This window comes from Pseudomonas sp. 21, assembly GCF_000955805.1.
In the GTDB taxonomy this organism is placed as follows: Bacteria; Pseudomonadota; Gammaproteobacteria; order Pseudomonadales; family Pseudomonadaceae; genus Pseudomonas.
Genome location: NZ_JYOA01000010.1, coordinates 656,737 through 771,087, shown reverse-complemented (window position 1 = coordinate 771,087; position 114,351 = coordinate 656,737). Strand labels below are relative to the sequence as shown.

At 64.2% G+C, this 114,351-nt stretch carries 103 protein-coding genes, 2 tRNA genes, 1 other RNA gene and 1 riboswitch (1 of these 107 only partly in view); of the genes, 40 read left to right on the top strand and 66 right to left on the bottom strand.

Annotation, left to right across the window (positions count from 1 at the left end; translation table 11 throughout):
- The 10 genes from gluQRS to pgi form a co-directional block, all read left to right on the top strand.
- Window positions 1–821 carry the 3' portion of a tRNA glutamyl-Q(34) synthetase GluQRS gene (gene gluQRS, locus UB43_RS25420; RefSeq protein WP_045216821.1) on the top strand. It extends 67 nt beyond the left edge of the window, so 821 of the gene's 888 nt are visible here — the last part of the coding sequence; its start codon lies off the left edge, out of view; its stop codon occupies window positions 819–821.
- 203 nt (window positions 822–1,024) lie between these two features.
- Window positions 1,025–1,201: a hypothetical protein gene (locus UB43_RS29655; protein ID WP_015478907.1), complete on the top strand. Its 177-nt coding sequence runs from the start codon at window positions 1,025–1,027 to the stop codon at window positions 1,199–1,201.
- A complete protein-coding gene (locus tag UB43_RS25410; protein ID WP_045216818.1) occupies window positions 1,185–4,136 on the top strand; it encodes a sensor histidine kinase in 2,952 nt (983 codons plus the stop codon). The genes UB43_RS29655 and UB43_RS25410 overlap by 17 nt, the downstream gene beginning before the upstream one ends.
- A 26-nt stretch (window positions 4,137–4,162) precedes the next feature.
- Window positions 4,163–5,599, top strand: coding sequence for a sigma-54 dependent transcriptional regulator (locus UB43_RS25405; protein ID WP_045216815.1), 1,437 nt, complete (start codon window positions 4,163–4,165; stop codon window positions 5,597–5,599).
- 763 nt (window positions 5,600–6,362) lie between these two features.
- A complete protein-coding gene (locus tag UB43_RS25400) occupies window positions 6,363–7,772 on the top strand; it encodes a polynucleotide adenylyltransferase PcnB (RefSeq protein WP_045216812.1) in 1,410 nt (469 codons plus the stop codon).
- Entirely contained in the window at window positions 7,769–8,254 is a 486-nt protein-coding gene (folK, locus tag UB43_RS25395) for a 2-amino-4-hydroxy-6-hydroxymethyldihydropteridine diphosphokinase (protein ID WP_045216809.1), read from the top strand. Before UB43_RS25400 ends, folK begins: the two co-directional genes overlap by 4 nt.
- Window positions 8,255–8,395: 141 nt before the next feature.
- Window positions 8,396–9,193, top strand: a complete 798-nt coding sequence (panB, locus tag UB43_RS25390; RefSeq protein ID WP_045216806.1) for a 3-methyl-2-oxobutanoate hydroxymethyltransferase — start codon at window positions 8,396–8,398, stop codon at window positions 9,191–9,193.
- Entirely contained in the window at window positions 9,193–10,044 is an 852-nt protein-coding gene (gene panC / locus UB43_RS25385; protein ID WP_045216803.1) for a pantoate--beta-alanine ligase, read from the top strand. Before panB ends, panC begins: the two co-directional genes overlap by 1 nt.
- Window positions 10,045–10,166: 122 nt before the next feature.
- The gene (panD, locus tag UB43_RS25380; RefSeq protein ID WP_045216800.1) at window positions 10,167–10,547 is read left to right on the top strand and encodes an aspartate 1-decarboxylase; all 381 of its coding nucleotides are present in this window, start codon (window positions 10,167–10,169) and stop codon (window positions 10,545–10,547) included.
- An 83-nt stretch (window positions 10,548–10,630) separates the two neighbouring features.
- Window positions 10,631–12,295 carry a glucose-6-phosphate isomerase gene (gene pgi, locus UB43_RS25375; RefSeq protein ID WP_045216798.1) on the top strand — a complete coding sequence of 555 codons (1,665 nt, stop codon included), beginning with the start codon at window positions 10,631–10,633 and terminating at the stop codon, window positions 12,293–12,295.
- Between the two features lie 47 nt (window positions 12,296–12,342).
- Here pgi and UB43_RS25370 read toward each other — a convergent pair whose 3' ends face one another.
- Window positions 12,343–13,317, bottom strand: a complete 975-nt coding sequence (locus UB43_RS25370) for a GlxA family transcriptional regulator (protein ID WP_045216795.1) — start codon at window positions 13,315–13,317, stop codon at window positions 12,343–12,345.
- A 102-nt stretch (window positions 13,318–13,419) separates the two neighbouring features.
- Here UB43_RS25370 and UB43_RS25365 point away from each other — a divergent pair, with 102 nt between their 5' ends.
- From UB43_RS25365 to UB43_RS25325, 9 genes are all read left to right on the top strand, one after another.
- Complete coding sequence (locus UB43_RS25365) at window positions 13,420–14,511, top strand: DJ-1/PfpI family protein (RefSeq protein ID WP_045216792.1); 1,092 nt, start codon at window positions 13,420–13,422, stop codon at window positions 14,509–14,511.
- A gap of 61 nt (window positions 14,512–14,572) precedes the next feature.
- Window positions 14,573–16,510: an acetate--CoA ligase gene (acs, locus tag UB43_RS25360; RefSeq protein WP_045216790.1), complete on the top strand. Its 1,938-nt coding sequence runs from the start codon at window positions 14,573–14,575 to the stop codon at window positions 16,508–16,510.
- An 82-nt stretch (window positions 16,511–16,592) separates the two neighbouring features.
- Window positions 16,593–17,471: an oxygenase MpaB family protein gene (locus tag UB43_RS25355; protein ID WP_045216788.1), complete on the top strand. Its 879-nt coding sequence runs from the start codon at window positions 16,593–16,595 to the stop codon at window positions 17,469–17,471.
- Window positions 17,472–17,569: 98 nt separating this feature from the next.
- The gene (locus UB43_RS25350; RefSeq protein ID WP_045216785.1) at window positions 17,570–18,748 is read left to right on the top strand and encodes an acetyl-CoA C-acetyltransferase; all 1,179 of its coding nucleotides are present in this window, start codon (window positions 17,570–17,572) and stop codon (window positions 18,746–18,748) included.
- A gap of 191 nt (window positions 18,749–18,939) precedes the next feature.
- Window positions 18,940–19,554 carry a response regulator transcription factor gene (locus UB43_RS25345; protein WP_045216783.1) on the top strand — a complete coding sequence of 205 codons (615 nt, stop codon included), beginning with the start codon at window positions 18,940–18,942 and terminating at the stop codon, window positions 19,552–19,554.
- Window positions 19,555–19,654: 100 nt separating this feature from the next.
- A complete protein-coding gene (locus tag UB43_RS25340) occupies window positions 19,655–22,783 on the top strand; it encodes a DUF748 domain-containing protein (RefSeq protein ID WP_045216779.1) in 3,129 nt (1,042 codons plus the stop codon).
- An 11-nt stretch (window positions 22,784–22,794) separates the two neighbouring features.
- Complete coding sequence (locus UB43_RS25335) at window positions 22,795–23,085, top strand: DUF2845 domain-containing protein (RefSeq protein WP_156160488.1); 291 nt, start codon at window positions 22,795–22,797, stop codon at window positions 23,083–23,085.
- Entirely contained in the window at window positions 23,082–23,405 is a 324-nt protein-coding gene (locus tag UB43_RS25330) for a DUF2845 domain-containing protein (RefSeq protein ID WP_256205344.1), read from the top strand. The genes UB43_RS25335 and UB43_RS25330 overlap by 4 nt, the downstream gene beginning before the upstream one ends.
- A gap of 72 nt (window positions 23,406–23,477) precedes the next feature.
- Window positions 23,478–24,932, top strand: a complete 1,455-nt coding sequence (locus tag UB43_RS25325) for a rhomboid family intramembrane serine protease (protein ID WP_045216776.1) — start codon at window positions 23,478–23,480, stop codon at window positions 24,930–24,932.
- A 63-nt stretch (window positions 24,933–24,995) separates the two neighbouring features.
- Here the strand turns inward: UB43_RS25325 and UB43_RS25320 are convergent, their stop codons facing one another.
- From UB43_RS25320 to rlmE, 18 genes are all read right to left on the bottom strand, one after another.
- On the bottom strand, window positions 24,996–25,193 hold the full coding sequence (locus UB43_RS25320) for a CsbD family protein (protein WP_045216773.1): 198 nt from the start codon (window positions 25,191–25,193) through the stop codon (window positions 24,996–24,998).
- Between the two features lie 61 nt (window positions 25,194–25,254).
- Entirely contained in the window at window positions 25,255–25,602 is a 348-nt protein-coding gene (locus UB43_RS25315; RefSeq protein WP_045216771.1) for a BON domain-containing protein, read from the bottom strand.
- A 193-nt stretch (window positions 25,603–25,795) separates the two neighbouring features.
- Complete coding sequence (locus UB43_RS25310; protein WP_045216768.1) at window positions 25,796–27,217, bottom strand: DUF4013 domain-containing protein; 1,422 nt, start codon at window positions 27,215–27,217, stop codon at window positions 25,796–25,798.
- A gap of 94 nt (window positions 27,218–27,311) precedes the next feature.
- Window positions 27,312–29,417: a polyribonucleotide nucleotidyltransferase gene (pnp, locus tag UB43_RS25305; RefSeq protein WP_045216766.1), complete on the bottom strand. Its 2,106-nt coding sequence runs from the start codon at window positions 29,415–29,417 to the stop codon at window positions 27,312–27,314.
- Window positions 29,418–29,586: 169 nt separating this feature from the next.
- Entirely contained in the window at window positions 29,587–29,856 is a 270-nt protein-coding gene (gene rpsO / locus UB43_RS25300) for a 30S ribosomal protein S15 (RefSeq protein WP_045216763.1), read from the bottom strand.
- A 98-nt stretch (window positions 29,857–29,954) separates the two neighbouring features.
- Window positions 29,955–30,869, bottom strand: a complete 915-nt coding sequence (gene truB, locus UB43_RS25295) for a tRNA pseudouridine(55) synthase TruB (protein WP_045216761.1) — start codon at window positions 30,867–30,869, stop codon at window positions 29,955–29,957.
- Window positions 30,870–30,872: 3 nt separating this feature from the next.
- Window positions 30,873–31,259, bottom strand: coding sequence for a 30S ribosome-binding factor RbfA (gene rbfA / locus UB43_RS25290; RefSeq protein WP_045216758.1), 387 nt, complete (start codon window positions 31,257–31,259; stop codon window positions 30,873–30,875).
- 211 nt (window positions 31,260–31,470) lie between these two features.
- Window positions 31,471–34,005: a translation initiation factor IF-2 gene (gene infB, locus UB43_RS25285; protein ID WP_045216756.1), complete on the bottom strand. Its 2,535-nt coding sequence runs from the start codon at window positions 34,003–34,005 to the stop codon at window positions 31,471–31,473.
- Window positions 34,006–34,032: 27 nt separating this feature from the next.
- Complete coding sequence (gene nusA, locus UB43_RS25280; protein WP_017518943.1) at window positions 34,033–35,514, bottom strand: transcription termination factor NusA; 1,482 nt, start codon at window positions 35,512–35,514, stop codon at window positions 34,033–34,035.
- Between the two features lie 45 nt (window positions 35,515–35,559).
- Entirely contained in the window at window positions 35,560–36,018 is a 459-nt protein-coding gene (gene rimP / locus UB43_RS25275) for a ribosome maturation factor RimP (protein ID WP_045216751.1), read from the bottom strand.
- Between the two features lie 127 nt (window positions 36,019–36,145).
- A tRNA-Met gene (locus UB43_RS25270) sits at window positions 36,146–36,222 on the bottom strand.
- Between the two features lie 91 nt (window positions 36,223–36,313).
- Window positions 36,314–36,399: transfer RNA gene (locus tag UB43_RS25265), tRNA-Leu, on the bottom strand.
- Between the two features lie 15 nt (window positions 36,400–36,414).
- Window positions 36,415–36,807, bottom strand: a complete 393-nt coding sequence (gene secG / locus UB43_RS25260; RefSeq protein ID WP_017518945.1) for a preprotein translocase subunit SecG — start codon at window positions 36,805–36,807, stop codon at window positions 36,415–36,417.
- Window positions 36,808–36,809: 2 nt separating this feature from the next.
- Window positions 36,810–37,565 carry a triose-phosphate isomerase gene (tpiA, locus tag UB43_RS25255; RefSeq protein WP_045216749.1) on the bottom strand — a complete coding sequence of 252 codons (756 nt, stop codon included), beginning with the start codon at window positions 37,563–37,565 and terminating at the stop codon, window positions 36,810–36,812.
- 65 nt (window positions 37,566–37,630) lie between these two features.
- Complete coding sequence (glmM, locus tag UB43_RS25250; RefSeq protein WP_045216746.1) at window positions 37,631–38,971, bottom strand: phosphoglucosamine mutase; 1,341 nt, start codon at window positions 38,969–38,971, stop codon at window positions 37,631–37,633.
- Window positions 38,968–39,837, bottom strand: coding sequence for a dihydropteroate synthase (gene folP, locus UB43_RS25245; protein WP_045216743.1), 870 nt, complete (start codon window positions 39,835–39,837; stop codon window positions 38,968–38,970). The genes glmM and folP overlap by 4 nt, the downstream gene beginning before the upstream one ends.
- Window positions 39,838–39,846: 9 nt before the next feature.
- Window positions 39,847–41,763: an ATP-dependent zinc metalloprotease FtsH gene (ftsH, locus tag UB43_RS25240; protein WP_045216741.1), complete on the bottom strand. Its 1,917-nt coding sequence runs from the start codon at window positions 41,761–41,763 to the stop codon at window positions 39,847–39,849.
- Window positions 41,764–41,964: 201 nt separating this feature from the next.
- Complete coding sequence (rlmE, locus tag UB43_RS25235) at window positions 41,965–42,588, bottom strand: 23S rRNA (uridine(2552)-2'-O)-methyltransferase RlmE (RefSeq protein ID WP_045216738.1); 624 nt, start codon at window positions 42,586–42,588, stop codon at window positions 41,965–41,967.
- A gap of 78 nt (window positions 42,589–42,666) precedes the next feature.
- Here rlmE and UB43_RS25230 point away from each other — a divergent pair, with 78 nt between their 5' ends.
- Window positions 42,667–42,981, top strand: a complete 315-nt coding sequence (locus UB43_RS25230; RefSeq protein WP_045216736.1) for a YhbY family RNA-binding protein — start codon at window positions 42,667–42,669, stop codon at window positions 42,979–42,981.
- Between the two features lie 42 nt (window positions 42,982–43,023).
- On the opposite strand, the gene UB43_RS25225 is transcribed toward UB43_RS25230, so the two are convergent.
- From UB43_RS25225 to grpE, 9 genes are all read right to left on the bottom strand, one after another.
- Entirely contained in the window at window positions 43,024–43,458 is a 435-nt protein-coding gene (locus UB43_RS25225) for a hypothetical protein (RefSeq protein WP_045216734.1), read from the bottom strand.
- Window positions 43,439–43,915, bottom strand: coding sequence for a transcription elongation factor GreA (gene greA / locus UB43_RS25220; protein ID WP_017518953.1), 477 nt, complete (start codon window positions 43,913–43,915; stop codon window positions 43,439–43,441). The genes UB43_RS25225 and greA overlap by 20 nt, the downstream gene beginning before the upstream one ends.
- Window positions 43,912–47,133, bottom strand: a complete 3,222-nt coding sequence (carB, locus tag UB43_RS25215; protein WP_045216731.1) for a carbamoyl-phosphate synthase large subunit — start codon at window positions 47,131–47,133, stop codon at window positions 43,912–43,914. The genes greA and carB overlap by 4 nt, the downstream gene beginning before the upstream one ends.
- Before the next feature lie 19 nt (window positions 47,134–47,152).
- Window positions 47,153–47,806: a leucine efflux protein LeuE gene (gene leuE, locus UB43_RS25210; RefSeq protein ID WP_156160495.1), complete on the bottom strand. Its 654-nt coding sequence runs from the start codon at window positions 47,804–47,806 to the stop codon at window positions 47,153–47,155.
- 43 nt (window positions 47,807–47,849) lie between these two features.
- A complete protein-coding gene (gene carA, locus UB43_RS25205; RefSeq protein WP_024765312.1) occupies window positions 47,850–48,986 on the bottom strand; it encodes a glutamine-hydrolyzing carbamoyl-phosphate synthase small subunit in 1,137 nt (378 codons plus the stop codon).
- 187 nt (window positions 48,987–49,173) lie between these two features.
- Window positions 49,174–49,980 carry a 4-hydroxy-tetrahydrodipicolinate reductase gene (dapB, locus tag UB43_RS25200; RefSeq protein ID WP_045216726.1) on the bottom strand — a complete coding sequence of 269 codons (807 nt, stop codon included), beginning with the start codon at window positions 49,978–49,980 and terminating at the stop codon, window positions 49,174–49,176.
- A gap of 57 nt (window positions 49,981–50,037) precedes the next feature.
- Complete coding sequence (dnaJ, locus tag UB43_RS25195) at window positions 50,038–51,168, bottom strand: molecular chaperone DnaJ (protein ID WP_045216723.1); 1,131 nt, start codon at window positions 51,166–51,168, stop codon at window positions 50,038–50,040.
- A 122-nt stretch (window positions 51,169–51,290) separates the two neighbouring features.
- Window positions 51,291–53,207, bottom strand: coding sequence for a molecular chaperone DnaK (gene dnaK / locus UB43_RS25190; protein ID WP_045216722.1), 1,917 nt, complete (start codon window positions 53,205–53,207; stop codon window positions 51,291–51,293).
- Window positions 53,208–53,297: 90 nt separating this feature from the next.
- Window positions 53,298–53,861, bottom strand: a complete 564-nt coding sequence (grpE, locus tag UB43_RS25185; protein WP_045216721.1) for a nucleotide exchange factor GrpE — start codon at window positions 53,859–53,861, stop codon at window positions 53,298–53,300.
- A 199-nt stretch (window positions 53,862–54,060) separates the two neighbouring features.
- Between grpE and recN the strand changes: the two genes are divergently transcribed.
- Window positions 54,061–55,737 carry a DNA repair protein RecN gene (recN, locus tag UB43_RS25180; RefSeq protein WP_045216720.1) on the top strand — a complete coding sequence of 559 codons (1,677 nt, stop codon included), beginning with the start codon at window positions 54,061–54,063 and terminating at the stop codon, window positions 55,735–55,737.
- Between the two features lie 165 nt (window positions 55,738–55,902).
- On the opposite strand, the gene fur is transcribed toward recN, so the two are convergent.
- A complete protein-coding gene (fur, locus tag UB43_RS25175; protein ID WP_009613072.1) occupies window positions 55,903–56,307 on the bottom strand; it encodes a ferric iron uptake transcriptional regulator in 405 nt (134 codons plus the stop codon).
- A gap of 96 nt (window positions 56,308–56,403) precedes the next feature.
- Between fur and UB43_RS25170 the strand changes: the two genes are divergently transcribed.
- A complete protein-coding gene (locus UB43_RS25170) occupies window positions 56,404–56,940 on the top strand; it encodes an outer membrane protein assembly factor BamE (RefSeq protein WP_045216715.1) in 537 nt (178 codons plus the stop codon).
- 88 nt (window positions 56,941–57,028) lie between these two features.
- Here the strand turns inward: UB43_RS25170 and UB43_RS25165 are convergent, their stop codons facing one another.
- The gene (locus UB43_RS25165) at window positions 57,029–57,337 is read right to left on the bottom strand and encodes an RnfH family protein (RefSeq protein ID WP_045216713.1); all 309 of its coding nucleotides are present in this window, start codon (window positions 57,335–57,337) and stop codon (window positions 57,029–57,031) included.
- Window positions 57,330–57,764, bottom strand: a complete 435-nt coding sequence (locus UB43_RS25160; RefSeq protein WP_045216710.1) for a type II toxin-antitoxin system RatA family toxin — start codon at window positions 57,762–57,764, stop codon at window positions 57,330–57,332. The genes UB43_RS25165 and UB43_RS25160 overlap by 8 nt, the downstream gene beginning before the upstream one ends.
- A 154-nt stretch (window positions 57,765–57,918) precedes the next feature.
- On the opposite strand from UB43_RS25160, the gene smpB reads away from it, so the two are divergent.
- Complete coding sequence (smpB, locus tag UB43_RS25155; RefSeq protein WP_017518965.1) at window positions 57,919–58,398, top strand: SsrA-binding protein SmpB; 480 nt, start codon at window positions 57,919–57,921, stop codon at window positions 58,396–58,398.
- Between the two features lie 36 nt (window positions 58,399–58,434).
- Here smpB and UB43_RS25150 read toward each other — a convergent pair whose 3' ends face one another.
- On the bottom strand, window positions 58,435–59,211 hold the full coding sequence (locus UB43_RS25150) for an FCD domain-containing protein (RefSeq protein WP_045216708.1): 777 nt from the start codon (window positions 59,209–59,211) through the stop codon (window positions 58,435–58,437).
- Between the two features lie 355 nt (window positions 59,212–59,566).
- On the opposite strand from UB43_RS25150, the gene UB43_RS25145 reads away from it, so the two are divergent.
- From UB43_RS25145 to ssrA, 10 genes are all read left to right on the top strand, one after another.
- Window positions 59,567–61,243: a lactate permease LctP family transporter gene (locus UB43_RS25145; protein ID WP_045216706.1), complete on the top strand. Its 1,677-nt coding sequence runs from the start codon at window positions 59,567–59,569 to the stop codon at window positions 61,241–61,243.
- A gap of 155 nt (window positions 61,244–61,398) precedes the next feature.
- Window positions 61,399–62,544, top strand: a complete 1,146-nt coding sequence (lldD, locus tag UB43_RS25140; protein ID WP_045216703.1) for an FMN-dependent L-lactate dehydrogenase LldD — start codon at window positions 61,399–61,401, stop codon at window positions 62,542–62,544.
- Window positions 62,545–62,716: 172 nt separating this feature from the next.
- Window positions 62,717–65,548 carry an FAD-binding and (Fe-S)-binding domain-containing protein gene (locus UB43_RS25135; protein ID WP_045216700.1) on the top strand — a complete coding sequence of 944 codons (2,832 nt, stop codon included), beginning with the start codon at window positions 62,717–62,719 and terminating at the stop codon, window positions 65,546–65,548.
- A gap of 192 nt (window positions 65,549–65,740) precedes the next feature.
- Window positions 65,741–66,418 (top strand): response regulator, encoded by a 678-nt coding sequence (locus tag UB43_RS25130; protein WP_045216698.1) that lies wholly within the window; start codon window positions 65,741–65,743, stop codon window positions 66,416–66,418.
- Window positions 66,415–67,818, top strand: a complete 1,404-nt coding sequence (locus tag UB43_RS25125) for a HAMP domain-containing sensor histidine kinase (RefSeq protein ID WP_045216696.1) — start codon at window positions 66,415–66,417, stop codon at window positions 67,816–67,818. Before UB43_RS25130 ends, UB43_RS25125 begins: the two co-directional genes overlap by 4 nt.
- Before the next feature lie 83 nt (window positions 67,819–67,901).
- Window positions 67,902–68,168: a hypothetical protein gene (locus UB43_RS25120; RefSeq protein WP_045216694.1), complete on the top strand. Its 267-nt coding sequence runs from the start codon at window positions 67,902–67,904 to the stop codon at window positions 68,166–68,168.
- A gap of 150 nt (window positions 68,169–68,318) precedes the next feature.
- Window positions 68,319–71,603, top strand: a complete 3,285-nt coding sequence (locus tag UB43_RS25115; RefSeq protein WP_045216691.1) for a carboxyl transferase domain-containing protein — start codon at window positions 68,319–68,321, stop codon at window positions 71,601–71,603.
- Between the two features lie 37 nt (window positions 71,604–71,640).
- A riboswitch (yybP-ykoY riboswitch) is annotated at window positions 71,641–71,813 on the top strand.
- 52 nt (window positions 71,814–71,865) lie between these two features.
- Window positions 71,866–72,876: a sodium:calcium antiporter gene (locus UB43_RS25110; protein ID WP_045216689.1), complete on the top strand. Its 1,011-nt coding sequence runs from the start codon at window positions 71,866–71,868 to the stop codon at window positions 72,874–72,876.
- 86 nt (window positions 72,877–72,962) lie between these two features.
- Window positions 72,963–73,640, top strand: coding sequence for a type 1 glutamine amidotransferase domain-containing protein (locus UB43_RS25105; RefSeq protein WP_045216686.1), 678 nt, complete (start codon window positions 72,963–72,965; stop codon window positions 73,638–73,640).
- Window positions 73,641–73,714: 74 nt separating this feature from the next.
- Window positions 73,715–74,072, top strand: a transfer-messenger RNA (tmRNA) gene (ssrA, locus tag UB43_RS29280).
- Window positions 74,073–74,133: 61 nt separating this feature from the next.
- Here ssrA and UB43_RS25100 read toward each other — a convergent pair.
- The 4 genes from UB43_RS25100 to UB43_RS25085 all read right to left on the bottom strand — a co-directional run bounded on the left by UB43_RS25100 (window position 74,134) and on the right by UB43_RS25085 (window position 76,902).
- On the bottom strand, window positions 74,134–74,436 hold the full coding sequence (locus tag UB43_RS25100) for a hypothetical protein (RefSeq protein ID WP_045216683.1): 303 nt from the start codon (window positions 74,434–74,436) through the stop codon (window positions 74,134–74,136).
- A 113-nt stretch (window positions 74,437–74,549) separates the two neighbouring features.
- Window positions 74,550–75,221 carry a YceH family protein gene (locus UB43_RS25095; RefSeq protein WP_045216680.1) on the bottom strand — a complete coding sequence of 224 codons (672 nt, stop codon included), beginning with the start codon at window positions 75,219–75,221 and terminating at the stop codon, window positions 74,550–74,552.
- A gap of 59 nt (window positions 75,222–75,280) precedes the next feature.
- Window positions 75,281–76,036 carry a cache domain-containing protein gene (locus UB43_RS25090; RefSeq protein ID WP_045216678.1) on the bottom strand — a complete coding sequence of 252 codons (756 nt, stop codon included), beginning with the start codon at window positions 76,034–76,036 and terminating at the stop codon, window positions 75,281–75,283.
- Between the two features lie 119 nt (window positions 76,037–76,155).
- Window positions 76,156–76,902, bottom strand: coding sequence for a FadR/GntR family transcriptional regulator (locus tag UB43_RS25085; protein WP_045216675.1), 747 nt, complete (start codon window positions 76,900–76,902; stop codon window positions 76,156–76,158).
- Window positions 76,903–77,197: 295 nt separating this feature from the next.
- On the opposite strand from UB43_RS25085, the gene UB43_RS25080 reads away from it, so the two are divergent.
- On the top strand, window positions 77,198–78,691 hold the full coding sequence (locus UB43_RS25080; protein WP_045216673.1) for an aldehyde dehydrogenase: 1,494 nt from the start codon (window positions 77,198–77,200) through the stop codon (window positions 78,689–78,691).
- A 131-nt stretch (window positions 78,692–78,822) separates the two neighbouring features.
- Window positions 78,823–80,307 (top strand): APC family permease, encoded by a 1,485-nt coding sequence (locus UB43_RS25075; RefSeq protein ID WP_045216671.1) that lies wholly within the window; start codon window positions 78,823–78,825, stop codon window positions 80,305–80,307.
- A gap of 62 nt (window positions 80,308–80,369) precedes the next feature.
- On the opposite strand, the gene UB43_RS25070 is transcribed toward UB43_RS25075, so the two are convergent.
- The 20 genes from UB43_RS25070 to UB43_RS24975 all read right to left on the bottom strand — a co-directional run bounded on the left by UB43_RS25070 (window position 80,370) and on the right by UB43_RS24975 (window position 99,558).
- Window positions 80,370–81,476 (bottom strand): glycosyltransferase, encoded by a 1,107-nt coding sequence (locus tag UB43_RS25070; RefSeq protein ID WP_045216669.1) that lies wholly within the window; start codon window positions 81,474–81,476, stop codon window positions 80,370–80,372.
- A gap of 85 nt (window positions 81,477–81,561) precedes the next feature.
- Window positions 81,562–82,566 (bottom strand): WavE lipopolysaccharide synthesis family protein, encoded by a 1,005-nt coding sequence (locus UB43_RS25065; RefSeq protein WP_045216666.1) that lies wholly within the window; start codon window positions 82,564–82,566, stop codon window positions 81,562–81,564.
- A complete protein-coding gene (locus UB43_RS25060) occupies window positions 82,563–84,050 on the bottom strand; it encodes a GMC oxidoreductase (RefSeq protein WP_045216664.1) in 1,488 nt (495 codons plus the stop codon). The genes UB43_RS25065 and UB43_RS25060 overlap by 4 nt, the downstream gene beginning before the upstream one ends.
- Before the next feature lie 2 nt (window positions 84,051–84,052).
- Complete coding sequence (locus tag UB43_RS25055) at window positions 84,053–84,373, bottom strand: hypothetical protein (RefSeq protein WP_045216662.1); 321 nt, start codon at window positions 84,371–84,373, stop codon at window positions 84,053–84,055.
- Window positions 84,374–84,385: 12 nt separating this feature from the next.
- Complete coding sequence (locus tag UB43_RS28890) at window positions 84,386–85,006, bottom strand: hypothetical protein (RefSeq protein WP_156160487.1); 621 nt, start codon at window positions 85,004–85,006, stop codon at window positions 84,386–84,388.
- Window positions 85,003–86,778: a hypothetical protein gene (locus UB43_RS25045; RefSeq protein WP_045216660.1), complete on the bottom strand. Its 1,776-nt coding sequence runs from the start codon at window positions 86,776–86,778 to the stop codon at window positions 85,003–85,005. The genes UB43_RS28890 and UB43_RS25045 overlap by 4 nt, the downstream gene beginning before the upstream one ends.
- Window positions 86,775–87,101: a hypothetical protein gene (locus UB43_RS25040; RefSeq protein ID WP_045216658.1), complete on the bottom strand. Its 327-nt coding sequence runs from the start codon at window positions 87,099–87,101 to the stop codon at window positions 86,775–86,777. Before UB43_RS25040 ends, UB43_RS25045 begins: the two co-directional genes overlap by 4 nt.
- Complete coding sequence (locus UB43_RS25035) at window positions 87,098–87,829, bottom strand: glycosyltransferase family 2 protein (RefSeq protein ID WP_045216655.1); 732 nt, start codon at window positions 87,827–87,829, stop codon at window positions 87,098–87,100. The genes UB43_RS25040 and UB43_RS25035 overlap by 4 nt, the downstream gene beginning before the upstream one ends.
- A 2-nt stretch (window positions 87,830–87,831) precedes the next feature.
- Window positions 87,832–88,476 (bottom strand): HAD family phosphatase, encoded by a 645-nt coding sequence (locus UB43_RS25030; RefSeq protein WP_038803369.1) that lies wholly within the window; start codon window positions 88,474–88,476, stop codon window positions 87,832–87,834.
- 4 nt (window positions 88,477–88,480) lie between these two features.
- Window positions 88,481–89,098: a phosphodiesterase gene (locus UB43_RS25025; protein WP_045216652.1), complete on the bottom strand. Its 618-nt coding sequence runs from the start codon at window positions 89,096–89,098 to the stop codon at window positions 88,481–88,483.
- A 2-nt stretch (window positions 89,099–89,100) separates the two neighbouring features.
- Complete coding sequence (locus tag UB43_RS25020) at window positions 89,101–89,856, bottom strand: glycosyltransferase family 2 protein (RefSeq protein WP_045216650.1); 756 nt, start codon at window positions 89,854–89,856, stop codon at window positions 89,101–89,103.
- Window positions 89,857–89,867: 11 nt separating this feature from the next.
- Window positions 89,868–90,569, bottom strand: coding sequence for an ABC transporter ATP-binding protein (locus tag UB43_RS25015; protein WP_045216648.1), 702 nt, complete (start codon window positions 90,567–90,569; stop codon window positions 89,868–89,870).
- A complete protein-coding gene (locus tag UB43_RS25010; RefSeq protein ID WP_082085905.1) occupies window positions 90,566–91,357 on the bottom strand; it encodes an ABC transporter permease in 792 nt (263 codons plus the stop codon). Before UB43_RS25010 ends, UB43_RS25015 begins: the two co-directional genes overlap by 4 nt.
- A 754-nt stretch (window positions 91,358–92,111) precedes the next feature.
- Window positions 92,112–92,783, bottom strand: coding sequence for a flavin reductase family protein (locus tag UB43_RS25005; RefSeq protein ID WP_045216643.1), 672 nt, complete (start codon window positions 92,781–92,783; stop codon window positions 92,112–92,114).
- Window positions 92,784–92,794: 11 nt separating this feature from the next.
- Complete coding sequence (locus tag UB43_RS25000) at window positions 92,795–94,294, bottom strand: amidohydrolase family protein (RefSeq protein WP_045216641.1); 1,500 nt, start codon at window positions 94,292–94,294, stop codon at window positions 92,795–92,797.
- A complete protein-coding gene (locus UB43_RS24995) occupies window positions 94,291–95,490 on the bottom strand; it encodes an amidohydrolase family protein (protein WP_045216639.1) in 1,200 nt (399 codons plus the stop codon). Before UB43_RS24995 ends, UB43_RS25000 begins: the two co-directional genes overlap by 4 nt.
- A 203-nt stretch (window positions 95,491–95,693) precedes the next feature.
- Complete coding sequence (locus UB43_RS24990; RefSeq protein WP_045216636.1) at window positions 95,694–96,746, bottom strand: extracellular solute-binding protein; 1,053 nt, start codon at window positions 96,744–96,746, stop codon at window positions 95,694–95,696.
- Window positions 96,747–96,788: 42 nt separating this feature from the next.
- Window positions 96,789–97,580: an ABC transporter permease gene (locus UB43_RS24985; protein WP_045216633.1), complete on the bottom strand. Its 792-nt coding sequence runs from the start codon at window positions 97,578–97,580 to the stop codon at window positions 96,789–96,791.
- Complete coding sequence (locus UB43_RS24980) at window positions 97,577–98,485, bottom strand: ABC transporter permease (RefSeq protein WP_054906520.1); 909 nt, start codon at window positions 98,483–98,485, stop codon at window positions 97,577–97,579. Before UB43_RS24980 ends, UB43_RS24985 begins: the two co-directional genes overlap by 4 nt.
- Before the next feature lie 2 nt (window positions 98,486–98,487).
- Window positions 98,488–99,558 (bottom strand): ABC transporter ATP-binding protein, encoded by a 1,071-nt coding sequence (locus tag UB43_RS24975; RefSeq protein ID WP_045216629.1) that lies wholly within the window; start codon window positions 99,556–99,558, stop codon window positions 98,488–98,490.
- Window positions 99,559–99,698: 140 nt separating this feature from the next.
- Here UB43_RS24975 and UB43_RS24970 point away from each other — a divergent pair, with 140 nt between their 5' ends.
- Window positions 99,699–100,385, top strand: coding sequence for a GntR family transcriptional regulator (locus tag UB43_RS24970; protein WP_045216627.1), 687 nt, complete (start codon window positions 99,699–99,701; stop codon window positions 100,383–100,385).
- A 225-nt stretch (window positions 100,386–100,610) separates the two neighbouring features.
- On the opposite strand, the gene yjiA is transcribed toward UB43_RS24970, so the two are convergent.
- The 4 genes from yjiA to UB43_RS24950 all read right to left on the bottom strand — a co-directional run bounded on the left by yjiA (window position 100,611) and on the right by UB43_RS24950 (window position 104,778).
- Window positions 100,611–101,609 (bottom strand): GTPase, encoded by a 999-nt coding sequence (gene yjiA / locus UB43_RS24965; protein WP_045216624.1) that lies wholly within the window; start codon window positions 101,607–101,609, stop codon window positions 100,611–100,613.
- Window positions 101,610–101,800: 191 nt separating this feature from the next.
- On the bottom strand, window positions 101,801–102,004 hold the full coding sequence (locus UB43_RS24960) for a YbdD/YjiX family protein (protein WP_015478970.1): 204 nt from the start codon (window positions 102,002–102,004) through the stop codon (window positions 101,801–101,803).
- Between the two features lie 12 nt (window positions 102,005–102,016).
- Window positions 102,017–104,083, bottom strand: coding sequence for a carbon starvation CstA family protein (locus UB43_RS24955; RefSeq protein ID WP_045216622.1), 2,067 nt, complete (start codon window positions 104,081–104,083; stop codon window positions 102,017–102,019).
- A gap of 185 nt (window positions 104,084–104,268) precedes the next feature.
- Window positions 104,269–104,778 (bottom strand): DUF3015 domain-containing protein, encoded by a 510-nt coding sequence (locus UB43_RS24950; protein ID WP_045216619.1) that lies wholly within the window; start codon window positions 104,776–104,778, stop codon window positions 104,269–104,271.
- 179 nt (window positions 104,779–104,957) lie between these two features.
- Between UB43_RS24950 and UB43_RS24945 the strand changes: the two genes are divergently transcribed.
- Window positions 104,958–105,326: a PilZ domain-containing protein gene (locus tag UB43_RS24945; protein ID WP_045216617.1), complete on the top strand. Its 369-nt coding sequence runs from the start codon at window positions 104,958–104,960 to the stop codon at window positions 105,324–105,326.
- Between the two features lie 115 nt (window positions 105,327–105,441).
- Here UB43_RS24945 and radA read toward each other — a convergent pair whose 3' ends face one another.
- The 3 genes from radA to UB43_RS24930 all read right to left on the bottom strand — a co-directional run bounded on the left by radA (window position 105,442) and on the right by UB43_RS24930 (window position 107,440).
- Window positions 105,442–106,824: a DNA repair protein RadA gene (gene radA, locus UB43_RS24940; protein ID WP_045216615.1), complete on the bottom strand. Its 1,383-nt coding sequence runs from the start codon at window positions 106,822–106,824 to the stop codon at window positions 105,442–105,444.
- A 54-nt stretch (window positions 106,825–106,878) separates the two neighbouring features.
- Entirely contained in the window at window positions 106,879–107,121 is a 243-nt protein-coding gene (locus UB43_RS24935) for a hypothetical protein (RefSeq protein ID WP_045216613.1), read from the bottom strand.
- A 76-nt stretch (window positions 107,122–107,197) separates the two neighbouring features.
- A complete protein-coding gene (locus UB43_RS24930; RefSeq protein ID WP_045216611.1) occupies window positions 107,198–107,440 on the bottom strand; it encodes a YdcH family protein in 243 nt (80 codons plus the stop codon).
- Between the two features lie 185 nt (window positions 107,441–107,625).
- Between UB43_RS24930 and mscL the strand changes: the two genes are divergently transcribed.
- Window positions 107,626–108,042 carry a large-conductance mechanosensitive channel protein MscL gene (mscL, locus tag UB43_RS24925; protein WP_045216609.1) on the top strand — a complete coding sequence of 139 codons (417 nt, stop codon included), beginning with the start codon at window positions 107,626–107,628 and terminating at the stop codon, window positions 108,040–108,042.
- 24 nt (window positions 108,043–108,066) lie between these two features.
- Here mscL and UB43_RS24920 read toward each other — a convergent pair whose 3' ends face one another.
- From UB43_RS24920 to UB43_RS24910, 3 genes are all read right to left on the bottom strand, one after another.
- Window positions 108,067–109,617: a TerC family protein gene (locus UB43_RS24920; RefSeq protein ID WP_045216607.1), complete on the bottom strand. Its 1,551-nt coding sequence runs from the start codon at window positions 109,615–109,617 to the stop codon at window positions 108,067–108,069.
- Between the two features lie 230 nt (window positions 109,618–109,847).
- Window positions 109,848–110,624 carry a ferredoxin--NADP reductase gene (locus UB43_RS24915; protein WP_024764776.1) on the bottom strand — a complete coding sequence of 259 codons (777 nt, stop codon included), beginning with the start codon at window positions 110,622–110,624 and terminating at the stop codon, window positions 109,848–109,850.
- 120 nt (window positions 110,625–110,744) lie between these two features.
- Window positions 110,745–111,737, bottom strand: a complete 993-nt coding sequence (locus UB43_RS24910; protein ID WP_045216602.1) for a TRAP transporter substrate-binding protein — start codon at window positions 111,735–111,737, stop codon at window positions 110,745–110,747.
- A gap of 343 nt (window positions 111,738–112,080) precedes the next feature.
- Between UB43_RS24910 and UB43_RS24905 the strand changes: the two genes are divergently transcribed.
- Window positions 112,081–113,205 carry a class I SAM-dependent methyltransferase gene (locus tag UB43_RS24905; protein WP_045216599.1) on the top strand — a complete coding sequence of 375 codons (1,125 nt, stop codon included), beginning with the start codon at window positions 112,081–112,083 and terminating at the stop codon, window positions 113,203–113,205.
- Between the two features lie 65 nt (window positions 113,206–113,270).
- Entirely contained in the window at window positions 113,271–114,134 is an 864-nt protein-coding gene (locus tag UB43_RS24900) for an alpha/beta fold hydrolase (RefSeq protein WP_256205342.1), read from the top strand.
- Window positions 114,135–114,351 lie beyond the last annotated feature (217 nt).

Below are 114,351 nucleotides of genomic sequence, written 5' to 3'. Positions count from 1 at the left end.
TGGTGGCGGCGGTGGCTTCCTACCTGGACGCGCGCGCCGTGGGGGGAAAGTGGCTGGTACGCATGGAAGACCTCGACCCACCGCGCGAAATGCCCGGCGCCCAGGCGGCTATTCTGGAGACCCTCGAACGCTACGGTTTCGAGTGGGACGGCCCGGTGGAGCGCCAGAGCGAGCGGGGCAACGCCTACGCCGCCCAGGTCGAACAATGGCTGCGCAGCGGCCTCGCCTATGCCTGCACTTGCTCGCGCAAGCAGCTCGAAGGCAGCAACGGCATCTACCCCGGCACCTGCCGCGACGCCCAGCATGACTGGCACGGTGACGTCGCCATCCGCATCCGCGTGCCGGAGCTGGACTACCGCTTCATCGATCGCCTGCAGGGCGAGTTCCACCAGCACCTGGGCCGCGACGTGGGCGACTTCGTCATTCGCCGGCGCGACGGGCTGTTCGCCTACCAACTGGCGGTGGTGCTGGACGATGCCTGGCAGGGTGTTACCGACATCGTTCGCGGCGCCGACCTGCTGGACAACACCCCGCGCCAGCTCTACCTGCAGGAACTGCTGGGCATCGCCGCCCCGCGCTACCTGCACGTGCCGCTGATCATCCAGCCCGATGGTCACAAGCTCGGCAAGTCCTACCGCTCGCCGCCACTGGAAGCCGACCAGGCCGCCCCGCTACTGGTGCGCGCGCTGAAAGCGCTGGGGCAGAAGCCGCCCGCCGAGCTGCTGCATGCTTCGCCGGGCGAGGTGCTCGCCTGGGGCATCGGCCATTGGGACGCCGGCGCCATCCCCCACAGCCTGACGCTGGAAGACGCACAGCTCTAGACTGGTCGTACAGGGCACCTGCACGAACTGTTTTTTGTAGGAGCGAGCTTGCTCGCGAACCTGGTTCTGCGGCGGGGGCCCATTCGCGAGCAAGCTCGCTCCTACATGGCTTGCGACCGCTCGGTGCCAGACAAGGCCGGCAGGCGGCTTGCCGGCAACTGTGCGCACAGGTAGCCTGCCCGCCGAACCAAGAGAGAGACGACATGTACATCTACCGACTGGTGTTGCTCCTGGTCGTGGGCATCTACCTGTTCTCACCGGCCATCATGGACTGGTGGATCGATCCCCACGGCGCCTGGTACCGCCCGTATCTGCTGTGGCTGATCCTGATCGTCGTCACCTTCATCCTGCAGAGCCAGCGCGATGCTGACGAGCTTTAGCCTCACCCAGCTGATCCTGATCAGCGCCTCCTACCTGATGGTCCTCTTCGGTGTCGCCTGGATCACCGAGCGCGGCTTCATTCCGCGCCGGCTGGTGCGCCATCCGCTGATCTACACCCTGTCGCTGGGCGTGTACGCCAGCGCCTGGGCCTTCTATGGCACGGTCGGCCTGGCCTACCAGTACGGCTACGGCTTCCTGGCGATCTACCTGGGCGTCTCCGGCGCCTTCCTGCTCGCGCCGGTGCTGCTCTATCCGATCCTGCGGATCACGCGGGCGTACCAACTGTCGTCGCTGGCCGACCTGTTCGCCTTCCGCTTCCGCAGCACCTGGGCCGGCGCGCTGACCACGCTGTTCATGCTGATCGGCGTGCTGCCGATGCTGGCATTGCAGATCCAGGCGGTGACCGACTCGATCAGCATCCTCACCCGCGAATCCGAGCCCAACCGTGCGGCGCTGGCGTTCTGCGCGCTGATCACGCTGTTCGCCATCCTCTTCGGCGCACGCCACATCGCCACCCGCGAGCGTCATGAAGGGTTGGTAATGGCGATCGCCTTCGAATCGCTGGTGAAGCTGGTGGCGCTCTGCTCCATCGGCCTGTTCGCCCTCTATGGCGTGTTCGGCGGACCGGACGGCCTGGAAGTCTGGCTGCTGCAGAACCAGGAAGCCCTGAGCACCCTGCACACCCCGCTGGCCGAAGGGCCGTGGCGCACGCTGCTGCTGGTGTTCTTCGCCTCGGCCATCGTCATGCCGCACATGTTCCACATGACCTTCACCGAGAACCTCAACCCACGCGCGCTGCTCAGCGCCAGCTGGGGCCTGCCGCTGTTCCTGCTGCCGATGAGCCTCGCGGTGCCGCCGATCCTCTGGGCCGGCCTGCACCTGGGCGCCTCGACCAACCCGGAGTACTTCACCCTCGGCCTGGGCATCTCGGTGGACAGCCCGGCCCTGGCGCTGACCGCCTTCGTCGGCGGCATCTCCGCCGCCAGCGGCCTGATCATCGTGATGACCCTGGCGCTCTCGGGCATGGTGCTCAACCACCTGGTGCTGCCGCTCTACCAGCCGCCGGCCGAAGGCAACATCTACCGCTGGCTGAAATGGACCCGCCGCGCGCTGATCGCCGCGATCATCATGGCCGGCTATGCCTTCTACCTGCTGCTGGGCGCCGAGCAGGACCTGTCCAACCTGGGGATAGTCTCCTTCGTCGCCACCCTGCAGTTCCTTCCCGGCGCGCTGGCCGTGCTCTACTGGCCGACCGCCAACCGCCGCGGTTTCATCGCAGGTCTCGTGGCGGGCATGCTGGTGTGGGGCGCGACCATGCTCACCCCGCTGGTCGCGAACCTGCAGAGCATCTACGTACCGATGTTCAACTCGCTCTACGTGCTCGACGACACCACCTGGCACCTCGCAGCGCTCGCCTCACTGGCGGCCAACGTGCTGGTGTTCACCCTGGTCTCGCTGTTCACCGAAGCCAGCGATGAAGAGAAAGGCGCCGCCGAAGCCTGCGCCGTCGACAACGTGCGCCGCCCACAGCGCCGCGAGCTGATCGCCGTCTCCCCGCAGGAATTCGCCAGCCAGCTGGCCAAGCCGCTGGGGGCAAAGACCGCCCAGCGCGAGGTGGAACAGGCCCTGCGCGACCTCCACCTGCCCTTCGACGAACGCCGCCCCTATGCCCTGCGCCGCCTGCGCGATCGCATCGAAGCGAACCTCTCCGGCCTGATGGGCCCGAGCGTGGCGCAGGACATGGTGGAAACCTTCCTGCCCTACAAGGCCAGCAGCGAAGCCTATGTCACCGAGGACATCCACTTCATCGAGAGCCGCCTGGAGGACTACCACTCCCGCCTCACCGGCCTGGCCGCCGAACTCGATACCCTGCGTCGCTACCACCGCCAGACCCTGCAGGATCTGCCCATGGGCGTCTGCTCGCTGGCCAAGGACCAGGAAATCCTCATGTGGAACCGCGCCATCGAGGAACTCACCGGGGTCAGCGCACAGCGCGTGGTCGGCTCGCGCCTGGCCGCCCTGCCCGATCCGTGGCGCGGCCTGCTGGAAGGCTTCATCGACGCCCCCGACGAGCACCTGCACAAGCAGCGCCTGACCATCGAGGGCCAGACTCGCTGGCTGAACCTGCACAAGGCGGCGATCGAGGAGCCCCTCGCGCCCGGTAACAGCGGCCTGGTACTGCTGGTCGAAGACCTCACCGAAACCCAGTCCCTGGAAGACAAGCTGATCCACTCCGAGCGCCTGGCCTCCATCGGCCGCCTGGCCGCCGGCGTCGCCCACGAGATCGGCAACCCCATCACCGGCATCGCCTGCCTGGCGCAGAACCTGCGGGAAGAACGCGAAGGCGATGGCGAGCTGACCGAGATCAGCGGGCAGATCCTGGAGCAGACCAAGCGCGTCTCGCGCATCGTGCAGTCGCTGATGAGCTTCGCCCACGCCGGCGGCAAGCAGGTCGCGGCCGAGCCGGTGTGCCTGGCGGACGTCGCCCAGGAAGCCATCGGCCTGCTGTCGTTGAACAAGCGCAGCGTCGACGTGCAGTTCTTCAACCTGTGCGATCCGGAACACTGGGTGGAAGGCGACTCCCAGCGCCTGGCCCAGGTGCTGATCAACCTGCTCTCCAACGCCCGCGACGCCTCCCCGCCCAACGGCGCGATCCGCGTGCGCACCGAAGCTTCCGAGCAGACCATCGACCTGATCGTCGAGGACGAAGGCAGCGGAATACCCAAGTCGATCATCGACCGCCTGTTCGAGCCCTTCTTCACCACCAAGGACCCGGGCAAGGGAACCGGCCTGGGGCTCGCTCTGGTCTATTCGATCGTGGAAGAGCATTATGGGCAAATCACCATAGACAGCCCGGCAGACCCGGAACGCGAATGCGGAACCCGCATCAGCGTCACCTTGCCGCGGCATCCTGGCCCGACGGCCGAGCAGTAAACGAGCACGTCGAGAGAGCTGAATACATGGCACATATCCTCATCGTCGAAGACGAAACCATCATCCGTTCCGCCCTGCGACGATTGCTCGAGCGCAACCAGTACCAGGTCAGCGAGGCTGGCTCGGTGCAGGAGGCGCAGGAGCGCTACAGCATCCCGTCGTTTGACATGATCGTCAGCGACCTGCGCCTGCCCGGCGCACCCGGCACCGAACTGATCAAGCTGGCCCAGGGCACCCCGGTGCTGATCATGACCAGCTATGCCAGCCTGCGCTCGGCGGTGGACTCGATGAAGATGGGCGCGGTGGACTACATCGCCAAGCCGTTCGACCACGACGAGATGCTCCAGGCCGTGGCGCGCATCCTCAAGGATCGCCAGGAGAACCGTAACGCTCCCGCCGAATCCCGCGGTAACGCCAAGGCCGCCGAACGTAGCAGCGGTAACACCGCCGCCGCGGATGGCGATATCGGCATCATCGGCTCCTGCCCGCCCATGCAGGAGCTCTACACCAAGATCCGCAAGGTCGCGCCGACGGACTCCAATGTGCTGATCCAGGGCGAGTCCGGTACCGGCAAGGAACTGGTTGCCCGCGCGCTGCACAACCTGTCCAAGCGCACCAAGGCGCCGCTGATCTCGGTGAACTGTGCCGCGATCCCGGAAACCCTGATCGAATCCGAACTGTTCGGCCACGAGAAAGGCGCGTTCACTGGCGCCAGCGCGGGTCGCGCGGGCCTGGTGGAAGCCGCTGACGGCGGCACCCTGTTCCTCGACGAGATAGGCGAACTGCCGCTCGAGGCCCAGGCTCGCCTGCTGCGCGTGCTGCAGGAAGGCGAGATTCGCCGCGTCGGCTCGGTACAGTCGCAGAAGGTCGACGTCCGTCTGATCGCCGCCACCCACCGCGACCTGAAGATGCTGGCCAAGACCGGCCAGTTCCGCGAAGACCTCTATTACCGCCTGCACGTCATCTCGCTGAAGCTGCCGCCCCTGCGTGAACGCGGCGCCGACGTGATGGAAATCGCCCGCTCCTTCCTGGCGCGCCAGTGCTCCCAGATGGGGCGCCCGGCGCTGACCTTCTCCCACGAAGCCGAACAGGCCATCCGTCACTACCCCTGGCCGGGTAACGTGCGTGAGCTGGAGAACGCCATCGAGCGCGCAGTGATCCTCAGCGAAAGCCAGGAAATCCCTGCCGACCTGCTGGGCATCGACATCGAGCTGGACGATCTGGAAGACGACTTCGGCGATGACGGCGACCTGCGCCCGGCCAACAGCAGCGCCAGCAACCACGAGCCCACCGAGGACCTGTCGCTGGAGGACTACTTCCAGCACTTCGTCCTCGAGCACCAGGACCACATGACCGAGACCGAGCTGGCCCGCAAGCTGGGTATCAGCCGCAAATGCCTGTGGGAACGCCGCCAGCGCCTGGGCATCCCGCGCCGCAAATCCGGCGCATCGGCTGACTCGTAAGACGTTTCATACTGTTACCGGAGACAAGCTCCGTAACAAAAGCCGGGTTCATCGGTAACGGAAACCCGGCTTTTTTGTGCCTGCCGCTTGGGGGGCAATCCTCGCAAACCCTTGAAAAATAAGGATTCGCAAAAGTTGGCACGGCATCTGCTTTGTTATTGGTACAACAACAATAACAAGCACGACCATTCACAATAAGAACAAGACGAAACGACTCCAGCACAACAAAAACAAGATCGCGGAGGCGCAGCTAACTGATTCTTTTGGAGAAGGGTAGCCGTCGGGACCAGTCCCGCAACCAGTCAAGAAGAATAAAACTGTCTTGAGGCAGCACGCAAAACTGGTTGGATCGAAAGATCATTGCTCACTCAGCGACCAAAGCAATCCGTTTGCTATTGAACACCTTCCAAGTGTGGAAGGTTCCCCGAAGCAGGTAGCTTTGAGGGTCGGGTCTACAAACAAAAACAACAAGCCCGGTAATCATAATAAAAACAAAGCACGCACCTATTTGGGGGGGAGCCTCGGCTCCCCCAGTAGCTTTCGCTACACTCTCCCGCTCTCTCCCCGCAAGTCCCTTTCTTCAGTTTTCTTCATCATCCCACCCCACGATGCTAGAATCGCCGCGGCGCAGACGGCATTCGATTTGCTGCCATTTGTTTCAAGGCAGCGGCAGACACCCGCTATCCTCCAGGAAACGCCGTAATCAGGCGGCTTGCCGAGACCTGCGTATGCCATCCATACACCTATTCCCGATAGTGCACACATGCTGAAAAAGCTGATCCAGTCCATCCGATCCCCACTGCGCCGTCCGCGCGCTGTCCGCACTACTCCGGAAGTCGTTGGCAATCATCAGCACTCGCTGCGGCGGGAACAGTTCAGCAGGAACGCGGTGAACGTCGTGGAGCGCCTGACCAAGGCCGGCTACCAGGCGTACATCGTCGGCGGTGGTGTTCGCGACCCGCTGCTGGGCATTCCGCCCAAGGACTTCGACGTGGCCACCAGCGCCACCCCCGAGCAGGTGCGTGCCGAATTCCGCAACGCGCGGGTGATCGGTCGCCGCTTCAAGCTGGTCCACGTCCATTTCGGCCGAGAGATCATCGAGGTCGCCACCTTCCGCGCGAACCATCCGGTCACCGAAGACGACGACACCAACAACGCCCATGCGTCCCGCAACGAGGCCGGCCGCATCCTGCGTGACAACGTCTACGGCACCCTCGAAGACGACGCCCAGCGCCGTGACTTCACCATCAATGCTCTGTACTTCGACGTCACCGGCGAGCGCATCCTCGACTACGCCCACGGCGTACGCGACATCCGCAATCGTCTGATCCGCCTGATCGGCGATCCGGAGCAGCGTTACCTCGAAGACCCGGTACGGATGCTGCGGGCCGTGCGCTTCGCCGCCAAGCTGGACTTCGAGATCGAGAAGCACAGCGCCGCGCCGATCCGCCGCCTGGCGCCGCTGCTCAATGAAATTCCTTCGGCGCGCCTGTTCGACGAAATCCTCAAGCTGTTCCTCAGCGGCAAGGCCGAACGCACCTTCGAACTGCTCAACGAGTACGAACTGTTCGCCCCGCTGTTCCCGGCGAGCGCCAAGGCGCTGAAGGAAGACCCCGAGTACGCCGGCAAGCTGATGCGCCAAGCCCTGGCCAACACCGACGAGCGCATTCGCCTGGGCAAGCCGGTCACCCCGGCCTTCCTGTTCGCCGCACTGCTCTGGCCGGCCCTGCCCGCCCGCGTACTGAAGCTGCAGGACCGCGGCATGCCGCCGATCCCGGCGATGCAGGAAGCCGCCCACGAGCTGATCCTCGAGCAGTGCCGCCGCACCGCGGTGCCCAAGCGCTTCACCATCCCGATTCGCGAGATCTGGGACATGCAGGAGCGTCTGCCGCGCCGCCAGGGCAAGAAGGCCGACCTGCTGCTGGAAAACCCACGCTTCCGTGCCGGCTACGACTTCCTCCTGCTGCGCGAGAGTGCCGGCGAGGAAACCGGTGGCCTCGGCGACTGGTGGACCGACTACCAGGAAGCCAGCGACGGTGAACGCCGCGGCATGATCCGCAACCTGGCCAGCCAGCAGGAAGAAGGCGGCGCCGCCGCACCGCGCAAACGCCGCCGTGGCGGCAGCAACCGTCGTCGTCGCGGCCCGCGCACCGAAGGCGCCAGCAGCGAATGAGCGAGCGGGCGTACATCGGGCTCGGCAGCAACCTCGCTGAGCCACGCCAGCAGCTGGAAGCCGCGCTGAAGGCGCTGTCGCAGGTCCCCGCCACCAAGGTGGCGGTGGTCTCCCCGCTCTACGCCAGCGACCCGCTGGGCCCACCGGACCAGCCGCGCTACGTCAATGCCGTGGCCGCCCTGGATACCGATCTGGAACCACTCGCGCTGCTGGACGCCCTGCAGACCATCGAGCTGGAACAGGGCCGCGTCCGCAAGGACGAGCGCTGGGGGCCGCGCACCCTCGATCTCGATATCCTGCTGTTCGGCGAGCGCCTGATCGACGAGCCGCGCCTGAGCGTGCCGCACTATCACATGCACGCCCGCGCCTTCGTGCTCTACCCACTGGCGGACCTCGCCCCGCAACTGCGTTTCCCCGACGGGCGCACCCTACCCGAGCTGCTCGCCGCCTGTCCGTTCAGCGGCCTCGAGCGCCTGTCCTGATGCATGCTGCGCCCCAGGCGTGGGGCGCACTGGCAGTAACGCCGTAACAGTCCGGTAACACCTGCAATTGACTTCGCCTTTTTCGATCCGGACTATAGGGCCCCGTTTGCCCCTGCCCGGCGCAGAACCGAGGACACTTTCATGCCTGATGTCACCCTGACCACCCTGCAAGGTCTCAAGCAAAGCGGCGAAAAGATCGCGATGCTGACCGCTTACGATGCCACTTTCGCCCACACCGCCAGTCTGGCCGGTGCCGAAATGCTGCTGATCGGTGACTCCCTGGGTATGGTGCTGCAAGGTCACGACAGCACGCTGCCGGTGACCGTCGAAGACATGGCCTACCACACCGCCGCCGTGAAACGCGGTAACAAGGGCGCGCTGATCGTCACCGACCTGCCGTTCGAATCCGGCACCTCGCTGGACCAGTTGCTGCGCGACTCAGTGAAGGTCATGCAGGCCGGCGCCCACATGGTCAAGCTCGAAGGCGGCGCCTGGCTTGCCGAGCCGATCATTCGCCTGGCCCAGATGGGCATCCCGGTGTGCGCACACCTGGGCCTCACTCCGCAGGCCGTCAACCTGTTCGGCGGTTTCAAGGTCCAGGGCCGCCAGGAAAACCAGGCGCGCCAGCTGCGCGCCGACGCCATCGCCCTGGAGCAGGCCGGCGCCGCCGTGCTGCTGCTGGAGTGCGTACCGTCCTCCCTGGCGAAGGAAATTACCGAAGCCGTGAAGATCCCGGTCATCGGCATCGGTGCTGGCGCCGACACCGACGGCCAGGTCCTGGTGATGCACGACATGCTCGGCCTGTCGCTGTCCGGCCGTTCGCCGAAGTTCGTGAAGAACTTCCTCGAAGGTCAGCCCGACATCCAGTCTGCCTTCGCTGCCTACGTGAAGGCAGTCAAGGACGGCACCTTCCCCGGCCCGGAGCACGGTTTCGCCTGATGAATACAGTCAAGACAGTCCGCGAGCTGCGCGCCGCCGTGGCGCGCGCCCGCAGCGAAGGCAAGCGCATCGCGCTGGTGCCGACCATGGGCAACCTGCACGCCGGCCACGCCGCGCTGGTGACCAAGGCCAGCCAGCGCGCCGACTTCGTGGTGGCGAGCATCTTCGTCAACCCGCTGCAGTTCGGCCCCAGCGAAGACCTGGACAAGTACCCGCGCACCCTGGCGGCGGACCAGGAGAAACTGCTCAAGGCCGGCTGCCACCTGCTGTTCGCCCCCACTGTCGAGGAAATGTACCCCGACGGCATGGAAGGCCAGACCAAACTGCATGTCACCGGTGTCTCCGAGGGCCTGTGCGGCGGCAGCCGTCCGGGCCACTTCGACGGCGTCGCCACGGTGGTCTGCAAGCTGTTCAACATGGTCCAACCCGACATGGCGCTGTTTGGCGAGAAGGACTTCCAGCAGTTGGCGGTCATCCGCAAGCTGGTGCGCGACCTCAACCTGCCGATCCAGATCTTCGGTGAACCCACCGTGCGCGCCGAGGACGGCCTGGCCCTGTCGTCGCGCAACGGTTACCTCACCGAGGAACAGCGCGCCGTCGCACCTGTCCTGCAGCGCACCCTGAAGCAACTGGCCGAGCGCATCCGCCAGGGCGAGCGCGACTTCCCCGCGCTGCTGTCCGAGGGCAGCCAGCAGATCGAAGCGGCCGGCCTGCGCATCGATTACCTCGAGGCCCGCGAGTCCGCCGGCCTGCGCCCGGCCACGGCGCAAGACCATCAGCTGGTGATCCTGGTCGCCGCCTTCCTGGGCACCACCCGGCTGATCGACAACCTCGCCTTCCACATCGACTGATTCCCCGCCCAACACCCGAATTTTCGCCTTGAAGCCACGCCAGTCGTGGCCTTGAGCGACTTCGGGTGCTCGGGCATACTCGCCCCGCTCTCCTCGACCAGAAGAAAAACAGGAGCCACGCCATGCAGAGCATCATGCTCAAAGCCAAACTGCACCGCGCCGAAGTCACCCACGCCGTGCTCGACTATGAAGGCTCCTGCGCCATCGACGGCGAATGGCTCGATCTCGCCGGCATCCGCGAGTACGAACAGATCCAGATCTACAACGTCGACAATGGCGAACGCTTCACCACCTATGCCATCCGTGGCGAGGAAGGTTCGCGGATGATTTCCGTCAACGGCGCGGCCGCCCACAAGGCCAAGGTGGGTGACCGGGTGATCATCTGCGCGTACGCTCAGTTTAGCGACGCCGAGCTGGAAGGCTACAAGCCGCGCATGCTGTACATGGCGCCCGGCAATGAACTCAGCCACACCAGCAACGCCATCCCGGTTCAGCTCGCCTGAGCCACTGGGAAGGTTCGGAACCACCGGGCCTCCCCAAGTTCCAAAGCCTCGTTAAACACGCACGTCTTACCCGAAGGTACGTCATGGAACACCACCTCACCCCGCTGGATGCCACCAAACTGGCAAGCTGGCAGGAATTGGCCACCCACCGCCAGGATCTGCAGAACTTCACCATGCGCGAGGCATTCGCCGAGGACCCGGAGCGTTTCAAGCGTTTCTCCCTCAGCGCCTGTGGCCTGTTCCTCGATTTCTCGAAGAACCTGATCCGCCAGGACACCCTCGACCTGCTGGTGAAGCTCGCCGAGGAAGCCAGGCTGGGCGAGGCCATCCAGTCGATGTTCCGGGGTGACGTGATCAACGCTTCCGAGCGCCGCCCGGTGCTGCACACCGCGCTGCGCCGGCCCATCGGCGACAAGGTGCTGGTCGATGGCGTCGACGTGATGCCCGAGGTGCACCGTGTTCTGCACCAGATGACCGAGCTGGTTTCTGCCGTGCACAACGGCCTGTGGCGCGGCTACACCGAGAAGCCGATCACCGACGTGGTGAACATCGGTATCGGTGGCTCCTTCCTCGGTCCGCAGCTGGTCTCCGAAGCGCTGCTGCCCTTCGCCCAGAAAGGCGTGCGTTGCCACTACCTGGCGAACATCGACGGTAGCGAATTCCGCGAGATGACCGCCAAGCTCAACGCCGAGACCACGCTGTTCATCGTCTCCTCGAAGTCCTTCGGCACCCTGGAAACCCTGAAGAACGCCCAGGCCGCCCGCGCCTGGTACCTGGCCCAGGGCGGCAGCGAGGCGGAGCTGTACCGCCACTTCATCGCCGTTTCCAGCAACAAGGAAGCCGCATCGGCATTCGGCATCCGCCCGGAAAACGTCTTCCCGATGTGGGACTGGGTCGGCGGTCGCTACTCGCTGTGGTCGGCCATCGGCCTGCCAATCGCCATGTCGGTGGGTATCAACAACTTCAAGGAGCTGCTGTCCGGCGCCTACAGCATGGACCAGCACTTCCTGACCTCGCCGTTCGAGAAGAACATCCCGGTGCTGCTGGGCCTGCTCGGCGTCTGGTACGGCGACTTCTGGGGCGCGCGCAGCCACGCGATCCTGCCCTACGACTACTACCTGCGGAACATCACCGACCACCTGCAGCAGCTGGACATGGAGTCCAACGGCAAGAGCGTGCGCCAGGACGGCACCCCGGTGTCCGCCGGCACCGGCCCGGTGATCTGGGGCGGCGTAGGCTGCAACGGCCAGCATGCGTACCACCAGCTGCTGCACCAGGGCACCCACCTGATCCCGGCCGACTTCATCGTCCCGGTGTCCAGCTACAACCCGGTGGCCGACCACCACCAGTGGCTTTACGCCAACTGCCTGTCGCAGAGCCAGGCCCTGATGGTCGGCAAGAGCCGAGCTGAAGCCGAAGCCGAGCTGCGCGCCAAGGGCGTGGACGAAGCCGAAGTGCAGCGCCTGGCGCCGCACAAGGTGATCCCGGGCAACCGCCCGAGCAACACCCTGGTGCTGGAGCGCATCAGCGCCCGCCGACTGGGTGCGCTGATCGCCATGTACGAGCACAAGGTCTACGTACAGAGCATCCTCTGGGGCATCAACGCCTTCGACCAGTGGGGCGTGGAACTGGGCAAGGAGCTGGGCAAGGCCGTCTACGGCCGCCTGGTCGGCAGCGAGGAAAATGCCGCCGAGGACGGCTCCACCCAGGGCCTGATCGACTTCTTCCGCGGCCGTCACCGCGGCTGATGGCGAAACGGACGGGGGCGCACCTGACCTGCGCCTCCGTCCGCTTCCTAGCGGCAGAAGCGCTGCCGAAACTCCCCGGGCGTCACGCCCAGCGCCTGCACGAAGGCGCGCCGCAGGTTGTACTCGTTGCCAAAGCCGGCGTGCTGCGCCACGCGCTTGAGCGACGACTCCCCCGCCTCCAGCAATTGGCTCGCCTTTTCCAGACGCAACTCCAGCAACAGCTTCGCCGGCGTCATGCCCATCTCCGCCTGGCAATGCCGATGCAGGGTGCGCGATGACATGGCCATCTGCGCCGCCATCTCCTCGACATCGAGGGCCTCCGCCAACCGTTCCCGCAGCCACTCCACCAGGCGCTCCATGTGCCCGCCCGGCGGCGCCTGCTGCGCCAGCAGCTCGGCACTGAACTGGCGCTGGCCGCCAGGACGGCGCAGGTACATCACCAACCCACGGGCAACCCGCAGCGACAGGTCGCGGCCGTGGTCCTCCTCCACCAGACTCAGGCACAGGTCCATCCCGGCCGTCACACCGGCGGAGCTGTAGAACTTCTCGTCGCGGACGAACAGCGAGTCGTGCATCACCCGCAAGCGAGGAAACAGCCGCTGTAACAGTTCGGCGTAACGCCAGTGGGTAACCACTGGGCGCCCCTCCAGCAACCTCGCCTGTGCCAGCAGAAAGGCCCCGGTGCACACCGAGCCGCAACGCGCGGCGTGGATTGCGGCCTGCGCCAGCCAGCTCGCGACCTCACCTTTCTGCAGGACCGCCTGCACCCCATGGCCGCCAGCCACCAGCACGGTGCAGCCGGCCGCCTGCTGCGGTTCTGGCAGGGCCCTGGTCACCAGTTCCAGTCCGGTGCTGGAGCGAACCAACCCGCCAGCGGGCGATATCGCCTCGAGCAGGTAGGCGGGACGGGCAGCAGCCGGCAGGTGCTCGTCCACAGCCGAGAAGACATCGGCCGGCCCGCTGGCATCGAGCAACTGGAAGTCCGGGAAGACCAGCAACAGGACACGGTGAGGAGCATTCATCGGGGCGAATCCCTGGCAGCGATTGGCAGATATTCATCCATCAGCGTCAGAAGTGACAGGCGCATCGCCGGCAGGATGGAAATCCCCTCCCCGGAGACGGCCATGCGCACTTTCCTGCTGTTCCTCATCCTGCTGCTCTGCACTCACGCCGCCCAGGCCGACAATGAGGCGCTCGCGCCTTATCACCCGCGCTTCGGCCGCGAGCGCCCGGTCATCGCCGTCGTCGCACAGAACCGCATGACCGAGCTCACGGACTACGTCGTCCCGCTCGGCGTGCTGCGCCGCTCGGGCGCAGCGCAAGTGCTCGCCCTTGCGACGGAACCCGGGCCGGTGCAATTGATGCCAGCCCTGCGACTTCAGCCACAGGCCACGCTGGAGGAATTCGCGCAACGCTTTCCACAGGGTGCCGACTACCTGATCGTGCCCGCCGTGCACGACAGCCAGGACCCCGTCCTGCTGGCCTTCATCCAGGCGCAGGCCGCGCAGGGCGCGACTATCGTCGGCGTCTGCGATGGCGTCCTGGTGCTGGGCAACGCAGGGCTGTTGCACGGCCGACACGCCACCGGTCATTGGTACTCACGCAAACAACGCCTGGAGGACTACCCCGATGCCCACTGGGAGGAGAATCGCCGCTATGTAGCGGACGGCAAGGTCATCACTACCTCCGGTGTTACCGCTGCGTTACCGCTGTCGCTTGCACTGGTGCAGGCCATCGCCGGCAAAGCCAGGGCCGCCACGCTCGCTCGTGAGTTCGGCGTACAGGACTGGTCGCCGCGGCACGACAGCCAGCGCTTCAGCCTCGGCGCCAGCGGCTACCTGACTGCCGCCGGCAACTACCTCGCCCTCTGGAACCACGAGGTCTTCAGCGTTCCCCTGGAGCCAGGCTTCGATGAAGTCAGCCTGGCACTGACAGCGGATGCCTGGGCGCGGACCTTCCGATCAGAAGTACGGGGCAGCGCCGCACACTCCGTCAGCAGTGCCGGTGGCCTGCTGTTCCTGCCGGACGCGCCTGGCGACCACCCAGTATTGCCGGGACGCGGCGCCACGGCGATCCCGGCGCTCGACAGCACACTCGACGCCATCGCCCGGCGCTACGGCGAATCGACCCGGCGCCTGGTCGCCGCCCAGCTGGAATATGTCTCCTCTGAACGATCCGGCGCGGTGGCGCGTCGAAACAACATGGACAACCCTTGAACCCGCCTGGCCTTGGATGCACCCTTGGGGCATCTCGGCTCAACAACAACAAGGATTCCCCATGTACGAGATCAGCCTTCACCCCGTGCCGGAGGCCGTACGCAAGCGTGCCTACCTCGACAACGACGCCTACCAGCGCCTCTACCAGCAGTCGGTGGATGACCCGGAAGCCTTCTGGGGCGAGCAGGCCAAGGCCTTCCTCGACTGGTTCAAGCCCTGGCACTCGGTGCACCACGGCGACCTGGCGAAGGGCCAGGCCACCTGGTTCAAGGGCGGCCAGCTCAACGTCACCTACAACTGCATCGACCGCCACCTGGAACAACGCGCCGAGCAGGTCGCGATCATCTGGGAAGGCGACAACCCCAGCGAATCCGCCAACATCACCTACCGCAAGCTGCACAGCCATGTCTGCCGCCTGGCCAACGTGCTCAAGAGCCGCGGCGTAGGGAAGGGCGACCGGGTCTGCATCTACATGCCGATGATCCCCGAGGCGGCCTACGCCATGCTCGCCTGCGCGCGGATCGGCGCGATCCACTCGGTGGTATTCGGCGGCTTCTCCCCGGACGCCCTGCGTGACCGCATCAACGATGCCGACTGCCGCACCGTGATCACCGCCGACGAAGGCGTACGCGGCGGCAAGTACGTCCCGCTGAAGAGGAACGTGGAGAAGGCCCTGGCCGACTGCCCGAACGTCTCCACCGTGGTGGTGGTCGAGCGCACCCAGGGCGAGATTCCGTGGGTCGAAGGGCGTGACATCTGGTATCACGAGGCGCTACGCGAAGTCAGCGAAGACTGCGCCCCCGAGCCGATGGACTCCGAGGACCCGCTGTTCATCCTCTACACCTCCGGCTCCACCGGCAAACCCAAGGGCGTCCTGCACACCACCGGCGGCTACCTGCTGGGCGCGGCCATGACCCACAAGTACGTGTTCGACTACCACGACGGCGACATCTACTGGTGCACCGCGGACGTGGGCTGGGTCACCGGCCACAGCTACATCGTCTACGGCCCGCTGGCCAACGGCGCCACCACGCTGATGTTCGAGGGCGTGCCGAATTACCCCGACGCCTCGCGCTTCTGGCAGGTGATCGACAAGCACCAGGTGAACATTTTCTACACCGCGCCGACCGCGATCCGCGCGCTGATGCGCGAGGGCGAAGCCCCGGTGCAGAAGACCGATCGCAGCAGCCTGCGCCTGCTCGGTTCAGTGGGCGAGCCGATCAACCCGGAAGCCTGGGAGTGGTACTACAACGTGGTGGGCGAAAAGCGCTGCCCCATCGTCGACACCTGGTGGCAGACCGAGACCGGCAGCATCCTGATTACCCCGCTGCCCGGCGCCACTGACCTCAAGCCTGGCTCCGCCACCCGCCCCTTCTTCGGCGTGCAACCGGTGCTGCTGGATGAGCAGGGCAAGGAAATCGATGGCCCCGGCTCCGGCGTCCTGGCGGTCAAGGCCAGCTGGCCGAGCCAGATCCGCAGCGTCTACGGCGATCACCAGCGGATGATCGACACCTACTTCAAGCCCTACCCCGGCTACTACTTCACCGGCGACGGCGCGCGACGCGACGAGGATGGCTACTACTGGATCACCGGCCGCGTGGACGACGTGATCAACGTCTCCGGCCACCGCATCGGCACCGCCGAGGTGGAAAGCGCGCTGGTGCTGCATGACTCGGTCGCCGAGGCCGCCGTGGTCGGTTATCCGCACGACCTCAAGGGCCAGGGCATCTACGCCTTCGTCACCACCATGAACGGCATCGAGCCCAGCGACGCGCTCAAGCAGGAACTGCTGGCCCTGGTGAGCAAGGAGATCGGCAGCTTCGCCAAGCCGGAAATGCTGCAGTGGGCGCCGGGCCTGCCCAAGACCCGTTCGGGCAAGATCATGCGGCGCATCCTGCGCAAGATCGCCTGCAACGAACTGGAAAACCTCGGCGATACCTCGACCCTGGCCGATCCCAGCGTGGTCCAGGGGCTGATCGACAACCGCCTCAACCGTTGACGCACGCTACAGGCCAAGGGTGCAAAGATGCTAGGTTTAAAGAACAGACCTGTCGTCCTTGCCCCGAGGCCTGCCCGCCGCAATGGAAACCGTCCGCCGTCATATCGAAAGCCAGGTACTCAGCCTGACCGGCCTCGCCCTGGGCGGGGTCGACTTCGAGTCGCCCAAGGGCGACCCCGGCCTGTTCGGGCCGGATTCCGTGAGCTGGAGAGTCCACGGTGACTTCAGCTCGATGCTCATCGGCGGCATCAGTGCCCTGCTCCTGCAGATGCTGCATCCGGCCGCCCTCGGCGGCGTCTGGGACCACTCCAACTTCCGCGCCGACATGCTTGGCCGCCTGCGCCGCACCGGTCAGTTCATCTCCGCCACCACCTATGGCTCGCGCAATGACGCCGAGAAGCTGATCGAGCGTGTGCGGCGAATCCACGACAATGTGCACGGCACGCTGCCCGACGGCACCTCCTATGCGGCCAGCGACCCGGACCTGCTGACCTGGGTGCACGTCGCCGAAGTCAGCTGCTTCCTCGCCTCGCACCTGCGCTACCTGAACCCGGATCTTTCCGGCGAAGAGCAGGACCGTTACTACGACGAGATCGCCCTCATCGCCGAGCGACTCGGCGCACGCGATGTACCTCGTTCCCGCGCGGAGGTAGCCGCCTACCTGAAACGCATGCGACCGCAGCTTCGCTACGACGAACGCACCCGCGAGGTGGTCAGCGTACTGTTCAACGCCCCCGCCCCGAGCTTCCTTGCCAAACCCTTCGGCATGCTGATGATGCGCGCCGGCATCGACCTGCTGCCGGACTGGGCCACGGATCAGCTCGGCCTGAGCCTGGGCAGCCTGCAACGGCAACTGATCCGCTCCAGTGTGAGACGCAGCGTGCCACTGCTGCGCTGGGCGGTACGCAACGGCTCGCTGCACCGCGCACGCCGGCGCATGGGTTTACCACCTCTGCGCTGAAGCGTGACCACCCGGTTCGGAGGGTGGTGAGCCGGCGGCGGGCGTGCAACCATGGCCGTTCGCTGCGGCCTCGCCGCTTCCGACAGAGGATTCGTGTCATGCAAGAAGTCGTCATCGTCGCTGCCACCCGTACCGCCATCGGCAGCTTCCAGGGTTCGCTTTCCGCATTGCCGGCCCATGAACTGGGCGCCGCGGTCATTCGCAGCCTGCTGCAACAGACCGGCCTGGACCCGGCAAGGGTCGACGAGGTGATCCTTGGCCAGACCCTGACCGCCGGAGCCGGCCAGAACCCGGCACGCCAGGCCTCCATCGCCGCCGGCCTGCCCGACAGCGTACCGGCGATGACGGTGAACAAGGTCTGCGGCTCCGGCCTCAAGGCACTGCATCTGGCGACCCAGGCGATTCGCTGCGGCGACGCCGACATCATCATTGCTGGCGGCCAGGAAAGCATGAGCCTCGCTCCCTACGTCATGCCCGGCGCCCGCACCGGCCTGCGCATGGGCCACGCCAAACTGGTCGACAGCATGATCCAGGATGGCCTGTGGGACGCCTTCAACGACTACCACATGGGCATCACCGCCGAGAACCTGGTGGAGAAGTACAACATCAGCCGCGAGGAGCAGGACGCCTTCGCCGCCGACTCGCAGCGCAAGGCGACCGCGGCCATCGAAGCAGGCCGTTTCAAGGCCGAGATCACCGCCATCGAGATTCCCCAGCGCAAGGGCGAACCGCTGCGTTTCGACACCGACGAGCAACCGCGCGCCGGCACCACCGCAGAATCCCTGGCCAAGCTCAGACCGGCATTCAGGAGGGACGGCAGCGTCACCGCCGGCAATGCCTCGACCCTCAATGACGGCGCTGCCGCTGTACTGCTGATGAGCGCTGCCAGGGCCGCCGAACTGGGCCTGCCGGTACTGGCCCGTGTTGCCGCCTACGCCAACGCAGGCGTCGACCCGGCCATCATGGGCATCGGCCCGGTCTCGGCCACCCGCCGCTGCCTGGAGAAAGCTGGCTGGCAGCTAGCCGACCTGGACCTCATCGAAGCCAACGAAGCGTTCGCCGCCCAGGCGCTGTCCGTGGGCAAGGAACTGGGCTGGGATGCTTCGAAGGTAAATGTGAACGGCGGCGCCATCGCCCTCGGCCATCCCATCGGCGCATCGGGCTGCCGCGTGCTCGTCACCCTGCTGCACGAGATGCTCCGCCGCGATGCGAAAAAAGGGCTCGCGACGCTCTGCATCGGTGGTGGGCAGGGCGTGGCGCTGGCTCTGGAGCGTTGACAACCGCCGACTAGCTGCGCAGGTTTCACTCTGTACGGCAAGTCTCCGCGCACGCTGGCAGGGCGACGCCCTGCCAACTTGATTCCACGCATGCTTTCAGTCCTACGCATAGGAATATTCCGTAGGTGCTTGAACAACTGGTCTATCTTCAAGATCAATGCGCGCAGTTATTCGGACTCAGGGAGTCAAATATGAAGAAGCGTGTGGTGCTGATCGAGGACCACCCCGCAATGCGTCTGGCGATCCGCTCGTTGCTGGAGCAGGATCCGCAGTTCGAGGTAGCCCGTGAAGCGGCCGATGGCCATGGCGGGCTGGATGCCGTGCGCAAGGAACGCCCCGATCTGGTGATACTCGACCTCAACCTGCCCGGCATGGACGGCCTCGACCTGCTGGCGCGCATCCATATCTTCGACGAGAACATCCGCCTGCTGGTGCTGAGCTCGCAAGATGAACGCCTGTACTCGAGCAAGGTCGAAGCGGCGGGTGCGCATGGATTCGTCAGCAAGAACAAGGACACCAGCGCCATTCTCAATGCGGCGCGCATGCTGGTTTCGGGCTATCGCTGCTTCCCGGAAAAAGCCCTGAGCATCGACAAGAACACCGACCCGGTAGCCAGCCTCACACCTCGGGAGCTGGTCGTGTTGCGCAGCCTGGTAAGAGGCATGAGCAACAAGGACATTGCCGAGGAGTTGTTCCTCAGCCAGAAGACCGTCAGCACCTACAAGACGCGCATTCTTGAGAAGCTGAACCTGGAAAGCCTCGTGGATCTGGTCGAATTCGCCCGCACCCATCGCCTGAATGACTGACAGAACTCACTGAAAACCGCGTCCGAAGGCGACTATCGAATCGAAGAATCACAGCCGTGCCATACTCCTGTAGCACGTCACGACGGAAACGACTCTCGCCATGCCCAAAGGATTGAAACGCGCCATCGGCGCGGTAGTGCTGTTGGTCCTCTTCTATTGCCTGCTGGGTTTTCTCATCCTGCCCGGTGTGGGACTGCGGATAGCCAACCAGCAACTGGCCCACTACTCGACCGTTCCGGCACGCCTGGAACGCATCGAGTTCAACCCGTTCAGCCTCGAGCTCACCCTCTGGGGCCTGCATCTGGGTGCCGATGGACAGGAGCAGGTACGCTTCCGTCGCCTTTACGCCAACCTCGAACTCGACAGCCTGTGGAAACGCAGGCTGCACCTCGCCGACGTCGAACTCGACGCACCGCACACCGAACTGCTGTTCGCCGAGAACGGCACGCTGAACCTGAGCAAACTGTTCAAGCTGCCGCCCAGTGAGCCGGCCCCCGCCCAGGAAGAACCCAGCAATCCCTTCCCACTGCGCATCGACCGTATCCGCCTCGCCGAAGGCAGCCTGCACTTCCTCGACCGCCGCCCCAGCGAGCCGGTGGAGTTCGTCTTCGACCCGATGGGCTTCGAGCTGCACAACCTCAGCACCCTGCCTGAGGACGGCGCCGAAATGACCCTGGTCGCCACCGGCCCCCACGGAGGCAAGCTCGACTGGAAGGGCGACCTGAGCATCGTGCCCTTCACCTCCAAGGGCAGTTTCACCCTCGACGGCGTGCCGCTGAAGGCCTGGTGGCCCTATGTGCGGGACAACGCGCCGCTGAACCTGAACAACGGCATCCTCAGCGTGGCCTCCGACTACCACCTGGACCTCTCGAAGGGAACGCAACTCCTGCTGGACAAGGCCGCCATCAAGCTTCGCGACCTCGACCTCAGTTCCCCCGAAGGCAAACCACTGGCCAAGCTCGCCACCCTGGATGTCGCGGAAACCACCCTGGACCTCGTCAAGCAGGAAGTGGTGGTCGGCCAGATCCGCAGCCAGGGCCTGGAAGCCTGGGCGGCGCGGGAGAAGGACGGCCAGTTGGACTGGCAGAAGCTCTTCGCCAACTTCAAACCCTACAAGCGCCCCGAAGAGCCCACGCCGCAAGCGCAGGCGGCTCCCGAGCCAGCGCCTGCCACAGAGGCAGCAGCGGCAGCCGACAAGGAGCAGAACGCCTCGACTGACCAACCGCAAGCCCAGCCCGGCACCCCGACCAGGACGGCCCAGGCCGAGCCAGCCAAACCGGCCGCTCCGTCCCAGCCAGAAACCAGGCCCGGAGCCAAACCCGCCGAAGCCGACAAGCCTGCGCAGACCGCTGAGCAGAGCAAACCGGCCGAGCCACAGAAGCCATGGCATGTGGTTTTGCGCGACACGCAGCTGCGCGGCTACAAGGCGCACCTGGCCGATCGTGCCCCGGGTAAACCGGTGGCACTGGAAGTCGGCCCGCTGGACCTCGACCTGCAGAACCTCGACAGCGGCCTGACCTCGCCACTGCAGCTCAAGCTCACGACCGGCCTCGGCCCGCGCGGGCAGATCGAAGCCAGCGGCCAGGTCATCCCCAACCCGGTCAGCGCCAAGCTGAAGGTTTCGACCCGCGACATCGACCTGCGCGTCGCCCAGGCCTACATCGATCCGTTCATTCGCCTGGAACTGCGCAGCGGCCTGCTGTCCAGCGATCTGGACGTCGACCTCAAGGGCACCGAGCCACTGGCCTTCAGTGTCACCGGCAGCGCCCAGGTGACCCAGCTGCACACGCTGGACACCCTCAAGAGCCGCGACTTCGTCAAATGGACCAAGCTGACCCTCGACGGCCTGGCATACAGGCACGGCGACAGCCTGGTGATCCAGACCGTCTCGCTGGAGGAGCCCTACGCGCGCTTCATCATCAACGAGGACCGCAGCACCAACGTCAGCGAGCTGCTCATTGCGCAACCGCAATCCGCCACGTCCACCGCGAGCAAGGGCAGCGCCTCGGGCAGTAACAGCAAGCCGCTGGGCATCCGTATCGGTGGCGTGAAGATCAACAACGGTTCGGCAAACTTCGCCGACCTGACCCTGCGCCCGGACTTCGCCACGGCCATCCAGCAACTGGCCGGCGAGATCGGCACCATCGACAACCGCAATCCGGCACCGGCTTCGGTGGACGTGAAGGGCAAGGTCGACAAATACGCGCCGGTCACCATCAAGGGCAGCCTCAACCCGTTCTCGCCCCTGGAGAAGCTGGACATCGCCACCAGCTTCAAGCGCGTCGAGCTGACCACCCTCACGCCCTACTCCGGCAAGTTCGCCGGCTACCGCATCCGCAAGGGCCGGCTGAACCTGGACCTGCACTACCAGATCACCCAGGGCAAGCTCAAAGCCGACAACAAGGTACTGGTGGAACACCTTCAGCTGGGCGAGAAGGTCGACAGCCCGGACGCCGTGGACCTGCCGGTGAAACTGGCGATCGCCCTGCTCAAGGACGCCAACGGCAACATCGACATCCAGTTGCCGGTGGAAGGCGACCTGAACAACCCGCAGTTCAGCGTCATGCCCATCGTCTGGCAGACCCTGCGCAACCTGGTCGTGCGCGCCGTGCAGGCGCCGTTCAACTTCATCGCCGGCCTGGCCAGTGGCGGAGGCGGGCCGGACCTGAGCAACGTCGTGTTCGCCCCCGGTTCCAGCGAACTGGATGCCAGCGCCCAGGGCAATCTCGACAAGCTGGCCGAAGCCCTCAAGCAGCGGCCGGCGCTGAAGCTGGAGGTCGAGGGTGTCGCCGCAGCCTCCAGCGACGGCCCGCTGCTGGCCGACAAGCGCCTGCAGCAGGAATACCAGAAAAACTACTACAGCATGTTGCAGCGCCGCGGCGACAAGGTGCCCAGCGATGCGAGCCAGTTGGAGGTGCCGCAAGACCTGCAGCCGGTCCTGCTCGAAGGCGTCTACCGCGCACGCCTGAAGAAGCAACCGCCGGCAGAATGGCAGCAACTGAGCAAGGACGAGCGCTCGGCGAAGATGCGCCAGGCCGTGCTCGACTCCTGGAGCGACAGCCAGTTGCTGCTGCGCAAGCTCGGCCAGGAGCGCGCAACGCAGATCAAGGACTACCTGGTCGCCAAGGGTGGCCTGGGTGACGACCGCATCTACCTCATCGACGTCAGCTTCGGCGAAGCGGAGAATGGTGGCAGTGTGGCCACCCAGCTTCACCTCGATAGCGAATAAGGAGTCGTTCGATGAAAGCCCTGACCTGGATGTCCTGCGCCCTGCTGCTTTGCGCGGCGGGCGCCCAGGCGGAAAGCATGCGCTGCGGCAGCGCCCTGATCAACGCCGGCGACCGCGCCTGGGAGGTCGAGCAGAAGTGCGGCGCGCCGGATCACCGTGACGAAGTCGGTTACACCCTCGGCGGTTACGATCACCGCGAATACCGTGTCGAGGAATGGGTCTACGGCCCGCGCAATGGCACCAGCTACATCCTCACCTTCGAAGCCAACAAGCTCAAAAGCATCGAGTTCAAACGCAATTGAAGACGCCCCTCGTACTGCGCCTGACGGCCCTGTTGCTGCCCATCACCTTCACGGTCATTGATGCACAGGCCGCCAGCCTGCGCTGCAACAGCAAACTGATCAGCACCGGCGACGCCACCAGTGACGTACTCAGCCGTTGCGGCGAGCCTGTGGACCGTTCGTTCCTGGGCTACAAGCAAGTACCGGGTGAGCGCTATGGCGAAACCATGGAAGTGGCCGTGGAGGAATGGATCTACGGCCCCTGGAGCGGCATGCTGTATTTCGTGCGCTTCGAAGGCAACCGGCTGAGCGACATCAAGAGCAAGCGCAGCGGCAACTGACAGCCGTGGTGGCGGGTGCTAGTCTCGCCGCCACTCAAGCACTCACGCCATTCGGGCCAAGGACCGGTCGCCATGGTTATCGTCCCCGCCGAGCACCCGCTGGACTGGAAGAAACCTCCCGTCATCACGCTGCTGCTGATCGTCATCAACGTCCTGATCTACTTCGGCTACCAGGGTGGCGACAGCACCCGGCGCGAAGAGGCCGTGCGCATCTACCTCGAACAGGATCTGCTCAGCCATGAGCGGCCACTGTTCAGCGCCTCACTGGAACGCCGCGACCGGTTGGAAGCCGAACAGCAGCGCGCCCTCGAAGCCCTGCCCCGCCAGCGGTTGGCCTGGCTGATACTCTCGGACCTGGAATTCGGCCACGAACTGCGCGCCCTGCCCGCCTTCCAGCAGGACGCCACCTGGCAGGCCTCGCGCCTCAGAGCCGAAACGGCGCGCGACCAGACCAGCAGCCTGCGCTTCGGCTTTGTCCCCGAGCGTTTCACCGTGCTGGGCCTGTTCGGCTCGATGTTCCTCCATGGCAGCTTCTGGCATCTGGCCGGCAACATGGTGTTCCTGTTCATCTTCGGCTTCGCCCTCGAAGCGGCGCTGGGCCGCGCGCTCTATCTGGGCCTCTACCTGTTCAGCGGCCTGTGCTCCGGCCTGCTGTGGTGGGCGCTCGATCCTTCCTGGGTGCCAGGCATCGGCGCCTCGGGCGCGATTTCCGGCCTGATGGGCATGTACATCGGCGTCTACGGCCTGCGGCGTATCCAGTTCTTCTACTGGCTCGGGCCCCTGATGGGCTACCTCAAGGCGCCGGCGCTGTGGATCCTGCCGCTGTGGCTGGGCAAGGAACTGTTCGGACTGGTCCGTGCCGCCGACCACGTGAACTACTACGCGCACATCGGCGGCCTGGTTTCCGGTTTTCTCGCCGTCTGGCTACCGCGCAAGCTGGGGCGCATGCCGGTGGACGAGGCTTACCTGAGCAAGGAAGACCCGGACGCCCCGTTCAAGCGCGCCCTGGCGTCGCTGGACGAACAGATCGGCCGCTTTGCCCTCGACCAGGCCGCTGCGCGCGGCCCGGAGCTGCTGCGGCAGTTTCCCGGGCAACCGGTGCTGGTCGAGCGCCTCTACGGCGTAGCCAAGGGGAGACAGGACCGCGCACTGATGAGTGAAACCCTCAAGCACTTGTTCGCCCTGCCGCCTTCCGCGGCAGCTGATGCGCTACTGCGCCGCCTCGCCGAGGAAAGTGCCGCCAGTGACGCCGGGCTGCTGGCCCACCCGGCGATTCAATTGCATCTGTTGCGCAAACTGCTCCAACGCAATGAATCCGCCCAGGCGCTGAACTGCTGGCGTCGTCTGTCGCGCTCCGGCCAACTGCCCGAACCGCTGCCGGGCCTGACCCTGCAACTGGCCAAGCAGATGGGGCAGAAAGGCGACCTGCAGGCCGTTCGCGAGCTATCGCGCTTCCTCCGCCAGCACTACCCGGAAGCCGATCCAACCCGGCAGCTGACGATCTACCAGCAGCATCTCGCGCCCTGATCCGCCCATGAAAAAGCCCCGCCGGCAAACCGGCGGGGCTTGGGTCATCCCTGTGTTCGGGCGCTACAGACGGTGGCTGAAATCACGGACTTCCTGTTCCGCTTTCTCGCGGGTCCAGCCATAGCGCTCCTGCAGTTTACCCACCAGGTATTCGGCGTGTCCGTCCGCCGCCTGCAGGTCGTCGTCGGTGAGCTTGCCCCACTTCTCCTTGAGCTTGCCGGACAGCTGCTTCCACTTGCCTTTGATGACGTCAGTGTTCATGGCGATCCTCCTGTTCGAGGCGGGATGGGGAAAGGTGGCTGGAGACCAGGGCTCGCCGGCCTTACTCGACCGACTTCAGGCCGTCAGCCGATACGGCCTTGACGCCCTTGATGTCCTGGGCGGTCTTCACCGCCAGTTCCTTCTCGGCATCGGTCTTGACGTTGCCGGACAGGGCGACGACGCCCTTGTTGGTCTCGACCTTGATGTTGGTGCCGCTGATGTCCTTGTTGGCGATCAGCATGGATTTCACCTTGCTGGTGATCCAGGTATCGGAAACCGCCTCTTCGGTTTTCTGAACTGTCTCGTTGGCGGCCAGAGTCGTCGGCTGGGCGAACACCGAGTTGGCGAACGAGAAGCTCAGGGCGGTTGCAGTGGCAGCGGCGAGAGCCAGTTTATTGAAACGTTTCATGGCGGTTTCTCCTGAATTATTGGAAAACTGCGGCCCGTGCCTGGCAGCAGTTGCACTAGGACTATCGCAAGCCCTGTGCCAGCTTCCATAATTCATAAAAACACTTAAGAATCAATATCTTAAACAAATAACGGAAACGCTCTTCGCTTGCAGTTTGCAAAACCGGCCGCTGCGCTTCATGCAGCCTGCACGATCAGGTCCCGGAACTTCGACCCAACTTCGCGAGCACGGCCTCGAGTTGCACCACCTCCCCCATCTGCTCGAACGCCGGATAGCGCTGACGAATGAAGGCCAGCAACTGCTGCGCGGGCTCCACCTGCCCCAGCTGTTCGGAGAACGCCCGTGCCGCCATCAGGTAGGCGCGAGGAATGCCGGGGTACTCCGGGAAACGCTTGTGCAGGTTGCGCAGCAGGCTAAGCCCCTCGCGGGCCTTGTGGCGCTCGATCAGGACCTCGGCGATACGCTCGCACACGCTCGGGTCTTCCGGCAGGTAATCGGCCTGCAACTGCCGGGCATTGAGGAAGGCACTGGCAGCAAGCTGCGGATTGAGCCGGCTGGCCAGGCCCAGATAGTGCGGCAGGTGGTTCAGGCATTCGGCGCGCTCGTTCAGGGCGAAGAGCAACTGGTGATAGCGCTCGTTCAACTTGAGGTCCTGGCGACCTTCGCGCAGGGCGGCGACCAGGATCTCCAGGGCGGCACCGCTCTGCCCCTCCTTGACCCGCACCTCCGCCTCGGCCAGCGCCTTGCGGCGGTGCCACTCCGGCGCTGCAAAGCCGGCAGGCGCGTCTTCCCCGGCGGAAACGTAGCCCAGCTCGCCCTGATACTGGAACACGGCATAGCCCATCATGACGCACATCACCACGGCGAAATAACCCGTCAGCCCCGCGACCACCGGGACCATCACCACTCGGGGCAAGCCGTTGGAGAGCAGCCAGCCGACGTAGGTGGGGGATTGCCAGAGGATGAACAGAAACACGCAGAGAATCAGGTAACGCCAGCCCATGGCTGCTATGACCTGGCCCACTTCACTGGGGCTGAGCGCGGCGCCCAGACTCTTGTCCAGGGACAACCGGATGATGCTCGCCGGGAGCACCAGCATGAGGCCGATGTTGGCGGCCCAGTAGATGGCCTCGCTGTGGAAGTCGGCCGCCAGCCACAGCAGGATGAGGGCGATCAGGAACACCGCCAGTTGCTGGAAGAAAGTCCGCAGGCTGTCGGCGCTGAAGGCTTCGATCAGGCCCGGGGCGTCCTGGCCGCCAAAGCTCGCCGCTTCGATCACGCTGTGCAGGTACTTGGTGGCCACGCTGAGCAATGCGACCCAGAGCACGATCATGGCCGGCATGAATACGCAGGCCAGTGCCAGCAAGGCGCAGAAGGCCAGCGGTCCGGCCTGGAAGCCGTAGGCGAAGAATTTCGGCAGGCGCTCCCAGAAGGGTTGCGCTGTATTGGCTGCACCGAGGAAGCGCAGGTGGCCGCGGCACAGCGGGCACGACGGTGCATACTCCGGCGCGTCGGCGTTGAGGGGAATGCAGCAGTCGCCGTAATGACGCTCGCAGGGCTGGCAATGCCAGGTCGCGGGCTGGGCACTGTGGTAGTGACAGTAACGCTTGTCCATCTCGGGGCATCCTTGGAGCGAGATCGGCGAATAGCGCATTTTCAAGGCAAAAAAAGAGGGCCCGCAAGGGGCCCTCTTTCATTTCACCGGTTGCTTACACGCCAGAGGCTTCAGCAGCGGCTACGTCCTTGATGGACAGCTTGATGCGGCCACGGTTGTCCACGTCGAGAACCAGGACTTTGACTTCCTGGCCTTCCTGCAGAACGTCGGTGACCTTGTCGATGCGCTTGTCGCTGATCTGCGAGATGTGCACCAGACCATCCTTGCCCGGCAGGATGTTGACGAAGGCACCGAAGTCCACGATGCGCTCGACCTTGCCGACGTAGATCTTGCCGATCTCGGCTTCCGCGGTGATACCCAGGACGCGCTGCTTGGCGGCCTCGGCAGCTTCCTTGGTTTCGCCGTAGATCTTCACGCTGCCATCGTCCTCGATGTCGATCGAGGCCTTGGTCTCTTCGCAGATGCTGCGAATGGTGGCGCCGCCCTTGCCGATGACGTCGCGGATCTTGTCGGTATCGATCTTCATCTGGATCATGGTCGGAGCGTTTTCCGACAGCTCGGCGCGCGGGGCGGCGATGATCTGGTTCATCTGGCCGAGGATGTTCAGGCGAGCTTCCAGGGCCTGGCCCAGGGCGATCTCCATGATCTCTTCGGTGATGCCGTTGATCTTGATGTCCATCTGCAGGGCAGTAACGCCCTTGTCGGTACCGGCGACCTTGAAGTCCATGTCGCCCAGGTGGTCTTCGTCACCCAGGATGTCGGTCAGGATGGCGAACTTGTCGCCTTCCTTCACCAGGCCCATGGCGATACCGGCAACCGGCGCCTTGACCGGAACACCGGCGTCCATCAGAGCCAGGGAAGCACCGCAGACCGAAGCCATGGAGCTGGAACCGTTGGACTCGGTGATCTCGGAAACGACGCGGATGGTGTAGGGGAACTCGTCCTGGGTCGGCAGCATGGCAGCCACGCTGCGGCGTGCCAGACGGCCGTGGCCAATTTCGCGACGGCCAGCGCTGCCCATGCGGCCACACTCGCCTACCGAGAACGGCGGGAAGTTGTAGTGCAGCATGAAGGGGTCTTTGCGCTCGCCTTCGAGGGTATCGAGCAGCTGGGCGTCACGGGCGGTGCCAAGGGTGGCCACGACCAGAGCCTGGGTTTCGCCACGGGTGAACAGTGCCGAACCGTGGGTCTTGCCCAGTACGCCGACTTCGATACGCAGCGGACGAACGGTGCGGGTGTCGCGGCCGTCGATACGCGGTTTGCCGTTGACGATGTTTTCGCGAACGGTGCGGTATTCCAGCAGGCCGAAGACTTCTTTGACTTCACCCGCGGAGAACTGGCCTTCGCCTTCACCGGCAAACTTGGCGACGATCTGCTCGCGCAGGGCGTCCAGGGCCGCGTAACGGTCCTGCTTGACGGTAACGGTGTAAGCCTCGGAGATGGCAGCACCGAACTCGGCCTTGATGGTGTTGACCAGGGCGGTGTTTTCGACCGGAGCGGACCAGTTCCAGGTCGGCTTGCCGGCTTCGGTTGCCAGTTCGGCAACGGCACGGATGACGGCCTGGAATTCTTCGTGGGCGAACAGAACGGCGCCCAGCATCTGGTCTTCGGTCAGTTCGTCGGCTTCGGATTCAACCATCAGCACGGCGTCGGAGGTACCGGCCACGACCATGTCGAGGCTGGAGCTCTGCTGCTGCTCGTAGGTCGGGTTGAGGATGTAGCCGATTTCCGGGTGGAAGCCAACGCGGGCAGCGCCGATCGGACCGGCGAACGGAATGCCGGAGATCGCCAGGGCGGCGGAGGTGCCGATCATGGCAGCGATGTCCGGATCGGACTTCTTGTTGGTGGAAACGACGGTGCAGACAACCTGCACTTCGTTCATGAAGCCTTCCGGGAACAGCGGGCGGATCGGACGGTCGATCAGGCGCGAGGTCAGGGTTTCCTTCTCGGAAGGACGGCCTTCACGCTTGAAGAAACCGCCGGGGATGCGGCCGGCTGCGTAGGTTTTCTCCTGGTAGTGCACGGAGAGCGGGAAGAAGCTTTTGCTCGGGTCGGCCTGCTTGGCGCCGACAACGGTGCAGAGCACGGTGACGTCGTCCATGGTGACCAGGACGGCACCGGTGGCCTGGCGGGCGATGCGGCCAGTCTCGAGGGTTACGGTCGACTGACCGAACTGGAATTTCTTGGTTACCGGGTTCACGGTTTCTCTACCTTCTCTTTAGTTGCCTTGGGGGAAATTGTGGAAATGCCGGGAGTCGGACCCGAATTCATTCCCTATAAAAGCGAGAAAGCCGGGAGCCAGAGCCGATGAGCGGTATGAACCGCCCATCGACTCCGGACTCCCAGCTTCCCACTTCAGGCTTGCCGTCTTAGCGACGCAGGCCCAGGCGACCGATCAGGGCGCTGTAACGAGAGGTGTCCTTGCCCTTCAGGTAATCCAGCAGCTTACGACGCTGGTTAACCATACGGATCAGGCCACGACGGGAGTGGTGGTCTTTGCCGTTGGCCTTGAAGTGGTCCTGCAGCTTGTTGATGTTGGCGGACAGCAGTGCAACCTGCACTTCCGGGGAACCGGTGTCGCCTTCAGCTTGCTTGTACTCGTTAACGATCTGGGCTTTTTCTTGGACGCTCAGTGCCATGATGGGGCTTCCTCTGAGGTAACAGGCCAGGGACTTCTCCCTGTGTTCATAGTAAGAGGAGTGACCGTGCCTGCTGACAGCCACCCTCGGTTTCGGCCTTACGACCGAATCAGTCGACGCGGCGCCAGGCGCCCGTCTTCGACCACTTCACCGATTCCGATGAAGCGACCTTCGTGATCCTGCACCCGCAGCATGCCGAACTTCGGCATATCAGGGGCGCGAACCGGCTGACCATGCAGCCAGTAATAGGCGCTGTGCTCCGTGAGCTGCAGCAGCGGCCAGTGTTCCAGGCCGGCATCCACCGGCAACAGGAAGCGGTCGAGGGCTTCGTTGCCACCCTCGGCATGGACTTTCTCGAGTTCCTCCAGCGTCACCGACTGGTTCAGCTGGAAGGGACCTGCCTGTGTCCGGCGCAGGGCGGCGACGTGTGCGCCACAACCGAGTTCGCGGCCAAGGTCTTCGACCAGGGTGCGAATGTAGGTGCCCTTGCTGCAGGAAACGGCCAGGGTCGCACAGGGCGACTCGAACGCGAGCAAATCCAGGCGCGCAATAGTAACAGAACGCGCTTCGCGCTCCACTACCTCTCCCGCACGGGCCAGCTTGTACAGCGGCTGACCATCCTTCTTCAGCGCCGAGTACATCGGCGGCACCTGCTCTATGTCGCCACGGAAGCGCGGCAACAGGGCCTCGATGGCTTCCCGACCAGCGGTCACTTCGCGCTGCTCGACCACCTCACCCTCGGCATCGGCGGTGGTGGTGGTGACACCGAGCTTGGCAATCGTCTCGTAGGCCTTGTCGGCATCGAGCAGGTACTGGGAAAACTTGGTCGCTTCGCCGAAGCACAGCGGCAGCACGCCGGTGGCCAGCGGATCGAGGCTGCCGGTGTGGCCGGCCTTCTCGGCATTGAGCAGCCAGCGCACCTTCTGCAGCGCCTGGTTGGAGCTCATGCCGAGCGGCTTGTCGAGAATCAGCACACCGTTGACCGCACGGCGAATGCGTTTCACCTGGGCCACGCGTTACTCCTCGGAATCGCCGCCGCGACGATCGGCGGCCACCGCGCGTTCGATCAGCGCCGACAGCTCGGCACCGCGACGGATGCTGGCGTCGTAGCTGAAGTGCAGTTGCGGCACGGTGCGCAGCTTCATCGCCTTGCCCAGCTGCATACGCAGGAAGCCTGCGGCATCGTTGAGGATGCTGGTGTTCTGTTTCACCACTTCGGCGTTGTCATCCTGCCCCATCACGGTGACGTACACCTTGGCATGGGACAGGTCACGGGCCACGTCGACGCCGGTGATGGTCACCAGGCCGAGACGCGGGTCCTTGATTTCACGCTGGATCAGCAGCGCCAGTTCGCGCTGCATCTGGTCGCCGATACGCTGGGTACGGCTGTACTCTTTGGCCATTTTCCTAACCTGCTTACCCGAGCCGTGAGGCTCCAGCATCAATTACGGGTTTGAATTCGACCGGATGACTAGGCGGGAAGACGAAGACAGTGCTCCAGCACGGCAAGGCTTCCCAACGACGTCATACGGTTGAAGGCGAATCCGTATAAGCGGCAAACGCCCGGGGCAGCTGGTTAGCTGGCCCGGGCGCTGCGTTCACGCTCGAATACCCTTACAGAGTACGAGCGACTTCGACCTTCTCGAACACTTCGATCTTGTCGCCGACGCGGACGTCGTTGTAGCTCTTCACGCCGATACCGCATTCCATGCCGGCACGCACTTCCGAGACGTCATCCTTGAAGCGGCGCAGGGATTCCAGCTCGCCTTCGAAGATGACCACGTCGTCGCGCAGTACACGGATCGGACGGTTGCGGTGCACCAGACCCTCGGTGACCATGCAGCCGGCGACCGCGCCGAACTTCGGCGAGCGGAACACGTCACGCACTTCGGCGATGCCCAGGATGTTCTCGCGAACATCGCTGCCGAGCATGCCGGTCAGGGCTTTCTTGACGTCTTCGATGATGTCGTAGATCACGTTGTAGTAACGCATGTCGAGGCCTTCGGACTCGACGATCTTGCGCGCACCAGCGTCAGCACGGACGTTGAAGCCGAACAGCACCGCGTTGGAGGCCAGCGCCAGGTTGGCATCGGACTCGGTGATACCACCGACGCCGCCACCGACCACGCGAACCTGCACTTCGTCGTTGCCCAGGCCGCTGAGCGAGCCCTGCAGGGCTTCCAGCGAACCACGGACATCGGACTTGAGGACGATGTTGAGGGTCTTCTTCTCTTCCTGGCCCATGTTCTCGAAGATGTTTTCCAGCTTGCCGGCGTGGGCACGGGCCAGTTTCACTTCGCGGAACTTGCCCTGGCGGAACAGAGCGACTTCGCGGGCCTTCTTCTCGTCGGCAACCACGGTCATCTCGTCGCCGGCGTCCGGGGTGCCATCGAGGCCGAGGATCTCGACCGGAATGGACGGACCCGCTTCCTTGATCGGCTTGCCGTTCTCGTCGAGCATCGCACGGACGCGGCCGTAGTTGACGCCCACCAGGACCATGTCGCCCTGACGCAGGGTGCCATCCTGGACCAGCACGGTGGCTACCGGGCCACGGCCCTTGTCCAGACGGGACTCGACCACCACGCCGCGGCCCGGGGCCGACGGAGTGGCTTTGAGCTCGAGCACTTCAGCCTGCAGCAGTACGGCTTCGAGCAGCTCGTCGACGCCGGTACCCAGCTTGGCGGAGACGTGAACGTACGGTGCATCGCCGCCCCACTCTTCCGGAATAACGTCCAGAGCGGCCAGGCCGTTCTTGATGTTGTCCGGGTTGGCGTCGGGCTTGTCGATCTTGTTCACCGCGACCACGATCGGCACGCCAGCCGCTTTCGCGTGCTGTACGGCTTCCTGGGTCTGCGGCATCACGCCGTCGTCCGCTGCCACCACGAGGATGACGATGTCGGTCGCCTGGGCACCACGGGCACGCATCGCGGTGAACGCGGCGTGGCCAGGGGTATCGAGGAAGGTGACCATGCCGCGGTCGGTTTCCACGTGGTAGGCGCCGATGTGCTGGGTGATGCCACCGGCTTCGCCAGCTGCAACCTTCGCACGACGGATATAGTCAAGCAGCGAGGTCTTGCCGTGGTCGACGTGGCCCATGACGGTCACGACCGGCGCGCGGGAAACCGCCTCACCTTCGAACCGCAGGGATTCGGCCAGTTGCTCTTCCAGGGCGTTCTCGCTGACCAGCTTGACCTTGTGGCCGAGCTCTTCGGCGATCAGCTGAGCGGTTTCCTGGTCGAGGACCTGGTTGATGGTCACCGGGGTGCCCATCTTGAACATGAACTTGACGACCTCGGCACCCTTCACCGACATCTGGGCAGCGAGATCGCCCACAGTGATGGTCTCGCCGATATTCACTTCACGCACAATCGGTCCTGTCGGGCTCTGGAACCCGTGCTGGTTACGCTTCTTCAGCTTGCCCTTGCCACGGCCACCGCCGCGACGGCCAAAGCTGTCGTCGTCGTCGCCAGCGCTGCGCACGACGCGCGGCGCAGTGGTCTTTTCCTTTTCCTTGATCGACGGGCGATGCTGGGCATGCTTGCGATCACGGCGCTCGTCCTCTTCGTCACGCTTGGGCGCGCGCCGCACTTCTTCCTTCTTGCGGTCATCCGCAGCAGGAGCGGCACCGGCCGGAGCAGCAGGAGCAGCAGCCGGAGCAGCGGCACGCGGCGCCTCGGCGGCGGCCGGAGCGGCAGCAGCAGGAGCGACATCAGCGGTCTGGCGAGCGGCGTCCGCCTGACGGCGAGCCTCTTCTGCAGCGGCGCGCTGGCGGGCCTCTTCCTCGGCCTTCACACGTACGGCCTCTTCAGCGGCACGCTGCTCTTCCAGCTCGCGCTGGCGCTCGGCTTCAAGCTCTTCAGGATCGCGCTTGACGTAGGTCTTCTTCTTGCGAACCTCGACGCTGACGGTCTTGCTGCCAGCAACCCGAATGGTCGAGGTGGTCTTGCGTTGCAGGGTGATCTTGCGCGGCTCATCCGCGCGATCGCCGTGGCTGCCCTTCAAGTGGGCCAGCAGCGCTTGTTTCTCGCTGTCGGTCACTACCTGCTCGGCGTTGTTATGCGGCAGACCCGCTTCGCGCATCTGCTGCAGCAGGCGCTCTACCGGCGTATCGACCGTCTTGGCCAGTTCTTTCACCGTGACTTGCGTCATGCACTTCTCTCCTCAGGCCGCGAATGCTTACTCGAACCAATGGGCCCGGGCGGCCATGATCAACTTGCCGGCACGCTCTTCGTCCATGCCGTCGATGTCGAGCAGATCGTCAATAGATTGCTCGGCAAGATCTTCACGGGTGGTTACACCGCGCAGCGCCAGGTCCACGGCCAGCTCTTTGGTCATACCATCGAGGCTGAGCAGGTCTTCGGCAGGTTGTGCGTCGGCAAGTTTTTCTTCAGTGGCGATGGCTTTGGTCAGCAGGCGATCCTTGGCGCGCGAGCGCAGCTCGTTGACGATGTCTTCGTCGAAGCCGTCGATGCTGAGCATCTCTTCCATCGGTACGTAGGCGATTTCTTCCAGGGTGGTGAAGCCTTCCTCCACCAGTACCTGGGCGAGCTCTTCGTCGACATCCAGCTCGTCGACGAAGCGCTGCAGGATGTCGCCAGTTTCAGCCTGCTGTTTGGCCTGGATATCGGCCTCGGTCATCACGTTCAGGGTCCAGCCGGTGAGCTGGCTGGCCAAACGGACGTTCTGGCCACTGCGGCCGATGGCCTGTGCCAGGTTGTCCTCGGCGACGGCGATATCCATGGTGTGGGTATCTTCGTCGACGATGATCGCCGCCACTTCGGCCGGGGCCATGGCGTTGATCACGAACTGCGCAGGGTTGTCGTCCCAGAGGACGATGTCCACACGCTCGCCGCCCAGTTCGCCGGAGACGGCCTGGACGCGGGAACCACGCATACCGATGCAGGCGCCCTGCGGATCGATACGCTTGTCCTTGGAGCGAACGGCGATCTTGGCGCGCGAACCCGGATCACGGGCAGCGGCCATCACGTCGATCAGTTGCTCGGCGATTTCCGGTACTTCGATGCGGAACAGCTCGATCAGCATTTCCGGCGCGGTACGCGACAGGATCAGCTGAGGGCCACGGTTCTCGCTGCGGATTTCCTTGAGCAGGGCACGCACGCGGGTGCCGACGCGGAAGGTTTCACGCGGGATGATCTGGTCGCGGGCCAGCAGCGCTTCGGCGTTGTTGCCCAGATCGACGATCACATTGTCGCGGGTGACCTTCTTGACGGTGCCGGAGATGATCTCGTTGACCTTCTCGCGGTAGGCGTCGACCACCTGAGCGCGCTCGGCTTCGCGAACCTTCTGCACGATGACCTGCTTGGCGGTCTGTGCGGCGATGCGGCCGAACTCGATGGATTCGATCTTCTCTTCGATGACCTCGCCGGCTTTCATGCCGGGGTGCTCTTCCTGCACGTCTTCGACGGTCAGTTCCGATGCCGGATTGGAGTAGTCCTCGTCTTCGACGATGGTCCAGCGACGGAAGGTTTCGTAGTTGCCGTTGGCGCGGTTGATTTCCACGCGCAGGTCAACCTCGTCCTCGAAACGCTTTTTGGTCGCGGTCGCCAGAGCGAGCTCCAGCGCTTCGAAAATCACGCCAGGCGGTACACCCTTCTCATTGGATACCGACTCAACAACCAGCAGTACTTCTTTGCTCATCGTACGCCTCGCCTTTCAATCCATTGGAATCCGCGCTCTGGCGGCTCACTCAAATCGGGGAATGATGTTGGCCTTGTCGATCGAGTCGACCGGCAGCAGGTATTCATGGTCATCCACCAGGACCACCACATCCTGCTCCTCCACACCACGGAGAATGCCCTGAAAATTGCGACGCCTTTCGAAGGGCGTGCGCAGCTTGATCTTCACCTGCTCGCCGACGTAACGGGCGAACTGTTCGAGTGTGAAGAGCGGCCGATCCATGCCGGGCGACGACACCTCCAGGGTGTACTCGCCACTGATCGGGTCTTCCACGTCGAGGATGCCACTGATCTGACGACTGACGATTTCGCAGTCATCGACCAGGATGCCTTCGGCACGATCGATATAAACCCGGAGCAGGGAATGGCGACCTTGGGAAATGTACTCCAGGCCCCAGCACTCATAGCCGAGCGCTTCTACTACAGGGGCCAACAAGGCCTGCAACTGTTCTAGCTTGCTCGACACCTGATCGCCTCGCGTATGCTGTAGAAACAAAAAATGGGCGAAACGCCCATCCCTTAAGGACCGCCCTGATCTGGCGGCGCGGACTGTCCAGCTAGCAAAAAGCCCCTTAAAAGGGGCTCTGCCAAACTGGTTGCGGGAGCTGGATTTGAACCAACGACCTTCGGGTTATGAGCCCGACGAGCTACCAGACTGCTCCATCCCGCGTCAAAGCTGGTGCGAAATTATACGGTTGAGCCCCTTGAAGGTCAACCGAAACTCCGAAACGACAAGGCCCGCACTGCGGGCCTTTCGTATATGGTACCGAGGAGGGGACTCGAACCCCTACAGCCTATGGCCACTACCACCTCAAGGTAGCGTGTCTACCAATTCCACCACCTCGGCAAAAAACTTGCCTGCTTACTTCTGCTCAGGAGCCGCCGGAACGTCGCCGTTACCGCCTGCAGGGGCTTGAGGCTGCCCTTGCGCGCCCGGCACATCGCTAGCTGCCGGAGCTTGTTCCTGCTTCTGCTCCATCACTGCCGGATCAGGTAGTCCAGCGTGACGAATTATATCAGCTTTTTCTTTAGCAAAATACGCTAAACCCAAGCTAGTAATAAAAAAAACTGCAGCCAGCACAGCAGTGAAGCGACTCAGGAAGGTAGCAGAACCCTGACTACCAAATACAGTACCCGAAGCGCCAGCACCGAACGACGCACCGGCGTCGGCACCCTTGCCTTGCTGAAGCAGGACCAGCACAACCAGACCCAGCGCCATCAGCAGGTGAATCACGATTACAACTGTTTCCAGCATCTTCAGTTTCCTGCGGCGCGACAGATCGCACCGAACTCATCTGCATTCAGGGAAGCTCCACCAATGAGCCCCCCATCGATATCCGGCATGCCGAAAAGCTCGACAGCGTTGGCAGCCTTGACACTGCCGCCGTACAGGAGACGAAGACCGCGAGCCACCTCTGCGTTTTCCGCCGAGATCTGCGCACGAATCGCCGCATGTACTTCCTGGGCCTGCTCGGGAGAAGCGGTCAGCCCCGTCCCAATCGCCCACACCGGCTCGTAAGCCACAACGGCGCGGGAGAAAGCCCCGACACCGAGATCTTCGATCACCGAGCCCAACTGGCGCCCGACAACCTCAAGAGTCTTGCCCGCCTCACGCTGCTCGCGGGTCTCACCCACGCACAGGATCGGAACCAGGCCACACGACTGAGCCGCTGCAAATTTGCGACTGATCGCACCATCGCTTTCGCCCAGGATCAGGCGACGCTCGGAGTGACCAACCAGCACCAGGGAGCAGCTCGCATCAGCCAACTGGCTGGCTGCGATCTCGCCCGTCAGGGCACCCTGCATCGGCTCAACCGCGCAATTCTGCGCACCGACGGCAACCGCCTTTCCATTCAGACCTTGTACGACCTGACTGATGTACAAACACGGCGGGAAAACCGCCACATCGACACCCGTGGGGAGAGCCAGTTGACGCAGGCCTTTGATCAGCTCCGTTACGCTGGAGCGGGTACCGTGCATTTTCCAATTACCGGCCACCAAGGGTCGACGCATGCTGTACCTCGCTGAGCAAAGTGGGCGCAGATATTACTCGACGCTTCGGGAACTGACAAGAGAAATCAAGCACATACCTCTGTAACGACTTTTGCCAGCTGCTCGGCATAGGCGCGAACGCGAGCCTCTTCGTCACCCTCGACCATCACCCGAACCAGCGGTTCGGTGCCGGACTTGCGCAGCAGAACGCGGCCGCGGCCGGCCATTTCTTCTGTCACCCTGGCGCAAGCCTCCTTCACCGCCGGATGCTCCAGCGGGTCGACGCCACCACCAGCGAAGCGCACGTTGATCAGCATCTGCGGGCACTTGCGAATGCCCATGCGCGCCTCGGCCAGGTTCTGGCCACGGGTCTTGAGCGCCATCAGCACCTGCAACGCCGCGATGATCGCATCGCCCGTGGTGGTGTGCTGGTAGCACACGACATGGCCGGAATTCTCGCCACCCAACTGCCAGTTGCGCGACTGCAGCTCGGACATCACGTAGCGGTCGCCCACCTTGGCGCGGGCGAAGGGAATATGCAGCTCCTGCAGGGCCAGTTCGAGCCCCAGGTTGCTCATCAGGGTCCCGACCACGCCACCATGCAGCTTGCCGCGATCGAGCATGTCACGGGCGATCAGGTAGAGAATCTCGTCGCCGTCGACGATGGTGCCGGTATGGTCAACCATCATCACCCGGTCGCCGTCGCCGTCGAAGGCGATACCGATATCCGCATGATTCGCCAGAACAGCGTCCTGCAGCGCCCCCATGTGGGTGGAGCCACAATGGTGGTTGATGTTCAGGCCATTGGGCTCGGCACCGATGACGAACACTTCGGCACCCAGCTCGCGAAAGACGTTGGGGGCGATCTTGTAGGTCGCGCCGTGGGCGCAATCCAGCGCGATGCGCAGACCGGCGAAACTGGTGTTCGAGGGCACGCTGCTCTTGCAGAACTCGATGTAGCGGCCTGCTGCGTCGTTGATCCGCGAGACCTTGCCCAGACGAGCGGACTCGACCACGGTCATCGGAGCGTCCAGAAGCTCCTCGATGATCAGCTCGACCTCGTCGGGCAGCTTGGTACCCTGACCGGAGAAGAACTTGATGCCATTGTCGTCATGCGGATTGTGCGAGGCACTGATGACGATGCCGGCCTCAGCATGGAAGGTGCGGGTCAGGTAGGCGATTCCGGGAGTCGGCATGGGGCCCAGCAGCATCACGTCGGCACCGGCGGCAGACAGGCCAGCCTCCAGCGCGGATTCGAACATGTAGCCGGAAATCCGGGTGTCCTTGCCGACAAGCACGCGGCACTTGCCCTGCTGACGGAAGGCCATGCCCACAGCCCAACCCAGCTTGAGCACGAAATCCGGCGTGATCGGCGGAGTGCCTACGCGCCCGCGAATTCCATCGGTGCCAAAATACTTCCTGCTCATGCGGGCATCCCCTCTTCCGTTGCACTTTCCACTGCGTGAATCATTCGAACCACATCCACGGTCTCGGCGACATCGTGGACGCGGATAATGCTGGCTCCCTTGGCGACCGCAAGGGCGGCCAGCGCCAGGCTGCCATAGAGACGCTCACCCACCTCGCGACCGAGCGCGCGTCCGACCATGCTCTTGCGCGAGACACCAACCAAAAGCGGGCACCCCATGTCCATCAACCTGTCCATCTGCCGGAACAGATTCAGGTTATGACTCTGGGTCTTGGCGAAGCCGAAGCCAGGGTCGATGACAATCCGCTCGCGGGCAATGCCCACGGCTTCGCACAGCGCGATGCGCTCCTCAAGGAAGCCACGGACTTCCTGAAGGATATCCGGGTAGCGCGGGTCGTCCTGCATGTTTCCCGGCTCGCCTCGCATGTGCATCAGACACACCGGGAGCCCCGTATCGACGGCAGCATCCAGGGCGCCATCGCGCTGCAGGGAGCGCACGTCATTGATCAGCCCCGCGCCGAGACGAGCCGTCTCGCGCATGACGGCCGGGGTGGAGGTATCCACCGAGATCACCACATCCAGCTCGCGAGCGATGGCCTCGACCACCGGAGCGACGCGCTCCAGCTCTTCGGTGGGCGAAACCACACGAGCGCCCGGACGAGTCGACTCACCGCCGATATCGATCAGCGTGGCGCCCGCCGCGACCATCTCCGCCGCATGACGCAACGCCGCATCGTGCTGGTTGAAACGCCCACCGTCGGAGAAGGAATCAGGGGTGACATTAAGAATGCCCATGACGTGCGGGCGGCTTAAATCAAGAACCCGGTTGCCGCAAGGCAACCGGGTCGAGTGGTACAACGAACTCATTCAGTGCTCTCAGTGTTCGCCGGCGGGCCCGCCAATCGGGTTTTCCTGGCGACCTTCATCGCGCGGCGAGGCGGCGTTGCCGGAGGAACCGGAGTTGCCACCCTGCCAGTCACGCGGTTCGCGCGGGGTGCGGCCGGCCATGATGTCGTCGATCTGATCAGCATCGATGGTTTCGTACTTCATCAGCGCATCAGCCATCATGTCGAGCTTGTCGCGGTTCTCTTCCAGCAGACGCTTGGCGGTGCCGTAGCAGTCGTCGATGATGCGGCGCACTTCCTGGTCGATCAGCTTGGCGGTCTCACCCGAAATATTCGAGTGCTGCCCACCGGCGCTACGGCCGAGGAAGACCTCGCCCTCCTCTTCCGCGTACATCAGCGGACCGAGCTTCTCCGACAGGCCCCACTTGGTCACCATGTTCCGCGCCAGCTGGGTGGCCCGCATGATGTCGTTGGAGGCGCCAGTGGTCACGCCCTCGAAGCCCAGGGTCATCTCTTCGGCGATACGGCCACCGAACAGCGAGCAGATCTGGCTTTCCAGAGCGCGCTTGGACAGGCTATAGCGATCCTCTTCCGGCAGGAACATGGTCACGCCCAGGGCGCGGCCGCGCGGAATGATGGAAACCTTGTAGACCGGGTCGTGTTCCGGAACCAGGCGACCCACGATGGCGTGCCCGGCTTCGTGGAATGCGGTGTTCTTCTTTTCCTTCTCGGACATGACCATGGTCTTGCGCTCTGCGCCCATCATGATCTTGTCCTTGGCCAGTTCGAACTCACGCATATCGACGATGCGCTTGTTGGAGCGGGCAGCGAACAGCGACGCCTCGTTGACCAGGTTGGCCAGGTCGGCACCGGAGAAGCCAGGGGTACCCCGTGCAATCACGGCCGGATCGACGTTGTCGCCCAGCGGGACCTTGCGCATGTGCACTTTCAGAATCTGTTCGCGACCGCGGATATCCGGCAGGCCGACCACCACCTGGCGATCGAAGCGGCCCGGACGCAGCAGCGCGGGGTCGAGCACGTCCGGACGGTTGGTCGCGGCAATGACGATAATGCCGTCATTCATCTCGAAGCCGTCCATCTCCACCAGCAACTGGTTGAGGGTCTGTTCGCGCTCGTCGTGACCGCCACCCAGTCCGGCGCCACGATGGCGGCCAACGGCGTCGATCTCGTCGATGAAGATGATGCAGGGTGCGTGCTTCTTGGCCTGGTCGAACATGTCGCGAACGCGCGAGGCGCCCACGCCGACGAACATTTCCACGAAGTCCGAACCGGAAATGGTGAAGAACGGCACCTTGGCTTCGCCGGCAATCGCCTTGGCGAGCAGAGTTTTACCGGTACCGGGCGGGCCAACCATCAGCACGCCGCGCGGAATACGACCACCCAGGCGCTGGAACTTGCCCGGATCGCGGAGGAACTCCACCAGCTCGCTGACTTCTTCCTTGGCCTCATCGCAACCGGCGACGTCGGCGAAGGTGGTCTTCACCTGGTCTTCCGACAACAGGCGGGCCTTGCTCTTGCCGAAGCTCATCGGGCCACCGCGGCCACCGCCGCCGCCCTGCATCTGCCGCATGAAGAACATGAAGACCGCGATGATCACCAGGATCGGGAAGCTCGCTACCAGCAACTGGGTCCAGATGCTCTGCTGCTCGGGCTGCTTGCCCTCAACAACGACATTGTTGTTGACCAGGTCGCCGATCAGGCCGTTGTCCTGGATCGCCGGGCGGATGGTCTTAAAGGTGTCACCATCCTGGCGCTTGCCGGTGATGACATAGCCGTCGACGGTCACGCGCTCGACCTTGCCGTCCTTCACCTGCTGGATGAAGTCGGAATAGTTGAGCGTCTGCGGCTCGCTCGGGCTGGAGAAGTTGTTCATCACGGTGACGAGTACCGCCGCGATGATCAGCCACAGAATCAGGTTCTTTGCCATGTCGTTCAATTGACTACCCTCTGAAGCCGGCTCCGCCCTGGAAACCGCTTCTCACGACGGCCAGACTCCTTCCGGCCAAAATTACTACACAACGCCCGCCGCCAGGCAGGCGCCGTCTGTAACCCTTTATGAACCCCGGCTTTCACCGGGACAAGCAAAACCTGCAAGGCATTGACCAGAAGCCTGCCCAATCATTCCAGTCTAGGCGCCGCGAAAGCCCCGTGCGAGCAGATACTGCTCCCGCGAACGGTCGCGGGACGACAGCGGTTTGCGCATCTGCACCTTCTCGAAGTTCTCGCGAACCATCTTGTGGTAAGCGTCGAAACCCTCACCCTGGAAAATCTTGATCAGGAAATCACCGCCCGGACGCAGCACACGGGTGCACAGGTCCAGGGCCAGCTCGCAGAGGAACATCGCACGAGGCATGTCCACGGCGGGCAGTCCACTCATATTGGGGGCCATATCGGAAATCACAAGGTCTACCGGATTTTCTCCGATGGCCTCGAGCAACTGGGCGAAGACCTCGTCCTCGGTGAAGTCACCCTGGATGAAGGTGACGTCCGGAATACTGTCCATCGGCAGGATGTCCGACGCGATCAGGGTGCCCTTGTCACCGATTACCCGGCTGGTGACCTGGGACCAGCCGCCCGGCGCCGCGCCGAGGTCGACCACGGTCATGCCGGGGCGCAGGATGCGATCCTTCTCCTGGATTTCCAGCAGTTTGTAGCTGGCGCGCGAGCGATAGCCGTCGCGCTGTGCCATCTTCACGTAAGGATCGTCGAAATGTTCTTTCAGCCAGCGATGGCTAGTCTTGGAACGGGCCACGTATTACCTCGTCTGAGCGGCATCCCGGTAGTACCGAAACTCGGGTAGAATATCCGCCTTTTTCCCAGGGGTCAGATTATGGCGCTCTCTCAGGAGCAGAAAAAGCAGTTCAAATCTATCGGGCATCACCTGAAACCCGTATTGACCGTTGCTGAAAACGGTCTTTCGGAAGGTGTAATGGCCGAGCTTGAGCGTGCAATCAACGATCATGAACTGATCAAGGTGCAGTTCCGCATCACGGAACGCGACGACCGTCGCGCGCTGATCGACGAACTTTGCAAGAACGGCAGCTGCGAGCTGGTTCAGGCCATCGGCAAGATGGCGCTGATCTATCGTCGCAATCCCAAGCCGAATAAGAACCTGTCGAACATCAGCCGCTTCAGCGGTCTCTGACAGTCAAGACCGGCAACGCGGAGCCGGCAAGGCTCCGCCGCGTCAGTTCCGCTCGTTCCGCCCCGGCGCCGGCTGCAGCACCAGCAGCAGACCGCACAGCGCCACCACCAGGTAGTTGAACAGCAGCCAGCGCTGAGCGTCCGGCGCTACCTGGCGCACCACGAAATAAGCCGCCGCCATCACCAGTACGGTGAGCAGCAACTGCCCCCGCGTTTCACGGGTAAAGGCAGCGAATCCGCGCGCCTGCCAGAGCACCAGGGCCTGCAGCAAGCCGCAGAATCCGGCGAATCCCAGCAGCAGCGGCTTCAGGCCGTCGGCGACAGTCTCCACCAGCAGTGGCGCCAGGCCGATCTTGTCCAGCGCCGGCAACACCACGAACTGAAGCAGCCAGAGGCCGCCGACCCAGAAAGTCTGGGCCAGCAGCCAGCTGATGGTGCCTGCGTTCTGGGATTGCCGATCAGGCGTGGCGGACTTCAACGATCTCGTACTCGACGTCGCCGCCCGGAGTCTTGACCAGAACGGCATCGCCTTCGGTCTTGCCGATCAGCGCACGGGCGATCGGCGAGTTGACCGAAATCTTGCTGTTCTTGATGTCCGCCTCGTCGTCGCCGACGATCTGGTAGGTCACCGTCTCGTCGGTTTCGACGTTGGCGATATCGACGGTAGTACCGAAGATCACCTTGCCGCTGTGCGGAATGGTGGTCACGTCGATGATCTGCGCGTTGGACAGCTTGGCCTCGATGTCGCGGATGCGAGCCTCGGACATGCCTTGCTGCTCACGAGCGGCATGGTATTCGGCGTTTTCCTTGAGGTCGCCCAGTTCACGCGCCTCGGCGATGGCCTGGGTGATCTGCGGGCGCAGAACGGTCTTCAGGTATTTCAGTTCTTCTTCCAGGGCGCGAGCGCCCTGGACGGTCATTGGAAATTTGCTCATGCGTTGATCCCTGCATGGAGATCCTGCAGACGGCGAACGGTCTTCTCGGGACCGAACTTGAGCGCCTCACAGATCGCCTGGCCCGCCGCAATGGTGGTGGTGCAGTAGATCTTGTGCTGCAGGGCGTTACGACGGATGGAGTACGAGTCAGCGATGGACTGGCGACCCTCGGTGGTGTTGATGATCAGGGTGACTTCGTCATTCTTGATCATGTCGACCACGTGGGGGCGACCCTCGGTCACCTTGTTCACGCGACGCACCGGCAGGCCGGCAGCCTCGATCACCTTGGCAGTGCCGGCAGTGGCAACCACCTCGAAGCCCAGCGCGACCAGATCGCGGGCGACCTGAACGGCTTGCGGCTTGTCGTCCTCGCGGACGCTGATGAAGGCGCAACCGGCGTTCGGCAGGATTTCGCTGGCGCCCAGCTGGGCCTTGGCGAATGCCTCACCGAAGCTGTCGCCGACACCCATCACCTCGCCAGTGGACTTCATCTCTGGGCCGAGGATCGGGTCGACGCCGGGGAACTTGGCGAACGGGAACACCGCTTCCTTGACGCTATAGTACGGCGGGATCACCTCCTGGGTGAAGCCGACTTCGGCCAGGGTTTTGCCAGCCATGACGCGGGCCGCAACTTTCGCCAGCGACTCGCCGATGCACTTGGAGACGAACGGCACGGTACGGGACGCGCGCGGGTTCACCTCGATCACGTAGATGTCCTCGCCCTGAACGGCCATCTGCACGTTCATCAGGCCGACCACGCCGAGCTCCAGGGCCATTTTCTTGACCTGCTCGCGGATCTCGTCCTGGATGTGCTGCGGCAGCGAGTACGGCGGCAGCGAGCAGGCGGAGTCACCGGAGTGCACGCCGGCCTGTTCGATGTGCTGCATGATCGCGCCGATCACCACGGTCTCGCCGTCGCACACCGCATCGATGTCGACTTCGATGGCGCAGTTCAGGAAGCGGTCCAGCAGCACCGGGCTGTCGTTGGAGACCTTCACGGCTTCACGCATGTAGCGCTTGAGCTCTTCTTCCTGGTAGACGATTTCCATCGCGCGGCCGCCCAGCACGTAGGACGGGCGCACCACCATCGGATAGCCGATGTTCTTCGACAGCTCCAGGGCCTGGTCTTCGCTACGCGCAGTGGCGTTGGCCGGCTGACGCAGGTTCAGGCGCTGGACCATCTGCTGGAAGCGCTCGCGGTCTTCGGCGCGATCGATGGCGTCCGGGCTGGTACCGATGATCGGTACGCCGGCTTCTTCCAGGGCGCGGCAGAGTTTCAGCGGGGTCTGGCCGCCGTACTGCACGATGACGCCCTTGGGCTGCTCGACGCGGACGATTTCCAGCACGTCTTCCAGGGTCACCGGCTCGAAGTACAGGCGATCGGACGTGTCGTAGTCGGTGGAAACGGTTTCCGGGTTGCAGTTGACCATGATGGTCTCGTAACCGTCTTCACGCATGGCCAGCGCGGCGTGTACGCAGCAGTAGTCGAACTCGATGCCCTGGCCGATGCGGTTCGGACCGCCGCCCAGGATCATGATCTTGTCGCGAGTCGACGGATTGGCTTCGCACTCTTCCTCGTAGGTCGAGTACATGTAGGCGGTGTCGGTGGCGAATTCGGCGGCGCAGGTGTCCACGCGCTTGTACACCGGCAGCACCTTGAGCTTGTGGCGATGGTTGCGCAGGTTCTTCTCGGTCACACCCAGCAGGGTGGCCAGGCGCGCATCGGAGAAGCCCTTGCGCTTGAGCTTGAGCATCAGGTCGCGGTCGATGGCGGACAGACCCAGGGTCTTTACGCGCTCCTCGTCCTTGACCAGGTCTTCGATCTGCACCAGGAACCACTCGTCGATGCGGGTCAGGTCGAAGACTTCGGCGATGCTCTTGCCGGCGCGGAAGGCGTCGGCGACGTACCAGATGCGGTCGGCATTGGGCACGGTCAGCTCGCGCTTGAGGATGCTCTCGGCTTCCGGGTTGCTCAGGTCGAGCTTCGGATCGAAGCCGGTGGCGCCGACTTCCAGGCCGCGCAGAGCTTTCTGCACGGACTCCTGGAAGGTGCGGCCGATGGCCATGACTTCACCCACGGATTTCATCTGGGTGGTCAGGCGGGCGTCGGCTTTCGGGAATTTCTCGAAGGCGAAACGCGGGATCTTGGTGACGACGTAGTCGATCGCCGGCTCGAAGGACGCCGGGGTGCGACCGCCGGTGATGTCGTTCTGCAGCTCGTCGAGGGTGTAGCCGACAGCCAGCTTGGCGGCGATCTTGGCGATCGGGAAGCCGGTGGCCTTGGAAGCCAGCGCCGAGGAACGCGATACGCGCGGGTTCATTTCGATCACGACCATGCGGCCAGTGTTCGGGCAGATACCGAACTGCACGTTGGAACCGCCGGTTTCCACGCCGATCTCACGCAGCACCGCCAGCGAGGCGTTGCGCATGATCTGGTATTCCTTGTCGGTCAGGGTCTGTGCCGGCGCGACGGTGATCGAGTCACCGGTGTGTACGCCCATCGGGTCGAAGTTCTCGATGGCGCAGACGATGATGCAGTTGTCCTTCTTGTCGCGGACAACCTCCATCTCGTATTCCTTCCAGCCGATCAGCGATTCGTCGATCAGCAGCTCGTTGGTCGGCGACAGGTCCAGGCCACGGGTGCAGATTTCCTCGAATTCTTCGCGGTTGTAGGCGATGCCGCCGCCGGTGCCGCCCATGGTGAAGGACGGACGGATGATGCACGGGAAGTTGACCTTCTCGAGCACGCCGTAGGCTTCTTCCATGGTGTGGGCGATGCCCGAGCGCGGGCAGGCCAGGCCGATGTCACGCATGGCCTTGTCGAAGCGCGAACGGTCTTCGGCCTTGTCGATGGTGTCGGCGTTGGCGCCGATCATTTCCACGCCGAACTGTTCCAGAACGCCATGGCGCTCCAGATCCAGGGCGCAGTTCAGAGCGGTCTGGCCACCCATGGTCGGCAGCAGCGCGTCAGGGCGCTCCTTCTCGATGATCTTGGCGACGGTCTGCCACTTGATCGGCTCGATGTAGGTGGCGTCGGCCATGGCCGGGTCGGTCATGATGGTGGCCGGGTTGGAGTTCACCAGGATGACACGGAAGCCTTCTTCCTTCAGGGCCTTGCAGGCCTGCGCGCCGGAGTAGTCGAACTCACAGGCCTGGCCGATGACGATCGGGCCGGCGCCGAGGATCAGGATGCTCTTGATGTCTGTACGCTTGGGCATGGGACTCTCGTTGCAATATTCAGGAAAGGGTTGCGCTGGCCAGCTTCACGCCAAAGCCGACGAACAGGGCGCCGACGCCGCTCGAGGCGCCGGCAGCCAGCCGTTGCCGCCGACGGAACCAGGCCGCCAGACGCACACCGGAGAAAATCAGGAAGCTCAGGTACAGGGCGCTGATGATCTCGAGGATCGTGCCCAGCACCAGGAACGACAGGCCGGGATAGGCGTAACCCGGGTCGACGAACTGGATGAAGAAGGAGATGAAGAAGAGGATCGCCTTGGGGTTGGACAGGCTCAGCAGCAGCGCCTTGCGGAACGGCTGGTTGACGTCCACTTCCTTCGCCGGCGCGGCCGCCGCTTCCAGCGGGTGACGCAACTTCTGCCAGCCACCGCGGAGCATGCCTAACCCTAAGTAGAACAGGTAGGCGGCACCGACGTACTTCAGCCCCAGGAACAGCATCGGCTCAGCCTTGAGGACCGAGGCGATACCCAGCGCCGACAGGAACATCAGGATCGCATCGCCCAGGAACACCGCGCTCGCCGCCCGGTAGCCCGAGGCCACGCCGCGCTGGGCGGCGGTGGCGAGGACGAACAGCGAGTTCGGCCCCGGCAGCAGGACGATGAACAACGTACCCAGGACGTAGGTCCAGAGGTCGGTGATTCCCAGGGTCGGCATCATCTTCTTTCCCTCTTCCGTCTCTCTCGAAAACAGCCGGGACTCAGCGGCGCTCGGCCATCGCCGCGATGAAGCGGTCGAACAGCGGAGCCACGTCGTGCGGACCCGGGCTGGCTTCCGGGTGACCCTGGAAGCTGAAGGCCACCTTGTCGGTGCGCTCGACGCCTTGCAGGGTGCCGTCGAACAGCGACTTGTGGGTGGCACGCAGGTTGGCCGGCATGCTCGCCTCGTCCACGGCGAAACCATGGTTCTGGCTGGTGATCATCACCACGCCCGAATCCAGGTCCTGCACCGGGTGGTTGGCGCCATGGTGGCCGTGGCCCATTTTCACAGTCTTGGCGCCGGAAGCCAGGGCCAGCAGCTGGTGACCCAGGCAGATGCCGAAGATCGGCGTCTCGGTGTCGAGGAACTCGCGGATCGCCTGGATGGCGTAGTCGCACGGCTCGGGGTCGCCAGGGCCGTTGGAAAGGAAGATGCCGTCCGGGTTCAGGGCCAGCACTTCGCTCGCCGGGGTCTGTGCCGGCACCACGGTCAGGCGGCACCCGCGGGCGACCAGCATGCGCAGGATGTTCAGCTTCACGCCGAAGTCATAGGCGACTACGTGGTACGGCAGGTCGGCGGCGGCGATTTCCGGATGGCTGTCGGTTTCCAGGTTCCACACGCTGGAGCGCCACTCGTACTTCTCGGTGGAGGACACGACTTTCGCCAGGTCCATGCCCTTCAGGCCCGGGAAGCCGCGCGCCAGTTCGAGGGCTTTTTCCTCGGTGGCGTCGTCGCCGACCAGGATGCAGCCGTTCTGCGAACCCTTCTCGCGCAGGATGCGGGTCAGGCGGCGGGTGTCGATGCCGGCGATGGCAACGGTGCCGTTCTCTTTCAGGTAGTCCGGCAGGGACTGCTTGTCGCGCCAGCTGCTGGAGAGCAGCGGCAGGTCGCGAATGATCAGGCCGGCGGCCCAGACCTTGTTCGACTCGGCATCTTCGGGCGTAGTGCCGGTGTTGCCGATGTGCGGGTAGGTCAGGGTAACGATCTGTTGGGCGTAGGAAGGATCGGTAAGGATTTCCTGGTAGCCGGTCATGGCGGTGTTGAACACCACCTCTCCGACGGTCTGGCCGTCGGCGCCGATGGCTTCACCGCGAAAAACGCTGCCGTCGGCAAGTGCAAGTATGGCTGGCTTAGTCAAGAAGACCTCCCGTAGTTCAAGCCTGGCTGGGCGTGCGCAGATTGTAAAAAAGCGGGATGACATCAGAAGAAGTCATCCCGCTTTTTATGTGATCATGCTGCGCTACTTTTAGTGGACACACTAAAGCTGTAGTTTACAGAAATGCGACATCATGGTCCACCTTTTGCACGACGTACGGCCATGCCACTCAGCGAAGGCCGAGTACGTCCTGCATGTCGTACAGGCCATTGGCCTGCCCTTCCAGCCATTGCGCAGCACGCACAGCGCCACGCGCGAAGGTCATGCGGCTCGAGGCCTTGTGGGTGATCTCCACGCGCTCGCCGTCCGCGGCGAACAGCACGGTGTGATCGCCCACCACATCGCCAGCACGCACAGTGGCAAAGCCGATGGTCTCGCGCGGGCGAGCGCCGGTCTGGCCTTCACGACCATAGACAGCCACTTTCTCCAGGTCACGACCCAGCGCGTTGGCGACCACCTCACCCATGCGCAGCGCAGTGCCGGACGGAGCGTCGACCTTGTGGCGGTGATGTGCTTCGAGAATCTCGATATCCACATCGTCACCCAGAACGCGAGCGGCGGTATCGAGCAGCTTCAGGCAGAGGTTCACGCCGACGCTGTAGTTGGCTGCGAAGACGATCGGGATGTCTTTCGCCGCTTCGTTGAGCAGTTCCTTCTCCGCCGCGGAGAAGCCCGTGGTGCCGATAACCATGGCCTTGCCGGCCTTGCGGCAGACTTCCAGGTTCTTCAGGGTCACGGTCGGGTGGGTGAAGTCGATCAGCACATCGAACTCGTCGACCACCTTGGCGAGATCGCCCGACAGCGGCACACCGATACGGCCCAGGCCGGCCAACTCGCCCGCGTCGGCGCCCACCAGGGTGCTGTCCGGGCGGTCCACCGCTGCAGTCAGGCCAGCGCTGCCGCCGGTCTGCTGCACGGCCTCGATCAGGGTCTTGCCCATGCGCCCGGCGGCGCCCATTACGGCTATACGTCGCATATAAAACAGCTCCAAGCTAAAAAGGCCCCGGGCGATTCGCACCGCCGGGGCCCTGCATCATAGATCGTCGAAGAAGCGCTTCATGCCCTCGAACCAGCCACTGGCCTTGGGCGAGTTGGAAGAGTTGCCCTGCAGGGTGCCACGGAACTCTTCGAGCAGCTCGCGCTGACGCTTGTCCAACTGCACCGGCGTCTCCACCACCACGCGACACATCAGGTCGCCGGCACCGCCGCCGCGCACCGGGGCAACGCCCTTGCCGCGCAGACGGAACAGCTTGCCGGTCTGGGTGCCTTCGGGAATCTTCAGCTTCACGCGACCATCCAGGGTCGGCACTTCCAGCTCGCCACCCAGGGCAGCATCGGCAAAGCTGATCGGTACTTCGCAGTACAGGTGCTTGCCGTCACGCTGGAAGATGTCGTGCTCGCGCACGTTCACCACCACGTACAGGTCGCCCGCCGGACCACCATGGGCGCCGGCCTCGCCTTCGCCGGTCAGGCGGATGCGGTCGCCGGTATCGACACCAGCGGGTACCTTCACCGACAGGGTCTTGTGCTCTTCCACACGACCCTGGCCGTGGCAGGAGCCACAAGGGTCGGTGATCATCTTGCCGCTGCCATGGCAGCGCGGGCAGGTCTGCTGCACCGAGAAGAAGCCTTGCTGCATGCGCACCTGGCCGATACCACCGCAAGTGGTACAGGTGACCGGCGTGGTGCCGGGCTTGGCGCCGCTGCCGCTACAGGTCTTGCAGCCGACCAGGGTCGGAACGCGGATGGTCACGGTAGTGCCGCGAACCGCGTCTTCCAGGTCCAGGTCCAGGGTGTAGCGCAAGTCGGCGCCACGGGCCGGGCCGCCACGGGAACCACCGCGGCCGCCAGCGCCACCGAAGAAGTCGCTGAAGACATCACCGAAGATGTCCGAGAAGCTCGCCCCACCAAAGCCCGCACCGCCGCCACCCATCTGCGGGTCGACACCGGCATGGCCGTACTGATCGTAGGCCGCGCGCTTGCTGGCGTCGGACAGGACCTCGTACGCCTCGTTGGCCTCCTTGAATTTATCCTCGGCCTCCTTGTCGCCGGGATTGCGGTCCGGGTGGAACTTCATGGCGAGCCGGCGATAGGCCTTTTTCAGGTCCGCTTCGCTGGCGCCGCGCTCGACACCCAGTACCTCGTAAAAATCACGTTTGGCCATAACTTTCCTGCACTCTGAAAACCGTTCCCCCAGACACGCCAACGCGGGAGCAAGCCCCCGCGTGACGTTTCATGCGCACCGACACGCTGGTCGGTGCGCCGGAGCGGAAGCAAGCACGCGGCTTACTTGTTCTCCTTGACCTCTTCGAACTCGGCGTCGACGACATCGTCGCCAGCCTTGTCGTCAGCGGCCTCGCCCTGAGCGGCAGCACCCGGCTGCGGCTGCTCGGCGTACATCTTCTGCGCCAGCGGGGTGGATGCCTGGGACAGCGCATTCATCTTCGCTTCGATCTCGGCCTTGTCGTCGCCCTTCACGGCAACTTCCAGCTCGCCGAGAGCCTTCTCGATGGCAGCCTTCTCCTCGGCAGTGGCCTTGTCGCCAGCCTCGGTGACCATCTTGCGAGTGGCGTGGACCAGCGCGTCACCCTGGTTGCGGGCAGCGGCCAGCTCCTCGAACTTGCGGTCTTCCTCGGCATTCGCCTCGGCGTCGCGGACCATCTGCTGGATCTCGTCCTCGGACAGACCGGAGGAAGCCTTGATCACGATGGACTGCTGCTTGCCGGTGGCCTTGTCCTTCGCGCCGACATGCAGGATGCCGTTGGCGTCGATATCGAAGGTCACTTCGATCTGCGGCACGCCGCGCGGAGCCGGCGGGATGTCGGCCAGGTCGAACTTGCCCAGCGACTTGTTCTGCCCGGCTTGCTTGCGCTCGCCCTGCAGCACGTGGATGGTCACGGCGCCCTGGTTGTCATCGGCAGTGGAGAACACCTGCGACTTCTTGGTCGGGATGGTGGTGTTCTTGTCGATCAGCGCGGTCATCACGCCACCGAGGGTTTCGATACCCAGGGTCAGCGGGGTGACGTCGAGCAGCAGCACGTCCTTCACGTCGCCGGCCAGCACGGCGCCCTGGATCGCAGCACCCATGGCAACGGCTTCGTCCGGGTTGACGTCCTTGCGCGCTTCCTTGCCGAAGAACTCGGCAACGGTCTTCTGCACCAGCGGCATGCGGGTCTGGCCGCCGACCAGGATCACTTCGTCGATCTTCGACACGTCCAGGCCTGCGTCTTTCAGCGCAACGCGGCACGGCTCGATGGTGCGGGTGACCAGGTCTTCCACCAGGGATTCCAGCTTGGCGCGGGAAACCTTGACGTTCAGGTGTTTCGGGCCGGAGGCGTCAGCAGTGACGTACGGCAGGTTGACGTCGGTCTGCTGGGTCGAGGACAGCTCGATCTTGGCCTTCTCGGCAGCTTCCTTCAGGCGCTGCATGGCCAGCGGGTCGCCCTTGAGGTCCATGCCGGATTCTTTCTTGAACTCCTCGACGAGGTAGTCGATCAGGCGCAGGTCGAAGTCTTCACCACCGAGGAAGGTGTCACCGTTGGTGGCCAGCACTTCGAACTGGTGCTCGCCGTCGACTTCCGCGATCTCGATCACGGAAACGTCGAAGGTACCGCCGCCCAGGTCGTAGACGATGATGGTGTGGTCACCCTTGGCCTTGTCCAGGCCGTAGGCCAGCGCGGCCGCGGTCGGCTCGTTGATGATGCGCTTGACGTCCAGGCCGGCGATGCGGCCGGCGTCCTTGGTGGCCTGACGCTGGCTGTCGTTGAAGTAGGCCGGAACGGTGATGACCGCTTCGGTGACCGGCTCGCCCAGGTAATCCTCGGCGGTCTTCTTCATCTTCTTCAGGACTTCGGCGGAGACCTGCGGCGGAGCCATCTTCTGGCCCTTGGCCTCGACCCAGGCGTCGCCGTTGTCAGCCTTGACGATCTTGTACGGGACCATCTTGATGTCTTTCTGTACGACGTCTTCTTCGAAACGACGGCCGATCAGGCGCTTGACGGCGTACAGGGTGTTGGTCGGGTTGGTCACGGCCTGGCGCTTCGCCGGCTGACCGACCAGGATTTCACCGTCGTTGGCGTAGCCGATGATCGACGGGGTGGTACGAGCGCCTTCGGCGTTCTCGATGACCTTGACGTTACCGTTCTCCAGGATGGACACACAGGAGTTGGTGGTCCCCAGGTCGATACCAATGATTTTGCCCATAGTTCACTCTCCAGAAATTAGATTCCGCGCTGACCCTGTTGCGGGTCTTTGGCTCGGTTGATTACCCAGATGGGGACCGGGTGGTGGATTTCAAGCCTTCTCGTCGATCGAAGGCGGAGTTTGTTCCGGTGCCTTGCTGACCACGACCATGGCCGGACGCAGCAGGCGACCATTGAGCAGGTAACCCTTCTGGAACACCTTGACCACGCTGCCCGGCTCGAGGCGGATGCTCTCTTCCATGGCCATGGCCTGGTGGTGTTCGGGGTTGAACGGCTCGCCGTGCGGGTCGACCGGCTCGAGGTTGTAGCGCTTGAGGGTGTCGTGGAACATCTTCAGCGTCAGTTCGATGCCTTCGCGCATCGGCTTGATCACTTCGTCTTCCGGGTTCGACATCTCCAGCGCGCGCTCGAGGGTATCGACGATCGGCAGCAGGTCGCCGGCGAATTTCTCCAGGGCGAACTTGTGCGCCTTCTCCACGTCCTGCTCGGCACGGCGGCGGACGTTCTGCAATTCGGCGACGGCGCGCAGGCTCTGGTCCTTCGCCGCGGCAACCTGTTCTTCCAGTTCCAGCACGCGGGCGTTCAGGTCCCCGGTAGCGCCGATGTCCGGCTGCTCGTTGAACTGGGAATCCTGAGTCTGTTGTTCGTCAGACATGCCACTCTCCTAAAAAAGAAAATAAGCCTTTGAAAACAAAGCGAACCCTATGGTCCGCGGCTCTGCCGTGTATATGGGGTGCGTTTTTTTTACTTCAAGGGCCTTGACCCCAAGGACCAACCAGCAGGCGACAAGGGAGAATTGCCAGCCGCAAAAAATACTGTATAAATAAACAGACCTTTCTGCGGAGCCGCCGCCCATGCTGGTTCATCTGTCCGTGCACAACTACGCCATCGTCGAGCACCTCGATCTCGAGCTCGCCGCCGGCATGACCGTGATCACCGGCGAAACCGGCGCCGGCAAGTCGATCATGCTCGACGCCCTCGGCCTCGCCCTGGGTGACCGCGCCGACAGCGGCGTGGTACGCCCCGGCTCCGACAAGGCAGACATTCTCGCCAGCTTCGATGTCAGCGCGATTGCCGAGGCCCGCGACTGGCTCGCCGAGCGCGACCTGGAGCAGGACGGCCCGTGCATCCTGCGCCGGGTGATCACCGCCGAAGGCCGCTCCCGCGCCTATATCAACGGCACGCCCTGCCCGCTGGGCGACCTCAAGCACCTGGGCGAACTGCTGATCGACATCCACAGCCAGCACGAACACCAGTCGCTGCTCAAGGCCGACACCCATCGCCGCCTGCTCGACGAATTCGCCGGCAGCCAGGACCTGGCGCGCCAGGTGCACCTCGCCGCGCAACGCTGGAAGCAGACCCGCCAGGAGCTGGACCGCCTGTCGCGCAACGGCGACGAACAACGCGCCCGCCACCAGTTGCTCAGCTACCAGCTGGAGGAACTGGAAAACCTCGGCCTGGGTGATAACGAACTGGAGTCGCTGGAGGCCGAACACAAGACCCAGAGCAACGCCGGCAGCCTGATTGCCGCCTGCCGCCAGGTCGTCGAATTGTGCAGTGAAAGCGATGCCGGCAACGTGCTGTCCGCGCTGACCTCCAGCCTCAACCGCCTCACCGCCTTCCCGAGCCAGCCGGCTGCATTGGGCGAAGCGGTGAACCTGCTGTCCAGCGCGCAGATCCAGGTGGAGGAAGCCATCGGCGAGCTGAACCGCTTCGTCGACCACTTCGACGCCGACCCTCTGCGCCTGCAGCAGCTGGAAGAGCGCATGGACGCCATCTATAGCCTCGCGCGCAAGCACCGCGTGCAGCCCCACGAGCTGCAGGATCTGCAGCAACGCCTGCTGGACGAACTGGAGGCGCTGAACGCCGACGACGAAGCCGTGGAGCGCCTGGGCGACGAACTGGCCGCCTTCGCCCGCCACTATCAGGAGAAGGCCGACGAACTCCGCCAGATTCGCCGCGACGCAGCCCCGAAACTGGCCAAGGCCGTGGAAGTTGAAATACAGCGCCTGGGCATGCCCGGCGGTCGTTTCGCCATCGAGTTGCGCGACGCCGCCTCCGACGAGCCGCAGATGAATGGGCTGGAGCAGCTGGAGTTCCTGGTCAGCGCCAACCCCGGCCAGCCGATGAAAGGCCTGGCCAAGGTCGCTTCGGGCGGCGAATTGTCACGCATCAGCCTGGCGATCCAGGTGATCACCGCCCAGACCTCGCGCATCCCCACGCTGGTCTTCGACGAAGTGGACGTCGGCATCGGCGGACCCACCGCCGAAGTGGTCGGCCAGTTGCTGCGCCGCCTCGGTGATCGCGGCCAGGTGCTCACCGTCACCCACCTGCCGCAGGTTGCAGCCCAGGGCCACCAGCACCTGTTCGTGCACAAGGACCGCGACACCAGCGAAACCCGCACCGCCGTGGCCAACCTGAAGAAGGCCGAGCGCATCGAGGAAATCGCCCGCATGCTTGGCGGTGTGGACCTGACCAAGGAATCCCTGGCCCACGCCCGCAAGATGGTGGATTCGGCCGTACAAGGCTGATCCCCCCCCAAGCACCTTGGCCCTCTTGTAGGAGCGAGCTTGCTCGCGAACCGCTTGGCACTGAGGCAACCGGGCAACTTGTTCGCGAGCAAGCTCGCTCCTACAAAAGAACCGCACAAACGAAAACGGCGACCCGAAGGTCGCCGTTTCTGCATCCGCGTGCGCTTATTTCTTCTTGCGCACGTAGAGCACCAGGTTGTGATCGACGAGCTCGAAGCCGCGCTCCTTGACGATCTCCTTCTGGCGTTTCTCGATTTCCGAGTCCATGAACTCGATGACTTCGCCGGTATCGACGCAGACCATGTGGTCATGGTGACCGCTGTCGGCCAGTTCGAAGACGGCATGACCGCCATCGAAGTTGTGGCGCACCACCAGGCCGGCGGCTTCGAACTGGGTCAGGACGCGGTAGACGGTGGCCAGACCGACGTCTTCACCCGCCTCCATCAGCGCTTTGTAAACATCCTCTGCGCTCATGTGGCGCTGCTCGGCGGAATCGAGCATCTGGAGGATCTTGACGCGCGGCAGTGTGACCTTAAGTCCGGCTTTGCGCAGTTCGCTATTTTCAACCATGTGTGCTTTCTCGGCGCGGAATGCTTCGCAGCATCTCTCAATACAGGTATGATCGGGATTTCGTCGCTCAGCCAAGATAGTGGAAGTCACCCCTTGATGCAAAACGCCAAGCTCATGCTGACCAGTCTCGCTTTCGGGCTGGGACTCGCCGCACTCGCCGGTTGCTCGTTCCCGGGGGTCTACAAGATCGACATCCAGCAGGGCAACGTTGTAACGCAGGATATGATAGACCAGTTGAAGCCCGGAATGACCCGGCGCCAAGTGCGGTTTATCATGGGCAACCCCCTGATCGTGGACACCTTCCACCCCAATCGCTGGGACTACCTCTACAGCATCCAACCCGGCGGCGGTCAGCGCCAGCAGGAGCGCATGAGCCTGTACTTCGGCGAAAACGACCAGTTGGTCGGCCTGAATGGCGACTTCATGCCCGGCGTCAGCCGCGACGAGTCGATCCTCGGCAAGGAAGGCACCCCGGCTACCACGCCGTCGCAGCCGACCCAGCAGCAGCCCGAACAGCCCAAGGAAGAACCGGCCAAGCCCGGCTCCGTGGAAGAGCAGATCCAGAAGGAAGTCGACCAGGTGGAAACCGTGCCGATCCCGACTCCGGAACCGCTGGACAAGAATCCGCAGTAAGGGATTCGCTCCAACGAAAAAGCCCGGCCAGTGCCGGGCTTTTTGTTGCCTGCGATTTCATCGCACGGCAATCAGCATCGCACAGGGGTCAGCCGCGCGCCGCCTTGGCCCGTGCGGCCCGCTGCTTGCGCACTTCCTTGGGATCGACGATCAGCGGACGGTAGATTTCCACCCGCTCGCCCTCCTCCAGCACACGCTCCTCGGGCGTGGCCACCGCCTTGCCGAAGATACCCAGCGGGCAGCCCTGCACATCCAGGCCGGGAAATTGCGCGACGATGCCCGACAGCAACACCGCCTCGCGCATCCGCGTGCCGCGCGGAACACTCAGGCGCAGCAGCACCTGCTTCTCCGGCAACGCGTAGACGACCTCGATGGCGATGCTCGCGGATTCAGCCATGCAACTGCTTGGCGCGTTGGCAGAAGGCATCGACCATGGTGTTCGCCGCCTGGGTGAACAGCGGGCCGAGGGTGGCTTTCACCAGGGCGCCGGCATAGTCGAAGGTCAGGTCGAGGGAAATCTTGCAGGCCTTGTCGCCCAGCGCCTTGAAAGTCCACACGCCATGCAGCTGGGTGAACGGGCCTTCCTCAAGGTTCATCTCGATACTCTGCCCCGGCACCAGCACGTTACGGGTGGTGAAGCGCTGGGTGATGCTGCCCTTGGCCACGGTCAGCTCGGCGCGCATGGCGGTATCGCTTTCCTCCAGCACGGTGGAGGCGGAACACCAGGGCAGGAACTCCGGGTAGCGCGCCACATCGTTGACCAGGTCGTACAGCGCCTTCGCCGGATAGGGCAGCAGCGCCGAACGCTGGATATGCGTGCTCATAGACGTCTCGCTTGGTTGTAGGGCGTTTCATACGCCCGCTGCTCAAAAAAACAGCGCGCATTGTCCGAGATTAGCCACACACCCTCAAGCTTGCATGCCGTCGCATGCTGTCCCGATAGCGGCGCGGCGAGCGACTCCCTATAATGCGCGGCCTATGGCTAAACAGAAGAAACACCCTTCGGGGACCATCGCGCAGAACAAGAAGGCTCTGCACGACTACTTCATCGAGCAGCGCTTCGAGGCGGGCGTCGCCCTGGCCGGCTGGGAAGTGAAAAGCCTGCGCGCCGGCAAGGCGCAGCTGGTGGACAGCTACGTGCTGCTCAAGGATGGCGAAGCCTGGCTGCTGGGCAGCCACATCACGCCGCTGACCACTGCCAGCACCCACGTCATCGCCGACCCGGTGCGCACGCGCAAACTGCTGCTGCACAAGCGCGAGCTGGGCAAGCTGTTCGGTGCCGTGCAGCAAAAAGGCTACGCCTGCGTCGCGCTGTCGATGTACTGGAAGAAGCACCTGATCAAGTGCGAGATCGCACTGGCCAAGGGCAAGAAAGAGTACGACAAGCGCGGCACCGAGAAGGAGCGTGACTCCGACCGGGAAATCCAGCGCGCCATCCGTCACGGCAAGGACGACTGAGCCCCTACGCGCCCTCCTGCGAGGGCGCGTTGCCGGTCAAGCGTCCACCGCGCCCTGGCGCCGCTGTGCCCGTTGCAGGCGCAGTTCCTTCGCCTGCACCTCGGCCAGCACTTCCTGCACGTAGTCGATGTGTCGCTGGGAAATCTCCCGCGCCGCTTCCGCGTGCCCGCCGATAATCGCTTCGTACAACTCTCGGTGCTGGCGCATCAGCTGCTCGCGGGTTTCGTCGCGCTGCGCGTACATCCCGCCGATATTGGTCACCACGTTGCGCTTGAGCAGGTCGAACAGCCCGCGGATGGTGTGCAGCAGCACAGCGTTGTGGCTGGCCTCGGCGATGGCCAGGTGGAAGGCTGCGTCTGCCGCGCCCTCTTCCGCACGGCTCACCTTTCCAACACGCTGGTAGCAATCCTGCAGCGCATCGAAGGCCTGCTTCAGGCGCTGATGATCCACCTCGGTCGCGCGCTGCGCCGCGTAGTAGGCACAGGAGCCTTCCAGGGTGTGGCGAAATTCCAGCAGATCGCGCTGCGCCTCCGGGTTGCTTTCCAGCAGGTGCAGCAATGGATCGCTGAACATCGAGCCCAACCCCTCGCTGACATAGTTGCCACCACCCTGGCGACTGACCAGCAACCCTTTGGCGCCGAGCTTCTGGATCGCCTCGCGCAGTGAGGGCCGCGATACGCCGAACTGCTCGGCCAGCACGCGCTCGGCTGGCAGCCGCTCGCCGGCCTTGAGAGTGCCCTCGAGGATCATCGCCTCCAGCCGCTCGACGATGTCGTCCGACAAACGGCGCTGCTTGACCTGACCAAAACTCATCTTCGTGAACTCCCTCGCCCTCTCACCCTGAGCCGCGCTCCAGGCGCGCCCAGCACAGCGCGCGGCAGCCTACCCAGTGGCGCCGCCGGCAACAAGACCAACGCACGCTCCCGAGCGCCCTCGACAAAAGTCGCAGAGCAGCAAATTGACACGCCGCCAGCAGGGCTTTTACCCTGAGCGCTCGGCTTTGTAAATTGGTCTTACCAATTTACCGGAAGTCGGATTGCACGACAACAGGTTCACAAAAACTTAAGCCGCGATCAGTCGACCGTCTGCCCATGCGCCACAAGCGCACCGGAATCGCCCGACCGGCAACCAGGCCCTCCACCCAAAAACAATTAGGGAGCCAACACAGATGCAAACCTGGCAGCAGATCTATACCCCGCTCGGCAGCCTCGGCCTGTCCGCGCTGGTCGCCGTCATCCCGATCGTGTTCTTCTTCCTCGCCCTCGCCGTGTTCCGCCTCAAGGGCCACGTCGCCGGCAGCATCACCCTCGCCCTCTCGATCATCATCGCCATCGCCGCGTTCGGCATGCCCGCCGACATGGCCATCGCCGCTGCCGGCTATGGCTTCGCCTACGGCCTGTGGCCGATCGCCTGGATCATCGTCGCGGCGGTGTTCCTCTACAAGCTCACGGTCAAGAGTGGCCAGTTCGAGGTGATCCGCAGCTCGGTGCTGTCGATCACCGGCGACCAGCGCCTGCAGGTGCTGCTGATCGGCTTCTCCTTCGGCGCGTTCCTCGAAGGTGCGGCCGGCTTCGGCGCGCCGGTGGCGATCACCGCCGCCCTGCTCGTCGGCCTGGGCTTCAACCCGCTTTACGCCGCGGGCCTGTGCCTGATCGCCAACACCGCGCCGGTCGCCTTCGGCGCCCTGGGTATCCCGATCATCGTCGCGGGCCAGGTCACCGGCATCGACGCCTTCAAGATCGGCGCCATGACCGGCCGCCAACTGCCCTTCCTGTCGATCCTCGTGCCGTTCTGGCTGGTGTTCATGATGGACGGCCTCAAGGGCGTGAAGGAAACCTGGCCGGCCGCCCTGGTCGCCGGCGGCAGCTTCGCCATCACCCAGTACTTCACCTCCAACTTCATCGGCCCGGAACTGCCGGACATCACCTCCGCCCTGGTCAGCCTGATTTCCCTGACCCTGTTCCTGAAGGTCTGGCAACCCGCCAGCGAGCGTGAAGTGGTCGCCGCCGCCGGCGGCGCCGCTGTCCTGGGCGGCAACGGCCCGCGCAGCGCCGAGCCGACGCCCTACAACTTCGGCGAAATCCTCAAGGCCTGGTCGCCCTTCCTGGTGCTCACCGTGCTGGTCACCATCTGGACCCTGAAGCCTTTCAAGGCGCTCTTCGCTCCGGGCGGCGCGCTGTACAACCTGGTGTTCAACTTCGCCATCCCGCACCTGGACCAGCTGGTGGTGAAGACCGCGCCCATCGTCGCCAACCCGACGCCGATTGCCGCCGTGTTCAAACTGGACCCGGTCTCGGCCACCGGCACCGCGATCTTCCTCTCCGCCGTGATCTCGATGTTCGTCCTGCGTATCAGCGCGAAAACTGGTCTGACCACCTTCAAGGAGACCCTGGTCGAGCTGAAGTGGCCGATCCTCTCCATCGGCATGGTGCTGGCCTTCGCCTTCGTCACCAACTACTCGGGCATGTCCACCACCCTGGCGCTGGTGCTGGCCGGCACCGGCGCGGCGTTCCCGTTCTTCTCGCCGTTCCTCGGCTGGCTGGGTGTGTTCCTGACCGGCTCGGACACCTCCTCCAACGCCCTGTTCAGCTCGCTGCAGTCCACCACCGCGCACCAGATCGGGGTCAACGACACCCTGCTGGTGGCCGCCAATACCAGCGGCGGCGTGACCGGCAAGATGATCTCGCCGCAGTCCATCGCCGTGGCCTGCGCCGCGACCGGCATGGTCGGCAAGGAATCCGACCTGTTCCGCTTCACCCTCAAGCACAGCCTGATGTTCGCCGCCCTGGTGGGTCTGATCACCCTGGCCCAGGCCTATATCTTCACCGGCATGCTGGTTCACTGACCGTGCGCTGATCGGCTGCGCGTCGGCGATACTGCGTTGGAAATGGCCTCGGGATGCTCACCTACAGTTGTAGGCTCCGCTCCCTCGGCCATTTCCGCCTTGTCTCGCTCTAGCTCGCTCGATCCAACACTTTTCTCTCAAAACGGAAGAGCCCAATGATCATCTCTGCCTCTACCGACTACCGCGCCGCGGCCCAACGCAAGCTGCCGCCGTTCCTCTTCCACTACGCCGACGGCGGCGCCTACGCCGAGCGTACCCTGCGCAACAACGTCGACGACCTGGCCAACATCGCCCTGCGCCAGCGCGTGCTGAAGAACATGTCTGAACTGAGCCTGGAGACGAAGCTGTTCGACGAAGCGTTGAGCATGCCCATCGCCCTGGCCCCTGTCGGCCTGACCGGCATGTATGCCCGCCGCGGCGAGGTGCAGGCAGCCCGCGCGGCGGCTGCGAAAGGCATTCCGTTCACGATGTCGACGGTGTCGGTCTGCCCCATCGAGGAAGTCGCCCCGGCCATCGACCGGCCCATGTGGTTCCAGCTCTATGTGCTGAAGGATCGCGGCTTCATGCGCAACGCCCTGGAGCGCGCCAAGGCCGCCGGCGTGAAGACCCTGGTATTCACCGTCGACATGCCGGTGCCCGGCGCCCGCTACCGTGACGCCCACTCCGGCATGAGCGGCCCGAACGCGCCGCTGCGTCGCGTCTGGCAGGCCATGACCCACCCACAGTGGGCGCTTGACGTCGGCCTGCTGGGCAAGCCCCACGACCTGGGCAACATCTCCAAGTACCGCGGCAACCCCACGGGCCTGGCCGACTACATCGGCTGGCTGGGTGCCAACTTCGACCCGTCCATCTCCTGGAAGGACCTGGAGTGGATCCGTGAGTTCTGGGACGGCCCGATGATCATCAAGGGCATTCTCGATCCGGAAGATGCCAAGGACGCGGTGAAATTCGGCGCCGACGGCATCGTCGTGTCCAACCACGGCGGCCGCCAGCTCGACGGCGTGCTCTCCAGCGCCCGCGCCCTGCCGGCCATCGCCGATGCCGTGAAAGGCGACCTGAAGATCCTTGCCGATTCCGGCATCCGCAACGGCCTGGACGTGGTGCGCATGATTGCCCTGGGCGCGGACACCGTGCTCATCGGTCGCGCCTTCCTCTACGCCCTGGCAACCCACGGCGAAGCCGGCGTGAAGAACCTGCTGGACCTGTTCGAGAAGGAAATGCGCGTGGCCATGGTGCTCACCGGCGCCAAGACCATCGGCGAAATCAGCCGTGATTCGCTGGTGCGCGAATTCGGTCGATAACAGCTTTTCCTGTAGGAGCGAGCTTGCTCGCGAACCTGCCAGCCCCGTGCCCACCCGGTTCGCGAGCAAGCTCGCTCCTACAAGTGAACGCACACCTTGGTGCGTTCGAATCCAAAAGAACACCGATGGGCCGTCCAGCGGTCCACGCTCACCGATGATGACTGGAGCCGCCATGAGCCTCCCTGCCGCTTTCCTCGACACGGTAGAACACCTGATCCCCCGCGAGCGCCGCTTCGACGATCCGCTCTCGACCCTGGCCTTCGGCACCGACGCCAGCTTCTACCGGCTGATCCCCAAGCTGGTGATCCGCGTCGAGAGCGAAGACGAAGTCGCCACCCTGCTCAAGGCCGCCCACGCCAATCAGGTGGCGGTGACCTTCCGCGCCGCCGGCACCAGCCTCTCCGGCCAGGCCGTGAGCGACTCGGTGCTGCTGGTGCTGGGCGACAACTGGAACGGCCGCGATATACGCGACGGTGGCACGCAGATTCGCCTGCAGCCTGGCGTCATAGGCGCCCAGGCCAACGCCTGGCTGGCACCCTTCGGCCGCAAGATCGGCCCGGACCCGGCCTCGATCAATGCCTGCAAGATCGGCGGCATCGTCGCCAACAATGCCAGCGGCATGTGCTGCGGCACGGCGCAGAACAGCTACCACACCCTGGCTGGCATGCGCCTGCTGCTGGCCGATGGCACCCTGCTGGACAGCGAGTTGCCCGACAGCCTCGCGGCTTTCCGCGAAAGCCATGGCGCACTGCTCGAGCAGCTCGCCGAACTGGGTCGGCAGACCCGCGCCAACACCGAACTGGCCGCGAAAATCCGCCACAAGTACCGCCTGAAGAACACCACCGGGCTGTCACTCAATGCCCTGGTCGACTACGACGAGCCGCTGGATATCCTCACCCACCTGATGGTCGGTTCCGAGGGCACCCTGGGCTTCATCAGCGCAGTGACCTACGACACCGTGCCGGACCACCCGAACAAGGCCAGCGCGCTGATCGTCTTCCCCGACGTGGCGACCTGCTGCAAGGCCGTGACCGTGCTCAAGCAGCAGCCAGTGTCCGCCGTGGAGCTGCTGGATCGCCGCAGCCTGCGCTCGGTGGAGAACATGCAGGGCATGCCTGTCTGGGTGAAAAGCCTCTCCGAAGGCGCCTGCGCGCTGCTCATCGAATCCCGCGCGGCAACCCAGTCGCTGCTGCACGAACAGCTCGCGCAGATCAGCGTTTCCATCGCCGGTTACCCGGTGGAGAAGCAAGTCGACTTCAGCGAAGACCCGGTGGTCTACAACCAGCTCTGGCGCATCCGCAAGGACACCTTCCCGGCCGTCGGCGCGGTACGCGAGACCGGCACCACGGTGATCATCGAGGACGTCACCTTCCCCGTCGAACAGCTGGCCGAAGGCGTGAACCGCCTGATCGAGCTGTTCGACAAGCACGGCTACGACGAAGCCATCCTGTTCGGCCATGCGCTGGAAGGAAACCTGCACTTCGTCTTCACCCAGGGCTTCGAGTCGCCTGAACAGATCGCGCGCTACTCGGCCTTCATGGACGACGTCGCGCACCTGGTCGCCGTGGAATACGGCGGCTCGCTCAAGGCCGAGCACGGCACCGGGCGCAACATGGCGCCCTTCGTCGAGCTGGAATGGGGCCATGACGCCTACCAGCTGATGTGGCAGTTGAAGCGCCTGCTCGACCCCACCGGCATCCTCAACCCCGGCGTGGTGCTGACCGACGATCCGCAGCTGCACCTGAAGAACCTCAAGCCGCTGCCGGCCGCCGACGAGATCGTCGACAAGTGCATCGAGTGCGGCTTCTGCGAGCCGGTCTGCCCGTCCAAGGGGCTGACCCTCAGCCCACGCCAGCGCATCGTGATGTGGCGTGATATCCAGGCGAAGCGCCGCGCCGGCATCGACACCACCGAACTGGAGCGCGACTACCAGTACCAGGGCATCGACACCTGCGCCGCCACCGGCCTGTGTGCCCAGCGCTGCCCGGTGAACATCAACACGGGCGAACTGATCAAGAAGCTGCGCGGCGAAGAAGCACAGCATGCCGGCACCGCCACCTGGCTCGCGCGCCACTTCGCCACCGCCCTGAAGGGTGCAAAGCTCATGCTGCACGCCGCCAACGGTGCGCGCATGGTGCTCGGCGCGCCGCGCCTGGCTCGCCTCAGCGCTTCCATCAGCCATGCCAGCAAGGGCCGTGTGCCGCAGTGGACGCCGGCCATGCCGCAGCCCGTGCGCCTCGCAGCCACATCGCAGCCGGTGGATAACGGCAGGCCGCGCGTCGTCTACCTCACCGCCTGCGTGTCCCGCGCCATGGGCCCGGCGGCGGCGGACGAGGAGCAGATGCCGTTGATCGAGAAGACCCGCCAGTTGCTGGAGAAAGCCGGCTACCAGGTGGTTTTCCCGGACAACGCCGACAACCTCTGCTGCGGCCAGCCGTTCGCCTCCAAGGGCTACAAGGCGCAGGCCGACGCCAAGCGCGACGAGCTGCTCGCCGAATTGCTGCGGGCCAGCCGCGGCGGCCTCGACCCGATCTACTGCGACACCAGCCCCTGCACCCTGCGCCTGGTGCAGGAACTGGCCGACGACCGGCTGAAGATCTACGACCCGGTGAAGTTCATTCGCACCCATCTGGTCGAGCGCCTGGACTTCCAGCCGCAGGACAAGCCAGTGGCCGTGCACGTCACGTGCAGCACCCAGCACCTGGGCGAAAGCCAGGCGCTGATCGACCTGGTCAAGCGCTGCACCCGCGAGGTGGTGATCCCCGAGGGCATCCACTGCTGTGGTTTTGCCGGCGACAAGGGTTTCACCACGCCCGAGCTGAACGCGCACTCGCTGCGCACGCTCAAGGACGCGGTGCAGTATTGCGAAGAAGGCGTCTCCACCAGCCGCACCTGCGAGATCGGCCTGTCCGCCCATGGCGGCATCGACTACCGCGGCGTGGTCTACCTGGTGGATCGCGTGACCCGCGCTCGCCCGTCAGTCGGCCTGGCTTCTGGCGCCTAGCGTTCCGCTGGTGTCCGCCGCCCCTCCAGGCGGCGGACACCTTCTCCCCGCTCATCCCCGGCTTTCCGGCCCGTTTCCACGGGCCGCTCCAGTCTCACGGCCTTAACACCTCGTTAAGCGAGCGCTGTCACCCTCTGCCCTAACCGGATCACGCCAGCTATCCTGCTGCACAGGCCGGTGGAGGGGACCAAGATGAGAATCCTGTTGGCAGAAGACGACCAGTTGCTGGGCGATGGCATTCGCGCAGGGCTCGGTCTGGAAGGCGACACCGTGGACTGGGTGAGCGATGGCGTGGCCGCCGACCAGGCGCTGGCCACCGATGAGTTCGACCTGTTGGTCCTCGACCTCGGGCTGCCGCGCAAGGACGGCCTGGAAGTGCTGCGCGGGCTGCGCCGCCGCGGCGACCTGACGCCCGTGCTGATCCTCACCGCTCGCGACAAGGTGGCCGATCGCGTGGCCGGTCTGGACGCTGGCGCCGACGACTACCTGACCAAACCCTTCGACCTCGACGAACTGCTCGCCCGCGTCCGCGCCCTGACCCGCCGCCACACCGGCCGCGCCGCGCCCCTGCTGCAACACGGCGAACTGGCGCTGGACCCGGCCACCCACCAGGTCAGCCTGTCTGGCTCACCAGTGGACCTGGCTCCGCGCGAATACGCGCTGCTGCGCCTGCTCCTGGAGCAACGCGGCAAGGTGCTGTCCCGTGCCCGCCTGGTGGAAGCTCTCTACGGCTGGGACGGCGACCTGGAAAGCAATGCCATCGAAGTCCATATCCACCACCTGCGGCGCAAGCTGGGCAACAGCCTGATCCGCACTGTGCGCGGCATCGGCTACGGCATCGACCGCCCCGACGGCGCCGCACGAGCTTGAGCAGCGGGCCGCGCCGCGCCGGCTCCATCAGCCGACGCCTGCTGCTGACGCTGATTGGCGGTGTTTCCGTGCTGTGGCTGGTCGCCGGCCTGTTCACCTACCACCTGACCCGCGAGCAGGTGAACCGCCTCTACGACCAGGACATGATCGACTTCGGCCAGGCCGCCCTGAGCCTGATCGATGTCGCCGACGCGATAGATCCGCAGTCCAGCGACGCCATGGAAATCCTCGCACGCAGCCGCAAGGCCATCGAAGGGCTGCCGCTGATCCGCCGCGAGGCCACGCTGGGCTATGCCATCTGGTACCGCGGTCAGCCGCTGCTGGCCACCCACAAGCCGCCCAAGGGGATCGAGGCGCAGCCGCCAGGCTTCTCCGACCTGCTCAGCGGCGGGGTCAACTGGCGCGTGCTGCAAATGGCCACGACAGGCACCGACGAAGTGCGCATCTGGGTCTTCGAGGACCTGCACTACCGCCACAAGACCCTGCACCTGCTGCTGTTCAGCGCCCTTTTCCCGTTGCTGCTGGCCCTGCCGCTGTTCGGCGTGCTGGTCTGGTTCGGCGTTCGCCAGGGCCTGGCGCCGCTGCGCGGCCTGATCGAACAGGTGCACCAGCGCGGCGCCCACAGCCTCCACCCGCTGGCCCTGAGCCGCGCACCGGTGGAGGTGCACAGCCTGGTCAACGAACTGAACCTGCTGCTGGAGCGCCTGCATTCGGCGATGGAAGCCGAGCGCCGGCTGACCAGCGACGCCGCCCACGAAATCCGTACGCCGCTGGCCAGCCTGCGCACCCACGCCCAGGTGGCGCTACGCTCGTCCGACCCGGCCGCCCACGCCCACGGACTGCAGCAGGTCAGTCGCAGCGTCGAACGGATCAGCGCGCTGATGGAGCAGATTCTCCTGCTGGCGCGGCTCGATGCCGAAGAGCTGCACGAAATCTTCGCCCCGGTGGACCTGCGCCTGCTGGCCGAAGACACCATCGCCGATCTCGCGCCGCAGGCCATCGACAAGCAGATCGAGCTGACCCTCGATAGCCAGGAGGTCACGCTGCGGGGCGTAGCGGCGTGGCTCGGGCTGATGCTCACCAACCTGGTCGGCAACGCCCTGCGCTACACCCCCGATGGCGGCCGCGTGGCCGTCAGCCTGGAGAGCGCGAGCGACCGACTGACCCTCTGGGTGCGCGACAACGGCCCCGGCGTGGCGCCGGCCGAACAGGCGGCGATCTTCACCCGCTTCTACCGCAGCCCCAGCGTCGCCAGCAGCAGCGGCAGTGGGCTGGGCCTGCCCATCGTCAAGCGCATCGTGGAAATCCACCACGGACGCATTTCCCTGCACGAAGGGCTGGACGGCCGCGGCCTGGGCGTCTGCGTCGAACTTCCAACAACCGCCGGGCCGATTCTCTGAACCCCGCGTGAATCGTGGCAGTCCACCCTGTACGGCCCGCCCGTTCGGTCCGCGACAACGGTCAAGTTGACAGGAGTACTGCCATGAAACGTGCCGCCCTGCTCATTACAGCCGCCCTGCTGGCGTCGCCGGCTTTTGCCGCCGACCTGTGCAGCGACAATCTCCAGAAAGTCGACGATGCGGTGAAAACCGCCACCAACAACACCCAGGCCCAGGAGCAGGCCATGCGCCTGCAGGAAAAAGCCGCGCAGGCCCAGGCCGACGGCAACACCAAAGCCTGCATCGCGCAGACCGAAAAGGCCCTGCAACTGCTGAAGAAACACAGCGGTGACGGTGGAGCCAACGGTTGACCGCCCTCGTGGCGGTCGGTCGTTGGCCGGCCGCCACCCATAAAGCCGGCGAAGCCTTTGGCATTCGCGAGGCCGCAGTTCGTTCCCCCGCCCTGCCCGCTCCCTAAGATGTAGCGATTCCCGACCACAAGAACCACAACCGGAATCGCCATGCCCGTCACCCGCCTGCTCATCGCCAACCGTGGCGAGATCGCCATCCGCATTGCCCGTGCCGCCGCCGAGCTGGGCATCCAGACGCTGGCAATCTTCGCCGAGGACGACGCCACCTCGCTGCACACGCGCCAGGCCGACCAGGCCGCCGCCCTGAAAGGGCGCGGCGCCAGCGCCTATCTCGACCAGCAGCAGATCATCGACATCGCCCGGACCCAAGGCTGCGATGCGGTGCATCCGGGCTATGGCTTCCTTTCCGAGAACGCCGGCTTCGCCCGCCACTGCGAAGACGCCGGGCTCACTTTCGTCGGCCCTTCGGCGGACGTGCTCGACGTGTTTGGCGACAAGGCCCGCGCCCGCGACCTCGCCCGTGATCACGGCGTGGCGCTGGCCGCCGGCAGCAACAGCGCCACCTTGCTGGAAGACGCCGAACGCTTCTTCCGCGAGCTGCCCGCCGGCGCCGGCATGATGATCAAGGCCCTCGCCGGCGGCGGTGGACGCGGTATGCGCGCGGTGCGCAGCATCGAGGAAATCACCGACGCCTACGCCCGTTGCCAGGCCGAAGCCCGCGCGGCCTTCGGCGATGACCGTCTCTACGTCGAGCGCCTGATCCAGCGCGCCCGCCACATCGAGGTGCAGGTGATCGGCGACGGCCGCGTCGTCAGCCACCTGGGGGAGCGCGACTGCACCCTGCAGCGGCGCAACCAGAAGCTGCTGGAGATAGCCCCCAGCCCCAACCTGCATCCACGCCTGCGCGGTGCCATCCTCGCCGCCGCGGTGCGGCTGGCCGAAGCCGTGGACTATCGCGGCCTGGGCACCTTCGAGTTCCTGCTGGACGAAGACAGCGGCGACTTCGTGTTCATGGAAGCCAACCCGCGCCTGCAGGTGGAGCACACCATCACCGAAGCGGTGACCGGCATCGACCTGGTGCAGGCGCAACTGCGTATTGCCGCCGGCGCCAGCCTTGCCGAGCTGAACCTGACCCAGGCCGAGATTCCCGCGCCGCGCGGCCATGCCCTGCAACTGCGGATCAACCTGGAAAGCCTGGCCAGCGACGGCACACCCCACCTCGCCTGCGGTACCCTCAGCGCCTACGAGCCGCCCAGCGGCCCCGGCCTGCGCGTGGATGGCTACGGATACGCCGGCTACCGCAACAGCGCCGGCTACGACTCGCTGCTGGCCAAGCTGATCGTCCACGGCAACGGCGGTTATCCGCAGCTGGTACAGCGCGCCTACCGCGCGCTCTGCGAATTCCGCCTCGAGGGCGTGGCGAGCAACATCCCGCTGCTGCTCAATCTGCTGCGCCAGCGCGCGGTAGCGGACAACCAGGTCACCACCCGCTACATCGAAGAACACCTGCCCACGCTGCTGGGCGCTCAGGAGCACGCGCACCCGCATCGCTTCTTCAGCCACGCTGGCGTATCCGCGCAAGCCCAGCGCAGCAGCGAAGCGCCAGCCGGCTGCATCCCGCTCGCCGCACCCGGCGCGGGCGTGCTGGTCAGCCTGAGCGTGGCCACGGGCGACGGCGTTGCCCAGGGCCAGACCATCGCCGTCGTCGAGGCGATGAAGATGGAATTCGAGGTGAAAGCCAGCGCCAGCGGAATCGTCCACAGCCTCGCCGCCACGCCCGGCGACAGCCTCGGCGAGGGCGACCCGCTGCTGTTCGTCGAGCCAGCGGACATCCAGGCGCAGGACCATGAAAGCAGCGCTGCCATCGATCTCGACGCCATCCGCGCCGACCTCGCCGAAGTCCTCGAGCGCCACGCCATCGGCCTCGACGAACGCCGCCCGGACGCCGTCGCCAAGCGCCATCGGATCGGCAAGCGCACCACCCGCGAGAACCTGGCCGACCTGCTCGATGACGGCAGCTTCATCGAGTATGGCGCCCTGGCAATCGCTGCCCAGCGCCGGCGTCGCAGCGTCGACGACCTGATCGCCAGTAGCCCTGCCGACGGCCTGGTCAGCGGCCTGGGCAGCATCAACGCCGCGCAGTTCGGCGACGAAAAGGCTCGCTGCCTGGTGCTGGCCTACGACTACACGGTGTTTGCCGGCACCCAGGGCGTGATGAACCACAAGAAGACCGACCGCATGCTGCACCTCGCCGAACAATGGCGCATCCCGCTGGTGCTCTACGCGGAAGGCGGCGGCGGGCGTCCGGGCGACACCGACTTCGTCGGCGTGGCCGGGCTGGACAACATGAGCTTCGTCGGCCTGGCGCGGCTCTCCGGGCTGGTGCCGCTGGTGGGCGTGGTCTCCGGCCGCTGCTTCGCCGGCAACGCTGCCCTGCTGGGCTGTTGCGACGTGATCATCGCCACCCGCGATACCAGCCTGGGCATGGCCGGCCCGGCGATGATCGAAGGCGGCGGCCTGGGCAGGTTCGCCCCCGAGGAAGTCGGCCCCAGCGACGTGCAGAGCGCCAACGGCGTGATCGACGTACTGGTGGAAGACGAAGCCGAAGCCACGCGCATCGCGCGCCAATACCTCGCCTACTTCCAGGGCGACAGCGCCGACTGGCAGTGCGCCGACCAGCGCCTGCTGCGCCACGCCGTGCCGGAGAACCGCTTGCGCGTCTACGACATCCGCCAGGTCATCGAGCAACTGGCCGACAATGGCTCGGTGCTGGAGCTGCGCCGCCACTTCGCCGCCGGCATGATCACCGCGCTGGTGCGCATCGAAGGCAAACCCTTCGGCCTGATCGCCAACAACCCTATGCACCTGGGCGGCGCCATCGATGCCGAGGCCGGCGACAAGGCCGCGCGCTTCATGCAGCTGTGCGACGCCTTCGACCTGCCGATCATCTCGCTGTGCGACACCCCCGGCTTCATGGTCGGCCCGGAAGCGGAGAAGACCGGCACCGTGCGCCACGTCTCACGCATGTTCGTCACCGCCGCCAGTCTCAGCGTGCCGTTCTTCACCGTGGTGCTGCGCAAGGGCTACGGCCTTGGCGCACAAGCCATGGCCGCTGGCAGCTTCCACTCCGCGCTGTTCACCGTCGCCTGGCCCAGCGGCGAGTTCGGCGCCATGGGGCTGGAAGGGGCGATCCGCCTGGGCTACGCCAAGGAACTGGGCGCCATCGAGGACGCGCAGGAGCGGCAGAAGCTGTTCGACAAGCTGGTCGCCGCCGCCTACCGCAACGGCAAGGGGCTGAACATGGCGAGCTACCTGGAGATCGACGACGTCATCGACCCGGCCGACACCCGCCGCTGGTTGCTGCGCGGCCTGGCATCGACGCCCAAGCCCGCACCGCGCCAGGGGAAAAAGCGTCCACTGATCGATACCTGGTAGCACATGGGTTGAGCTGCTCGCCCGATCCGCTAGAATGCGCGGCGTCATTGGGGAGTAGCCGACCGTTCGACGAACGGGGGCGACGTCAACACACTTGGCCCACAGGCCATGGCGTCGTCAGCAGCTTTGCCTGGCAAGACCTTTGACCACGTGATCTCCGCAACGGCCGGGGAGATGCGTGGTCATGGGTACTTACACCGGCCGGGAGCTTCACCGTGATGCCCCCCCCCTCTCTTCGCTCCATCCCTCTGGAGCTGCGCGCATGCTGACCTTCATCCTCGAACTGCTCGGCATGCTGCTGGTGATCCTGATCGCCGCAGAACTCTTCACCAACGCGCTGGAACACTTTGGCGAGCGCCTGGGCATCTCCGAAGGCGTCACCGGCTCGCTGTTCGCGGCTATCGGCACCGCCCTGCCGGAGACCCTGATCCCGCTGCTGGCCCTGTTCGCCGGCACCAGCGACGTCAACCTCAACGAGGAAGTCGGCGTCGGCGCCATCCTCGGTGCACCGCTGATGCTCTCCACCTTGTCGACCTGCCTGATGGCGCTCGCCGCCTGGCGCGCTCGCGGCCTGTTCGGACGCATCCGCCCCGAGCGCACGGGAATGCAGCGTGACCTGAACTTCTTCCTGGTCGCCTTCAGCTTCGCCACCATCGCCATGTTCGTCCCGGCTGAACTGCGCTCCGCGCGCGTCGCCCTCAGCGTACTGCTGGTGCTCACCTATATCGGCTACATCACGCTGACCATCCGCGCCTCGCAAAGCCTGGTGGAAGACGGCCACGGTACCGAGGCCGACCACCACATGTACCTGTCGCGCATCGGCCTGCCGACCAACCTCGCCACCATCCTGCTGCAGTTGCTGCTGGGCCTGGCGCTGCTGGTGCTGGGCGCCAAGGGCTTCATCCATGGTGTGGAAGGTCTGTCGCACATCCTGGGTATTTCCGCGCTGCTGCTGTCGCTGCTGATCATTCCCATCGCCACCGAACTGCCGGAGAAGATCAACAGCATCCTCTGGGTACGCCGCGGCAAGGACACCCTGGCCTTCGGCAACATCAGCGGCGCCATGGTCTTCCAGGGCACCCTGCTGCCCGCCATCGGCATCCTGCTCACGCCCTGGCAGCCGCGCATCGAAGTGCTCACTGGCGTACTGGTGACCCTCGGGGCTGCGCTCTGGCTGCGGATCAACGCCCAGCGCGGCGGCCTGCCGATCTGGGCACTGATGCTCAACGGCGTGCTGTATGCCGCCTATCTGGGTATCACCTTGTCACGCTGACGCAGACGGCTCATTGCCTACACTGACAGTCCGGGCTGCCGTTTCGGCGGCAGCCGCACGACTAGCGATACGCCGAAGGAGTGAGCATGAAAATCCTGGTAGTCCTGACCTCCCACGACCAGCTCGGCAGCACCGGCAAGAAAACCGGCTTCTGGCTCGAGGAGTTCGCCGCGCCCTACTACGTGTTCAAGGATGCCGGCGCCAGCCTGACCCTGGCCTCACCCAAGGGCGGCCAGCCGCCGCTCGACCCCAAGAGCGACGAGGAAGGCGCGCAAACCCCGTCCACCCTGCGCTTCCGCCAGGACAGCGACGCCCAGGCCGCGCTGGCCAGTACCGTGAAGCTCAGCGAAGTGAAGGCCGACGACTACGACGCCGTGTTCTATCCCGGCGGCCACGGGCCGCTCTGGGACCTGGCCGAGGACCGCACCTCGGTGGCGCTGATCGAAGCCTTCCACTCCAGCGGCAAGACTGTCTCCGCCGTCTGCCACGCCCCGGCCGTGTTCCGCCACCCGCGCGGGCTCGACGGCCGCCCGCTGGTCCAGGGCCGGCACGTCACCGGCTTCTCCAACAGCGAAGAGGACGCCGTGGGCCTCACCGACGTGGTGCCCTTCCTCGTCCAGGACATGCTCAAGGCCAACGGCGCCCGCTACAGCAAAGGCCCGGACTGGCAGAGCCACGTCGAGGTCGACCGCGGTCTGATCACCGGGCAGAACCCCGCGTCCTCCGAGGCCGTTGCCGAAGCCGTGCTGAAATTCCTGAGCTGACAACACCTTGCGCCGCCCCGGGTGGCTATCGGGGCGGCTTTCCCGTACAATCGCCAACGACCTTTCAAGGTTTTGGGGCCGATTAGGATTCGACGCCGGTAACAAAACTCGAGGGGCATGCCGAGTAGGTGACAGTTCTCGTAAATCAGCTGCCACAACTTTATAGTTGCCAACGACGACAACTACGCCCTAGCAGCCTAAGTGCCGCTAGCAGACCCTAGGGGATGCCTGTAAACCCGAAGATTAGGTCTGTCATATAGAACAGGATCGCCGCCAAGTTCGCTGTAGACGTAACGGCTAAAACTCATACAGCTCGCTCCAAGCGCCCTGCCACTCGGGCCGCGAGGAGTTAACCTAATAGAGATGGCTAAGCATGTAGAACCGACAGCGGAGAACTGGCGGACGGGGGTTCAAATCCCCCCGGCTCCACCAAATCCAAAGAAAAAGGCGCTGAGCCTCAAGCCCAGCGCCTTTTTTCTTGCCCGCGATTAGCCTAGAGCGTCAGGAAACCCAGCCGCGGCGTCAGCGGTTCGGCGCGCTCCTCCGCTACTCTTTCCACGCACGGTTTGCGCAGGCGCAGGCGTTCGGCGCTGCAGAGCAAAGGGCCATCCTCGTCTGCGGCACCGAAGGGGTCGTCGATCAGCACGCCCTTGATCAGCCCCTGACGGAACAGTTCGCGGATGGTGAAGAGATTGGCTTCGCGGGGGCCGGCAAGATCGCCGATGGATTTGAAGTCGGTTTCCGTGAGCTGGCTGAGCACGGCGCTCAGCTGGGCCTGGGAGGGTTTGCGACTCATGGGGTACTCCGGGATGAAGCGGGGGCAAGCATGACTATCGGGGGCAAATGTTAACGCTGTATTAGCAGGCGAGCAGGCCGACTTTGGTCGGCCCGTCGGAAGAGTCTTCCGAATCAGTCTCGGGAGATGCCCATTTCCAGCAACGCGAGACGCTCTTCGAGAGCCGCAATACGGCCTTCCAGTTCGACCAGACGGCCCTCGTCATGACCACCGCCGTCGCTGCGCTCGCTGGAGGCGCGAGTGCCGCTGGCAGCAATGGCGGCCTCGCGGTCTTCCTCGGTACCCAGCAAATGCATGTAGCGGTCTTCACGCTGGCCGCTCAGACGCTCCAGTTGCAAGGCCATGCCTCGGCCGGCGAGGCGTTCGAGCTGGTGACGGACTTCTTCGGTATCGTCGAAGTCGTGCATGCGCTGGCTACGAGTGAGCAGTTCGTTGAGGGTCTGCGGGCCGCGCAGGAACAGCAGGCCGAGCAGGATGACCTGTGGTTTGACCAGCTCCAGTGCCTTGTCCAGACGCTGCTCCCAGCGGTCGGCACGGCTGCCCATGACCAGGCGGGTCATTTCGCGCCCTTCCAGATGACGCAAGGACTGGCCGACCTGGCCAGGCGTGAGGTTCATCACCGGGTCGCGGCTGGTCTTCTGGTTGCATGCGGTAACCAGTGCGTTGAGGGTCAGCGGGTAGGCTTCGGGGGTGGTGAGCTGTTTTTCGATCAGGCACCCGATAACGCGGGCATCCGTTGCACTCAGGGGTTCGAAGTCTGTGAGGGTGTCGAGCGACTGGCTCATGGCGGTATCCGTCGGAGGGAACCGCCCTAGCCTAGCCGTTTACGCAGCGTTTGGCAGCCTCAGGCGGCACCGGCAAGACGACGGTTCAACGGTCGTTCAATGACCGCCCAGTGCGAGAACGATGCCGCCAGCTCCTGCTCGCGCCCCTGCGCATCACGCCCCAGCGTGCGCCGGGCGAGGTCACCGGTGAACCAGTTGGCGGTATTGGCTGCGACAACGCGCCCTTCGCCATTCACCACCAGGGCTTCGTGGCCCATCTGCATCAGGCTGCCCAGCAGCACCCCCTCGAACTCGTGCAGGGCGATGTCGGCAGCGGCGACACCGATGAAGCGACCATCCACCTGGATCGGCACGGAGAAGGCGAGGATGTACAGGTCGGTGCCGTAGAGGTCGACGAAGGGTCCGACTACCGAGGGCTGGCCGCTGGCACGCGGGCGGGAGAACCACGGCATGTTGAGGTAGTTGTAGAAGCTCTCGCTACGCCGGTTGAAGTTCAGGCTCATGGGCACGACCTTGTCGCCGCGGCCGTGGTACCACCACTCCAGGTACATCTCCTGGTCGACCAGCTCGCCCGGCTCGATCACCACGCCGGTACCGTGCAGGCGAGTGCCATCGTCGGTGAGGTCGTGCTGGATGCGTGGGCGCAGCGCGCCCAGGTCCTTCGAGGACGGACGCTTGCCCTCCTCGGCCAGCTCGCGCCAGATCGCCACGACTTCGCCCGCCAGCTCGTCGAGGCGCTGGAAAACGTTACGGATGGAAGCGTCGATGCGCTGGGCGCAGCACTGGAGTTCATCCGTGGGTTGCTCGCTGGACATGACCGGTGGCCTCGCTGTTCTTGTTTTCACTCGGGCCAGAGCGGCCCGCTGTATCTGCCTGGTGAATCACTTCGCACGCTTGAATTCGTCCGCCCGGAAGGCAGCAAGCGCTGTGCCAGTCAGCCATCGTCGGCCAGTAGGCTGAGGCGCAGGTTGATCAGCCGCTTGATGCCTCGGGTGACGTGGGCTTCAGCCAGCGCGCCGGCCAGGTTCGAGTCGCCGGCGCTGATCGCTTCGAGAATGGCGCGGTGTTCCTGTTCGATGGTCGCCGTACCGGGAAATCCTTCCACCGGCAGCCACAGCCATTCGCCGATTTCCGCCTGCAGGCGTGTCTCCGCGTGGGTCAGGCGCACGGACTGGGCGGCGACGGCAATCTCGATATGGAAGCGCGCATCGGCGCGGCGCTGTTCCTGCCGGGTGGTGGCGCTGGCCAACGCCTCGAGGTACTGGGCGATGCGCGCCTGCTCATCGGACGTCGAGCGCTGGGCGGCCAGGCGTGCGGCAGCACCGGCGATGGCGACATGTTCGTCGCCCAGGTCGCGCAGCTCCAGCGCACTCATCTGGCGCAGCTGCCCCAGCAATGCCTCCTCCGAAGTGTGCTGTGGCGAGCAGACGAAGCTGCCGCCGTTGCGCCCGCGGCGCGTCTCGATCACGCCGCGTTCGCGCAGCTCCGCCAATGCATCGCGCAGGGTCACGGTGGCGACGCCGAACTGCATCGCCAGCTCGCTTTCGCTGGGCAGTTGCTCGCCTTCGGCGTAGAGGCCGAGGTCGATCATTTCCACCAGCCGACGCGCGACTTCCTCGGTGCGCCCTTCCTGGCGCAGGCGCATGAAACTGGCGGGGCGGACTTTCCTGAATTCGTTCATAGGCAGCAGTGCGAGGGGCGCGGAAGCGTCCTGCGCGGAATATTCCTGTTCTGGCGTCGAGGGCGAAGTCTACCGGCAGACCGGCTGCGGCTTCGCGCAAAGCTATGTCTCCATAGTTTTAAATCGCTTTCCGGACTTTCAGCAAGGTCTTTTGCCACGAAAACCCCTTTCAAGCGCTCGTTTTTCGACCTGTATTGGCAACCGAAAAAACATAAGATATGGTTTCAAATGTATTTGTCAGCGACGGTCCGCAGGCCGTCTCCGCCAACAACAGCAAGAACGAGGAGCGATACGCATGAGCCAGCCAACCCGCGCCGAATGGGAAGCCCGCGCCAAGACCCTGAAGATCGAAGGCCGCGCCTTCATCCAGGGCGAATACCTTGCCGCCGCCTCCGGCGACACTTTCGATTGCATCAGCCCGGTGGACGGCCGTCTGCTGGCCAAGGTCGCCAGCTGTGACGCCGCCGATGCCGAGCGCGCCGTGCAGAGCGCCCGCGCTACCTTCGACTCCGGCGTCTGGTCGCGCGAAGCACCGGCAATCCGCAAGGCCGTGATGATCCGCTTCGCCGCCTTGCTGGAAGAGCACGCCGAGGAACTGGCGCTGCTGGAAACCCTGGACATGGGCAAGCCCATCGGCGATTCGCTGAACGTCGATCTGCCGGGCGCCGCCGACTCCCTGCGCTGGAGCGGCGAGGCCATCGACAAGGTCTACGACGAAGTGGCCGCCACCTCCCACGATCAGCTCGGCCTGGTCACCCGTGAGCCGGTAGGCGTGGTTGCCGCCATCGTGCCGTGGAACTTCCCGCTGATGATGGCCGCCTGGAAACTCGGCCCGGCGCTGGCCACCGGCAACTCGGTGATCCTCAAGCCGTCCGAGCGCTCGCCGCTGACCGCCATCCGCATCGCCCAGCTGGCCATCGAAGCGGGCATTCCCGCTGGCGTGCTGAACGTGCTGCCGGGCTACGGCCACACCGTCGGCAAGGCCCTGGCGCTGCACATGGATGTGGATACCGCGGTGTTCACCGGCTCCACCAAGATCGCCAAGCAGCTGATGGTCTATGCCGGCGAGTCGAACATGAAGCGCGTCTGGCTGGAAGCCGGCGGCAAGAGCCCGAACATCGTCTTCGAGGACGCGCCTGACCTGCAGGCCGCCGCTGAGTCCGCTGCCGCCGCCATCGCCTTCAACCAGGGCGAAGTGTGCACCGCCGGCTCGCGCCTGCTGGTGCAGAAGTCGATCAAGGCGAAATTCCTGCCGCTGGTGGTCGAGGCGCTCAAAGGTTGGAAAGCCGGCCACCCGCTGGCCCCGGAAACCAACGTCGGCGCCCTGGTCGACGCTCGCCAGCTGGAGCAGGTGCTGGGCTACATCCAGGCCGGCCAGGACGAAGGCGCGAAGATCCTCACCGGCGGCAAGCGCGTGCTGGAGGAAACCGGTGGCACCTACGTCGAGCCGACCCTGTTCGACGGCGTGAGCAACGCGATGAAGATCGCCCGCGAGGAAATCTTCGGCCCGGTGCTCTCGGTCATCGAGTTCGAGGACGCCGAGGAAGCGATCCGCATCGCCAACGACACCCCGTACGGGCTGGCGGCGGCAGTCTGGACCCGCGACATCTCCAAGGCTCACCTCACCGCGCGCGCCCTGCGTGCCGGCAGCGTGTGGGTGAACATGTACGACGGCGGTGACATGACCGCTCCCTTCGGCGGCTTCAAGCAGTCGGGCAACGGCCGCGACAAGTCGCTGCACGCCTTCGACAAGTACACCGAGCTGAAGGCGACCTGGATCAAGCTGTAACGCGATCCGGAACACGAGAGGTTTGGAGCAAGACGGCGCGCGGCTGATGCCGCGCGCCGAACAATAACAACAACGCTTTCCGTTGCACCCGATTGGCTGCCGACGCGAAAACCTCAGACAGGACATCCACGATGAACAGCTCGATCCAGCCAGGCGCCGCCCTGGACCGCGACGCGGAGCAACTCCGCGCGCTGGGCTACACCTCCAATTTCGAACGCAGCATGACCCTCTGGCAGAACTTCGCCCTGGGCTTCACCTACCTCTCGCCGGTGGTCGGCGTGTACACCCTGTTCGGCCTGTGCCTGGCCGCCGGCGGCCCGCCGATGTTCTGGTCCTACCTGCTGGTGGGCATCGGCCAGATGCTGGTGTGCCTGATCTTCTGCGAGGTCGTCTCGCAGTTCCCCATCTCCGGCGGCGTGTATCCCTGGGCGCGACGCCTGGTGGGCAAGCGCTGGGCCTGGATGGTCGGCTGGATCTACTCGGTGTCGCTGTGCGTGACCATCGCCGCCGTGGCCCTCGGCGCCGGCCCGTACATCGCCACCCTGCTCGGCTTCGAGTCCACGCCGGTGACCAACACCTTCGTGGCCCTGGCGCTGACGGTGATCGCCACCCTGCTCAACCTGTCTGGCACCAAGCTGCTGGCCCGCGTGGCGATGTTCGGCTTCATCTGCGAGCTGCTCGGCGCGCTGGTGATCGGCACCTACCTGCTGATCTTCGAGCGTCACCAGCCGTTCTCGGTGCTGTTCAACACCTTCGACATCCGCATCGACGGCAGCTACTGGCCGGCCTTCCTCACCGCCTCGCTGGCGGGGATGTTCCTCTACTACGGCTTCGAGGCCTGCGGTGACGTCGCCGAGGAAACCCCGAACCCCAGCCGGCGTATTCCGAAGGCCATGCGCATGACCATCTGGATCGGCGGTGGCGCAGCCATCTTCGCCGCCCTGGCGCTGATCCTCGCGGTACCGGACATGGCGGCGGTGATCTCCGGCACAGATAAAGACCCGATGACCACCATCCTCGACAACGCCTTCGGCGTGACCGGCGCGCGCCTGGTGATGGCGGTGATCATCGTCTCCTTCGTTTCCTGCGTGCTCAGCCTGCAGGCCGCCGCCAGCCGCCTGCTGTACTCCTACGCCCGCGACGAAATGGTGATGGGCAGCGGCCTGCTCAAGCGCCTGTCGCCCAACACCCACGTGCCAGTGGCCGCGCTGATCGCCTGCGGCGTGATCCCGTCCGTGATTGTCTGCGCCGGCTTCTACCTGCAGAACGCCATCGCCATGGTGGTGAGCTTCGCCGCCATTGGCATCTACCTGTCGTTCCAGATGATCGTCGGCGGCGCCCTGTTCGCCCGCCTGCGCGGCTGGAAGCCGAGCGGCGCCTTCACCCTGGGCAACTGGGGCTGGATCGTGAACATCCTGGCGCTGACCTACGGCGTGCTGGCGATCATCAACATGTCCTGGCCGCGCACGCCGGATGCACCCTGGTACCTGAACTACGGGATCATCCTGGTGGGCGGCATCGTGATCGTCCTGGGCCTGGCCTACATGACCCTGTTCCGCCCGTACGACAAAGGCACCGCTCCCCACGGGGATGCTTGGAAGCTGCATCAGCAGTAAGCGTTCGAAGCGAAACGAAAACGCCCGGCAGGAAGCCGGGCGTTTTTCTTTCGGTCAGCCTGTCAGCCAGCCACCCGGGCATAGAGCTGGCTATAAGCCTCCCCCATCCCCCTGGCGGTGAAGGTGCTCAGGAACCGCTCCCGCGCGGCGCGTCCATAACGCTCCGCCAGGGCCGTGTCGTCCCACAGCGTCTGCATGGCATGGCGTAACGCGGCGGCATCCGCTGGCGGTACGACGATGCCAGTCTCCTCATGCTGGTTGATGAAACTGGTGCCGGTGCCGATCTCGCTGCAGATCAGCGGCTTGCCCAGCATCGCCCCTTCCAGCAGGCCGATGCCGAAGGCTTCGGAGCGCAGGTGCGAGGGGAAGATCACGCCGTAGCAAGCCCACATTAGGTCGATCTTCGCCTGCTCGCTGACCTGCCCCAGGAAATGCACGTTTTGCAGACCTTGCTCTTTGGCCATCTGCATGAGCTCCTGCTCCATCGGTCCGGCACCGACGATCAGCAGTGGCCAGGGAGCTGACTTCATCGCTTCGAGCAGGTAGTGCAGGCCCTTGTAGTAGCGCAGCACGCCCACGAAGAGGAAAAAGCGCTCGCCGAACTGACGGTGCAATCGAGCGACCTCGGTGACATCCGGGCGTGGATAAAGGTCCTGCTCCAGGCCGATGGGAATCGCACAGGCCTTGTCCTCGTAGCGCTTCAGAACGGAGGAGCTCTCCAGGTAATTGGGGCTGGTGGCCGCAATCGAATCCACCCGCCCCAGGAACGCCCGCATCAGCGGGCGATAGAGTTGCAGCAGCACCTTCTGCCGGACGATGTCGGAGTGGTAGGTCACCACACTCGGCTTGCCCAGCCCCTTGAGGAGATGGACGAGATCCATGAAAGGCCATGGGAAATGGTAGTGAATGACATCGGCCTGCTCAGCCAGGCGCGCAAACGCGCCCAGCGAGGACCAGGAAAACCCAGTCGACGCGATATGCAGATCCTGCCTGGCCTGGACCAGCCGGAAGCTGGACGTTGTAACCGGCTTCATCGGCTCCTTCGCGAGCGACAGCACAGTGTTCTGGCAGCCCTGGATCGCGGTGGCGTGGGTCAGGTGTCGAATGAACATTTCGACACCGCCGTATTGTTCCAGACCGAAGGTCTTGTAGAAGTGCAGGACCTTCATCGCGATCCCATCCCGCTTGCACAGGATGGCTGCTGCCCGACTGCCGACGCGCAAGGGGGATGAGCGCTTCCCGAACCGAAGAACATCACGCCCGCCCCGCACCATTCACGCGGCGATAGAAGCCCCTGACCGCCAGTGCCGCTCCGGACGAAAGCGAAAAAAGCAGGAGCGACGCAACCGATACCAGCCAGCGCGGACGAAACCAGCACAGAAGATACTTGTTGATCAGCAGGTCCGAGTAACGAAGCGCCTTCTGCAGCGAGGAGCGTTGCGTGCGCAGCACCTGCTGGTCCTCTTCAGTCATCACCGAGCCTGGAATGTAGGGGGCGCTGAGAAAGCGGCCAGGTGGTTCGATGCCGAGGTTCTGCCAGTCGTGGAGCTCGAAGTTGTCCACCAGCAGATCTTCCCAGGCGCTGAACAACCGGAAGCTGGTATGGGAGATATGCTCCAGATCGAGATCGAGGCCATTGCGCTGGGCAAAGTGCAGAAACAGCGCCTGTTCCGGCAAGAGTCGGAAAGAGGTGTAGCCCTGGAATGTCCCTAGCGGGTTGGTCCGCGGCCCCGCCGCTCTGAGAACGAAACTCTCCGACAGCTGGCTGACATCCCAGAGTTTGCGAAGATCTTGCGTGCGCCCGAACTGTACGGTGTCGGTCAGATGGAACAGGTAGGGAACCTTGCAGGGGTTGCGCAGGAAAAGGTTGGAAACCCCGATGCGCTCGTCGAACAACTCAGCGTCGGCTCCATTCCCCATGCGCGACAGCACAGCGTCGCTATGCATCACATGGTCCGTTCGCAACTTCAGGCAATAGTCGCGCTCGACCAGCTTCAGACCATTGGTCATGGTCGAGATCAGCTTGTTGACGTTATTGACGTTGCCATTGACGTCATCGAAGTGCGAAGCAGAGCCATCAGCAACGAACACAACGCCGTCGTAGGCCGGCCGACGGCCCAGATCGGTCGTCGACAACACGATCTGTGCTTCGGGCAGGCAACGGCGCACCGACTCGATGGCGCGCCCGGCAATATCCACCCCACGGTCGGACAACGGCCCCTGGAGCAGAACGGTCAGTTGCCGGGAGGTGATACTCATACTTTTCCGTTGAGCTTGTCAGCCAGCATCAAGCTCAGCGCAACGACAGTGACCGTGGGGTTGCGCGAACCGCAACGGGGGAACACCGCCGAGCCGACGACATACACATTGTCCGCACCGCGCAACTTGAACTCGGGATCGACCACGGTACGCGGCCCGTTGCCCATGCCGAGCGTCCCGACCAGATGGTGGGTGCCAAACCAGTTGTTGTAATGCCTTGTCTCCCCCGACTTGAGCGGGATGGCTCCGGCGGCCGCGATCTTGGTATAGATCTCCTCCACGACCCGGTCATACACACCCTTCTTGCGGTGATAGGCCGAGCTATCGAGCGAGATCTTGCCGTCCTTGTAACCAATGGCGACATCCCACTCCGGCGGAATTTCCAGCAGGATGAAGAGCGCCAGCGTCGATCCGACACCACGAATGGCCCCTTCCAGCTCCCATTGGTTGATCTTTTCCAGATCAATCGCATTGCTCAGAGCCCAATCACCTACCGGTGTCATCAACCCCAAGGTGGTGTACTCGACACCCTCAAGCTCGCCCGACAACTCCGGAATGACGATCTGCGCAGCCGTGCTGAGCTCGTGGTAAGGCAATGTCGATCCCGGCAGGATGCAGGTGACCTGGGCAATCGCGTGATCCTGATAGTGGTGCCCCATCAGATGCGCCGGGGTACTCTCCGGTAAATTGCTGCGCAGCAGCAGCTTCATCGATTCGACACCATGGGCAGCCACGACCACGCGATTGAAGCCGATGCTGAGCGGCCCCGACTCCGTCGTGCACAACGCCTCCACAGCCTTGCCATTCTCGAAGCGCAGGGAGTCGACCATTACCCCATTGAGTACACGGGTATCGGTGCGCAGATGCAGGGACCGAGTCTTGGCGTCCATCGGACAAAGCTCGCAATCCCCGGCCCCCATGCAGGAGCCCTGGCCATTGGAGTTATCTCCGGTGAGGTTGTGCGACTGAGCGCCGATGTAGGCGGCGGGGAAGTACGGTTCGAGTTCCTTCCGCCATTTGCTGACGCCCTTGATGGCCGCACGTGCATTACGCCCGTCGGGGTCCTGCGGGTCGGCGCAGATGCGCAGCAGTCCTTCGGCCTTGTCATAGAAGGGTTTCATCTCAGCCATGCTGAACGGCCAGGCGAAAGCCCCTGCGCGGTCGGCAAAGACATTCTCGCTGAGCCGGAAGCTCAAGCCCCCCCAGTGATTCGAGCAGCCCCCATCGACCAGGATGTACTCCGACCAACAGTCCTTGCCGATCTTTTCGGGCTTGTTGAACGGAAGGGCCGAGGCATACGCATCGCGAATCTTGGCGAAATGGCGATCAAACCCCTCCTTCTTCAAACGCTGGTCGAAGGCCTGGCGCCGTTCGAAAATATTGAACTTCTCGCCGCGCTCGACAATCAGCACGTCGCCATCCAGTTCGCTGGCAACTGCGCGGCCAGCGAAACCATTACCGATGATCAGGGTATCGACAAACATGTTTATTCTGAAACTCGGAAGAAGCCGGGGACACCGTGCTGGCGAGATGCGGCGTCAGCAACGAAGAGATGACGGTTGGGGTTGATCAGCTGCCCCATCAGCGCCATGCGATCGGCCTCGGTGACTTTTCGCGAAAGGATCTTGAGCAGCATCTCCTGGGAAACAAGCTGAAGATTCAGATGCTTGTTTTTCAGGACGAAATTATGCGGATCGAAGCGACGGGCATCGGCATTGCTCACGACCTTGGTGATCGCGTGGCCCGCAAGTCCGCCGGAAAGAATCAACAGCCCGGAAACGAATGATCTGCGTCCTATATTTTCCATTTCGGTACTCGCTTAAATCCCGTTTCGCCTGCTGAGTCGACGCATGGCGAATCTTGCCAGTGCACGCACCATCGCGAAGGGCAACTTGAACAGCGGAAGGCGCTCGACGAATTTCTCGGTGCCCGCAGAAAGGAACAGCATGTTGGTCTGCAGCGAACCAGACGACTCCCCTCGTGTTTCGGGCAGGACATTAAACGCCGCGTTGCTGGCGCGCAGATAAAGCGGCAGCTGCACGCGCGCGACCCTGAAGGCCAGCTTCCGCTGCTGCGCTGGCGGCAACATGTAGAAGCAGGCCGCCAGCTTGGCAATGAAGTCCTGGCCGGTCTCAAGTCGGTGCTGACCGAAGTCGACAACCAGCCAGCCCTGATCGGCAGAACCGACCTGTTCGGCAATTCGGTTGGTGTCGAGAATGACCTTGCCATCGGTGATGCTGCCCTTCGCATGCACGAAGTCATCCAGCTGGAAGGCCCTGCATTCGCCCTCGCTCCCCGAGGCAACCGGCAGGTTGTAGAAGCTGTCCACGGCAACGATGCTGCTTCTGGCTGCACTCTGCGTCTGGATGGCGTCCAGCATCTGCACCAGCTCACGGGTATTCGTCGGACCAGCGTCACGAGCGACTACAAATACGTTCACGGTTCGGTCCTGGCATAACGATCAAAGGGCGTCGAGTTGTGGATGCTGCGCAAGCACTCCCTGAAGCTGGTGAAGTAGAAGAACTTCCCGTTGTTCCGGTACAGCGACAAGGCGGACAACAACACCCCCGGCAGAGACAGGGAGCGATTGTGGAAGTATTCCTGCGGGCTCTCGAAGAACCAGGTCTGCACCGTGCGTTGCTTGATCATGCTGCGGATAGGCCAGCAATCGACGATGAAGTTGTGCTTGGCATCGGCAGGGTCCTTGAGGAACCGCTGTTCATACTCCAAGCGCAGGCCGTCCGGTAACTGATCGAGCAGCACCAGCTTTTCGAAATCACTGATGAACTGCCTGACCGAAGCCAAGTCATTACGGAACGACGAATGCCGTATCAGCGTACTGATCAGTCCGACCCAGCGCCGCGCTTTGATTTCCTTCAGCCCGGTGGGAATAGCGGCAGCCGTTTCGTCAGTAACGTACTTGCTGGCGAATTGCTGGAGCCTGGCCAGTGCGGCGGCGGTGGTCATCCGCAGCAGGGGCTTCTTCGGCAACAGCGAAAGATTGTTGGGCGATGCAGACTTGATCGAACCATTGGCAGTCTCGATGAAAGCCGTGGATCCCAGTACTGCTCTCGAGGTCACCGTCTGCGTGATGCCATACGGATTCACGCGAGTGGGAACACCGAGTTTCGAACTGCGGATGCCGTGCTCGATATCTTCGTACTCGACCCACAACAGCGACTCATCGAGCGGGCAACACTCCCAAACCTCCTTGCGACAGATATAGAGGCTGCCGGTAGGGTAGGAAATATCGTTGTTGTAGCGGATCGGATTGGCGAAGCAGAAGCCCGAGCGCTCGAGTTCGGTGAAGGTGGACGGTGCGACAGTGACGGCACTCTGACTGGTGCGATGCAGACCTTTGATGCCGCCGCCCATTTCACTCACTGACATGCCCAGATCGGAATAGCGACGCGGGTACAGGCAGACGCGGTTATCGAAGAACAGGCTCTGCAGCGTCATCAGCGGATAACGGGGGCCGAAGCGACGAACCATCTCGCCGAAATGACTGGGCAGGAACACGCGGTCGTGCAGGATCACCAGGTTGTTGTAGCGAGCCTCCTGGGCCAGGCGATTCTTCTTTTTGCAGATCTGCACGGGAGGCGCGGTAATGTCCTCACCGACGATGCGCACTTGATCGAAGTAACGGAAGTTCTTGCCGGGTGTACCGCAGAGCAGGATTTCCTTGTTAGGGATATCCAGTTCGAGAATGCGCTGCACGACGGCGTTGAGCACGGTGGCATCTTCCGGGCCGACCGGCAGGCCAAAGGTCCAGCTATCGAGGTCATCATCGGCCTCTGCCGGCAACCGGGCCACTTTCCGGTAGGTGACACGGGTCGGGCTGCGCTCGACGCAGGTCAGCGCCCCAGTGAAGTAATCGCGATCCAGATAGCTTTCCTGCGGCACATCCTCGACCAGCGTCAGGGTCTTCCCGACCTCCAGGAAATGCGCCGCATCCCATAACAGCAAAGGCGCCAGTGGCGAGTCGCTCTGCAGCCCATAGAAGCAATACGAGCCAGCCCCATAGATATCCAGCGGCCGTTTCGCGGCATGCACCTTCTTGACCGTGACGTTCGGACTGCGGTCCTTGAAAGCCCGGAAGGAGATCAACTGCTCGCAGTCTTGCGTAACGTCCAGATCGGCGGGAATGGCGCGAAGCTGCTTGGGCAGCAGATAGCCCAGCTTCGCATCATGTTGGAGCTGAATCGTCTTCATGCTTCTACGAGATACTTGTCGTTCAGTGCACCAGGAATCTTCACCACAACGGTGACGGCATCGGAAAGCGCCTTGAAGGCCGTGATGTCCCCCGGCTCAAGCACGATGATCTCGCCGGCGCCCCAGGTCTTGCCGCACATCTCGACTTCGCCGGAGAGCACCAGGGTCACCTCGGTGGCGATCTTGTGGTAATGCGCGGCCTCGGCATCACCTTCCTGATAGGGCTTGACCGCGACTTCGCAGGCCTGGGTACTGAATGCCGTGGGGGTGAAACCACCGACGAACCAGCCCTTGACCATGTCCTTCAGGTTGGCGGAATTCATCGGGCACCTACTGTTTCGAACGCGTGCAGCTGATGGGTGTTCTTCAGCGGATGGTACTGGCTGGGCTCGACACGGAAGGTGCCGATCTTCTTGTGCAGCAGCACCAGCTCATTGAGCGCCGGAGCGATGTAGAAGGCATCATTCACCTTGGCGTCCTTGCGGATCATTTCCTTCACCGCCTCGACGAACACCGCGCCACGATCGAACCAGTACAGACCCGCCACCGCGTGGTTGCTGATCGGGTTCTTCTCGGCTGCCTCGGTGACGTAGCCCTCGGCATTCATGCGCACGAAGGAATAACGCGGGTGCAGGGACTTGAAGACCACCACGCCAGCGTCGCACTGGTCGTTGCGGAAGCCGCCGATGATGTCGCGAAGCGAACCGTCGAGCAGCTCGTTGCAGTTGATGATCAGCAGCTCGTCATCGTTGTCGATGCTTTCCGCTGCCAGCAGCGCGGTGCAGGCAGCGCCCATGGTCAGTGCCTGGACAGCCTGTACGGAGGCGACCGGGGTCATCTGCTGCAGCATGTTGCGCAGGTGGTACTTGCTGACGTCGTCCTTGGGCAGCATGCAGATGATGCGCGCGGGCTCAAGGGCGAGACAGTTCTCCACCAGGTGCTGGATCAGAGGAATGCCGTCACGCTCGGAGAGGTAATCGGGGTAGCTGCTTTCGGCCTTCACCGAGGCACCTTCGCCACCGGCGAGCAGTACGATGTTCAGTTTGCGCATGATCAGGCCTCCAGCCGCTCTTGCCGCTGTGCTTCGATCTGCTCGATGCGGCGGGTGATGTTGTCCAGGTTGACGTCGGCCACGTCCTCGACGACCAGCACATGGGCTCCCGAAGCGCGGGCGGCACGAATGCCGTTCTCGTTGTCCTCGACGATCAGGCACTCATCGGGCGACAGACCGAAGGACTGGATAGCCTTGGTGTAGATGTCCGGTGCGGGCTTGGGACTCTTGACGTCCTCGTTGGACAGCTTCAGGTCCAGGTACTGGTCCAGGCGGGCCTTGTCCATCATCACCTCGACGGTGTTGCGGATGGAGTTGGAAGCCACGGCCAGCTTGTAGCCACGGTTCTTCAGCGAGGACAGGGCGTACTGGTGGTTGAAGGTGGGCTTGCACTGCGAGTAGACGATTTCCATCGTGTACGCCTGCTTCATCTCGTTGATGAAGTTGTGCAGTTCCACCGGCAGGTCATGCTCGACGCTGAGCATGTTGAGCTTGCGCGAGGTCGGCAGCCCGTCGTAGGTGGTCAGGTGGTCATGGCGGCTGATGGTGTGGCCAAACAGGTTGAGCGCCTTGTTCAAAGCCTCGTAGTGCCAATCCTTCGCTTCGATCAGCACACCGTCCATGTCGAAAATCACAGCTTTGATCATGAGATCATTCCTTGAAGAAAGAGCGAGCGGATTCGGGCAGGTCGGTGCACAGCGTCAGATTCGCAGCACCCTGGAATTCGGCCAGCAGCTGCCACAGCGGCAGTTGCTCGCGACCATGCAACTCGGAGGAGACGACGCAGACTTGCTTGCCACCGGCCAGCAGCTCGGCCAGCTGGTCTCGCGAGTACCACTCGCGGCCGAAGCTATCCAGCCAGATGCCATCGGATTCTTTCAGCCACGCGGGGACCGGCTCGACCTCGCTCAGACGCGTATAGGTGCAGACGCCGCTGGCGAGGTAGCTGCGCATGTCCGGCACCGCCATGTCGAAGACGAACCAGTTGCTATGGCCGTGGGCCTCGAACGTCGCCTTGAGCGGCTCGCAGAGGCCATCGGCCTTGATGTTCATCGCCAGCGGCAGGTTGCGCCCGGCCATGATCCGCAGCAGATCGTCCAGGGACATCTCTTCGCCGTTGGGCATGTCATGGGAAATGACGAGCCGGCCAGCGACGTCGCGCACGTCGGTCTCGGTGCCGAATCCCAGGTCGAAGGAGCGATCGAAGGCGACCTTGAGGTTGCGCTCGGACCGCTCCAGCCAGTAACCGCGATGACTGATGATCTGCATGATCAGCGACCCGCCGTGGCTGCCTGGCTGACCGGCAGGCCGAGGAACAGGTCGAGGTCCGCGGGAATGCCCAGGCCATACATGCCAGCGCCTTCGGAACCGATGCTGTAGTGCACGATGCGGGCGTCGTCGCCGATCATCTCGTTGTAGGCCGGTGCTACGTAGAATTCGCCGTTCACCCGCAGGTTCTTGTCGAACATGGACTCGATCGCGGCGATCAGCTCGCGGCCGCTGCGGAAGTTGTAGATGCCCACGGTGGCTTCGTCGGAAATCACTTCCTTCTCGATGACACGGTCGATGCGACCTGCATCGTCGAAGCCGACGAAGGACCATTTCGGGTCATCCGCCTTCATGGTCATGATCAGGCCGTCCGCCTGCTGCTCTTCCATGGAGCGCAGGTAGTCATTGATGTCGATGTCCACGTACTGGTCGCTGTTGGCGATCATCACCGGGTCATCGGCGTTGATCAGTTCCCTGGCGGCGTACACCGTGCAGGCGGCGCCTTCGGTGAGACCGTCGAGCTCGACGATGGCGCAGCCCGGCGCCCAGGCCTGCAGCTTCTCCTGCAGACCATAGGCTTCTACGTGTGCCGCCTGGCAGATGAAGATGAAGCGGTGCTCGCAAGCCGGCGTGAGGTTGTCGATCACCACCTTGATCATCGGCACGCCATGCACCGGAATCAGCGGCTTGGGGTACTTGTATCCTGCGACCGCGAAACGGCTACCGGCGCCGGCCATGGGAACTACTATGTTGAGCATCTGCTTTTCCTTCACTTGCGCAGGATGAATTCGTCGTATGCGTCCATGACTTCGTTGGCCGGGCCGAGCATCTGCACGCGCCCGTCCTTCAACCAGCACACTCGACTACACATCTCTCTGATACGGCCTGAATCGTGGGATACGAACACCACGGTCTGATTGCCCTGAAGCATTTCGCGCATGGTGGCCTCGGCCTTTTCGCGGAAATGCCCGTCACCGACGCTCAGGACCTCGTCCAGCAGGATCACGTCGGGACGCGAATACTTGGAAATGGCGAAGCCCAGGCGGGCACGCATTCCCGTGGAATAACTGCGCACCGGCAGCCCGGCCGAGCCGCCCAGTTCGGCGTAGTCGAGAATCTCGGCGGTCAGCTCGCGCATGCGTCTGCGGCTCATGCCCATCAGCATGCCGCTGAGCACGATGTTGTCGCGCGCGTCCAGGTTGTCGTCGAAACCCAGCTGCAGGTTGAGCAGCGAGACGCTCGCAACCGAGGAAACCAGGCGCCCACGCGTCGGCTGGTAGATTCCCGCCAGTACGCGCAGCAGGGTGCTCTTGCCGGCGCCATTGCCGCCCACCACGCCAAAGGTCTCGCCACGCGCGACCGAGAAGGAGATGTCCTGCAGCACCATGGTCTGGCGACGGGAAAACAGGCGCAGGCCGTTGCGGAAGTTCAGCGACAGGCCGTCGACTGTCAGTGCGGCAACCTCGGTCATTTGCTCAACGCCATGGCATAGGAATTGCGGTTGCCGGCAACGAACAGGACGGCCAGCACGAACAGCGCCAGCGCGCCGCAGAAGAGAGCGAAGAGATCCCCGAGGACGGGCGCGCGACCGTACATCAGCACCTCGCGATACTGCGAAAGCAGCAGCGCCAGCGGATTGAGATCCAGCAGGAGATGGAACTGCGGCGGGATGTTGTCCTTGGAATAGAACACACCCGATCCGAACATCAGGAACTGCAGCCCGGAGGAAATCAGGATGCGCACATCCGGCAGGAATGGCGTCAGGCCCGCGACGAAGACGCCGCAGCCGGCCGTGATGATCATCTGCACGAACATGATCAGCGGCAGGTACAACCACAACCAGGACGGCGTAAAGCCGATGACGCACAGCAGCCCCAGGAGCAGAGCGACCACCAGCGACTCCTTGACCAGGTCCTTGAAGATCGAGGTCAGCGGGAATATCAGCGGGTCGACCCTGCAATGCTCGAGAATGTGTTTCTTCTCGTAGATGGCATCGGTGCAGTTCATCACGCTCTTGTTGAACCAGGTCCAGAACGTGACGCCGATGATCAGGAACACGGCGAAGTTCTCCACCTGGATACGCAGCAGATGGCCGAACACGGTGTAATAGATCACGAGAAGGATCAGCGGCTCGATCAGCCACCAGGCGAAGCCCAGGCGCGTCCTCGTCGACTCGGACTTCAGTCCGAGGCGCGCTCGCTCTACCGATATCTGGATAGCGGACCAGATATCGTTTCCTCCCCCTAGCTGCAAACGCACAACACACCCTCACACTTTTTCAAGGCCGAGCGATCCCGCTCCAGTAGAAAGCGCATTTCGCGCGCTCCGGAGTTGTCGAACTCAAGGCAAAGTTTCCCGCACGACCTCAGCAGGCCGGCGGAGATACCCCATATTCCTCAGCGCAAAACGCGCCGAAATCCTTCTGCAAATGCCAAAGCAGATGTACCTCTGCTGGTTGCCCTGGCCTGTACCCGAGCTTGCGGGTGCCGCCCGGGAGGCCGGACGGACAAGACAGGAACAAGGTGGCAAAAGCTCGTGCATGACGATCCGCAACAAGGCTGCCGATCACCATTCTGCTAAACCGATTCGAGAGGCGCCCAGGTGTTGACGACCAGGCGTAGACGGAGGGGTTTTCAGTCAAGCAGTCCCTTACGTCCCGAAAACAGCGAAGCGCGCCACATCAATGTGACAATTTCGTGAAACATCAAAACAACAATGGAAAAGTAGGAAAATTCCCATTGATGGCACAATGATAAGCTGCGGAAAACGCTCACAGGTAGGGAAAATTACTGTGCGTTCGTCGGCAAATATTTCATGAAGCGCAAAATTCAGCCTGGGAAGCACGTTTTCGGAGAATCTGTCGTTCACCGATGATCCCCAGAAAACCAGCAGGATAAGACACATATCGACGAAGTTACTGAAATTTAATGAAACCTTAAGGTTCAGTTACCTCGTCGAATCTGTGCGGCATCCAGCCACACCCCTAAATTCCCAGCGTGCCCGCAAGGAATTCTCAGGCCGGAACTTTTCCTCCCGACCATTGGCGCTCACCACCGCCTTTCTGCTCCATCCATTGCTTCAGCGAACGCGTCGGCAGGTCAAAATACTCCCGCGTACGGGCGTAGCCATGCCCGCCCATACGGCCGATGGCGTCGAGGCCGAGCTGGTCGATGTAGAGGGTGGCCGGGTCGATCAGGTCGTCGCGTACGTGGGCCATCAGCACTTCGCCGAGGATGATCTCCCGCGACTGGCCGATGGACAGCGCCATCATCCGCCGGCACTCCAGCGCCACCGGCGCCTCGCCGATGCGCGGGCAGCCGACGCGGGTGCCGGGGATGGCGGTGAGGCCGGCGGCGACCAGTTCGTCGAAGCCCGGCTCGAACGGCACGGCGCAGACGTTCATGGCTTCCACCAGCGCGTCGGAGACGATGTTCACGGTGAATTCCTGGTTCTGCCGGATATTCAGCGTGGTGTCCTTGGGGCTCAGGTCGCTGTAGTTCTCCACGCCCAGGGCGAGGATCGGCGGGTCGGCCGAGAGGGCGTTGAAAAAGCTGAAGGGCGCCGCGTTGGCACGCCCCTCGGCGTCGATGGTGGTGACCAGGGCAATGGGCCGGGGCACCACGCTGCCGATGAGGATCTTGTATTTCTCGCGGGCGGAGAGCTGCTGGAAGTCGAAGCTGAGCATGGGGTGATCCTTCACGGGGCAGTTGGCGCGTGCGCGTCGAGCAGCGGTGCGTCGGCGCTGTACGAGTCGGCAAAGGGAATCGCGGAACGGAACAGCGTGCGCCATGGCGGGTTGCCGAAAGCGCGGTCGGCGTGGTGCTGCATCTGCTTCTGGAACAGCGCGTCGGCGCGGCGTTGCAGGTCGGCGTAATCGACACCGATCACCTGGCCACCCTGCATCACGCTGCGGCCGTCGATGAAGCTGGCGATGCAGTCGTCGCCGCGGCCGGCGGTGAACAGGTTCTTCAACGGGTCGAAGAACGGCCCCTGATGGAAGTCGCCGAGGCGGAACACGGTGATGTCCGCGCGAGCGCCGACGGCGAGGCGGCCAAGGTCATCGCGGCCCAGCGCCTGGGCGCCGCCGAGGGTGGCAGCGTTGTACAGATCAAGCATGCGCGTGTGCTCGGCATCGCCCTCCTTCACCCGCGCGATGTTCAGGCCCTGGCGCAGGTTGTCGAGCATGTCCGCCGGGAAGGTGTCGGTGCCCATGGCGAGGTTGATACCGCGCGCGCGATAGGCGCCGAAGGAATCCAGCGCATCGCCTTCGCGGGCAAACACCACCGGGCAATGCACCAGGCTGGCACCGGTATCCGCGAGGCGCTGCAACTCGTGTTCGCCGCTGTGCAGGATGCCGTGCGGCAGCACGCTGCGCGGGTTGAGCAGGCCATAGCGGTCGAGCCACTGCAGCGAGGACGTGTCGCGCAGGCGGCGCACCAGCTCCACTTCGTAGCGCGACTGGCAGCAGTGCAGGCGCAGGGGTGCGTTCAGTTCGCGCTGCACGGCGGCGGTGCGTTCCAGCAGCGCGGGTGTGCAGGTTTCGATGCGGTCCGGCAACAGCGCACCGCGCACCAGACCGTCGTGGGCACCGTCGAAATCGCGGAAGAAGCGCTCGGCTTCCTGCAGCCCGGCAAGGCCGGCAGCTTCGTCCCAGTGCTGTGCGGAGCTGCCGTCGGCGCGGGCATAGGTCATGCCGCTCATGTAGCAGGGGCCGAGGTAGGTGCGCAGACCGAGCTCGCCGGAAAGCGCAGCGACCCCGGCGAATTCGTCGTAGTGCTCGGCCCAGCGCCGGTAGTACATCGAGGTGATCGGCATGGCGGTGGTGATGCCGTTGCGAATCAGCTGGGTGAAGGCGTAGCGGTACTTGAACAGCTCTTCGTCCGGGCTGTAGCACTCGCTCGGCCCGGCGCGCAGGTAGTCCTCTGACCAGACGCGGCCCATGTTCCACTCCGCGCCGTTGTCCAGGGTGAGCACGGTGGAGTCGAGGTCGCCGAGGGCATCGAGGTCGATGAAGCCGGGGCCGATCAGCGCGTGACCGTAGTCGATCCACTGGCTGACTTCGCCGGGAAAGCCGCGGCCGACGAAGACGATCTTCCCGCCCTCGAACACCACTTCGCCGTGGCGCCACAGCACATGCTGGCGGCCATCGAAGCCGACCACGAAGCTGGCTTTCAGGCCGATGTGTGGAGCACTCACAAACGCGACTCCACGAGGCGACCCTGCTCGGCGACCAGCCTGCCGGCCTTGAATACCTGGCGCTGCGCCGGGCGTGCAACCACGGCTTCGCCGAGGGTCTGGACCGGCAACAGGAGGAAGTCTGCCGGCGCGCCGACTTCAATGCGCGCCGGCTCGCGCCCCAGTGCGCGAGCGCCATTGGCGGTGGCGGCAGCGAACGCGGCAGCAAGGTCGTCGTCCTTGCACAGGTCGAAGCGGAAGGCTAGGAACATGGCGCGTTCGAGCATGTCTCCGTTGCCCATGGGCGACCAGGCATCGCGGATGCCGTCGCTGCCCAGGCACAGGTTGACGCCGGCTTCGCGCAGGGCGAGGAACGGCGGGACCGGGGTATCGGCGGGCGCGGAGCTCATCAGGGAAATGCCCAGTTCGGAGAGTCGCTCGGCCAGCGGCTCGACCTGCTCCCAGGGCGCCATGCCCAGGCAGTAGGCGTGGCTGATCATGACCTTGCCTTGCAGACCGTGGCGCTCGGTGTAATCGGCGATACGGGCGATCTGCCAGAGACCCAGCTCGCCCTTGTCGTGCAGGTGGATGTCCACGCCGCGACCGAATTCCACAGCGAGGCCGAAAACGATGTCCAGCTGGGCGATGGGGTCGTCATCGATGCCGCAGGGGTCAAGGCCGCCGACGTTCTCCACGCCCAGTTGCATGGCTTCGCGCATCAGTTCGGCGGTGCCGGGGCGGCTGACCAGGCCAGTCTGCGGAAAGACCACGAACTGCATGTCGATCAGGTCGGCGTAGCGCTCGCGCAGCGCCTGCATGGCGACGACGTGGCGCAGGCCCAGCTCGGGATCGATGTCGACGTGGCAGCGGAAGGTCAGCGAGCCGCGGGCGATGCATTGCTCCAGCAGCGCGCCGGCACGCTCGGAGATCGGTGCTTCGATCTCGCGCAGCACGCGGCGCTCGTTGGCGATGTAGTCCTTGAGCGTGGGACCGGCGCTGTTGGGGCGCCAGGGCTGGCCCCAGAGGGTCTTGTCCAGGTGGCAGTGGCTTTCCACCAGCGGCGGCACGAGCAATTGGCCGGCGCCGTCGATGTCGCCTGGCTGGATGTCGGCACCGCTTGCCGGGCGGCGCTCGGCGATACGGCCATCACGAATGAGGAAGTCTTCCGCGGCGTTGCCCAACGGACGGATATTGCGCAGCCAGTAGCTGTCGGTCATGGGGACCTCGATCTTGTTGAAAACGTAGGGCGGATACCCGCTTGCGGTGATCCGCCGATGAGCTCGTCGACGCGTGCTCCGGGCTCAAACTGGTAGGAGCGAGCTTGCTCGCGAACCGCACAACATCAGTGCCATTCCGGAGTCTGTTCGCGAGCAAGCTCGCTCCTACGAAGAGCAGTCCGGCGCGCAGCCGGGTCAAACCATCAGCCCTTGAGCTTGGACCAGATGCGGTCCTGCAGCTCGCGGGATTTGTTGCTGCATTCCTTTTCCAGGCGCAGGCGCTGTGCGTAGTCCTCGGGCATGTTGATCGCGTCCATGACCTTCCACTTGGCGTCAAGCAACTGGTCGGTCTGGATGCCATTGGAATAGGCGATGGCGTTGGTCACCGCGGCGGCGTTTTCCGGTTTCATCATCCAGTTGATGAAGACCTTGGCGTTCTCCGGGTGTGGTGCGCTTTTCGGCACGGCGAAGTTGTCCTGGAAGGAGGCCACGCCCTCGCGCGGGTAGACGTACTTGATGGTGCTTTTCTGCAGCGTGGCGCGGGCGGTGGAGCCGTTCCAGTTCTGCATCAGCACGACTTCGCCGGAGGCCATGCGGTCCACGGTGTTGTCCGAGCTGTACATCTTCAGGAAGGGCTTCTGCTTCTGCAGCAGCTCGAGGATCTTCTTGGCGTCCTGCGGGTTCTCGGTGCACTCGTCGACATTGAGGTAATGCGCGGCGGCATTGATCAGGCTGCTCGGGGTATCCAGCGCGGCGACCTGGCCCTGCAACTCCGGACGCGGTTCGAAGAACTCCTTCCACGAATCGTCCAGCTTGCCACCCGGCACCCGCGCGCTGTCGTAGGAGAAACCGGTGGTGCCCCACAGGTAAGGCGCCGAGTACTTGCGGCCGGGGTCGAAGCCCGGGTCGCGGAACGCCGGTTTGACGAACTGGAAGTTAGCCAGCTTGGGCGTATCGATTTCCAGCAGCAGGTCCTGGTTGATCAGTGTCTGCATGATCGAATGCGACGGCACGATCACGTCGTATGCCGCACCGCCGGCCTGCAGTTTCGCCAGCAGGGTTTCGTTACTGTCGTAGCCGTCCATGGTGACCTTGATGCCGGTCTCCTTCTCGAACTTGGCCAGCAGTTCCACCGGGTAGTAGTCGGTCCAGTTGTAGAAGAACAGCTGCTTGGGCTCCTCGGCCTGGGCAACGCCCGCGGTCAGCAGGGCGAGGGACAAACCGGCAAGGCCGTGACGCAGGGCATTCAACTTCATAGGGCTCTCCGAAAAGCTAAAGGTCAGGGTCGGCAGTCGTTATCAGGCGTCCGGTTTGCCGCGCTGGCCGAGCCAGTACGACAGCACCACGAGGACGATGGAAATCACCAGCATGAGGGTCGAGATGGCATTGATCTCGGGCGTCACCCCGGCCTTGATGGCCGAGAAGATGTAGACCGGCAGCGTCGTCGAGCCGGGGCCGGCGACGAAGAAGGTCATGATGAAATCGTCGAGGCTGACCACGAACGCCAGTACCGCGCCGGACAGCACCGCCGGCCATAGCAGCGGCAGCGTCACCCGGCGAAACACCTGGTACGGGCTGGCGTAGAGGTCGCCGGCGGCTTCCAGCAGGCTCTTGTCCAGGTCGTTCAGGCGCGCGCGGATCGGCAGGTAGGCGAACGGAATGCAGAAGCCGACGTGGGCGACGATCACCGTCATCAGGCCGAGCTTGATGCCCAGCGACATGAACAGCAGCAGCGTGGCAACCGCGATGACGATCTCCGGCAGGATCAGCGGCAGGTTGATCCCGCCCTCCACCATCCGCCGCCCGTAGAACGGCCGCGAGGTCGCCAGCGCCGCCGCCAGGGCGATCGCCGTGGACAGCACGGTGGCGAAGCCAGCGACCACCAGCGAGTTGAACGCGGCGGCCTGGATCGAAGGGTTGGCGACGATCTTGCCGTACCAAGCGAAGGAGAATTCGGTCCACACCGTGGCCGAGCGGTTGGCGTTGAAGCTGTAGGCGATCAACACGAAGATCGGCAGGTACAGGTACGCCAGCACCAGCAGGCTGGTCTCGCGGGTGCCGGGGAGTTTCTTCAGGTGCTGGGCAATCATGCGGAAGCTCCCAGGTGGACGGCCTTGGCGGCGCGGCGGCTATAGAGGGCGAACGCGATCAGCGCGAGCAGCATGATCGCCAGCAGCAGGAACGACAGCGAACCGCCCAGCGGCCAGTTGCGCGCAGTGCCGAACTGCTGCTGGATCAGGTTGCCGATCATCAGCGTCTTGCCGCCGCCGAGGATCGCCGGGGTGATGAAAGCGCCCAGGCTCGGCACGAACACCAGCAGCGAGCCGGCGATCACACCGGGCATGGACAGCGGCAGGATCACCCGGCGCAGCGCCTTCCAGCGGTTGGCGCCGAGGTCGTAGGCGGCCTCGACGAGACGCCAGTCGAGCTTCTCCAGGGTCGAGTAGATCGGCAGGATCATGAACGGCAGGAAGCTGTAGACCAGGCCGACGCAGACCGCGAAGTCGTTGTACAGCAGGGTGATGCCGCCGGCCTGGGGGAACAGCGCGTTGACCGTCTGGGCGATCCAGCCATGCTCGCGGAGGATGATCAGCCAGGCGTAGTTGCGGATCAACAGGTTGGTCCAGAACGGGATGGTGATCAGCAGCACCATGAGGTTGCGCGAGCGCTCGCTCAGGCTGGTCATCCACAGCGCCACCGGGAAGCCGAAGAGGAAGCACAGCAGCGTGGTGCCGCCGGCCTGGAACAGCGAGCGCAACAACGCCTGGGCATAGACCCAGTTGAGCTCCAGGTTGCCGTCGAAATCCTCCTGGAAGAACAGCTGCACGTAGCTCTGGATCTGCCAGTCGGCGTGCCAGTCGACGCCGCCGTAGAGGTTGCGCGGCAGCAGGCTGATGTAGCCCATGATCGCCAGCGGGATGGCGATCAGCCCCAGCAGCGTCAGCGCCACCGGGCTGAGCAGCAACAGGCGTCGAGTAGTGGGCGACTCCTTCATGCTCAGGCCTCCATCAGCAGGCAGGCCTGGGGCGGCAGATGCACCGCCACGGCCTCGCCGACGTCGCGGGCGCGGCCGCCCTCGTTGCTCTCGCGCAGGGTGATCTGCGAAGCGTCGGGCAGGCGGCAGCGATACAACGTGGCGGTGCCGACGTACATCACCGTCTCGATCACCGCGCGCAGGTGGTGCGGCTGCGAGGGGTCGACCAGCTTCGAGCGTTCCGGGCGGAAGGCCAGTTGCACGCTGGCGCTGCTCAGGCCGGCCGGCAGCTCGCAGGGGATCTCCGCGGCCATGGCGTTGGGGTGGAAGCCGCCCTGGCGCATCTGCCCGGGGAGGAAGTTGATGTCGCCGATGAACTGCGCGACGAAGCGATGCGTCGGGCGTTCGTAGATCTCGTTGGGCGTGCCGATCTGCATGATGTTGCCGTGGGACATCACGGCGATGCGGTCGGACAGGGTCAGCGCTTCTTCCTGGTCGTGGGTGACGAAGATGAAGGTGATGCCCGCCTCTTCCTGCACGCGCTTGAGCTCGACCTGCATTTCCTTGCGCAGCTTCAGGTCCAGCGCGGACAGCGGTTCGTCGAGCAGCAGGACCGAGGGCTTGGGCGCCAGCGCTCGGGCCAGGGCGACGCGTTGCTGCTGGCCGCCGGAGAGTTCCGCCGGCTTGCGCCGAGCGAGGTGTTCCATCTGCACCAGCGCGAGCATTTCCTTCACCCGTTTCGGAATCTCCGAGCGCTGCAGCCCCTGCATCTCCAGGCCGAAAGCGATGTTCTCGCTCACCGACATATGCGGGAACAGGGCGTAACTCTGGAACACGGTGTTGATGCGGCGGCGGTACGGCGGCAGGTCGTTGACCCGCTCGCCGCCGACGAGGATGTCGCCGGAGGTGACGTTCTCGAACCCGGCGATGCTGCGCAGCAGCGTGGTCTTGCCGCAGCCGGACGGCCCCAGCAGGGTGAAGAATTCGTTATGGGCGATGTCGACCGACACTTCATTGAGGGCGGGAGCGACATTGGGATCATCGGTGTAGCGCTTGCTGACCCGACGCACCTCGACTGACGACGAGTGATTCATTTTGGTGCATTCCTCTTGTTTTTGTATGCAATATTTGAATGCAATCTAGAAATAGCTGATGTATTTTTCTTCTGCAACTGGTTTTGCACGGACGGTTTTGCGGCATCCTTTGAAGGGTCAAGCAAGAGGCGGAGTCGCTCATGACGGAGAAGCACCCCGAATCCACGGTGGAACGCGTCTACCAAGGGGTTTACGAGGCGATCAGCAAGCGCAGCCTGCGCCCGGGCATGAAGCTCGGCGAGGCGGCATTGGCGGATTTGTTCAAGGTCAGCCGCACTTCGGTGCGCGCGGCGCTGAAACATCTGGAAGCGGATGGGCTGGTATCCAGCGCGCTCAACAAAGGTGCGTGGGTGTCATTACCCAGCGACGAGGAGATCCGCTCGCTGTTCGAAACGCGGCGGCTGATCGAGATCGGCATCGTCAGCGAACTCTGCCGGCGCGCGGACAGCGCGATCATCCAGGACCTGCGTGACCACGTGGCGCTGGAAGAGGCGACCCATGACCACGACCATGCGCGATTCGTCCACCTGCTCGGCGAGTTCCATCTCAAGCTCGCGGCAGCGCTGAACAATCCGGTGCTGTTGGATTTCTTCCGCAAGCTGATCGAACGCGCCTCGCTCTACGCCACCACCCTGGACGACGACCAGCACGAGACCTGCCGCGGCAACGAACACCAGAAGTTGATCGAGTACATCGAAGCGGGCAACCAGGCGGCAGCCATCGAGCTGACCTGCATGCACCTGAACGCCATCGAACAGGCGATCATCAAGGCGGCGGGGAACCTGAAGGCGGATTACCACCCGCTCAAGCATCTGATTGGCGGCTGAGTAACGCCACGCCGCTTTTGTGTAGGAGCGAGCTTGCTCGCGAACAGAAGCCCCCAGCTGACGCCGAAGCTCGCCACCGCACCGGGCGGCCCTCTCCCTTCAGGGAGAGGGGACTGTACGGCGCGAGCGTTGAAAACTGGCGTTAAACGAGAGCGCTGGTTCGCGAGCAAGCTCGCTCCTACGAAGCGCCAAACAAAACGCCCGGCATTGGCCGGGCGTATGCATTCAGGCGGTCGGGCCGCCCGTGATGCGATCGAAGCCCCGGCGAATCTCTTCTTCAGGCAGGTTGTCACCGATGAAGACGATCACGCTCTCGCGCTGCTCGTTGCCCTTCCACTCGGTGTCCCAGTCGAAGCCATAAAGCCGCAGCACGCCCTGGAACACCAGGCGGCGCTCCTCGCCGGCGATGTTCAGCACGCCCTTGTAGCGCAGCAGCGAGTTGCCGTGCCATTGCAGCAGGTCATCCATGAACTCGCTCAGGCGTTCGATATCCAGCGGGTTGTCGCTGCGCAGCACCAGGGTCGTGATGCGGTCGGTGGTATCCGCCGCCGGGCGCACCGGGCGCAGCAACGGGCGCAGGCCAACGTCGGCATTGAGGTTGAAGCCGCGCACGTCGAGCAGGCGTTCCAGTTCGATGGCGCCATGCTCCACCGCGTGGATTTCGGCGCGCCGATTGATGCGCTGCAGGCGCTCGACCAATGCTTCGTATTGCTCCGGCGACACCAGGTCGCGCTTGCTCACCAGGATGCGGTCACCGAAGCCGACCTGGGCCTGGGCGATGGCTTCCTGCAGGTGACGGTCGGCGTTGGCGGCATCCACCAGGGTGATGATGCCGTCGAGCAGGTAGCGCTCGCGCAGGGTCTCGTCGACGAAGAAGGTCTGCGCCACCGGGGCCGGGTCGGCCAGGCCGGTGCACTCGATCACCAGGCGGTCGAAATCCAGCTCGCCGTTGTCGCGTCGCTCCAGCAGGACATAGAGCGCACGCTCGAGGTCGCTATTGATGGTGCAGCAGACGCAGCCGTTGGACAGCGTAGTCACCTGCACCGCGTCGTCGCCGAGCAATTGAGCGTCGATGGGCGTCTCGCTGAATTCGTTCTCGATCACGGCGATCTTCAGGCCATGCTCGGCCTTGAGGATGTACTTGAGCAGGGTGGTCTTGCCGGCCCCGAGGAAACCGGTGAGAACAGTCACCGGAATCTGCGGCACGCTTGCGGAATCGGTCATGGGAACATCCAGGCAATCGGAAAAGAAAACGGGCCGCGATCGCTCGCGGCCCGCATTTCTACTAATGAAACGTCGGCGAGGCAGGCGAGGCAAGGCGCCAGTGGCCGGAAAAAGCGGAGTCTACTTCAGTAAATGAGCATTTTTCCGGCCACTGGCAACGCAGCATCGGCCACGCAGCCAGTTTCATCGCATCAGCAGCAGCGGATCGGCCTTCCCTTGCCGCCACCGTAACGCGCCTCCTGGCGCTCGCGGAAGAACTCTTCGTAGGTCATCGGAGTCTTGTCCGGGTGCTTGTTCTGCATGTGCTGAACGTAGGTGTCGTAATCGGGCATGCCGACCAGCATGCGCGCGGCCTGCCCGAGGTACTTACCCATGCGGCTGAGGTCGTTGAACATGATGTTCCTCCGTCAGGCGTCCGGGATCGGCTGGAACGGAGCTTCCTTGTCGGTGCGCTCCTTCTTGGTCCAGGCGCTCGCGCCTACCTTGATCGCGTACACCAGCACGCTGAACACCACCAGCAGGAACAGCACGGTGAGGCCGGCGTTGATGTAGGCGTTCATCATCACGTGCTGCATCTGGCCGATGTCCTTGGCCGGGGCGATGATCTGCCCGGCGTCCAGGCCGGCGGAGTACTTCTTGCCCAGGGCGATGAAGCCCACGGCCGGGTTGCTGTCGAACAGCTTGATCAGGCCGGCGGTGGTGGTGCAGATCAGCAACCAGGCGGCCGGCAGGGCGGTCACCCAGACGTATTGCTGGCGCTTCATCTTGATCAGCACGACGGTGGAGAGCATCAGCGCGATGCCGGCGAGCATCTGGTTGGAGATGCCGAACAGCGGCCACAGCGTGTTGATGCCACCCAGCGGATCGACCACGCCCTGGTACAGCAGCCAGCCCCACAGCGCGACGCAGCCGCCGGTACCGATGATGTTGGCGGTCCAGGATTCGGTCTTCTTCAGCGCCGGGACGAAGTTGCCCAGCAGGTCCTGCAGCATGAAGCGCCCGGCACGGGTGCCGGCGTCCACCGCGGTGAGGATGAACAGCGCTTCGAAGAGGATCGCGAAGTGGTACCAGAAGGCCATGGTGTTCTCACCCGGCAGCACCTGGTGAAGGATGTGCGCGATACCCACGGCGAGCGTCGGCGCACCACCGGCGCGGGCCAGGATGGTGGTCTCGCCGATGTCCTTGGCGGTCTGGGCCAGCACTTCCGGGGTGATGGTGAAGCCCCAGCTGCTGACGGTCGCGGCCACGGCGGTGACGTCGGTACCGACGACAGCCGGCGGGCTGTTCATGGCGAAGTAGATGCCCGGCTCGATGACCGAGGCGGCGACCATCGCCATGATGGCCACGAAGGACTCCATCAGCATGCCGCCGTAGCCGATGTAGCGGGCGTCGGGCTCGCGGTTGAGCAGCTTGGGCGTGGTGCCCGAGGAGATCAGCGCGTGGAAGCCGGAGACGGCGCCACAGGCGATGGTGATGAACAGGAACGGGAACAGGCCGCCCTTCCACACCGGGCCGGTGCCGTCGGTGAACTGGGTCAGGGCCGGCATCTTCAGCTCCGGCGAGACGATCACGATGCCGATGGCCAGGGCGATGATGGTGCCGATCTTGAGGAAGGTCGACAGGTAGTCACGCGGCGCCAGCAGCAGCCAGACCGGCAGCACCGAGGCGATGGCGCCGTAGGCGATCAGCATCCAGACGATCTGCACGCCATGGAAGGTGAACACCGGGGCCCACTCGGGGCTGGCGGCAATCTGGCCACCGAGCCAGATGGAGCCCAGCAGCAGGATGATGCCGACCACGGAAATCTCGCCGATGCGGCCCGGTCGGATGTAGCGCATGTACACGCCCATGAACAGCGCGATCGGAATGGTCGCCAGCACGGTGAACATGCCCCACGGGCTTTCGGCCAGGGCCTTCACCACGATCAGCGCGAGCACCGCGAGGATGATGATCATGATCAGGAACGCGCCGAACAGAGCGATGGTCCCCGCCACCTGCCCCATTTCCTCGCGGACCAGTTCACCCAGGGAGCGCCCGTTGCGGCGGCTGGAGATGAACAGAACCATGAAATCCTGTACGGCACCGGCCAGCACCACGCCGGCGATCAGCCAGAGCGTGCCGGGCAGGTAACCCATCTGCGCAGCCAGTACGGGACCGACCAGCGGGCCGGCGCCGGCAATGGCAGCGAAGTGGTGACCGAAGAGGATGTGCTTGTTGGTCGGGACGTAGTCCAGACCGTCGTTGTTGAGGACCGCAGGGGTCGCTCGGTTGGCGTCCAGCTGCATCACCTTGGTGGCGATGAACAGGCTGTAGTAGCGGTAGGCGACCAGGTAGATGGCAACCGCCGCGACGACGATCCACAGTGCGTTGATGGCTTCGCCGCGACGTAGTGCCACGACTCCCAAGGCAAATGCACCGACTATCGCCACCGCCAGCCAGGCGAGGTGACGTAGCAGGCTGTTGTTATTGTTCATAGCGAGGCTTCCGACAGTTTGAAGGCGAGAATTCGCAGAAAAATTCTAGTCTTTTCCAGCGACCCATTCATACGACCTTAGTCTAGGGCGATTACGCGCTTATTGCCGGAGGTCAACGCGCTCGACCGCAGGGTCAGGAAATGAAAAGGCCCGCCTGAGGCGGGCCTTTGCGGCACAACGGTCGGTCAGGCCGGCTGCTTGGCGTACTGCGCCAGCGTCTGGTCACGGCTCATCACGGCCAGGGTGTTGTTCAGCACCTGTTCGCCAGTGGCGTCCTTGGAAGTGAAGATCTCACCGAAGTGCTGCTGGGTGACCTGGGCGAAGTGCGCGCGGTCCTGGGTCGGGATGCCGAGCAGGACCGCGTAGGCGTCCAGCGCCTCGCCGTGGCCCTGGGCCATGTTCTCGGCGATGTTGTCGAGCATGCCGTTCATGGCGAAGATCGAACGGCCACCGTATGAAATGCGCTGGCTGGCATCGCAGCCGTTGGTGCCGGAGGTCAGGCCGAAGGTGGCGTTGCCCGAGGTGCCGTTGGTAGTGGTGGCCAGCAGGTGCGGGAACAGGCCGCGCTGACCGTCGAAGACCATGTTGCCCCAACCGCAGCCCTTGCCGCTCTGCCCGGCTTCATCTGCGTGCGCTGCCAGGCTGGCAACGCTGATAACCCCAAAAATCAGACCCTTGATGAGTTTCTTGTCCATGCTCTGCACTCCGCAGTTGTAGTGGTTAAACGCACATGGAGCTTTGGCGAGGGTCCGCAGGCTGTCAAACCCGCGGGGGCTGCGTCTGACGGACGAAACGTCAGCAATCGGCGTACGACACGTCGGCGATTGCTTACGTCTATAGTGAGGCGAAGCAGAAACGGCCGGAGAGCCACGACATGACTGACGATCACGACGAGCGCCGGCGCTTCCAGCGCATCGCCTTCGACGCCGGCACCGAGATCAGCCAGGGCGACCTGCGCTGGAAGGTGACGCTGCTCGACCTGTCCCTCCAGGGCCTGCTGGTGCAGCGGCCGGAACACTGGAGCATCGTCGCCCAGGAACCGGTGCAGGTGCGCATCTACCTGGGCTTCGACGTCAACGTCTATATGGAGGCCGACCTTGCCTGGGAGCGCGAAGGCCTGCTGGGCTTCAATTGCCGGCACATCGACCTGGATTCCATCAGCCACCTGCGCCGCCTGGTGGAGCTGAACCTGGGGGACGAATCGCTGCTGGAGCGGGAGCTGACGCTGCTCAGCGAGCATTGAGCGGCCGTGCCTGCGGGCAGACGATCGCGGACAGAGTCCGCTCCCACGCTCGGCTCAGCATTTTCGTGGGAGCGGACTTCGTCCGCGATTGCTCATCAGCCACGCTGAAGCGAATCTATTCGAACAACGCATCCAGCGCCTGCTCCAGGCGCGTTACGGCGATCACCTGCAGGCCCGGCGGCGACTCCTTCGGCGCGTTGCCCTTGGGCACGATGGCGCGCTTGAAGCCGTGCTTGGCCGCTTCTTTCAGACGTTCCTGACCGCTGGGCACCGGCCGCACCTCGCCGGACAGACCGACTTCGCCGAACACCAGCAACTGGTGATCCAGTGGGCGATTGCGCAGGCTGGACATCACCGCCGCCATCAGCGCCAGGTCTGACGCCGTCTCCAGAACCTTCACACCGCCGACCACGTTGAGGAACACATCCTGATCGTAGGTCGGGATGCCGCCGTGACGGTGCAGCACCGCCAGCAGCATGGCCAGGCGGTTCTGGTCCAGGCCCAGGGTCACGCGGCGCGGGTTGGCCAGGTGGCTGGTGTCCACCAGCGCCTGAACTTCCACCAGCATCGGCCGCGAGCCTTCCCAGGTAGCCATGACTACGCTGCCCGGCACCGATTCCTGGGCGCGGGTGAGGAAGATTGCCGACGGGTTGGACACTTCCTTCAGACCACGGTCGGTCATGGCGAACACGCCCAGTTCGTTCACCGCGCCGAAGCGGTTCTTCACCGCCCGCAGCAGGCGCAGGCGGCCGTCGGATTCACCCTCGAAATACAGCACGGTGTCGACCATGTGCTCCAGCACGCGCGGGCCGGCCAGGGAGCCCTCCTTGGTGACGTGGCCGACCAGGAAGATCGCCGTGCCGCTCTGCTTGGCGAAACGCACCAGCAGCGCCGCACTTTCGCGCACCTGGGCGACGCCGCCAGGCGCGGATTGCAGCTGTTCGGTGAAGATGGTCTGGATCGAGTCGATCACCATGACCTTGGGCTGCTCCTGGCGCGCCGTGGCGATGATGGTCTCGATGCAGGTCTCGGTCATCACCTTGAGCTTGTCTTCGGGCAGGCCCAGGCGGCGGGCGCGCATGGCGACCTGCTGCTGGGATTCCTCACCCGTGACATAGAGCGCCGGCAGGCGCGTGGCGATGTTGCAGAGGGTCTGCAGGAGGATGGTGGACTTGCCGATGCCGGGGTCGCCGCCGATCAGCACCACCGAGCCGTCGACCAGACCGCCGCCGAGGGCGCGGTCCAGCTCCGCCGAGGCGGTGGAGAAACGCGGCATCTCCTCGACGCTGACTTCGGCGAGGGTCTTGATGTTGGCCTGCTGGCCGGCCCAACCGCCCCGGCCGGAGCTGGAGCCGCCGCCGGAACCGCCAGTGGGCGTCGTATCGATGACGGTCTCGACCAGGGTGTTCCAGGCGCCGCAATCAGGGCACTGGCCGGCCCATTTCGGATAGGTGGCGCCGCACTCGGTGCAGCCGTACATGCGCTTGGCCTTGGCCATGAGGGACTTCCGTCGAATACAAAGTCCGCATCATAGCCAATCAGGCCAAGCGCTTCAGCCCGCCAGGCGGCGGTACTGGCTTTCCATATCGTGCTTGAGGCTTTCGCGGCGCATCAGCAGCGAGGCCAGGGTGCAGTCGGGACGCTCGATGCCCTCCTCCACACGCCCGATGCGCTGGTCCAGCAATTCGTACTGCAACTTCATGCGAACCAGACGTTCCTGGGCGCGCAGGACTTCGACGTTACGCTTGGAGGGCTTGGTGACGGACTTGCCAGAGGACGAAATGGCTTTACGCATGGCGGTGGCACCGGTTGGAAAAGGATGACAGGAGCCTACGCCTCGCTCCGCCCAACACCCTTGACTCTGGTCAAGCTCAACCGGATCGCTTGAGCAGGTCGGAAATCTCGTCCTTCAGCGCCACGCGCTGCAGCTTGAGGGAGTTGAGGGCGAGGTCGTCCATCGCCTGTCGGCCGTCCTCGATGTCGTAGATCCTCTTGTCCAGCTCTTCGTAGCTGGCGGCCATGCGGGTGAAGTTCGCGTCCTTCCCATGCAACCGGGTCATCAGGGCCTTCTGGTCTGGGAATTCGCGGGACAGGGGATGATGCTCGAGCGGCATGGCGGGCCTCCTTGTTGGGATGAATGGGAGTTTATGGCTTGCCCGGTAAGCCTAGACCACGGCGCGATGCCGCCCACCGCCGCCGGTCATGCCGTTGGAATTGACCGCGGACGGGGTGTTCAGACGGCGACGGGCCGCTAAACTGCGCCTGTCCCCCTCTATCTTGCGTAACAAGGAGTCTGTGCATGAGTCTGCTCAACGAATTCAAGGCCTTCGCGGTCAAGGGCAACGTGGTCGACATGGCCGTCGGTATCATCATCGGCGCCGCCTTCGGCAAGATTGTTTCGTCCTTCGTCGGTGACGTGATCATGCCGCCCATTGGCCTGCTGATCGGTGGCATGGACTTCTCCGACCTGGCGATCACGCTCAAGGCCGCCGAGGGCCAGACACCGGCGGTGATGCTGGCCTACGGCAAATTCATTCAGACCTGCCTGGACTTCATCATCGTAGCCTTCGCCATCTTCATGGGCGTGAAGGCAATCAACAAGCTCAAGCGCGAAGAAGCAGTGGAGCCCAGCGCCCCGCCGGTGCCGAGCGCCGAAGAAACCCTGCTGACCGAGATCCGCGACCTGCTCAAGCAGCAGAACAACCGCGCTCCCTGAGCCGATCGCTGATCGGGCCCGGCGTCAGGCCGGCGGCGTCAGCAGCACACGGCCGATGCGCCGTTCGCTGACGTCTGTCACCTCCAGGCGCCAGCCGCCCAGCTCCAGCGTGTCACCCTTGGCCGGCAAGCGGCCAAGGTGCTTGAGTGCCAGCCCCCCGAGGGTCTGGTACTCCGCCGTCGGGCGGGCGTGGAAGCCGACCCGTTCGGCCAGCGCCGACAGCGTCACTGCACCGTCCACCCGGTAGGCACCCGCCTCCACCTCGATGTCCGTACCGGACACCTCGCTGGCGTCCGGCAGCTCACCGGCGATGGCTTCCAGCACGTCGGTCATGCTCAGCATGCCCTCGAAACCACCGAACTCGTTGACCACGAAGGCCAGGTGGGTCGAGGCCTCGCGCATCAGCTCCAGCGCGCCCAGCACCGTGCTGCTGTCCGGCAGGCTCAGCGGCTCGCGCAGCAGCGGCAGGATGTCCAGCTCGCGGCCCTGCAACAGGGCGGAGAACAGCTCCTTCTTGTGCACATAGCCCAGCGGCTCATCGATGTTGCCTTCGCGGATCACCAGCAGACGCGAGTACGGCGACTCCAGCAGCGCACGGCGGATGTTCTCCGGGCTGTCGGCCACGTCAACGCGATGCACGCGCTGACGGTCGATCATCACGGCCTTCACCGGGCGCTCGGCCAGGCCCAGCACACCACTGATCATCACCCGTTCGCGGCGGTGGAACGGCGCGTCTCCGCCGTCGTCCGGCCCCACCAGGTCGGCGATGTCTTCGCCCACCTCGTCGGCGTCGACCTTGCCGCCCATCAGGCGCAGCACGGCGTGGGCGGTGCGCTGGCGCAGGCCACGCTGGCCGCGCTGGCTCTTCTGCCGCTTCCAACGCACCAGCTGGTTGGCCATCTCGATCAGCAGGCTGAAGCCGATGGCGGCGTACAGGTAGCCTTTCGGGATGTGGAAGCCCAGGCCTTCGGCAGTCAGGCTGAAACCGATCATCAGCAGGAAGCCCAGGCACAGCATGATCACTGTCGGGTGTTCGTTGACGAAGCGCGTCAGCGGCTTGCTGGCGACCATCATCAGGCCGATGGAGAAGATGACTGCGATCATCATCACCTCCAGCTGCTCGACCATGCCCACGGCAGTGATCACCGCGTCGAGGGAGAACACCGCGTCCAGCACCACGATCTGCGCGACCACCGGCCAGAAGGCCGCATAGACACGCTTGCCGTTGGAAGTGTGCACGCGGCCTTCCAGGCGCTCGTGCAGCTCCAGGGTCGCCTTGAACAACAGGAACAGACCACCGAACAGCATGATCAGGTCGCGGCCGGAGAAGCTCTTGCCGAGCACCTCGATCAAGGGTTCGGTGAGCGTGACCAGCCAGGAAATGCTCGCCAGCAGGCCCAGGCGCATCAGCAGCGCCAGCGACAGGCCGATCAGCCGCGCGCGGTCGCGCAGGTGCGGCGGCAGCTTGTCCGCAAGGATCGCGATGAAGACCAGGTTATCGATGCCGAGCACCAGCTCGAGCAGGATCAGGGTGAGCAGGCCGAGCCAGGCCGTGGGGTCCATCAGCCATTCCATGCCGACTCACCTCGCTGGGTGCGCGCCATGGCAGGCCGGGAAGCGGCATCCGCGAACGCGGGTGCCGGGGGAGGTTCGCCGATCACGGGCTCTACGGGGGTAGGCACCGGGGTCGGCTTCGTACTTTGACTGTCCATCGAGGTCCGAAAAAGAGGAAACGGACGCTTATCCTAAGGGCAAAGGCGGCCAGTCCTCAGCGGACAATCTTTTCAAAATCTATCGAGCGATACTTACCAATAGTTTTCCACGGCGATCTGGCCGGGCTTGCGCGTCAGCGCAAGGCTCATGCCACGGGCCTTCAGCACGGCGCGGGTGTCCTCGATCATCTGCGGGTTGCCGCAGAGCATCACCCGCGAATGTTCCGGGGTGAGTTCCAGACCGGCGGCGCGTTCCAGCTCGCCGTTCTCGATCAGCGTGGTGATCCGCGCGTTCAGGCAACCGGGCACCTGCTCGCGGGTGACCACCGGGATGAACTGCAGCTTGTGGATATGTTCAGCCAGGTGTTCCATCGCGCCGAAGCTGGCGATCAGGTCGCGGTAGGCCAGTTCCTTTTCCTCGCGGGCGCTGTAGACCAGCTTGATGGTCTCGAAGCGTTCCCACACCTCGAAGTCCTGCAGGATCGACAGGAAAGGCGCCAGGCCCGTGCCGGTGGACAGCAGCCACAGGTCGCGGCCATCGGGGAAGCGATCAAGGGTGAGGAAACCGAAAGCCTGGCGATCCACCAGCAACTGGTCGCCGACGCGCAGGCGGCTGAGTTCGCTGGTGAATTCGCCGCCGGGAACGACGATGGAGAAGAACTCGAGGAAGTCGTCGTGGGGCGCCGAGACCATCGAGTAGGCGCGCCAGACGATGCTGCCGCTGGGCTTGTACACGCCCAGGCGGGCGAACTGCCCGGCGCGGAAGCGGTAGCCGCTGTCGCGGGTGGTGCGCAGGGTGAACAGGCTCGGGGTGAGCGTCTGCACCTCCACCAGGGTCTGGCGGGTGAACTTCTCTTCGCTGGCGGTCATCGTCCGCTCCTTTGCAGGCAACGGCCCATTTTCCCGTATTCAGGGCGATAGAAACACCCGCAAGGCTTGTGGCTATCCACGCAGATCGCCACAAGCCTGCTCCAGATCACTGCCAGGGGATCAGTGCTTGCGGTTCACCACCTGGGCGGCGCGCAGCACATCGGTGCCGATCTCGCCTTCGAACTGCTTCCACAGCGGCTGCATGGCGGTGCGCCAGGCTTCACGCTCTGCCGGCGTCAGGGCGATGATGCGCGCCTTGCCGTTGGCCACCACATGGTCACGTTCCTTCTGGTTCAGCGCCTCGGCGTCCTTGTTCACCTCGACGGTGACCTCTTCGATGATGCTTTCCAGCTGGGTGCGCACCGGGTACGGCATGCTGTTCCAGAACTTCTGGTTGCTGATCACCATGTAGCTGAGCACACCGTGGTTGGTCTCGGTGATGAACGGCTGCGCGGTATCCAGCTTCTGGCTGCCGATGTTCGACCAGGTGTTCTCGGTGCCTTGCACCTTGCCGTCCTGCAGCGCCTTGAGGGTCTCGGCGAAGGGCATCTTCACCGCCGTGGCCTCGAGCAGACCGAACTGGGCATTGATCACCGAGGACGGCTGGATGCGGAAGGCCAGCCCCTTGGCATCGGCCGGTGCGCGCAGCTCGCGGTTGGCAGAGAGCTGCTTCATGCCGTTGTTCCAGTAGCCCAGGCCGTAGATGCCCGAGCGCGCCATGGAGTGCAGCAGTTCACGGCTCTTGTCACGCTTCTGGAAGCGCTTCACCGCCTCCAGGTCGTCGAACAGGAACGGCAGGTCGAAGACTTCGAGCTGCTTGGTGTAGCCCTCGAACTTCGACAAAGACGGCGCCAGCATCTGCACCTTGCCGTCCTGCAGCGCCTGCAGTTCGTCGGCATCGCCGAACAGTGTGGAGTTGGGGAACACCTCGACCTTCACCTGGCCGGCCAGGCGCTCTTCCACCAGCTTCTTGAACAGCAGCGCGCCGCGGCCCTTGGGCGTGTCATCGGCAACGACGTGGGAGAACTTGATCACGATGGGCGCATCGGCGAAGGCCGGTTGGGCCACGAGGAAAAGGGCGGACAAGGCCACCCCGAGCAACGACTGGTACATCGATATCCTTATGCAATGGCAATAGCCCGGCGCGCGAACGAGCGTCGCGTGTCGAGGATTCGTGAAGACTTGGAAGAGTGGCCGTCGGTCGGCGGAGCGCAGCTCCGGGATCGGGCCCTACCGGGTCGCATGGACCGCCCGGTTATTATTGGGAGGCCGCCGCGCAGCGATGGAAAGACGACAGCGGGCGGATAGGTCATAATTTTTCGGTATAACGCCGCCCTGCACAAGCAGATGATGGCCAACTGCTTCTCAGTTTGATGACAATCTCGTTGCAATCAGCCTCGTCTCATTGCGACTTCCAGCTTCATCCGTTCTCAGCCCTTCTTCGTTCGAGAGTCCCATGCCCGTCCTCGCCAGCCCCTTCGCCCAGCTCGATCTGGTCCGTCACCCCGAACAGCGCGAAGACCCGCTGCAGGCCTTCGATGCGGCGGACGAATACCTGCTTGCGCACCTTCACGAACAAGGTGTCGGCGCGGACAGTCGGGTGCTGGTGCTCAACGACAGCTTCGGCGCACTCGCCGCCAGCCTCGCGCCCCACGTGCGCCTGACCAGCAGCGGCGATTCGCACCTGGGCTTCATCGCCCTTGAGCGCAACCTCGAACGCAACGGCCTCGCCGAAGCGCCGCTGACCTTCGTCCCCGCCAGCGAAACCCCGCAGGGCCCGTTCGACCACGTGCTGATCCGTGTGCCCAAAACCCTCGCGCTGCTGGAAGAACAACTGATCCGCCTGCACGGCCAGCTCGCGCCGGGCGCGAAAGTCGTCGCCGCCGGCATGATCAAGCACCTGCCGCGCGCCGCCGGTGACCTGCTGGACAAGTACATTGGCCCGATGCAGGCCTCGCTGGCGGTGAAGAAGGCCCGCCTGCTGGTCGCGACCGCCGAACAACGCCCCGCCCCCGCGTCGCCCTACCCCACGCGCTACCGCCTGGAGAAACCGGCACTCACCCTGGTCAACCACGCCAACGTGTTCTGCCGCGACGGCCTGGACATCGGTACCCGCGCCTTCCTCCCGCACCTGCCGCAGATCCATCACGCTGTGCGCGCAGCGGACCTGGGCTGCGGCAACGGCGTGCTGGGTATCGCCTTCGCCCTGCTCAATCCGCAGGCCAAGCTGACGCTGGTGGACGAGTCGTACATGGCCGTGCAGTCCGCACAGGAGAACTGGCAGGCGGCCCTCGGCGACCGGCCTGTGGATATCCATCCCGACGACGGTCTCGCCAGCCAGGCCGCCGACTCCCTGGACCTGGTCCTGTGCAACCCGCCGTTCCACCAGCAGCAGGTAGTCGGCGACTTCCTCGCCTGGCGCATGTTCCAGCAGGCCCGCGCCGCGCTGGTCACCGGCGGCGAGTTGTGGATCGTGGGCAATCGCCACCTGGGCTACCACGCCAAGCTCAAGCGCCTGTTCCGCGGCGTGGAGCAGGTGGCGGCAAATCCGAAATTCGTGGTGCTGAAAGCGACCAAATAAGCGGCCGGGATTGCTCCGGCCGGCGCGCCGGAGCAGCATGGATCGCCCCCACCCGGATGCGCGCCATGACCGCACAAGAAGCCGCCCCACTCTCACCGGAACTGATCCGCACCGCCGATGGCGTCAACCTGGCACTGCGCCGCGTGGGCCCGGCGGACGGCGTGCCCGTCGTGCTGACCCACGGCACCTTTTCCAACCATCGAAGCTGCCTGGGGCTGGCCGACTACCTTGCCGGGCAAGGGTTCGCCTGCTGGCTGTTCGACTGGCGTGGACATGGCGACAGTGAGCGCAACGGTTTTATCCACAGCTTCGATGATGTCGCCGAGCAGGATGTGCCGGCGATTCTCGATGCGGTGAGCCAGCGCAGCGGGCAAACGGCGCTGCACTGGATCGGCCATTCCGGCGGCGGACTGATCGTCGCCATGTGGGCGGCGCGCCATCCCGAACTGGCGCAGCGGCGGCTGCGCTCGATGGTGCTGATCGGCTCCCAGGCCACGGCGGCCGGGGCCAGTCTTTCTCATCGGCTCGCCGTGCTCGGCTACGACTGGCTGCTGCGCTGGCGACGCGTCGCGCCCAGCCGGGCGAAGAGTGTGGGGCCGGAAGCGGAGAGCGCACGGCTGATGCGCCAGTGGTGCCAGTGGAACCTGCGGCGGCGCTTCGATTCGCTGGCGGGGTTCGACTATCTGGCCGGACTGGCGAACGTCGATCTAGCGGTGCTGGGCGTGGCGGGTAGCGGCGATACCTTCATCGCTCCGGTTGCCGGGTGCGAGGCGCTGGTTAAAGCGTTTGGTGGCAACGACGCGAAGCTGGAGCTGTTCGGGCTGGCGACCGGCGCGCGAGAGGATTACAGCCATAACCGCCTGCTGCTGTCGCGCAATGCCAGTCAGGAAATCTGGCCGCGTATCGCGCAGTGGCTGGAACAGCGCTGAAACCGCAAGTTCGGCGCTGCCGGGGTTCGCGAGCAAGCTCGCTCCTACACAGAGCGCGCCCTTGCATACCTGTAGCACCGTAGGGCGCATAACCTGGGACAGGTTATCCGCCGGCATCTGCTCGGCGGATAACGCTGGCGCGTTATTCGCCCTGCGACTGGCCGCGCATTGCCCAGTGGCTGAACACACACCTGCAGGAGCGCGCCATGCGCGCGAT

Excerpts from the sequence above, each read along its gene's own strand:
- UB43_RS25410 (WP_045216818.1), top strand. The coding sequence starts at position 1,185 with ATGCTGACGAGCTTTAGCCTCACCCAGCTGATCCTGATCAGCGCCTCC.
- mscL (WP_045216609.1), top strand. The coding sequence starts at position 107,626 with ATGAGTCTGCTCAACGAATTCAAGGCCTTCGCGGTCAAGGGCAACGTG.
- UB43_RS25345 (WP_045216783.1), top strand. The coding sequence starts at position 18,940 with ATGAAGAAGCGTGTGGTGCTGATCGAGGACCACCCCGCAATGCGTCTG.
- UB43_RS25045 (WP_045216660.1), bottom strand. The coding sequence starts at position 86,778 with ATGAAGACGATTCAGCTCCAACATGATGCGAAGCTGGGCTATCTGCTG.
- UB43_RS25150 (WP_045216708.1), bottom strand. The coding sequence starts at position 59,211 with ATGAGTTTTGGTCAGGTCAAGCAGCGCCGTTTGTCGGACGACATCGTC.
- UB43_RS25320 (WP_045216773.1), bottom strand. The coding sequence starts at position 25,193 with ATGAACACTGACGTCATCAAAGGCAAGTGGAAGCAGCTGTCCGGCAAG.
- infB (WP_045216756.1), bottom strand. The coding sequence starts at position 34,005 with ATGACGCAAGTCACGGTGAAAGAACTGGCCAAGACGGTCGATACGCCG.
- UB43_RS25075 (WP_045216671.1), top strand. The coding sequence starts at position 78,823 with ATGAACAGCTCGATCCAGCCAGGCGCCGCCCTGGACCGCGACGCGGAG.
- UB43_RS24905 (WP_045216599.1), top strand. The coding sequence starts at position 112,081 with ATGCCCGTCCTCGCCAGCCCCTTCGCCCAGCTCGATCTGGTCCGTCAC.
- folP (WP_045216743.1), bottom strand. The coding sequence starts at position 39,837 with ATGAGTTCGTTGTACCACTCGACCCGGTTGCCTTGCGGCAACCGGGTT.
- UB43_RS25230 (WP_045216736.1), top strand. The coding sequence starts at position 42,667 with ATGGCGCTCTCTCAGGAGCAGAAAAAGCAGTTCAAATCTATCGGGCAT.
- UB43_RS24910 (WP_045216602.1), bottom strand. The coding sequence starts at position 111,737 with ATGTACCAGTCGTTGCTCGGGGTGGCCTTGTCCGCCCTTTTCCTCGTG.
- UB43_RS25110 (WP_045216689.1), top strand. The coding sequence starts at position 71,866 with ATGCTGACCTTCATCCTCGAACTGCTCGGCATGCTGCTGGTGATCCTG.
- UB43_RS25160 (WP_045216710.1), bottom strand. The coding sequence starts at position 57,764 with ATGAGCACGCATATCCAGCGTTCGGCGCTGCTGCCCTATCCGGCGAAG.
- fur (WP_009613072.1), bottom strand. The coding sequence starts at position 56,307 with ATGGTTGAAAATAGCGAACTGCGCAAAGCCGGACTTAAGGTCACACTG.
- tpiA (WP_045216749.1), bottom strand. The coding sequence starts at position 37,565 with ATGCGTCGACCCTTGGTGGCCGGTAATTGGAAAATGCACGGTACCCGC.
- UB43_RS25055 (WP_045216662.1), bottom strand. The coding sequence starts at position 84,373 with ATGGAAAATATAGGACGCAGATCATTCGTTTCCGGGCTGTTGATTCTT.
- UB43_RS25070 (WP_045216669.1), bottom strand. The coding sequence starts at position 81,476 with ATGAAGGTCCTGCACTTCTACAAGACCTTCGGTCTGGAACAATACGGC.
- UB43_RS25145 (WP_045216706.1), top strand. The coding sequence starts at position 59,567 with ATGCAAACCTGGCAGCAGATCTATACCCCGCTCGGCAGCCTCGGCCTG.
- UB43_RS25065 (WP_045216666.1), bottom strand. The coding sequence starts at position 82,566 with ATGAGTATCACCTCCCGGCAACTGACCGTTCTGCTCCAGGGGCCGTTG.
- smpB (WP_017518965.1), top strand. The coding sequence starts at position 57,919 with ATGGCTAAACAGAAGAAACACCCTTCGGGGACCATCGCGCAGAACAAG.
- secG (WP_017518945.1), bottom strand. The coding sequence starts at position 36,807 with ATGCTGGAAACAGTTGTAATCGTGATTCACCTGCTGATGGCGCTGGGT.
- rpsO (WP_045216763.1), bottom strand. The coding sequence starts at position 29,856 with ATGGCACTGAGCGTCCAAGAAAAAGCCCAGATCGTTAACGAGTACAAG.
- carB (WP_045216731.1), bottom strand. The coding sequence starts at position 47,133 with ATGCCCAAGCGTACAGACATCAAGAGCATCCTGATCCTCGGCGCCGGC.
- UB43_RS24990 (WP_045216636.1), bottom strand. The coding sequence starts at position 96,746 with ATGAAGTTGAATGCCCTGCGTCACGGCCTTGCCGGTTTGTCCCTCGCC.
- leuE (WP_156160495.1), bottom strand. The coding sequence starts at position 47,806 with ATGCCGACCCTGGGAATCACCGACCTCTGGACCTACGTCCTGGGTACG.
- rbfA (WP_045216758.1), bottom strand. The coding sequence starts at position 31,259 with ATGGCCAAAGAGTACAGCCGTACCCAGCGTATCGGCGACCAGATGCAG.
- UB43_RS24935 (WP_045216613.1), bottom strand. The coding sequence starts at position 107,121 with ATGCGTAAAGCCATTTCGTCCTCTGGCAAGTCCGTCACCAAGCCCTCC.
- UB43_RS25060 (WP_045216664.1), bottom strand. The coding sequence starts at position 84,050 with ATGTTTGTCGATACCCTGATCATCGGTAATGGTTTCGCTGGCCGCGCA.
- nusA (WP_017518943.1), bottom strand. The coding sequence starts at position 35,514 with ATGAGCAAAGAAGTACTGCTGGTTGTTGAGTCGGTATCCAATGAGAAG.
- UB43_RS24985 (WP_045216633.1), bottom strand. The coding sequence starts at position 97,580 with ATGATTGCCCAGCACCTGAAGAAACTCCCCGGCACCCGCGAGACCAGC.
- UB43_RS25030 (WP_038803369.1), bottom strand. The coding sequence starts at position 88,476 with ATGATCAAAGCTGTGATTTTCGACATGGACGGTGTGCTGATCGAAGCG.
- UB43_RS25105 (WP_045216686.1), top strand. The coding sequence starts at position 72,963 with ATGAAAATCCTGGTAGTCCTGACCTCCCACGACCAGCTCGGCAGCACC.
- UB43_RS25080 (WP_045216673.1), top strand. The coding sequence starts at position 77,198 with ATGAGCCAGCCAACCCGCGCCGAATGGGAAGCCCGCGCCAAGACCCTG.
- acs (WP_045216790.1), top strand. The coding sequence starts at position 14,573 with ATGTACGAGATCAGCCTTCACCCCGTGCCGGAGGCCGTACGCAAGCGT.
- UB43_RS24975 (WP_045216629.1), bottom strand. The coding sequence starts at position 99,558 with ATGAATCACTCGTCGTCAGTCGAGGTGCGTCGGGTCAGCAAGCGCTAC.
- UB43_RS25400 (WP_045216812.1), top strand. The coding sequence starts at position 6,363 with ATGCTGAAAAAGCTGATCCAGTCCATCCGATCCCCACTGCGCCGTCCG.
- UB43_RS25095 (WP_045216680.1), bottom strand. The coding sequence starts at position 75,221 with ATGAGCCAGTCGCTCGACACCCTCACAGACTTCGAACCCCTGAGTGCA.
- UB43_RS24945 (WP_045216617.1), top strand. The coding sequence starts at position 104,958 with ATGACTGACGATCACGACGAGCGCCGGCGCTTCCAGCGCATCGCCTTC.
- UB43_RS25005 (WP_045216643.1), bottom strand. The coding sequence starts at position 92,783 with ATGCTCAGCTTCGACTTCCAGCAGCTCTCCGCCCGCGAGAAATACAAG.
- UB43_RS25035 (WP_045216655.1), bottom strand. The coding sequence starts at position 87,829 with ATGCGCAAACTGAACATCGTACTGCTCGCCGGTGGCGAAGGTGCCTCG.
- UB43_RS24900 (WP_256205342.1), top strand. The coding sequence starts at position 113,271 with ATGACCGCACAAGAAGCCGCCCCACTCTCACCGGAACTGATCCGCACC.
- UB43_RS25015 (WP_045216648.1), bottom strand. The coding sequence starts at position 90,569 with ATGACCGAGGTTGCCGCACTGACAGTCGACGGCCTGTCGCTGAACTTC.
- UB43_RS24995 (WP_045216639.1), bottom strand. The coding sequence starts at position 95,490 with ATGACCGACAGCTACTGGCTGCGCAATATCCGTCCGTTGGGCAACGCC.
- grpE (WP_045216721.1), bottom strand. The coding sequence starts at position 53,861 with ATGTCTGACGAACAACAGACTCAGGATTCCCAGTTCAACGAGCAGCCG.
- lldD (WP_045216703.1), top strand. The coding sequence starts at position 61,399 with ATGATCATCTCTGCCTCTACCGACTACCGCGCCGCGGCCCAACGCAAG.
- glmM (WP_045216746.1), bottom strand. The coding sequence starts at position 38,971 with ATGAGCAGGAAGTATTTTGGCACCGATGGAATTCGCGGGCGCGTAGGC.
- UB43_RS25310 (WP_045216768.1), bottom strand. The coding sequence starts at position 27,217 with ATGGACAAGCGTTACTGTCACTACCACAGTGCCCAGCCCGCGACCTGG.
- folK (WP_045216809.1), top strand. The coding sequence starts at position 7,769 with ATGAGCGAGCGGGCGTACATCGGGCTCGGCAGCAACCTCGCTGAGCCA.
- recN (WP_045216720.1), top strand. The coding sequence starts at position 54,061 with ATGCTGGTTCATCTGTCCGTGCACAACTACGCCATCGTCGAGCACCTC.
- UB43_RS25120 (WP_045216694.1), top strand. The coding sequence starts at position 67,902 with ATGAAACGTGCCGCCCTGCTCATTACAGCCGCCCTGCTGGCGTCGCCG.
- UB43_RS25340 (WP_045216779.1), top strand. The coding sequence starts at position 19,655 with ATGCCCAAAGGATTGAAACGCGCCATCGGCGCGGTAGTGCTGTTGGTC.
- UB43_RS24920 (WP_045216607.1), bottom strand. The coding sequence starts at position 109,617 with ATGGAATGGCTGATGGACCCCACGGCCTGGCTCGGCCTGCTCACCCTG.
- UB43_RS25100 (WP_045216683.1), bottom strand. The coding sequence starts at position 74,436 with ATGAGTCGCAAACCCTCCCAGGCCCAGCTGAGCGCCGTGCTCAGCCAG.
- dnaJ (WP_045216723.1), bottom strand. The coding sequence starts at position 51,168 with ATGGCCAAACGTGATTTTTACGAGGTACTGGGTGTCGAGCGCGGCGCC.
- dnaK (WP_045216722.1), bottom strand. The coding sequence starts at position 53,207 with ATGGGCAAAATCATTGGTATCGACCTGGGGACCACCAACTCCTGTGTG.
- UB43_RS25090 (WP_045216678.1), bottom strand. The coding sequence starts at position 76,036 with ATGTCCAGCGAGCAACCCACGGATGAACTCCAGTGCTGCGCCCAGCGC.
- pgi (WP_045216798.1), top strand. The coding sequence starts at position 10,631 with ATGGAACACCACCTCACCCCGCTGGATGCCACCAAACTGGCAAGCTGG.
- UB43_RS25040 (WP_045216658.1), bottom strand. The coding sequence starts at position 87,101 with ATGAATTCCGCCAACCTGAAGGACATGGTCAAGGGCTGGTTCGTCGGT.
- UB43_RS29655 (WP_015478907.1), top strand. The coding sequence starts at position 1,025 with ATGTACATCTACCGACTGGTGTTGCTCCTGGTCGTGGGCATCTACCTG.
- UB43_RS24960 (WP_015478970.1), bottom strand. The coding sequence starts at position 102,004 with ATGTTCAACGACCTCAGCCGCATGGGTAAGTACCTCGGGCAGGCCGCG.
- panC (WP_045216803.1), top strand. The coding sequence starts at position 9,193 with ATGAATACAGTCAAGACAGTCCGCGAGCTGCGCGCCGCCGTGGCGCGC.
- UB43_RS25325 (WP_045216776.1), top strand. The coding sequence starts at position 23,478 with ATGGTTATCGTCCCCGCCGAGCACCCGCTGGACTGGAAGAAACCTCCC.
- UB43_RS24930 (WP_045216611.1), bottom strand. The coding sequence starts at position 107,440 with ATGCCGCTCGAGCATCATCCCCTGTCCCGCGAATTCCCAGACCAGAAG.
- UB43_RS25165 (WP_045216713.1), bottom strand. The coding sequence starts at position 57,337 with ATGGCTGAATCCGCGAGCATCGCCATCGAGGTCGTCTACGCGTTGCCG.
- UB43_RS25315 (WP_045216771.1), bottom strand. The coding sequence starts at position 25,602 with ATGAAACGTTTCAATAAACTGGCTCTCGCCGCTGCCACTGCAACCGCC.
- UB43_RS25025 (WP_045216652.1), bottom strand. The coding sequence starts at position 89,098 with ATGCAGATCATCAGTCATCGCGGTTACTGGCTGGAGCGGTCCGAGCGC.
- UB43_RS25085 (WP_045216675.1), bottom strand. The coding sequence starts at position 76,902 with ATGAACGAATTCAGGAAAGTCCGCCCCGCCAGTTTCATGCGCCTGCGC.
- UB43_RS24980 (WP_054906520.1), bottom strand. The coding sequence starts at position 98,485 with ATGAAGGAGTCGCCCACTACTCGACGCCTGTTGCTGCTCAGCCCGGTG.
- panB (WP_045216806.1), top strand. The coding sequence starts at position 8,396 with ATGCCTGATGTCACCCTGACCACCCTGCAAGGTCTCAAGCAAAGCGGC.
- UB43_RS25115 (WP_045216691.1), top strand. The coding sequence starts at position 68,319 with ATGCCCGTCACCCGCCTGCTCATCGCCAACCGTGGCGAGATCGCCATC.
- UB43_RS24970 (WP_045216627.1), top strand. The coding sequence starts at position 99,699 with ATGACGGAGAAGCACCCCGAATCCACGGTGGAACGCGTCTACCAAGGG.
- UB43_RS24955 (WP_045216622.1), bottom strand. The coding sequence starts at position 104,083 with ATGAACAATAACAACAGCCTGCTACGTCACCTCGCCTGGCTGGCGGTG.
- radA (WP_045216615.1), bottom strand. The coding sequence starts at position 106,824 with ATGGCCAAGGCCAAGCGCATGTACGGCTGCACCGAGTGCGGCGCCACC.
- UB43_RS25135 (WP_045216700.1), top strand. The coding sequence starts at position 62,717 with ATGAGCCTCCCTGCCGCTTTCCTCGACACGGTAGAACACCTGATCCCC.
- UB43_RS25130 (WP_045216698.1), top strand. The coding sequence starts at position 65,741 with ATGAGAATCCTGTTGGCAGAAGACGACCAGTTGCTGGGCGATGGCATT.
- UB43_RS25020 (WP_045216650.1), bottom strand. The coding sequence starts at position 89,856 with ATGCTCAACATAGTAGTTCCCATGGCCGGCGCCGGTAGCCGTTTCGCG.
- UB43_RS25350 (WP_045216785.1), top strand. The coding sequence starts at position 17,570 with ATGCAAGAAGTCGTCATCGTCGCTGCCACCCGTACCGCCATCGGCAGC.
- UB43_RS25370 (WP_045216795.1), bottom strand. The coding sequence starts at position 13,317 with ATGAATGCTCCTCACCGTGTCCTGTTGCTGGTCTTCCCGGACTTCCAG.
- UB43_RS24915 (WP_024764776.1), bottom strand. The coding sequence starts at position 110,624 with ATGACCGCCAGCGAAGAGAAGTTCACCCGCCAGACCCTGGTGGAGGTG.
- panD (WP_045216800.1), top strand. The coding sequence starts at position 10,167 with ATGCAGAGCATCATGCTCAAAGCCAAACTGCACCGCGCCGAAGTCACC.
- UB43_RS25335 (WP_156160488.1), top strand. The coding sequence starts at position 22,795 with ATGAAAGCCCTGACCTGGATGTCCTGCGCCCTGCTGCTTTGCGCGGCG.
- dapB (WP_045216726.1), bottom strand. The coding sequence starts at position 49,980 with ATGCGACGTATAGCCGTAATGGGCGCCGCCGGGCGCATGGGCAAGACC.
- UB43_RS25405 (WP_045216815.1), top strand. The coding sequence starts at position 4,163 with ATGGCACATATCCTCATCGTCGAAGACGAAACCATCATCCGTTCCGCC.
- UB43_RS25355 (WP_045216788.1), top strand. The coding sequence starts at position 16,593 with ATGGAAACCGTCCGCCGTCATATCGAAAGCCAGGTACTCAGCCTGACC.
- yjiA (WP_045216624.1), bottom strand. The coding sequence starts at position 101,609 with ATGACCGATTCCGCAAGCGTGCCGCAGATTCCGGTGACTGTTCTCACC.
- UB43_RS25365 (WP_045216792.1), top strand. The coding sequence starts at position 13,420 with ATGCGCACTTTCCTGCTGTTCCTCATCCTGCTGCTCTGCACTCACGCC.
- UB43_RS25170 (WP_045216715.1), top strand. The coding sequence starts at position 56,404 with ATGCAAAACGCCAAGCTCATGCTGACCAGTCTCGCTTTCGGGCTGGGA.
- ftsH (WP_045216741.1), bottom strand. The coding sequence starts at position 41,763 with ATGGCAAAGAACCTGATTCTGTGGCTGATCATCGCGGCGGTACTCGTC.
- greA (WP_017518953.1), bottom strand. The coding sequence starts at position 43,915 with ATGAGCAAATTTCCAATGACCGTCCAGGGCGCTCGCGCCCTGGAAGAA.
- UB43_RS24950 (WP_045216619.1), bottom strand. The coding sequence starts at position 104,778 with ATGGACAAGAAACTCATCAAGGGTCTGATTTTTGGGGTTATCAGCGTT.